Source organism: Candidatus Melainabacteria bacterium, from assembly GCA_003963305.1.
GTDB lineage: Bacteria > Cyanobacteriota > Vampirovibrionia > Obscuribacterales > Obscuribacteraceae > PALSA-1081.
The window spans coordinates 1-101,575 of record RXJR01000026.1 but is presented as its reverse complement, the minus strand read 5'-3'; the positions used below and the strand labels follow the sequence as shown (position 1 = coordinate 101,575).

Annotated in this window: 92 protein-coding genes and 2 pseudogenes; 48 read left to right on the top strand and 46 right to left on the bottom strand. The window is 47.2% G+C overall.

Annotated elements, in window-relative coordinates; genetic code table 11:
* Positions 1–539: 539 nt before the first annotated feature.
* From EKK48_24525 to EKK48_24475, 11 genes are all read left to right on the top strand, one after another.
* Positions 540–1,055: a DNA repair protein RadC gene (locus EKK48_24525; protein ID RTL37271.1), complete on the top strand. Its 516-nt coding sequence runs from the start codon at positions 540–542 to the stop codon at positions 1,053–1,055.
* A 773-nt stretch (positions 1,056–1,828) separates the two neighbouring features.
* Positions 1,829–2,962: a hypothetical protein gene (locus EKK48_24520; GenBank protein ID RTL37270.1), complete on the top strand. Its 1,134-nt coding sequence runs from the start codon at positions 1,829–1,831 to the stop codon at positions 2,960–2,962.
* A 265-nt stretch (positions 2,963–3,227) separates the two neighbouring features.
* Entirely contained in the window at positions 3,228–3,488 is a 261-nt protein-coding gene (locus tag EKK48_24515; GenBank protein RTL37269.1) for a DNA-binding protein, read from the top strand.
* A gap of 1 nt (position 3,489) precedes the next feature.
* On the top strand, positions 3,490–3,726 hold the full coding sequence (locus tag EKK48_24510; protein RTL37268.1) for a hypothetical protein: 237 nt from the start codon (positions 3,490–3,492) through the stop codon (positions 3,724–3,726).
* 303 nt (positions 3,727–4,029) lie between these two features.
* Positions 4,030–4,431 (top strand): hypothetical protein, encoded by a 402-nt coding sequence (locus EKK48_24505; protein RTL37267.1) that lies wholly within the window; start codon positions 4,030–4,032, stop codon positions 4,429–4,431.
* On the top strand, positions 4,428–5,714 hold the full coding sequence (locus EKK48_24500; protein RTL37266.1) for a hypothetical protein: 1,287 nt from the start codon (positions 4,428–4,430) through the stop codon (positions 5,712–5,714). The genes EKK48_24505 and EKK48_24500 overlap by 4 nt, the downstream gene beginning before the upstream one ends.
* 6 nt (positions 5,715–5,720) lie before the next feature.
* A complete protein-coding gene (locus EKK48_24495) occupies positions 5,721–7,670 on the top strand; it encodes a type IV secretory system conjugative DNA transfer family protein (GenBank protein RTL37265.1) in 1,950 nt (649 codons plus the stop codon).
* On the top strand, positions 7,658–8,224 hold the full coding sequence (locus tag EKK48_24490) for a hypothetical protein (GenBank protein ID RTL37264.1): 567 nt from the start codon (positions 7,658–7,660) through the stop codon (positions 8,222–8,224). The genes EKK48_24495 and EKK48_24490 overlap by 13 nt, the downstream gene beginning before the upstream one ends.
* A gap of 400 nt (positions 8,225–8,624) precedes the next feature.
* Positions 8,625–9,512: a nucleotidyltransferase gene (locus EKK48_24485; GenBank protein RTL37263.1), complete on the top strand. Its 888-nt coding sequence runs from the start codon at positions 8,625–8,627 to the stop codon at positions 9,510–9,512.
* Entirely contained in the window at positions 9,505–10,425 is a 921-nt protein-coding gene (locus EKK48_24480) for a hypothetical protein (GenBank protein RTL37262.1), read from the top strand. Before EKK48_24485 ends, EKK48_24480 begins: the two co-directional genes overlap by 8 nt.
* A 68-nt stretch (positions 10,426–10,493) precedes the next feature.
* Positions 10,494–11,486 carry a hypothetical protein gene (locus tag EKK48_24475; GenBank protein ID RTL37261.1) on the top strand — a complete coding sequence of 331 codons (993 nt, stop codon included), beginning with the start codon at positions 10,494–10,496 and terminating at the stop codon, positions 11,484–11,486.
* Positions 11,487–11,558: 72 nt separating this feature from the next.
* Here EKK48_24475 and EKK48_24470 read toward each other — a convergent pair whose 3' ends face one another.
* Positions 11,559–12,497, bottom strand: a complete 939-nt coding sequence (locus EKK48_24470; protein ID RTL37260.1) for a GIY-YIG nuclease family protein — start codon at positions 12,495–12,497, stop codon at positions 11,559–11,561.
* Positions 12,498–13,387: 890 nt separating this feature from the next.
* Between EKK48_24470 and EKK48_24465 the strand changes: the two genes are divergently transcribed.
* Positions 13,388–14,683: a DUF4102 domain-containing protein gene (locus tag EKK48_24465; protein RTL37259.1), complete on the top strand. Its 1,296-nt coding sequence runs from the start codon at positions 13,388–13,390 to the stop codon at positions 14,681–14,683.
* Positions 14,684–15,801: 1,118 nt separating this feature from the next.
* On the opposite strand, the gene EKK48_24460 is transcribed toward EKK48_24465, so the two are convergent.
* Together EKK48_24460 and EKK48_24455 are read right to left on the bottom strand one after the other, a co-directional pair.
* On the bottom strand, positions 15,802–16,173 hold the full coding sequence (locus EKK48_24460; GenBank protein ID RTL37258.1) for a hypothetical protein: 372 nt from the start codon (positions 16,171–16,173) through the stop codon (positions 15,802–15,804).
* 403 nt (positions 16,174–16,576) lie between these two features.
* Positions 16,577–17,011 (bottom strand): RHS repeat-associated core domain-containing protein, encoded by a 435-nt coding sequence (locus tag EKK48_24455; protein RTL37257.1) that lies wholly within the window; start codon positions 17,009–17,011, stop codon positions 16,577–16,579.
* 249 nt (positions 17,012–17,260) lie between these two features.
* Here EKK48_24455 and EKK48_24450 point away from each other — a divergent pair, with 249 nt between their 5' ends.
* Positions 17,261–17,710 carry an EamA family transporter gene (locus tag EKK48_24450; protein RTL37256.1) on the top strand — a complete coding sequence of 150 codons (450 nt, stop codon included), beginning with the start codon at positions 17,261–17,263 and terminating at the stop codon, positions 17,708–17,710.
* A 230-nt stretch (positions 17,711–17,940) separates the two neighbouring features.
* On the opposite strand, the gene EKK48_24445 is transcribed toward EKK48_24450, so the two are convergent.
* The 5 genes from EKK48_24445 to EKK48_24425 form a co-directional block, all read right to left on the bottom strand.
* Entirely contained in the window at positions 17,941–18,267 is a 327-nt protein-coding gene (locus EKK48_24445) for a hypothetical protein (GenBank protein ID RTL37255.1), read from the bottom strand.
* 71 nt (positions 18,268–18,338) lie between these two features.
* Positions 18,339–18,716 (bottom strand): hypothetical protein, encoded by a 378-nt coding sequence (locus EKK48_24440; GenBank protein RTL37254.1) that lies wholly within the window; start codon positions 18,714–18,716, stop codon positions 18,339–18,341.
* 231 nt (positions 18,717–18,947) lie between these two features.
* On the bottom strand, positions 18,948–19,265 hold the full coding sequence (locus tag EKK48_24435; protein ID RTL37253.1) for a hypothetical protein: 318 nt from the start codon (positions 19,263–19,265) through the stop codon (positions 18,948–18,950).
* Positions 19,266–19,469: 204 nt separating this feature from the next.
* Positions 19,470–21,824, bottom strand: coding sequence for a cadmium-translocating P-type ATPase (cadA, locus tag EKK48_24430; GenBank protein ID RTL37252.1), 2,355 nt, complete (start codon positions 21,822–21,824; stop codon positions 19,470–19,472).
* A gap of 33 nt (positions 21,825–21,857) precedes the next feature.
* Positions 21,858–22,211 carry a hypothetical protein gene (locus EKK48_24425; GenBank protein RTL37251.1) on the bottom strand — a complete coding sequence of 118 codons (354 nt, stop codon included), beginning with the start codon at positions 22,209–22,211 and terminating at the stop codon, positions 21,858–21,860.
* 1,583 nt (positions 22,212–23,794) lie between these two features.
* Here EKK48_24425 and EKK48_24420 point away from each other — a divergent pair.
* From EKK48_24420 to EKK48_24395, 6 genes are read left to right on the top strand one after another with little or no spacing between them, the layout of a single operon-like run.
* The gene (locus EKK48_24420) at positions 23,795–25,174 is read left to right on the top strand and encodes an efflux RND transporter periplasmic adaptor subunit (GenBank protein ID RTL37250.1); all 1,380 of its coding nucleotides are present in this window, start codon (positions 23,795–23,797) and stop codon (positions 25,172–25,174) included.
* Positions 25,174–28,341 carry an efflux RND transporter permease subunit gene (locus tag EKK48_24415; protein ID RTL37249.1) on the top strand — a complete coding sequence of 1,056 codons (3,168 nt, stop codon included), beginning with the start codon at positions 25,174–25,176 and terminating at the stop codon, positions 28,339–28,341. The genes EKK48_24420 and EKK48_24415 overlap by 1 nt, the downstream gene beginning before the upstream one ends.
* Positions 28,331–29,677, top strand: a complete 1,347-nt coding sequence (locus tag EKK48_24410) for a TolC family protein (GenBank protein RTL37248.1) — start codon at positions 28,331–28,333, stop codon at positions 29,675–29,677. The genes EKK48_24415 and EKK48_24410 overlap by 11 nt, the downstream gene beginning before the upstream one ends.
* Positions 29,678–29,693: 16 nt before the next feature.
* Entirely contained in the window at positions 29,694–30,161 is a 468-nt protein-coding gene (locus EKK48_24405) for an MgtC/SapB family protein (GenBank protein ID RTL37247.1), read from the top strand.
* Positions 30,124–31,095, top strand: coding sequence for a hypothetical protein (locus EKK48_24400; GenBank protein RTL37246.1), 972 nt, complete (start codon positions 30,124–30,126; stop codon positions 31,093–31,095). Before EKK48_24405 ends, EKK48_24400 begins: the two co-directional genes overlap by 38 nt.
* A 23-nt stretch (positions 31,096–31,118) precedes the next feature.
* The gene (locus tag EKK48_24395; protein ID RTL37245.1) at positions 31,119–31,835 is read left to right on the top strand and encodes a transporter; all 717 of its coding nucleotides are present in this window, start codon (positions 31,119–31,121) and stop codon (positions 31,833–31,835) included.
* 322 nt (positions 31,836–32,157) lie between these two features.
* Here EKK48_24395 and EKK48_24390 read toward each other — a convergent pair whose 3' ends face one another.
* Positions 32,158–32,601, bottom strand: coding sequence for a hypothetical protein (locus EKK48_24390; protein RTL37244.1), 444 nt, complete (start codon positions 32,599–32,601; stop codon positions 32,158–32,160).
* A gap of 132 nt (positions 32,602–32,733) precedes the next feature.
* Here EKK48_24390 and EKK48_24385 point away from each other — a divergent pair, with 132 nt between their 5' ends.
* The 5 genes from EKK48_24385 to EKK48_24365 all read left to right on the top strand — a co-directional run bounded on the left by EKK48_24385 (position 32,734) and on the right by EKK48_24365 (position 36,637).
* On the top strand, positions 32,734–33,126 hold the full coding sequence (locus EKK48_24385; protein RTL37243.1) for a transcriptional regulator: 393 nt from the start codon (positions 32,734–32,736) through the stop codon (positions 33,124–33,126).
* A gap of 198 nt (positions 33,127–33,324) precedes the next feature.
* On the top strand, positions 33,325–33,699 hold the full coding sequence (locus EKK48_24380; GenBank protein RTL37242.1) for a hypothetical protein: 375 nt from the start codon (positions 33,325–33,327) through the stop codon (positions 33,697–33,699).
* A 219-nt stretch (positions 33,700–33,918) separates the two neighbouring features.
* Positions 33,919–35,484 (top strand): hypothetical protein, encoded by a 1,566-nt coding sequence (locus EKK48_24375; GenBank protein RTL37241.1) that lies wholly within the window; start codon positions 33,919–33,921, stop codon positions 35,482–35,484.
* A 759-nt stretch (positions 35,485–36,243) separates the two neighbouring features.
* Positions 36,244–36,405, top strand: a complete 162-nt coding sequence (locus EKK48_24370) for a hypothetical protein (GenBank protein RTL37240.1) — start codon at positions 36,244–36,246, stop codon at positions 36,403–36,405.
* Positions 36,395–36,637, top strand: a complete 243-nt coding sequence (locus EKK48_24365; GenBank protein RTL37239.1) for a transposase — start codon at positions 36,395–36,397, stop codon at positions 36,635–36,637. Before EKK48_24370 ends, EKK48_24365 begins: the two co-directional genes overlap by 11 nt.
* Positions 36,638–36,722: 85 nt before the next feature.
* Here the strand turns inward: EKK48_24365 and EKK48_24360 are convergent, their stop codons facing one another.
* The 3 genes and pseudogenes from EKK48_24360 to EKK48_24350 form a co-directional block, all read right to left on the bottom strand.
* Positions 36,723–37,946, bottom strand: coding sequence for a hypothetical protein (locus tag EKK48_24360; protein RTL37238.1), 1,224 nt, complete (start codon positions 37,944–37,946; stop codon positions 36,723–36,725).
* Between the two features lie 33 nt (positions 37,947–37,979).
* Positions 37,980–38,756 (bottom strand): hypothetical protein, encoded by a 777-nt coding sequence (locus EKK48_24355; GenBank protein RTL37237.1) that lies wholly within the window; start codon positions 38,754–38,756, stop codon positions 37,980–37,982.
* Between the two features lie 673 nt (positions 38,757–39,429).
* A pseudogene (locus EKK48_24350) lies at positions 39,430–39,583 on the bottom strand (transcriptional regulator).
* 538 nt (positions 39,584–40,121) lie between these two features.
* Between EKK48_24350 and EKK48_24345 the strand changes: the two are divergent.
* The 3 genes from EKK48_24345 (at position 40,122) to EKK48_24335 (ending at position 43,083) form a co-directional block, all read left to right on the top strand.
* The gene (locus EKK48_24345) at positions 40,122–40,883 is read left to right on the top strand and encodes a hypothetical protein (protein RTL37236.1); all 762 of its coding nucleotides are present in this window, start codon (positions 40,122–40,124) and stop codon (positions 40,881–40,883) included.
* Between the two features lie 181 nt (positions 40,884–41,064).
* The gene (locus EKK48_24340) at positions 41,065–42,708 is read left to right on the top strand and encodes a hypothetical protein (protein RTL37235.1); all 1,644 of its coding nucleotides are present in this window, start codon (positions 41,065–41,067) and stop codon (positions 42,706–42,708) included.
* 15 nt (positions 42,709–42,723) lie between these two features.
* Positions 42,724–43,083 carry a hypothetical protein gene (locus tag EKK48_24335; protein ID RTL37234.1) on the top strand — a complete coding sequence of 120 codons (360 nt, stop codon included), beginning with the start codon at positions 42,724–42,726 and terminating at the stop codon, positions 43,081–43,083.
* Between the two features lie 274 nt (positions 43,084–43,357).
* On the opposite strand, the gene EKK48_24330 is transcribed toward EKK48_24335, so the two are convergent.
* Together EKK48_24330 and EKK48_24325 are read right to left on the bottom strand one after the other, a co-directional pair.
* Positions 43,358–43,975 (bottom strand): hypothetical protein, encoded by a 618-nt coding sequence (locus EKK48_24330; protein ID RTL37233.1) that lies wholly within the window; start codon positions 43,973–43,975, stop codon positions 43,358–43,360.
* A 124-nt stretch (positions 43,976–44,099) separates the two neighbouring features.
* Entirely contained in the window at positions 44,100–44,555 is a 456-nt protein-coding gene (locus tag EKK48_24325; GenBank protein RTL37232.1) for a MerR family transcriptional regulator, read from the bottom strand.
* An 870-nt stretch (positions 44,556–45,425) separates the two neighbouring features.
* On the opposite strand from EKK48_24325, the gene EKK48_24320 reads away from it, so the two are divergent.
* From EKK48_24320 to EKK48_24275, 10 genes are all read left to right on the top strand, one after another.
* Positions 45,426–46,319, top strand: coding sequence for an alpha/beta hydrolase (locus EKK48_24320; protein RTL37231.1), 894 nt, complete (start codon positions 45,426–45,428; stop codon positions 46,317–46,319).
* Between the two features lie 940 nt (positions 46,320–47,259).
* Positions 47,260–47,589 carry a transcriptional regulator gene (locus tag EKK48_24315; GenBank protein ID RTL37230.1) on the top strand — a complete coding sequence of 110 codons (330 nt, stop codon included), beginning with the start codon at positions 47,260–47,262 and terminating at the stop codon, positions 47,587–47,589.
* Between the two features lie 12 nt (positions 47,590–47,601).
* Positions 47,602–49,557 (top strand): cation-translocating P-type ATPase, encoded by a 1,956-nt coding sequence (locus EKK48_24310; protein ID RTL37229.1) that lies wholly within the window; start codon positions 47,602–47,604, stop codon positions 49,555–49,557.
* Positions 49,554–50,564, top strand: coding sequence for a hypothetical protein (locus EKK48_24305; protein ID RTL37228.1), 1,011 nt, complete (start codon positions 49,554–49,556; stop codon positions 50,562–50,564). The genes EKK48_24310 and EKK48_24305 overlap by 4 nt, the downstream gene beginning before the upstream one ends.
* 440 nt (positions 50,565–51,004) lie before the next feature.
* Positions 51,005–51,328: a transcriptional regulator gene (locus EKK48_24300; GenBank protein ID RTL37227.1), complete on the top strand. Its 324-nt coding sequence runs from the start codon at positions 51,005–51,007 to the stop codon at positions 51,326–51,328.
* The gene (locus tag EKK48_24295; GenBank protein RTL37226.1) at positions 51,288–52,748 is read left to right on the top strand and encodes a TolC family protein; all 1,461 of its coding nucleotides are present in this window, start codon (positions 51,288–51,290) and stop codon (positions 52,746–52,748) included. The genes EKK48_24300 and EKK48_24295 overlap by 41 nt, the downstream gene beginning before the upstream one ends.
* Positions 52,749–52,760: 12 nt before the next feature.
* The gene (locus EKK48_24290; GenBank protein ID RTL37225.1) at positions 52,761–54,176 is read left to right on the top strand and encodes an efflux RND transporter periplasmic adaptor subunit; all 1,416 of its coding nucleotides are present in this window, start codon (positions 52,761–52,763) and stop codon (positions 54,174–54,176) included.
* On the top strand, positions 54,169–57,303 hold the full coding sequence (locus EKK48_24285; protein ID RTL37224.1) for an efflux RND transporter permease subunit: 3,135 nt from the start codon (positions 54,169–54,171) through the stop codon (positions 57,301–57,303). The genes EKK48_24290 and EKK48_24285 overlap by 8 nt, the downstream gene beginning before the upstream one ends.
* A gap of 147 nt (positions 57,304–57,450) precedes the next feature.
* A complete protein-coding gene (locus tag EKK48_24280) occupies positions 57,451–58,089 on the top strand; it encodes a hypothetical protein (protein RTL37223.1) in 639 nt (212 codons plus the stop codon).
* Complete coding sequence (locus EKK48_24275) at positions 57,953–58,297, top strand: IS110 family transposase (protein ID RTL37222.1); 345 nt, start codon at positions 57,953–57,955, stop codon at positions 58,295–58,297. The genes EKK48_24280 and EKK48_24275 overlap by 137 nt, the downstream gene beginning before the upstream one ends.
* A 506-nt stretch (positions 58,298–58,803) precedes the next feature.
* Here EKK48_24275 and EKK48_24270 read toward each other — a convergent pair.
* Positions 58,804–59,175 carry a hypothetical protein gene (locus EKK48_24270; protein RTL37221.1) on the bottom strand — a complete coding sequence of 124 codons (372 nt, stop codon included), beginning with the start codon at positions 59,173–59,175 and terminating at the stop codon, positions 58,804–58,806.
* 1 nt (position 59,176) lies between these two features.
* Entirely contained in the window at positions 59,177–59,551 is a 375-nt protein-coding gene (locus EKK48_24265; protein RTL37220.1) for a transcriptional regulator, read from the bottom strand.
* A 90-nt stretch (positions 59,552–59,641) separates the two neighbouring features.
* On the opposite strand from EKK48_24265, the gene EKK48_24260 reads away from it, so the two are divergent.
* Positions 59,642–60,760: a DUF4346 domain-containing protein gene (locus tag EKK48_24260; GenBank protein ID RTL37219.1), complete on the top strand. Its 1,119-nt coding sequence runs from the start codon at positions 59,642–59,644 to the stop codon at positions 60,758–60,760.
* A 227-nt stretch (positions 60,761–60,987) separates the two neighbouring features.
* On the opposite strand, the gene EKK48_24255 is transcribed toward EKK48_24260, so the two are convergent.
* The 10 genes and pseudogenes from EKK48_24255 to EKK48_24210 all read right to left on the bottom strand — a co-directional run bounded on the left by EKK48_24255 (position 60,988) and on the right by EKK48_24210 (position 74,218).
* Positions 60,988–61,218 (bottom strand): hypothetical protein, encoded by a 231-nt coding sequence (locus EKK48_24255; protein RTL37218.1) that lies wholly within the window; start codon positions 61,216–61,218, stop codon positions 60,988–60,990.
* 158 nt (positions 61,219–61,376) lie between these two features.
* The gene (locus EKK48_24250; protein ID RTL37217.1) at positions 61,377–62,102 is read right to left on the bottom strand and encodes a class I SAM-dependent methyltransferase; all 726 of its coding nucleotides are present in this window, start codon (positions 62,100–62,102) and stop codon (positions 61,377–61,379) included.
* A gap of 12 nt (positions 62,103–62,114) precedes the next feature.
* The gene (locus EKK48_24245; GenBank protein RTL37303.1) at positions 62,115–63,380 is read right to left on the bottom strand and encodes a hypothetical protein; all 1,266 of its coding nucleotides are present in this window, start codon (positions 63,378–63,380) and stop codon (positions 62,115–62,117) included.
* A 481-nt stretch (positions 63,381–63,861) separates the two neighbouring features.
* Positions 63,862–65,238, bottom strand: a pseudogene (locus tag EKK48_24240) (copper oxidase).
* Between the two features lie 35 nt (positions 65,239–65,273).
* A complete protein-coding gene (locus tag EKK48_24235; GenBank protein RTL37216.1) occupies positions 65,274–66,794 on the bottom strand; it encodes a TolC family protein in 1,521 nt (506 codons plus the stop codon).
* Positions 66,764–67,228, bottom strand: coding sequence for a hypothetical protein (locus EKK48_24230; GenBank protein RTL37215.1), 465 nt, complete (start codon positions 67,226–67,228; stop codon positions 66,764–66,766). The genes EKK48_24235 and EKK48_24230 overlap by 31 nt, the downstream gene beginning before the upstream one ends.
* Positions 67,229–67,254: 26 nt before the next feature.
* Entirely contained in the window at positions 67,255–67,650 is a 396-nt protein-coding gene (locus tag EKK48_24225) for a hypothetical protein (protein RTL37214.1), read from the bottom strand.
* 15 nt (positions 67,651–67,665) lie between these two features.
* On the bottom strand, positions 67,666–69,093 hold the full coding sequence (locus EKK48_24220; protein ID RTL37213.1) for a TolC family protein: 1,428 nt from the start codon (positions 69,091–69,093) through the stop codon (positions 67,666–67,668).
* A complete protein-coding gene (locus EKK48_24215; GenBank protein RTL37212.1) occupies positions 69,093–72,299 on the bottom strand; it encodes an efflux RND transporter permease subunit in 3,207 nt (1,068 codons plus the stop codon). Before EKK48_24215 ends, EKK48_24220 begins: the two co-directional genes overlap by 1 nt.
* On the bottom strand, positions 72,296–74,218 hold the full coding sequence (locus tag EKK48_24210; protein ID RTL37211.1) for an HlyD family efflux transporter periplasmic adaptor subunit: 1,923 nt from the start codon (positions 74,216–74,218) through the stop codon (positions 72,296–72,298). The genes EKK48_24215 and EKK48_24210 overlap by 4 nt, the downstream gene beginning before the upstream one ends.
* 714 nt (positions 74,219–74,932) lie before the next feature.
* On the opposite strand from EKK48_24210, the gene EKK48_24205 reads away from it, so the two are divergent.
* Positions 74,933–75,052, top strand: a complete 120-nt coding sequence (locus EKK48_24205; protein RTL37302.1) for a MerR family DNA-binding transcriptional regulator — start codon at positions 74,933–74,935, stop codon at positions 75,050–75,052.
* A gap of 787 nt (positions 75,053–75,839) precedes the next feature.
* On the opposite strand, the gene arsB is transcribed toward EKK48_24205, so the two are convergent.
* From arsB to EKK48_24185, 4 genes are all read right to left on the bottom strand, one after another.
* On the bottom strand, positions 75,840–76,916 hold the full coding sequence (gene arsB, locus EKK48_24200; GenBank protein ID RTL37210.1) for an ACR3 family arsenite efflux transporter: 1,077 nt from the start codon (positions 76,914–76,916) through the stop codon (positions 75,840–75,842).
* 113 nt (positions 76,917–77,029) lie between these two features.
* On the bottom strand, positions 77,030–77,452 hold the full coding sequence (locus EKK48_24195; protein ID RTL37209.1) for an arsenate reductase ArsC: 423 nt from the start codon (positions 77,450–77,452) through the stop codon (positions 77,030–77,032).
* On the bottom strand, positions 77,449–77,925 hold the full coding sequence (locus tag EKK48_24190) for a glyoxalase/bleomycin resistance/dioxygenase family protein (protein RTL37301.1): 477 nt from the start codon (positions 77,923–77,925) through the stop codon (positions 77,449–77,451). Before EKK48_24190 ends, EKK48_24195 begins: the two co-directional genes overlap by 4 nt.
* Positions 77,925–78,224 (bottom strand): ArsR family transcriptional regulator, encoded by a 300-nt coding sequence (locus tag EKK48_24185; protein ID RTL37300.1) that lies wholly within the window; start codon positions 78,222–78,224, stop codon positions 77,925–77,927. The genes EKK48_24190 and EKK48_24185 overlap by 1 nt, the downstream gene beginning before the upstream one ends.
* Positions 78,225–78,766: 542 nt before the next feature.
* Here EKK48_24185 and EKK48_24180 point away from each other — a divergent pair.
* Positions 78,767–79,132 (top strand): transcriptional regulator, encoded by a 366-nt coding sequence (locus EKK48_24180; GenBank protein RTL37208.1) that lies wholly within the window; start codon positions 78,767–78,769, stop codon positions 79,130–79,132.
* Positions 79,133–79,213: 81 nt separating this feature from the next.
* Here the strand turns inward: EKK48_24180 and EKK48_24175 are convergent, their stop codons facing one another.
* Positions 79,214–79,945 carry a hypothetical protein gene (locus EKK48_24175; GenBank protein RTL37207.1) on the bottom strand — a complete coding sequence of 244 codons (732 nt, stop codon included), beginning with the start codon at positions 79,943–79,945 and terminating at the stop codon, positions 79,214–79,216.
* 52 nt (positions 79,946–79,997) lie between these two features.
* Positions 79,998–80,462, bottom strand: a complete 465-nt coding sequence (locus EKK48_24170; protein RTL37206.1) for a HEPN domain-containing protein — start codon at positions 80,460–80,462, stop codon at positions 79,998–80,000.
* A 339-nt stretch (positions 80,463–80,801) separates the two neighbouring features.
* On the opposite strand from EKK48_24170, the gene EKK48_24165 reads away from it, so the two are divergent.
* From EKK48_24165 to EKK48_24155, 3 genes are all read left to right on the top strand, one after another.
* Positions 80,802–81,278: a hypothetical protein gene (locus EKK48_24165; protein ID RTL37205.1), complete on the top strand. Its 477-nt coding sequence runs from the start codon at positions 80,802–80,804 to the stop codon at positions 81,276–81,278.
* Between the two features lie 118 nt (positions 81,279–81,396).
* Entirely contained in the window at positions 81,397–81,699 is a 303-nt protein-coding gene (locus tag EKK48_24160) for a hypothetical protein (GenBank protein ID RTL37204.1), read from the top strand.
* A 320-nt stretch (positions 81,700–82,019) separates the two neighbouring features.
* On the top strand, positions 82,020–82,550 hold the full coding sequence (locus tag EKK48_24155) for an RNA polymerase sigma factor (protein ID RTL37203.1): 531 nt from the start codon (positions 82,020–82,022) through the stop codon (positions 82,548–82,550).
* 263 nt (positions 82,551–82,813) lie between these two features.
* On the opposite strand, the gene EKK48_24150 is transcribed toward EKK48_24155, so the two are convergent.
* The gene (locus EKK48_24150) at positions 82,814–83,050 is read right to left on the bottom strand and encodes a DNA-binding protein (GenBank protein ID RTL37202.1); all 237 of its coding nucleotides are present in this window, start codon (positions 83,048–83,050) and stop codon (positions 82,814–82,816) included.
* A gap of 515 nt (positions 83,051–83,565) precedes the next feature.
* The gene (locus tag EKK48_24145; GenBank protein RTL37201.1) at positions 83,566–83,772 is read right to left on the bottom strand and encodes a hypothetical protein; all 207 of its coding nucleotides are present in this window, start codon (positions 83,770–83,772) and stop codon (positions 83,566–83,568) included.
* A 111-nt stretch (positions 83,773–83,883) separates the two neighbouring features.
* Between EKK48_24145 and EKK48_24140 the strand changes: the two genes are divergently transcribed.
* Positions 83,884–84,318, top strand: coding sequence for a single-stranded DNA-binding protein (locus EKK48_24140; GenBank protein RTL37200.1), 435 nt, complete (start codon positions 83,884–83,886; stop codon positions 84,316–84,318).
* Positions 84,319–84,665: 347 nt separating this feature from the next.
* Here the strand turns inward: EKK48_24140 and EKK48_24135 are convergent, their stop codons facing one another.
* Positions 84,666–84,938 (bottom strand): hypothetical protein, encoded by a 273-nt coding sequence (locus EKK48_24135; protein RTL37299.1) that lies wholly within the window; start codon positions 84,936–84,938, stop codon positions 84,666–84,668.
* A gap of 963 nt (positions 84,939–85,901) precedes the next feature.
* On the opposite strand from EKK48_24135, the gene EKK48_24130 reads away from it, so the two are divergent.
* From EKK48_24130 to EKK48_24120, 3 genes are all read left to right on the top strand, one after another.
* A complete protein-coding gene (locus EKK48_24130) occupies positions 85,902–86,381 on the top strand; it encodes a hypothetical protein (protein ID RTL37199.1) in 480 nt (159 codons plus the stop codon).
* 224 nt (positions 86,382–86,605) lie between these two features.
* Positions 86,606–86,995, top strand: coding sequence for a hypothetical protein (locus tag EKK48_24125; GenBank protein RTL37198.1), 390 nt, complete (start codon positions 86,606–86,608; stop codon positions 86,993–86,995).
* Between the two features lie 34 nt (positions 86,996–87,029).
* The gene (locus EKK48_24120) at positions 87,030–87,398 is read left to right on the top strand and encodes a hypothetical protein (GenBank protein RTL37197.1); all 369 of its coding nucleotides are present in this window, start codon (positions 87,030–87,032) and stop codon (positions 87,396–87,398) included.
* A gap of 417 nt (positions 87,399–87,815) precedes the next feature.
* Here the strand turns inward: EKK48_24120 and EKK48_24115 are convergent, their stop codons facing one another.
* From EKK48_24115 to EKK48_24075, 9 genes are all read right to left on the bottom strand, one after another.
* Positions 87,816–88,292 (bottom strand): hypothetical protein, encoded by a 477-nt coding sequence (locus EKK48_24115; GenBank protein ID RTL37196.1) that lies wholly within the window; start codon positions 88,290–88,292, stop codon positions 87,816–87,818.
* Between the two features lie 34 nt (positions 88,293–88,326).
* The gene (locus tag EKK48_24110) at positions 88,327–90,285 is read right to left on the bottom strand and encodes a type IV secretory system conjugative DNA transfer family protein (GenBank protein RTL37195.1); all 1,959 of its coding nucleotides are present in this window, start codon (positions 90,283–90,285) and stop codon (positions 88,327–88,329) included.
* A 4-nt stretch (positions 90,286–90,289) separates the two neighbouring features.
* Complete coding sequence (locus tag EKK48_24105; GenBank protein RTL37194.1) at positions 90,290–93,490, bottom strand: hypothetical protein; 3,201 nt, start codon at positions 93,488–93,490, stop codon at positions 90,290–90,292.
* Positions 93,490–94,026, bottom strand: coding sequence for a ribbon-helix-helix protein, CopG family (locus EKK48_24100; GenBank protein ID RTL37193.1), 537 nt, complete (start codon positions 94,024–94,026; stop codon positions 93,490–93,492). Before EKK48_24100 ends, EKK48_24105 begins: the two co-directional genes overlap by 1 nt.
* Positions 94,027–94,182: 156 nt before the next feature.
* Entirely contained in the window at positions 94,183–94,818 is a 636-nt protein-coding gene (locus EKK48_24095) for a hypothetical protein (GenBank protein ID RTL37192.1), read from the bottom strand.
* 61 nt (positions 94,819–94,879) lie between these two features.
* Positions 94,880–95,224, bottom strand: coding sequence for a hypothetical protein (locus EKK48_24090; GenBank protein ID RTL37191.1), 345 nt, complete (start codon positions 95,222–95,224; stop codon positions 94,880–94,882).
* Complete coding sequence (locus tag EKK48_24085) at positions 95,211–95,639, bottom strand: hypothetical protein (protein RTL37190.1); 429 nt, start codon at positions 95,637–95,639, stop codon at positions 95,211–95,213. Before EKK48_24085 ends, EKK48_24090 begins: the two co-directional genes overlap by 14 nt.
* A gap of 12 nt (positions 95,640–95,651) precedes the next feature.
* Complete coding sequence (locus EKK48_24080; GenBank protein ID RTL37189.1) at positions 95,652–96,200, bottom strand: hypothetical protein; 549 nt, start codon at positions 96,198–96,200, stop codon at positions 95,652–95,654.
* 164 nt (positions 96,201–96,364) lie between these two features.
* Entirely contained in the window at positions 96,365–96,820 is a 456-nt protein-coding gene (locus EKK48_24075) for a tetratricopeptide repeat protein (GenBank protein ID RTL37188.1), read from the bottom strand.
* 1,600 nt (positions 96,821–98,420) lie between these two features.
* Between EKK48_24075 and EKK48_24070 the strand changes: the two genes are divergently transcribed.
* The gene (locus EKK48_24070) at positions 98,421–99,056 is read left to right on the top strand and encodes a hypothetical protein (protein RTL37187.1); all 636 of its coding nucleotides are present in this window, start codon (positions 98,421–98,423) and stop codon (positions 99,054–99,056) included.
* A gap of 45 nt (positions 99,057–99,101) precedes the next feature.
* On the opposite strand, the gene EKK48_24065 is transcribed toward EKK48_24070, so the two are convergent.
* Together EKK48_24065 and EKK48_24060 are read right to left on the bottom strand one after the other, a co-directional pair.
* Positions 99,102–99,740: an AAA family ATPase gene (locus tag EKK48_24065; GenBank protein RTL37298.1), complete on the bottom strand. Its 639-nt coding sequence runs from the start codon at positions 99,738–99,740 to the stop codon at positions 99,102–99,104.
* Between the two features lie 137 nt (positions 99,741–99,877).
* The gene (locus EKK48_24060) at positions 99,878–101,341 is read right to left on the bottom strand and encodes an IS21 family transposase (GenBank protein RTL37186.1); all 1,464 of its coding nucleotides are present in this window, start codon (positions 101,339–101,341) and stop codon (positions 99,878–99,880) included.
* Positions 101,342–101,575 lie beyond the last annotated feature (234 nt).

Sequence of the window (101,575 nt, the reverse complement as noted above, 5' to 3'; positions counted from 1 at the left end):
ACTTTCAAAGCCATTGCGGGCATTCCGTATCAGGATATTTCGGAAGTCGGAATAGTCCGGAACTCTGGATATTCTCCGTTATTCCGATATCGGAATAAGGGTGATTTCCATTCGCCGGAATACGTGAACGCATGGTTGCTCGCAGTTGAGCAGCGTCCGCTGTGCTCGTTCTGGTTCTACACTAGAAGTTTTACCGACCAGCAGATCCTCGATGCGATGACTGAATTGGCATCAGTCGCGAATTGCAAGGGGTGGCTAAGTATTGATTCCGACAACTTCGCATCTGGTTTGCTTGCGTATGCGCAGCGCCCAGGAGCATGGCAACTCGCATTGCTGCAGGAAACCGAAGAACAGCTAGATTCGCAAGTGTTGCCAGCTATCGATCAACTTCGGCAAGCAAGGGGAGTTGTCTCCTTTCCAGTTCATCGCGGTGGACACCACGCCGAACCAATTCAACATCCGGCGCTATTTACTTGCCCAGCCGTAATCGGCGTACACAAGTTGCAGCCTGATGCGCATAAGTTGAGACCGTGCCAAGCATGTACATTCTGTTTGCCTTCGCTTCCGAATTCCATGGAGGGGAGAGCATGAATAGCCGCACCTTGAAACGACATCTTAAATATATCGTGCCTGAAATGCGTTTGGCTCTCATCAAGGAGCCCGGCGGAAAGCCTGTTTCTGTCGGCACACCGGCTGATCTTGAACAATTTGTCGCGCCGTTGAAATTCTACTCGGAAGAGCATTTCGTAGCATTCCATATTGATGCGAAGAATCAAGTTATCGGATACCACGTTGTCTCGCATGGCACCGTATCATCCAGCCTTGTGCATCCCCGCGAGGTGTTCAAAGCCGCACTGCTGGCTAACTCCCACGCAATGATCGTTGCGCATAACCATCCAACTGGTTCGCTCACACCGAGCGACGAAGATATCGATGTTACGCGCACACTCATCAAAGCTGGTGAATTGATGGGCATAAACGTGATTGACCACATCATTGTCAGTTCCAACGGCTTATGCAGTTTGCGTGAAACACGCGCCTACTTGTGGCCCTGAACAATTAGCTGAAACACAAAGCAGCCCACCAACTAACTGGTGGGCTGCTTATACACTTTATAGAAAACTTGGTGGGAACGCTCAGAAGTCGGCACGGAATAAGATTAGTTGAGCGAGACGGATACAGCGCTTGTTAGCGCTGCTGACTTATGACACCAGGGGCGGTGTCTTACGTCTCACTGGTGGAAAGCGGACCACTTTGGATTCGCTTTTGACTGGCTGTTCTCTAGGTTCGGCGGCATTGCGCTTGCACCCGGTGCACAGCCTAACCTCGTCGTCTGTCATTCTTGACAGTACGGTAAATAGATGATCTGTCTTCGTCTTTGCCGATAGGCAATCGTAAACCCAATCCATTCGGGTTACGGGGACGATACAAACGAGATTGTTATCGGCGTCAATAATGGCGCCGACCGTAGAATCAAACCCTTTTACTTCTTTAGGGTTTCGCTTGGTGACCAAGGTCAGTTTAATTTCCAATTTTCGATCCTCCAGAGACTTGCATCTCTTTTCAATAGCCGTCGGCGCATCTCAAAGCGCCGCTAACGACTGGAAAGCGTGCTCGACTTCTGGGGCGTTTCTTTTTGGCGAGTGGTATGCCCCTCGTTCCACCAATAACAGTTTCTCAACTCGAAGGCATCTGAACTACAGGAAAAACCCCGGGAACTTCTGCAAAACCAGTTCGTCAGCTTGCGATTCGTTAGTGCATTCTCATAAACCGGTGCCCGGTACGGGAGCCCTTTAGAATCTAGAGTGGATTCCGCCGAGGACATCAAATGCCAGATAAGTCGAGGACTCCTGTAACCGCCCTATCAACTGTAGAAAGTGCGCAAGGCTTTCTAAATGCACTCGATTCCTTAAGGGAAGCTGGTTCACGCCTGGATAAGCCGACCAGCGACGGGCATTCGCACGCTCACGTAATGCAGCAGCAACTGAACGCGCCGACGGATGCAGCAATCGCACACAATCTCATTGACATCAAAGGGGGCACTTTTCGCAAGGACATCTCTATTCCACCAGACCTGTTGAATGACTGGTGTGTAGCCTTTGTTTATGCGAAAGGAGATCCGGTAAGGCTTTTGAAGCAGTTGCTCGCCACAAGGCAAATGGCGCTCAGGCAATTACTCCACGTTATCGTGGATTGCATTGACGAAGGAAATTTCTTCGTTGCCTTAATCTGCTGCAGGAACATTATTGAAATTGTGGCACACTTCAACCAGGCACTACTCGAAATCAACAGCTATCCGACGCCTACGAATTTCGAAGAATCCGTCAAAGTCGAAGAGCAACTCACCGATCAGCTGGCCAAGCGCGTTTTTGCAACAATGGTCGATTGGCAAGCGCTCGCCGAAAATCCAAAGGAACTGATTCGGAAGAATGACATAAAGTATCGTCCTGAGGCAAATCGTTTGGATAGAGACGCCAGCAAAATGCGCATAATGACCCCCATCGATAAGCTCGATAAAAAGGTCCCTGGTGCGCGTGGGGCTTACGAAGTGCTTTCTGAGTTTGCCCATCCGAATGTGGGCATTGTGTTCGCGTTCACAACAGAAGCTACTCACCGTACGGACGCCAATGGCGTCAAATGGATCCACAAGAAGATGGCCATGGAGAGCCCAATTGGCTTGTTTCGCGATCTTGGAGCGGTTTTCTCTGAGTTGCTGTTAGTGGTCGCGGACTGCGTCACGTATTTTGAGCAGCTTTGCGACAAAGAGCTCAATGAACAATTAGCTAAAGTCCAACGGATGTGCCAAATTCTAATCCGACACCATGTACGAACCATTAAGGTTGCGAAAAACGGTCGCGACAAGAGGCTTCTCCAGACCCTCGATGGATACTCGGAATGTCCGTGTGTTAGCGGAGCCAAGTTGAAGTTCTGCTGTGGTGCTGGAACGTCCGACGCAGTTTGAACTATCCTTTTCCCCAGGTCGGGTCCCGGCAAAACTCCCCATTGACAGAAAATCGAAACCGCACGCTACAATGGAATTGTGCACTGAAATTGATGGCGCTGCAGCGACTTAGTCGGACCATCAACATGAAATATCGATTTCGCGCTCAAATCATTTTATTGGTTTGAGCGTTTTTGCAATCAGTTTTCTCTTCTTACACACGACGCGCGTACACGACTTATCCGCTGTGCGCCGTACTCGTGCAAACACTTAAAGGATCAGACCAATGAAAAACAATGAACACACCCCGTATGGAGTGGGCGCAGCTAACTCCATTCTTTTAACGCGCAGAGAAGCCGCTGCCTATCTGGGAGTTGCGGAACAAACACTCGCGGTCTGGAAATGCACCGGACGTAGATCTCTGCCCTTCGTCAAAATCGGCCGCTTAGTTCGATACAGAAAAGCCGATCTAGACGCTTTCATCCTCGAACATCTTCAGGACTTTGAACACGACTCAACACCTAAAGCAAAGAAATCGGAGAACTAACATGGAACAGATTCTTCTACCTGTCTTCATGCTGATGTTACTCGTCGGCATAGCTGGCGGCAATCCAGGAATGGTAGTGAAACCGCTTTTCGACATCGTCTCACAACTTGTTGGCACACTACTTCAGCTTTTGTGCACGCTAATCGTAACGCTATTTCGTGCGGCATGCACCCTCGTGGTTTCGGCAATCCAAGCCATCTCCACAATGTTAATCAATTCACGCAACATCAATCGATAAATATCGAGCGAAAGATGGATGCACCTCAAACGCAATAGCAGAAACGGTAACAATGATCATCAACCATCATGACACCATCCGCGCGGAGCAGGCAGCGACGCGCAAAACATGACCGAGCGAAGCGAGCCCGAACCGTTGGTCTCACCATACGGTAAGGCAAGATAAAGAGAGTATGTTAATTCCTCGTATGCCACCACCCGTGGGGCTTCAGCACCATGCACGAGGGGCTCGCTTCTCTCAAATCACCATGCATCAGACCCGAATCAATCACGCGTCCTGCCTTAAGCGCGCATGGAGGAAATTATGACCAAAAGGCGAATGTCAAAAATCGAGACCTATATCTCATCACATGACTTTGAGAAGTTGTTAGCAATCAGCAGAGAACAACGATCACCAAGATCATCTATCGCAAGGGAAGCGATCAGATGGTACATCGAGAACTACGAAAAGCTAAAAGGAGACAGACGAGATTCAGAATTATCCAAGAACATCAAAAACATGACCGACAGAATCTGCGGAATGCTCGCGCGGCAAGGCGCTCAAACAGGCACCCTATACGAGCTGGCTTGGCAGAACCACGTCGAGAACAAGATGCAGGAGAGATTCGTTGCCGCGTCAAACGTCGTCAAAGGCAAAATGCGAAAGCGTCTTGAAGACGATGAAAAAGCAATTGCAGAAAGAATGAACAAGGTTGTCGGGCAATGATGATAGTTCGCCACAGCTATATATCGGTGAAAGCCAAACAACGTGGCGGAGTCAAATTGAAGGTAGCGCGCACGTTAGCAATCGGCGCCGCGCTCGGACACATAAAGTACATCCAGCACCGCCCCGGAAAGGACTTGGAGGAAGGCGGTCGAGAAATGTTCACCGACACGGAGGACTCCGTGGATGCAAAAGAAATGCGAGACAAGGTTCGAGACTATGACGGCAAAGGCGTGGTCGTCCATAAGCTAACACTGTCACCGGAAGTCAGTCCCAACGATCCGAAAGAGTTCACAAGGGAGGTGATGCAACAGCTCGGTTCGGAAAAGGGATTGGACCTGGAATGGTTTGCTGTCACGCACAACAACACTGATCATCGCCACGTGCATGTAGTGGTGATGCCGAAAGACAAGGACGGCAGATTCGTAAAATTCGACAAGAAAGACTACGACCTGATGAAGGAGTTAGGTGACAGGTACTTGGAGCGAACTCAATATTCAGACTGCCGCGTGGCGGAATTCGAGCGACAACAAAAACACAAGGAGCAAAAGAAGGAAAGGCAACAGCAATTTGAACGGGATCGACAAGAGCGAATCCGAAACGGCGAAGAACTTCCCTGGCTGCACAAAAAAATAGTGCGCGAACAGCTTGAGCCGCACAGTGAATGGAGCAAGAGTCAAGCACAAGATGAGAAAGAGTCCTTCGAGTATCTGGGTCAACGGTTTTCAAAGAATGATGGATACGAACGACTAACCGGACTCCGGCGCCATCTTATGGAGAACACCGACAAATCGCTGAGGCTACCGAAGGAGGATTACAAACGGCTGGCAAGCTGGATCGACAGCAAAGACCGGGCGCGATTCTCAGGCGAAATTCAACGCCAAGTGAACAGTGCAAAAGCATCGGCAACCGCCCGTGAAGAAGCGCGAAACTCGCCAAATGCAAACCGTTATGTTTCACCCCTTCAACAAGAAATGATGCGCAACCCCATCATGAGCCTATTTCTGACCGAAGCAGCAATCGCCGCAGAACTCGTACGATGGATACCGCTTACAGATCAGCGTGATCGCCTCAAAGAAAACCGAGACGACCTTGAAGATGCTAAACGCGACGTCGAAGCCAAACAGCGAGGACGCGCTAATCCAGACGCTAAAGCAGCAGACGAGGCAATCATCGAACAGATTGATGATGCCATAGAAGACAACAAGAACACTCGTAAAGATGCGCATAAGGAGCGCGAAGTAGAGAAAAGAAAGCGCGACCGCGATCTTGATTTCATGGAGTAATTACAAATGCAAACAACCGCAAAGGATGTTGGCGTTGTTAATGCAGCGCCCAAAGATTTACCTGTCCTGGCAGTCAACGTGCTCGACAGGCTCGGCTACAACGTCTCACGAGCCAGCAAACAGCTCGATCAAATTCTCGCAGTCGAAAGGCTCGATGAAAAAGTGGGACGAGACTGGTGGAGGCACGAGTACCGAGTTGTGCTCAGATGGTCTGACGCAATGGTCGGCACGCGAGTCGAAATCGAAATTACAGAACGACAAGGAGGTGGTACTGAAGAAGACTGCCGGCAGAGATGCAAACAAGTAATTGCAACTCTTCAGGCTGATGCAATTCGAGCGACTAATGTGTCCTCAACAAAGGCAAAATCGACGGTGCATGGAGGAGCCGCATGGGGAGACGAAATACAACTGCGCCGCGCCGGATACATAACAACAAAACCGGAGGCAACACGATTAATCGTCGGGAAGACTCAGAAAGGTGATTTCATTTCGATACCGGAACTGGTAACAAATGCGCACGCCATAGTCTGCGGTCGAACAGGAGTCGGAAAGTCGCGAGGCTTCTTCATACCGAATCTGATTGAGCGAACCGGCAGCAACATGATCGTTACTGAGGCAACCCCGGGATATGAAGCGGGCGAGCTATACACACTAACTTCTGGATGGCGGAAGCAAGCAGGTCACACTATCTACTCATTCAATCCTGCCGATATGTCCTCGACGCGAATCAACCCTGTAGACCGGGTGAGATGGGCTCCAGAACTGGAGAAAGCGAAGGAAGCTGAAAAACTAGCCGACCTAATCATCATGAATGGCAGCGGTGAAGAAGCGCGAATCGATCCGACATGGGATAGATCAGAGAAGCAACTCCTCGTTTCACTGATACTGCATGCGGCGGCAACCGATCCAGAAAGAGGCCACATCGGCGCCCTGAGATGGCTGTTGTTATCGGGAGTGAGCAAGGTCCGCCAGGAACTCGCCAGAAGCCCTTCAGCGCTCGCACAAATGGAGTTTGAGGGATGGCTGGGGTCAACCTCCGAGAACTTCCGATTCGGGGTCTTATCGGGGCTAATGACAAAGTTGAATCCATGGATAACGGATCAACTCGTCGCACTAACCGAAACAACGGACGTAGATTTTGAAGCACTGAAGAAACAACTCTTCACCTTCTACATCGCCGTACCTAGCCGTTCCAGAGATAGCAAGCTAATCGGCTCGCTCCTGATAAATTTCCTGCTCGACTATCTACTCGATAGCAAATCGACGATGAGATATCCAACATCTCTCTTCCTCGATGAATTCACAAACTTCGGAAAGATCGCAAACATTGCGAATGTTCTATCAATTGTCAGAAAAGCCAAGCTAAGTCTCGTGCTCGGATTTCAAAACTATTTCCAGCTCGAACGAGTGTACTCACAAAAGGAGGCACAAATCATATTCGATCAACCGGCAACGCAAATCTATTTCCGACAGAAGAACTTCCGAGAAGCCCGCGCACTAAGCGAAGCGTTAGGAAGAACGACAATCGAAGAAGTAACCGTCAGCGATACCGGGCGAGTACAGGAATTTATACAAGGAAGATCGCTTGCAACGCCGGATGAACTAATCAACCTGAGCGGCGAAGTTATCGCTTTCACCAACGACACCTGGCCGCTCAAAATCGCACTCACATCGCCAACAGCCTATCAGTATGCGCTGGCGTATCCGCCGCCAGAACGACCACCACACGAAATATTAGAATCGATTCGACAGCGTGGACGAACTGATCGACCGGATACCAGTCAACCGAAGGAAGAAAGCAAGCCCGAAGGAAAGAACCGAAGCCGTGAGCGCAACCGCAACGATAAGAAGCGGAACTTCAATCAACGTACCGCGCAAGAACGCGTAAACGAAGACAACACCAATCAATTTCAACAACAAGACTCACCGGAGGTAGATGACGTATGGCCCTCGTAGCAATCATTGTCGGAACATTCGTGTTCCTTCTCACCGGAGCGCTCATCGGCGAAGCTTCGCATGACGCAGGTGCTGGAATAATGCCCGGACTCATTCTCGGAGCCCTCGCCGCAATTCCGATCTTCAAAGCCGCATGCGAAGAGCGTGCGAAATTTCTTCATCCTCAACCGCGAGAATACCGCGTTCCAGCAAAAATCGCATTCGCCAAAATCCGCGATATTCTCGCCGAGATCTCCTACAACTACGGAGACAAGTGGCACGTGGTAACAGCTGATACACAGACCGGTAGAATCACTGCGAATCTTCGCTTCACTGATGAATTCACAAGATTCGAAGGTGATGCGCGCGGACAGATTCACACACGAAAAGAGCGGTTACAACGCTTCCTGGCAGTCGATATACAAGTGCAATCAACAGAACGCGGAACCACGACCATCCTGATGGACTTCAGGCCCACAGTGGAAGGCGCTAACTACGCGGCATGCGACTCGATCATAACCTCGCTTTCAATGGCGATCCAAGCGGCTGTAGATCGGTCCATCATCATCAACTAGTGCGAACCTCGGGGCACGAGCATCTCTGATGCTTGTGTCCCGCTTCCAGCATTTGACATATTCGGATGAAAAGAGTACCATACGTTTGTCTGGTTGGAAGGCTTTTACCAGTTCTCAGTTACAGGGAACCGCAAACTATGTCTGCAACATTTTTAAAAAGATCGTTTTCGATATACAAAAATCCACCCGGCGAACCGCATCCCGATCATCATGTCGATATACGATCACCGGCCCAAAATTGGCATGATCAGGGGCTTTCAGCGCTTTGACCATTAGGGAAAGCCTGAATAGACTTGTCGTATTGCACACCGGGTCTTCTTGCGAGCAACCCTCCCCTACGCAAGATTGCCCATCCCAGTGAGGGACCAAAATGTACTCAAATCAAAACAGTTTTCAGCGATTGGGCTATGGCTACGAGACGCGCGCCCTACAGAATGTCCATTCCGCCTTCCAGAAATTCTATGACGCCATCACGCTAACAGGCGATCAACGCGACGTATGCAATACGCGTAAAGATCACATTGTAGACCTGCTTGCGAAAGACTTTGAAATCCTCGACGCGTTCGCGACAGGATCGATTCCGAAGTTCACGGCTCTGCGCAAACCACATTGCGATGCGGATGTGATGGTGGTATTGCATTATGGCAAGCATATAAAAGATCGGAAGCCGTCCGAGGTGTTGCAGTCCGTCCGAGACTCCTTGGCGGAATCAAAAACCAACGTTCGTAAAAACGGGCAAGCTGTGACGTTGCACTATAAATCATGGCCAAACGTTGACATTGTTCCGGTAGCACGCGTAGTGAACGATGATGGAACGGTTTCTCACTACAGCGTCCCCGACATGAATACCGAAACTTGGATTACTTCTCGTCCGCGAAAACACGCAAACGCAATTGCGGATCGCGTAAAGACCTTCGGTTCTGAATTTAGACGAATCGTCAAAATGATCAAATGGTGGAACCTTCACCACAGCGAGTATCTCCAGTCTTATCACATCGAAGTGCTCGCCCTCACGATTCTGCAAGGTTCCTTCTCGGATTATCCGTGGAATGTCTACCAGTTTTTCAAAGAAGCGCACACGCTAACTCAAAATAATCTTTGGTACGAAGATGCTTACGCCGACAACTATTTGGATTATTGGAACCGGCAGGAAGCCCTCAAGCGCTTAGCAACAGCTCGGGACAAAGCTTATGAGGCTTGGTATGCGTCCTATTCGCTTTCCGATCACAACAAAGCAATGCGGCTCTGGAAGCAAATCTTCGGCGAGGAGTTTCCGACAAATGGCTAATATTCCACAAACTGGCGATGTTATTCGCCATCGGCAAAATGAAGACTCTTCGCTGAAGCTCCTCGCTGCACAACGACAAATTTACCGCGACGAGAAGTTTCTCTTCGGCGTGCAACTTGCACTTGCCAGCGCTAACGCCCTTCTAGGAGCCATCATCGCCGTAGTGCCTGGAACAAATTTGTTCGTTATCGGAAGTGGATTGATTGTCACTATACTCAACGAGGCACTAGCGTTCACGACAGGGAATCAACAAAAACAAGCCGCGCGAGTTCAAGAACAATTTGATTGCTTCGTCCTTGAGCTTCCGCCGAATCCCTTACACACCGGAGCTTTCGAGCCGCCTGAGGTAATAGCGAAAGCAAGCAGACGGTACGATCCTGTCAAAGCACCACCTTTGCAGGATTGGTACGTTGGAAATTTGCAGAAGCTGCCTTTAACGGCCGCGCGGATTCTCTGTCAAAGAACAAACTGTAGCTATGACATCGGATTGCGTGAACGCTATGGCACCGCGCTGTGGATAGCTTTTGGGCTGAGTGTGGCAATGGTCACAGTTATTGGCACCCTTGGCGCCATGACGGTGTTCGACTGGTTGAGTAAACTCGTTGGGCCCCTGCTGCCTGCACTGTGCTTGATTGTCAAACACAACCGAGCTAACAATGAAAGCATCAACCGCCTCAACGAGCTTCGTGCCCACTCCGACCAGCTCTGGAATGACTGCCAAGTTCTTTCGGATGATGAGTTGTTGGAGCGATCTCGTCGATTACAAGACGAGTTGTTTGATCATCGTTCTCGCTGCTTACTGCAATTTGAGTGGCTATATAAGCTATCCAGACCAGCGGTAGAGACTTACGTAACTGCATCAGCTGATTCCATGATCGAAGACTTCTTACGGCGCAGCACAATAAATAAGTGAACCGACGACCGATGCGATGCATATATTGTCTCCAATCCGACAGCTCCTCCCACGGAAGAGAGCACGTCATGCCGCAGTCGATGGGAACGTTTACACCGAAGTCTCTGATTTTGATTGAAGTATGCGATGCATGCAATAACACATTTAGCAAGCTCGAAACCTTCTTCAAGGAGGATAGCCTCGAAGGTTTTATCGCCGCCCAATACCAATTTCGCCGCGATAGCTCGATCCGTTTTCGACGCGACCGCCTAACATTCAAGAACCGAATGACAGGCGAGCAGCGGGTTTTCGATGATATGTTTCCTACGCTTGATCCCGAAACCGGCAATGCGATTCCTACGCCGCAGGTCGTGATACACGGGAAAAACGGTTACAGCCAGGTTCTCTTTTTGAAAGGGCTAAAGGATGCGAAAGGCTTCGCTAACCGTATAAATTGGACTGGAGAAGAAAGAGAGTCAATTTGCGTCTTTGCCAAGGGTGATGAACAACTGGGCGAGCTGATTGCGGAGTTGCGTAACCGTGGCATCGATTATAAGGAGCTTCAACAAGAACGCCTGGATCTAAATTGCGATGGACATTTCGATTGCGAGTTTGAAGGACGGCTAGATCGAGAAATTATGCGTGTCATCGCGAAAATCGCGTTCAACTATTTCGCATATTGCACCATCAAATCTGGACTTTACGACATCTTATATGAAGACGAGTTTCGGGCCATTCGAGATTTTATTCTCTCGGACTCGGGCAAGACACCCGTAGTTGCCACCAGATATAGTATCGCCATGAAAGGTCAGGAACACAGATCACATATTCCATTCCACTTCATTCGGGTCTCGGAACAGCGAGGGCGAATCGTTGCCGAAGTCGCTTTGTTCGGCCACATGAAGTACGTCGTGGAGCTTGCTAAGTACCCATTTCGAACAGCGAGTCCCTCTTCATTTGGATTGGGACACGTATTCGACCTGGTCAAGAAAACTTTCTATCGAGCAGACCCGGTCCCTTTCTGCCTGAGCAATACCTCAGAGTTCAACATCTTTTCGAATGTCGCAGGCATCAAGAGCTAGGACATTCGTTGCCGAAAGACATTCCGCATCATCTACATCGTGAGTAAACGGCTCTACTCTTGTCTAGCGGATTCATTCATCCAGTTGTTCCTTTCGCCACTCGCCGTACGTTTTAGCTGTGCCTTGTACCTTCCAAAAATTTCTTCCGTTTGTACTGGAACCGCATATGATGTCAGATGCAGCCGATGGACTTGTGAACATCACGTCCTCGGAAAACACTAGTAGATCTGGCGACCCGGACTTTGGGACCAGCTTTTTCTGTATTTGCAGTTCTTGAATTGTTCTGGAGTAGAAAGGATAGTTCCGCGTTGTTGTTCCCTTAACGACACAATCGGCAGCCTTACTTGGGTGTCGAGCTGTTGATCCTTTCCGAACTACCATACGGCCTTCTGACTCATACGCCGTTGCCTTGATCGAGCCATTTAAATAGCTAAGTTCAAACATGACACCTGGACTGGCTTTACCGTTGCTATGTTGAGCGTCATGTTTAGGCACCTCCTGTAAGAAAGTAAAGCCCAAAGCTGACATCAACACGCAAAGCTGTTCAAAGGCATATTCCATGTCGCTGATTTCGGATTCCGGAAGCGTCACAGCGCAACCTTGATTGCCATTTACTAGAGTGGCAGTACCAACCGATCTTACACGCGATATCAAATGGTGTTCCAAGAAATTCACATGGCCTGTGGTGAGATTTTCGTCCTTAGAAACAAAAATCACGATGTGATCGTGAAATTCCTTGCTTGGATCCGAATCATGCGTTCGCAATCTCTGCGCGATGTCATCGCTTTTGCCAATGTAGACTCGCTTGCACAGCGGATCATCGGGATCGACTCCTATCAGAAAGTACACACCAGTTCTCATAACTTCTTTTCGCTTCAGGGCATCCGGCAGCAGCCCACGCGGAAAGCTCAGAACTTGTCCCGTCCAGTTAATGATTTCCGCCGTTACTAATCCAAGCGGCGAACCGTCAACCAGAAACAAGCGTATTGTCTTTCCTTGTATGCGTCGCATCGATCTACCTCACTTGAGGAATTTATTCCCTCACAGACTGTCTAATCAATCCGCAATCTGTTGCACCCCGAACGAAGCATTATCACGCAGAGCCGCTGTTCAGCGGGTGCTCAGCATCACCTCTTGTGCCAATCAAACATAGAAAATTTGCATTCTACGAATTACCGCCACTACACTGGCCATTCCCGACGGTCAACTATGTTCTCATCCTGATCGCGCGCTAGGCGGCCAATATCCCAAATCCTGTGTTAGGCGGGGGTTAGACAACTCGGCATTATTCATTTGCGTTAGGCGAACGTTGCCTTACCCGAGGCACTACAACCTGTAGCATCTCTCGCGAACGATGCACGAAGCGAGACACAATGCGTTGATCGTCATTCCCGAGACTCAACCAATCTGATCTCGTTTGGGTTAGGCAATGGGTTAGGCAAGCAATTTTTGCCTACCCCAATAAAAAACCGGCACTTCTCTCGAAACTGCCGGTCCTTCTAGGCTTTTAATTGGTTGCGGGGGACAGATTTGAACTGTCGACCTTTGGGTTATGAGCCAAGGCTTTTCGTGGACTAATTGGTGACGAAGTCCCTACCAAACGTATTGCTACACTAGATCCTAAGTCTAGGAAAAACGACAAAATTACCTTTTCCGAGCTTTTCTCAATATTCCTCGAAATTAAGTATCAGTCAGGCTTTTAAGGTTTTGCTGCTCGAAGTTATGATAGAATGGAAAAAAAATTCAATCGGCTACGAATCGGCTAGCCGATTCAAGATCTAACCCGCGCAGATCAATGCGCTGAAAATAAATGATCTAGTCCGTATCCCCCATAAATACTTTAAAAATTGAAGATCAAGGTGCCAATCTAAGACATTCACCTCGGCAAAAAGGAGTGAGTTTTGAGTAACGAACCCAAAAAAGGAGTCAATAAATTTTCTCTGACAGACTCGTTCGCGGCAGAAACCACGCTTGCTGGCGAGTATCGCGATACCAAATTGCCAGGATTCAAGCTAAAAGTGACCGCTGCCGGTAACAAAATCTGGTTGGTCGAAAACAGTTTGCGCGGAAGCAGTAAATCGGCTATCACTCTCACTATTGGCCGACATCCCGTAGTCAATTCGAAAGATGCACGAAAGACTGCAAGTCACCTACTTGATTTATTGCGACAGGGAATCGACCCTCGCTTACAGGAAAAAAAGCGAAACAAGCAACAGTCAGAAGAATGGGCCAGCGAGCAACAACTACAGGAATTAAGCCTTCATCACGTTTTAAACGATTATCTAAGCCGCAAAAATTTGAAGCCATCCACTGTAGAGAACTATTCAATTGTCGCCAATGCCTATCTTTCTGATTGGATGCAGCGTCCCTTAAGCGAAATCACTAAAACAGATGTAGAAAAGCGATTCAAAGAAATCACTGAGCGTAAAATCGGTAAGGGTAAAGGCGGACCCGGAGCCGCAAATAACACCATGCGGGTCTTTCGAGCAGTCATTAAGTTCGCACAAGACATGTATGAGAAACCTGATGGCAGCCCGGTTATTATGCAAAATCCTGTGAAACGACTCAATCAACTTAAATCTTGGAACCGGCTGAAGCGTCGACAAACAATGTTATCCGATATGGATTTGCCTCTTTGGTATCAAGCTCTTGGTACGCTAGAGGACAAGGCTATGGCCGATTATTTCTTCTTTGTGTTAATGACCGGATTACGAAAGAATGAAGCAGCACAGCTCAAATGGGATGACGTTCATGTCAAACGCGGTTACTTTGAGGTTGTTGATGCCAAAAACAAATTGGAATTCGCGCTACCAATAACCAGGGTTTTGAGCGAGGTATTTGAACGTCGGAAAAAGGTCCGAAAAGTGGATAATCCGTATGTCTTTGCTGCGACTGGAAAAAATGGTTATTTTGATTTACGCGAGAAGCATTTCAACTTGATCGCTGACAAAACAAAAACTCCGTTTAGTCTTCATGATCTGCGAAGGACTTATTTAACTCAAGGATTTTTATCAGGTCACGATCTTGAAATGTTGAAGAAGCTTGCCAATCATAAAAACACTGATTCAGATGACGTCACCAAAGGATATTTGATCGTCCAAGTTGCCGACATCAAGGAACCTATGACAATAGTGCAAGATCGACTTTTGGAATTGATGAATCGCAAGACAAAGAGAAGCATAGACGTCGCCTCGTAGCGCACTGCGAAGCATCTGATGCTGTCGTCCACATCTCCACGAAGCATGTTTTGTCAATTGTTATTGCCGACCCATGAGTATTTCTCCGGCAGCAATCATGACTTCTTGCGAGGACTTAACTAGCGGAGACCATTTTGAATTCACTTTGCCTTACGTGCGAGCATATGCATCGAAAGTAACTGCAAGCCGCAGACAGTCAACAGCTGCATAGCCAGTTTTGTGATCGAACAGTATTCTTTCAGTCGTTCTGGCAACAACTTCCTCTAAATCTTGAATGGTGATGACTACTAAATTCGCCACACTAAATGAACGTGCGGTGTTGTTAGTACATGACTCACTATTCAATGCGTCTGGATGGATTCCTCCCTTGTTAGCCTGCGATTTTGCACGATTAATTCGGAAAAGCTGAGGCTCCTGATTCTGGTGGTTTTAAAGTCGCGGGTGCCTCCGAGGGGTTGGTGGTTCGAACCTCTTCCGAGCAAGGCTTTTGAGGTTCGATGCTCTTTCGGGAGTAGTTTGGGGGCTATGATTTAGGAGAGCTTCGTTTTCATCATCAGGCAGGCTTACATTCGATGAAAGCTTGATTCAGCTGCCGGAAAAAATTCAAGACTAAACACTTATTTGCTAACGAAATCATGCAGCCCAAAGTCATTAAGCTGTTTCTTTCCAGCGCGGTATCGCGAGTGGTGACAAAACAGCGGAAGCTGTCTGAAAAACAGAATACCTTTTGTTTCTGGGGAGCACGTCAGGGAAATATCCTCTTTTTTGGGGAACCAACGAACGTAATTGTAGTCCCGTTGGAATGAGTGAATGTTCTTGTTTTTTCGTCACCTGATAAAGACAGTCTGAGTCCCGATGGTTTTTCAACAGCGTAGTGCCATCTCGGTAAACCGAATACGACCTACCTGTCGGTAATTCAATCAATCTGGTACCGCCAGGGAGATCCATCGTGTATACTCCGCCTGGTCTTGCTTCTGTGAAAATGTATTCTCCACTTTCGGTTGGGATGTGTCGTTGAACTAAGCCGCTGTCAAACTGTTTTACTACAGTTCCATCAGCATGCGTTGTCACTACGCTATTTCCAATTTTGGTCTGCATAGTTCCCTGCCCCAAATCGCTCATACCACGCTTTTATTTGCCATGGTTTTCTCAGCTATCTTAGCTAGTTTTGATTCGGCAAATCGCGTTCCCATTCCAAAGCCTGGACCCATCGTAAGACCGGCCAGTGTAATTTCAAAAGCTTGCTTGCCCAATTCGGAAGCAAACAAATTTTTGGCTGTCGTTTCTTTACCCGGATCGTTCCAGGCAGACTGACACGCATCAAATAGGCGTTCGTTTCTTTGCCAAAGCTTCTTTGTCTCGCCCCGATTTTCGGAGCATATGATTGCGGTGCCTACGGCGAGCGCTGGGAGCATTATCTCGGGGGCGACTGTGCCGACGGCAGCTATGCTTGCTGCTACGAGCGTGTCTTTTGCGACTGTGCTGCACAAAGCTGCTGGGTCTTGAGCACGCCTCCATGTTTCGTCTACGGCGCCCTCAAAAGTTGACGACAGATAGGTAATTAACCGATGAAATGATATGAGTTGGCAAAGTCAGTAAACTATGCTGGCACCGGTGTAACCAATTACCGCAACCAATTGCCGCGAGTCCAATTCCCCAAGAGCATCATAAAAGACGCAAAGAGCATATCGAATTTAAGGATCAGAAATGCGTTGCCGCCATCGTTGCCACTGGGCCGTTGGAATCACCTCATCATAATAAACCATCTCACCGGTCCGAATTGGTTTTGTAGCCCGTCTACCTGCTGCAACCTAACGCTTCAGCTGGGCAGTCGCTCTCCTTAATGTACTTCACCGTCAGATCCGTAGGTTCAATCACTGCATCTGAACCAAATCAACATTTAGTGGTTCCAAGGTTGTCTGGACGAGTTCCAGATGGAGCGCTTAATGCTGCATTGATTACATCAAAGCATCCGCCTGCCAGTGCAGATTGAGGGACACCTAAGGCGGCGCCAAATGTGTTGAGAGGAATATTCAGAGCGTCCAACCCAAGTGGATCAATAAGATTGATAGGACGATTGAACGCGTATTGGTAAAGATTTACTCCGCCCGCTTCGTTGATGGGGTCTTGACTAATCCATCTTCCCTGCCTGGACAGGTATGGGCGAAAAACCGTTAACAATAGTCCATTTCGTGCATGTGAGTAATAACCTGAATAGCCATAATCGGAACTTTGACCTGAAACTGCCCATGACGAAAGTTCAGGAGCGTATAGCGCAATTGCTAAATCGAAAAACAAAAAAAACTTTGGACGATGTTGCCTCCTAATCTATCCGTCTATTCATTGTTACTCTGCGCGCAAGAATTAAAAACACCGTGCCAAAGGCTTGCATCAAGCTCTGCCTAAATCCTGACTAATCGTAGAATTTCACGGTGTATCTTGCTTCCTTCAGCCTATCAACAAACATTTTTCGGTTAGTGCTGAACCTGACATTGGCGAAACAATATCAGAAGGTAATGACAAAACTTTCGCCTGCACAGATCTTGCCAATGCAAAACAATTTTTAGAGGGATCGCCATGAATATTTGGATCTGGCTCGCATTTATCTCAATGTTCTTTGCTGGATTCACTTCAGTGATTGCGAAGAAAGTCCTGGCAAATATTTCTAGAGATCTGGGGCCCACAATTCGAACCTATTTCGTGTTCGTCTTCGTGCTCGCTTTTGCGTGGTTTGCAGTTCCCAACAAAGACTGGAGTTCGCTAAAAATTTCGAACTTACTTTGGCTTGGTGCTTCCGCAGTAACAACGACAATTTCCTGGATCTTTTACTACAAAGCGATAAAGTTGGGTGACGTTTCGACCGTCACTCTGATCGATAAAGGCAGTGTAATAGTGGCCGTACTGCTCGCTTTTTTCGTGCTTCAAGAATCGATTACTACCGCGCAAGACTTTTTGAATTTGACAATTTCTTGGGGCTACCTCTTTCAGAAATGCAAGTCGACTTCAATAGTGAAGGCTGTTGAGTAACGTCAATTTAAATTGCGATAATATAAATTGTCGTTGATTAGCTGTGATGAAAGTCGGTGTTATTCGATTCAGATAATCAGCTATGCAAAGCCCTTTTCGCATCACGCCTCGTTGAAAACACCATATGTAGTACCATACTGTTTGATCTTGGAATTACGCGCGAGCGTGTCTGATGGAATTATTTGCAATTTCTTGTAGCGTTAAAAACGGTACAGCACTTATCTTATATATCAGCACGCTACCGTATTTGATACCTGGTTAGTTGTGAGTCCATTTTGTTTCTCGGCTGGTCGAATGATTGCGAAGTCGACCTCTATACCTCTTCGGTGCTCAACGATAACAATTTTGATGATTCGTCCAACCATAGAGATAGTCTGTCCATTATCGAATGGAAATTCCATTAGGATTTCGTACCCGTGGACAGCTGCAAACTTCAATTCTGCGACCGTCAACGGATCTGAAAATCTCTGTCCTATTACAGCCTGGGCAAATAAAACTACTCCATACCCAGCTTGTGCATTGGCAACCGGCAATTTCAGCTTTGTTGGGTAATACATTTTTCGTCCTCGCGATTTCCACAGAATGCGTTCAACAATTTTTCCAAATGGCACACCACCTAAGCTGTCATTCAAGTTTCACTTCGTGAAGTAAACAGGGCTTTCGTTTCAGCGCAGAAAACTTCTTCAAAAGTCGCGTCGCATAAAAATGCAGTTACTAAATATTCCTTCAAGATGCCGTCATCAATTCCCCACAGTGTTTTGAGAATGCGCTTCTCTTTACTGGTTAGTGGTTCCCCAGCCTTAAACGGCATGATCGGACTAACTCTCCTTGTGATTCGTCTGCGTCTTACGTCAATTCTTCTGAGTGCTCGGCGCTCCAGTGCACGAACATTTTGAGGAGTGGTATTGCGACTTTCTGCCAGCTCCTCCAGAGACAGAGGCTGCTCCTGCTCTAATCCAAAAAGTTCCCTCAGTAGGCTGCGCTGTTTTGAAGTTAGATTTGGCATTGTCTCTTTCTCGTATAGCTTTGCTCAATAAATTGCATAAGCGACTGCTAAGCAATTTGTGCATGGTGCTGCTATGAAGATCTGTGAATCGACGATACAGCGCTGATAGCATCTTGTCAACTATTCAATGAATTAATTTAATACTTGAATATGGCTTTGGTGCCAGCTCTTGCTTGTTGCTTGTTTAAAGTTACCTGTTTTGGTTTGGTGTTTATCAGTCAGCCAACTCACTTACAAAGTTGTTTCCCTTTCCAATTCATCTGTCAAATTGGAAATCATCATCCAATACAATCCATCATCTGAGGTTGTACAAGATGCTTCGTACAAGCATTCTGCTAGTGAATCAATTTCATTTCCGTCAACTGCATGTGCTAAGACTGCAGCAGTAACCGACTGCATGAACAAGCTGATTTTCTCCTCTAATTGATTGTCACCGTCATAAACGTCTAGGTAAGCTTCATCGAGTTTTTCTACCAGTTTTTGCAGTTCGATTCGTTGATCGTTTGTAAAAGGTTTGCCATCAGAAAGAACTTGAAAGCTGGTGATCATTATTGGGTCCGCAGTGCCACTTACATCTAAAGCATGCGCACACGCCGCTATGACTATTTTCCTCCGTGAAGTTGGAGGAAGCCGTCTGATTCTGGACCATAGGCGTGGAGCCAAATAAGCAAGCCTAGACAACATTTTTTCTGTCTTGGCTGGCCAGAGCTGTTAACCAAAGGGGTATTGAAGTAGTTCTTTCAGCCAACATTTTCATGCCTCCAAACGTTTACGATGCGTCAAGAGTCGAAGTGAATTGAGCACCACTAAAAGTGTGCTTCCTTCGTGAAACAACACAGCCCAACCAATGGTTGTGAGACCGAAAATAGCCGCGCTCCCCAGACTCAAGATAGTCGCAACTGCTATGACGAGGTTCTGTATTACTACACTACGCGTGGCTCTGCCGAGTGCCACTACAAATGGCAATTTTGATAGGTCGTCTCCCATTAACGCTACATCGGCAGTTTCCAACGCTACATCCGTAGATGCTCCGCCCATAGCAATGCCGACACTTGCTGCCGCCAATGCTGGAGCATCATTCACACCATCGCCAACCATTGCTACAATTTGATTTATTGCAAGCTCTTTTAAACAATCTAACTTCTGATCGGGCATCAATTCTGCTCTCGTTTGATCGATGCCCAAGTCTTTGGCAATTTTACTTGCCACCGTTGCGTTATCACCTGAGAGAAGAAAAATATTTTTCACTCCGAGTTTTCGCAGTGAGGTCAGAGCAGCTTTAGCATTCGAACGTAGTGTGTCTGCAACCGCAATTACTGCAATTGCGCAGTTATCTTGGGCAACAACGACAGTTGTCTTCCCGTCTGACTCGAATTTTTCGATGGTTTGTAACTGGTCTTTTGTAATCTCGATAGACTGTTCTTTCATCAATTTTAGGTTGCCGATTAAGATTCGTTTGTCTCTAACAAGAGCTGATAATCCTCTCCCGCTAATGGAATTAAACTCAGTGGGCTCGGGAATTTCGAGTGAACGGTTGCGTGCTTCGTTGACGATTGCAGCTGCCAGTGGATGTCCTGATCTGATTTCGCAGGCAGCAGTGAGAGACAAAATTTCGTCTACCGTTGACGCTTCAGTGACGACTATGTCTGTGATTTGAAGTTTACCGTGCGTTAGCGTTCCAGTCTTATCAAAGGCCAGTGCTTGTAATTTCCCCAAAGTTTCTAAATGAACACCGCCTTTGATAAGAACCCCATTGCGCGCCGCCTGCGCTATGCCAGTAAGCATCGCAGATGGTGCTCCAAGAGCTAGCGCACAGGGAGAAACGGCAACGAGGAAAGTCATACCTCGCAAGAATGAGACTTTGTACGAAACACCAAAAGCCAGTGGCAAAACGATCAACAGGAAATCTAAAACAATCACGATTGGCACAAACCAACGGTTAAACCGCTCTGTAATTTGCTGCGTTTTCGTCTTCTGTGTCTGCGACTCCTCAACAAGCTGCATAACGCGCGCAAGTGTATTATCTTTAGCTAGTTTTGATACTTTAACTAATAGCTGCCCTGTGCCATTTATCGATCCAGCAAAAACTGAGTCTCCGGTTGACTTGGTAATAGGCACGCTTTCACCTGTTATCGGTGATTGGTCGACCGTTGAATTTCCATACACTACCGCGCCATCAACTGAAATTCTTGCACCCGGCTTTGTAACAACTATTTCGTCGACCTTTAACTCGTTCACCGGAACTTCAATTTGTTTTGTGTCACGAATGACTACCGCTGTTTTCGGTCTTAGTTGTCCCAATTTGCTCACGGCATCACGAGCTTTGTCTAGAGCTAATTCCTCCAGTGCATGACCGAGACCGAACAAAAACAACAGCAGTCCACCTTCAAGAAACTCTCCTAAAAATGCTGAGCCCAAAGCCGCGAACATCATCAACAAATCTGTGTCGAAGTGTCCTTCTTTAACCGAATGGATCGCATGTCTTGTAACATCAAAACCACCAAACAAATAGGACGAAACAAAGAATAAGTACGATAGCTGTTGGGGTAATTGAAGCTGGGGTAACAGCCAAGCAAACGCTACCGAAAGACCGCAGAGGAGAGAAAAAATCAGCTCTCTTCGTTCGCTAAATACCGCCGAAAAACCAGTTGCAGAAATCTCGTATCCGAGCTTTTTCAATCTGGACCTTATTTTAGACTGGTCGATTTTATCGCTGTCGTATTCGATTTTCAGCGTGCCTGCAACGTAGCTCACCGAGGCATCTAGCACTCCGGGCAGACGCTTTAAACTATGTTCGATTACAAGGGTGCAATCGGAGCAATCCATTCCTACTATCGGCAGAATTTCATGATGGTACCGATGTGAAAAATGCGCTCCGCTTCTAAGTGCGGTTCTCTTCAAACTGGATAAAGTGATAGTCGTCGGGTCGTAATGCAAGCATAAGGAAAAAACACCCTCGTTCTCTTTGATGTGGGCCTGTGTAATGCCCCGGCTAGCTCGTAGTTTTTGCTCTAGCCTGCTAATGCATTGATCTTGCTCATCCGGTATCTGTGGCAACAATAGTTCGAGTGAAATTTGTATTTTTGGGTCAGTGGAATGTGGTGGCATGAATAATCCTGATCAATCTTGTTGATAGACGACTCATAGTAAATGGCTTACCTTTACAGCTAATGCCGTCAATTCTTCCTCAGACATGATCAGTGCCGAGTGCTCATCTAAGCCCCACATGCGTCGGAGCATGTAGCGCTCAACTCGTGTTAAGGTGGCTCTGTGACTGGTATTTGCGCGTTTCTCTTTCGAGAGTATTGGTCCAAGTGGGTTCAAATCAATTATTTTTCTCAGTGCGCGTCGCTCGTGCTGACGCACACACTCCCGTGAAACACCGAATTGTTTGCTTACTTCCGCCAGTGTAAGCGGCTCCTTCGTTCCCAGACCGAAACGTAATTCCAAAACCTCTCTTTGAATAGATGTGAGTTTCTGCATCGGCGGCTCCATTTGAGGGACGATTCTTGTTTGTATGTGTTGTGAATTTGATTTGGGCTAACTTCAATCAGCCTTGAAGTCAGCCTACAACTCGAACCATTTGAAGTCAATATGAAAAAGCATTCAAGCGAACTATTTAATGGTTTGATACTGGGAATGGTTGTCAAATCAGCCTCTCGACGCTGGCTCGTTCGTTCTTTTCCTCTCTGCTCCTGCGATGAAGCTTGCTAAGACGTGGCAAACCGCCAGCGTGAGAGTCGCCCATGTACTTTTGACCACGGAATCTCTAAGGACACAGGTTTGTACAGAGTTGCTAACCAGGGACCGGTGGTACATAGGCAGATCAGCATGACCTGTGTTGCGATGCTCGCATAGTCACCGCTAGTGATGGCATCGGACCACTCATTGAACAGTCCATGGAAGCGAAATATTTTCTTGAAGATTAGCAAAGCTGAGCTGACATCTGGGCTATGAAACCATATCCTGAGATGCTCTTGTAGACCACATTCTCTGACATTTTTTATACGGAACAGAATCGGCGCTATCAAGTGATACGTCAAGAGTTGCATGCCGTGATACTAACCCTGAACTATGACGGGACATCCAGCCCCCGTGCCATGCCCCTGCTCTGGACACGGTCACTAGCTTACAGACTACAGTCTTGACTGTGCCAAGTCTTGATCCACCGAGGCGTCTTGCGGTCATGGTACATCAGCATCATGTTGGGTGCTCTAGTCTCAACTTTAAGAAAGAGCAGTCTGGTGCAACGGCAGCGTGTGTAACGGCGATGTGACCGACACTTGATGCAGCCTACGGGTACCTCTGTTGCTGACACAGGTGGTGATGTGTCCACAGTCCCCACACATATCACTGCTTCCGAATCACAGAGCGCTTGTGGATGCTTCAGGACAGACACAGGCATCACATAGTTGCAATAGAATTGTGAAAATCGAATGTGTTTTCAATTTGAATTTGAGTCTCGAAGGCGATTTCTTCGCAACAGATGCCTTATTCATACCAGTCTCACGCATTAAGCTGTCAAAGTAATTGACGCTTAGAGACATCATCCTGATTTTCAAATCGCAATCTCAGCCATTGGAAAGTTGCAAAATTGCAGCATTTTTGCGAGAGTAATAAATAGCGAAGCTTAAAAATGAAATTGAAACCCATTATTGTCCTGACCTTAATTCTTCTCGCGCTGCTGAGGTGTGAGTTGCCATGCCGTTGCGCAGAATCCCATAGCAGAAATGTTTCTACGACAATTGTCACCATTGAAAATGTTGATCTTGATTCGTGTGCGGACTGTGGTCATAAAAAATCTTGTTGTGCGCACAAGAAACTGACAGACAACTCAAATGCATTGACGGTATCAATATTCAGCGGTGACGATTTTCCATCAGCTGTAGTCGTCACCGTTTGCGACAGCAGTACAGCCTCATCGAATGTCACACAGAGAACGATCTGGAATAGGGCTCCTCCGGTTCGTAGCGTCGACTCACTCTATTCGCTCGGACAAAAACTCTCGGTTTAGCAACAATAGTTGGTGCAGGCAAGATTGTCTTGCGTGTTTTGCTGTTTTTACCGAGGGATATTAGATGCTGATACCAGATCAGCTTGAGAATGCGTCAATAACGAACGCGTCTGCACGAACAAATCGTGGATGGCGCATAGCCGCCGTGGTGATCTTGGTGGCTGTGGGTCTGACAGCGTTGTTGTGGTCTGTCCTGGCAAACAAGAACGCAGCAAAAGTGGAAACAAAAACGGCTGAGGAAGCCGCTCCAGAAAATGTGGTCGAGCGCAAACCTGAAGGTCCCGAGGTCGAAGTCTTTACTGTGACTGATGTCGGTCCTCCGCTGAGAGTATCTGTTACCGGCACCGTGGAACCTAACGATCAGCAAGTCCAACAGCTGAGTTCATTAGCCGCTGGACGCGTTGAGTCAGTGACTGTATCGCTTGGAGACTATGTCACACGCGGACAGGCTGTGATCACCATCAAAAGCCCTCAAGTCGCTGAAACTCATGGAAAACTGCATGAGGCTGAAGCCAAATTGAATCTGGCGCGTGCGACGCTCTCTCGCGTAAAACAAGCTGCTAATCGAGTAGCAATACTTAAAGCTAAAGCATCGCTTGACGAAGCTATCGCCACCTTAAAGCGTGTTGAACAACTCGTAGCAGAGGGTTTGTCAGCTCGTAAGGATTTAGTTTCTGCGCAATCTGAATTTGAAAGAGCCACTGCCGAATTCAACTTTCAAAAAAACATTTCATTGAACAAAGAAGTCGCTGAGGCTGAAGCAAACGTCAAGACGACTGAAACGGAAACTGAGCACATCAGAGATTCACTAGCCGCCCTGGATGCGGAGTTATCTGAAGGGGACGAAAGAAGCGAGCATAATATTTCGGGATTGACGCTGAAAGCACCAATATCGGGTGCTGTTATCGAAAGACTTGTCAATCCTGGAGCGGGAGTCGAAGCCGGAAAACCCCTTCTGACGATAGCAAATACAGATAAACTCTGGGTCATCGCCAATGTACCGGAAATCGCAATGTCTAACGTTTCTCTGGGAATGTCGGCGAAAGTGACGGTGAACAATAGAACTATCATGGGGAAAGTCAGTTTCATCGATCCGCGACTAAACGAGGATACTCGCACCTCGCGAGTCCGCGTGATCATAGAGAATTCCAGCAAGCCACCGATTCAAACAGGATCCTTTGCGCAAGTTGAGTTTAATCGTCAAGCGCCTCGAATCGGTGCCGTGTATGTGCCAGTAGCAGCTGTGCAAACAGTCCGTGGACAAAGGATCGTTTTTGTTCAGCAAAACCAGAAACAATTCAAAGTACGCGATGTTACTGTCGGAGAGGAAGTTGCTGGATTTACTCCAATATTGAGCGGACTAAAAGTAGGAGAAGTCGTCTCTGCCGATGGATCATTCATTTTGAAATCAAAGTTGATGAAAAGTGAATTGGGAGACGACTAGTGATAGAGAAGCTAATAAAATTTTCCGTCAATCAGCGTCTGCTTGTAATTATGGTTGTAGTGGCCTTGATAGCTGCTGGTTGGTATAACTTGCAAGCACTGCCGATTGACGCAGTACCAGATATTACCAACGTGCAAGTGCAGGTATTGACGTCAGCTCCGTCGCTAGCTCCCGTGGAAGTCGAAAGACAAATTACGTTCCCGATTGAAGTGTCAATGAGTGGATTGCCCTCGATAAGCCAAATTCGCTCAGTCTCAAAATTTGGTTTGTCAGCTGTGACAATCGTCTTTGACGATTCAGTCAACATGTACTTCGCTCGGCAATTAGTTCTCGAGCGTTTAACACAAGTTAGGCAGCAAATTCCTGAAACAGTCGGCACACCGCAGATGGGTCCGATCACCACTGGACTTGGAGAGATATACCAGTACGAGTTAAGTGCGAATAAAGGCAAGTCTTTTGATGCTCAATATCTGCGTACGGTGCAAGACTGGATAGTCAGAAGACAACTGCTTGGAGTGTCTGGCGTAGCCGAGGTTAACAGTTACGGTGGACAAAAAAAGCAGTATCAAGTCAGGGTAGATCCGTCAAAACTGATCTCCTATGGTTTGACCATACAAGAGGTCGTTCGTGCTGTCACTGCCAACAATGAGAATGTGGGTGGTGCTTATATCGAACACCAAGGTGAACAGTTTATTTTGCGAGGGATCGGCTTAGCTCAAACTACCGAACAAATTGCCAATATTGTCGTGAAATCAGGTAAAGAGGGCGTACCTATTTTTATTCGAGATATTGCCGAAGTCGTGTCAGGCAATGAAGTCCGCCAGGGCGCGGTAGTTGCTGATGCAAAAGGTGAGATTGTGTGCGGCATTGTGATGATGCTAAGGGGTGAAAACTCGCGAACGGTTGTCGAACGAGTAAAGCAAAAAATACATCAAATCGAGAAAAATTTGCCTGACGGAGTCCGGTTGAACCCATTCTATGATCGTGCTGAGTTAGTCGACAGAACCATCGAAACAGTAGAGCACAACTTGCTTGAAGGTGCCATGCTTGTGATAGCGGTACTGCTCATAGTGCTCGGCAACTGGAGAGGCGCATTGTTGGTAGCAAGTGTTATTCCGCTGTCTATGCTCTTTGCTGCTATCTGCATGAATATATTCAACGTCTCAGGAAATTTGATGAGCCTGGGTGCCGTCGACTTCGGACTGATCGTGGATGGCGCCGTAGTTATGGTTGAAAACACGATCAGGAGACTGGCTATCAATCAAGAGCACGGTAGACCAGAAACTAATCAAGAAACAATTCTGAGCGCATGTATGGAAGTAGGACGTCCAGTCGTATTTGCAGTAGCCATAATTGCCATTGTTTATCTGCCAATATTTAGTCTTTCAGGAATTGAAGGAAAAATGTTTAAGCCAATGGCGATGACAATTGTCTTTGCACTGTTTGGTTCGCTCTTACTTTCCCTAACATTTGTCCCTGCCATGTTGACCATCGTCCTTGGAAAAGATGTCAGCGAAAAAGAGAGTTTTTTGGTTCATTGGTTGAAGCCAAAGTACGAACGTGCATTACATCTTGCTTCTGAATACAAAGGACAAACATTTGCGGTTGCTCTTAGCCTTGTGATTTTGAGCGCAGTCACATTGCCGATGCTCGGTTCTGAGTTTATTCCTCGGTTGGATGAAGGTTCGCTCGCCGTCCAAATTCAACAACTTCCGAGCGTCTCATTGTCACAATCAATTGCGACTGCGACGGAGGCAGAAAAGGTATACAAATCATTTCCCGAAGTGACAAAAATTGTCACAAAAATGGGTCGAGCAGAAGTCGCGACAGATCCTATGGGTGTTGAGTCCGGTGATGTTTATTTAGCACTAAAACCTATCGAGCAATGGACGACTGCCCGTACTAAAGAAGGACTCGTAGATGTAATAGCAAAGCGACTTTCAGAAAAAGTGCCACAAGCTAATTTCAGCTTTTCGCAACCTATTGAGTTACGAACTGCGGAATTAATAGCCGGTGTTCGATCAGATATTGCCGTGAAAATTTTTGGCGATGATTTGGACAAATTGAGAGAAGAAGCAGAACGTGTAAGTAAAATACTAAACAATGTGCCCGGAGCCGCTGATGTCAAAATCGAGCAAACCGCCGGTTTACCTCAACTGATAGTGGAAGCAGACCGCGATGCCATCGCAAGATACGGCATAAATGTTCAAGACGTAAATAACCTTGTCCAATCAATTATGGCCGGACAACCGGCCGGAATTGTGTATCAGGGAGAGCAAAGATTTGACATTGTTGTTCGGCTAAACGAACCAAGCGGTCGCGACATCGAATCGATCAAAAAATTGCTGGTGGCAGCTCCGCCGATTGCATCACGTACAACTGGGGCGCTCATTCCGCTTTCTAGTTTGGCAAAAATTTCCGTTCAAGAGGGACCAGCCCAAATTTCTCGCGAAGACAGACGTCGCAGAATAGTAGTGGAACTCAATGTGCGTGGAAGAGACATAGGAAGTTTTGTCAAGGATGCACAAAAGGAGATAGACAAAAATATCAAGTTACCAGAAGGCTATTACATGACTTGGGGGGGGCAATTTGAAAATTTGCAAAGAGCCACTCTCATGCTGTCGATAGTTGTACCGATTGCACTTTTGCTGATTTTTATTCTTTTGTATATGACATTTGGTTCGATAAGCCAGGCTCTTCTGATCTATACAGGCATACCGTTTGCAATTGTCGGCGGAATCTTTGCTCTGGCTATAAGAGCCATGCCTTTTTCGATTTCTGCTGGAGTGGGATTCATTGCGCTGTCGGGAGTTGCGGTTCTAAATGGTGTTGTGATGGTGAGTTACATCAACCATTTACGAGAAACGATGGAACTGACAGATGCTGTCATAACGGGGGCCGTGACGCGTTTGCGTCCAGTTCTAATGACAGCACTCGTAGCCAGTCTAGGATTTTTTCCGATGGCTTTTTCATCCTCTGCGGGCGCTGAGGTACAGAAGCCATTGGCGACTGTTGTTATCGGTGGACTGGTCACATCCAGCTTACTAACGCTCCTTCTTCTTCCCAACCTGTACATAGTTTTTGAAAACATATCGCGCAGAGGTCGAGGACAAACATCAAAAATCGCAAAACGGCAAGTCATGGAGAGTGTGGAACATGCGACGTGAAATTGCTTATCACAGTCGTCATCAAAAATGTTGTCTCGGCGCTTTATCCCTTCTGCTGCTTTTTCCCTCTTCAGCGAAAGAAGCTTACGCCGCTGCTATTGATCCTGCGGTGATGGCTCCGAATGCGGAGCAATCATCGATGCCGCCGATAGCCTTATCGACTGCTTTTGATGAGTCTTTGATGAAGAGTCCCCGCGTATCTAATGTTCGAGCTCAATTAGGTATAAGTCAGGCTACTAAATCACAGGCTTCGACCTTTCCAAATCCTTCCTTCTTTTTCTTGACTGACACGGGCGCATTGGCTACCCAAATCGGTGCTTCGGTACCAATAGAGCCACCATGGAAAGTTGTTTTTCGCTTACTAGTTTCGAAAAACCAAATCAAACAAGCTGATTTGGAAATTGCAAGAAACCTCTGGCAATTTCGTGGAGTCATACGTAAGGCCTATTTGGATGCGGTAATCGCCGCTGAGACACACGATACGATTACACAGCTCCAGGCGATTGCCTCCAACTTGAAAAGTGTGGCTCAGCGACGCTTTAAAAGTGGTGACGTCGCGGCATTGGATGTAGAACGTGCTGATCTCGCCCTGCTTCAATCCGAGAGCGAACTGCTTCTAGCTAGCAGGAATATTTTACTGACAAGGCAAAAATTGAGCGTTCTTATGGGGAGAAGCTACAAAGACGGTGTGCAAGTGATGCGCTTGCCGCAGTTCCAACTTCAAGCTGAAAAAAATGAGTTGCTTCCTGTGCCTAGCCATCGATTACCAAGTCTTGATGTGTTGATTGCTGAAGCATTGAAGACACGGCTTGACCTTAAGGTTGTCGACCAGGCGCTTGGTGTCAACGCGGCAAACCTCAAGCTTGTGCGAGGAAATATTTTGCCCAATCCCGTATTTAACGTCGGCAATTCGTACTCGGGAAATCCCCCAAAACCATCGGTCAGTACGAGAGGATTTTACATAGGAGTGAATCAAGAATTGCCCGTGCTCAACTTTCAGCAAGGGGAATTAGCTCGTCTACATGCGGTACGAAAGCAACTTCTTTTTGAGCGCGAGTCTACTAAGAACAAAATTCAGGAGGAAGTGGTTACTGCTTATCAACAAGTTGAAGCGGCAACGGAAAGAGTTGTGCTTTTTCAGTCAAGCATTTTACCGAAATCTAGAGAGGTAGCTTCGTTGTCCAGAAAGTCATACGAATACGGACAAACTGACATTAATGCGACTCTCAGTGCCCAACAAGCAAACGTGCAGGTTCAGTCGTCGTATTTAGAAACTGTGAGAACTTATCAGCAGTCAATGACTGATCTTGAGCAAAGCGTAGGTAAACCCTTTTAGGTGTCAGGTAGAGCGGATGGATTGGCAACTAGAAATTTTGATGGCTTCAAGAGCGTTGCTTGCAACCGTTCTTGGTGGACTGGTTGGGTACGAAAGAGAAAGCCACGGTCAAGATGCTGGAGTACGAACTTACGCTGCCGTTGCTTTAGGAGCTTGTGTTTTCGGCTTGATTTCATCCCATGCGCTCGGTCAAACAGTCGATACCAGAATTGCAGGACAGATCGTCAGCGGAGTTGGATTTCTCGGTGCTGGCGTGATTATGCGAGACCAAGGTAGAACAACTGGATTGACAACAGCGGCTACTCTTTGGACTTCAGCGGCTATCGGATTGGCAGTCGCCTTTGGTATGTTTGTCCTCGGAGCTTTGGCCACAGCACTAACTTTTTCTCTACTGGCTGTTCATCACTTACCCGGCTGGAATGCGTTGATTGAACGTAAAAACTGCAATGGCGCGAATGAAAAAACAAACAAAACTGATCGATGAAACGGAAACCGAGCACAAAATGAATTCACACAGACCAAACAACAATGTCGCTAAAGTCGAACGTGGACTACAACACTTCATCGACCACTTCGAACCAGGACGAGATTTGCTTTGGAAAGTCTTGGTGGTAGTTATTCTCTACTCGGCATTGGTCTGTTTCGTCGACAATCACAATTTACAAGGCGCTAAATTGAACGACGCCAACGCCGTTATATCTGTCAGCGCAATTGTCGGTATTTTGCTGATTTTTAGAAATAACAGTGCTTATGACCGATGGTGGGAAGGACGAAAGTTGTGGGGGCAATTGGTAAATGAGTCTAGAAATCTAGCAATCAAAACTTATTCGTACGCGAAAAATCTGCCGGATACTGAACGTCAGCGCTTCGGTTTGCTGATATCACAATTCGCCTATACTTTAAAAGATCACTTGCGTCAAAAACGTGATGGACAGATCTTAGAATTGCTTTCTGTGACGGACAAAAAACAGCACATTCCATTGGCAGTAACCCAGCAGATTTACGATCATCTCAAGCAGTGGCGCAGCGCCGGTTACATAGATGAATGGGAACAATTGCAAATTAACGAACATGCAAAAACGCTTATGGATATTTGTGGTGCCTGCGAGCGTATTTTGAAATCCCCGATTGTAGGCTCATACAAACTGCTACTGTGGTTTGGTTTGACTTTAAATGTTCTGTGTTTGCCCTGGTTTCTCGTACCTTCTTTTCACTGGATGACTGTTGCAATAATGGCCGTTTCTTCATACCTCATCTTCGGTCTTGAACTTCTTGCAGAGGAAGTAGAGCGGCCGTTTGATGATATGCCAAATGATTTGCCCTTGGAGTCGATATGCGAAACGATTCGTACTTCGGTAGAGGAAATTTTTGAGCTGGAGCTTCGGAACGAAAGCGCTGAGAAAAGTTTGCTGAATTAGCTAAGTAGTTTGCGAGACTTCAAATGTATACCGTTTTACTAAATGCGTGTTTTCCGGTCATAGCCACCATCATCGGTGCTTCAGTAGTTTTGTTGTATAAAACACCAAGTCCTGTGGTGCGTGGCTTTTTGCAACATTTAGCTGCTGGTGTTGTTTTTTCTGTTGTGTCGGTGGAGCTTTTACCCGACATCATTAAACGACATGCTCCTATTTATGTGGTGCTCGGCTTTGGCGTCGGAGTGCTGGCGATGTTGTGGATCAAATCGTTAGCCAAAACTCTCGAAGCAAAAGAAAATAAAAAAAGTGGTTTCCCCACGGCTATGGTTACAGCCGTAGCAGTTGATGTCTTACTGGATGGTTTCCTAATTGGAATAGGTTTTGCAGCTGGTGCTAAAGAAGGGCAGCTTCTGACAACGGCACTCACCATAGAACTCTTATCACTTGGATTGGCAATTGCAATTGAGTTATCCGAATACGGTTTGTCCAAGGCCACTGTAATGAAAACTGTCGCTGGCATATCCTCCCTAATATTGTTGGGAACCGTCATTGGTGTCTTTGTTCTTGCCAAAGCACCAGATGTCTTGATGGAAACAGTTTTGTCATTCGGTCTAGCGGCCTTACTTTTCTTGGTGACAGAAGAACTCCTGCTTGAAGCGCATGAACAGCCTGAGACACCTGCAACCACGGCGGCATTCTTTTTGGGTTTTCTAACGCTTCTTGTCGTTGGTATGCTCGCCTGAACTTTAATTCGTATGACAAATAGAAGGCGGAGTGCCCTTCGTACTCCGCCTTCTTCCTGCTAAATTTTTCATGCACGTCAGCTTGAGTTAATTAGTAACTAGCAGCCGACAGGGTTTGTTTTTTTGAGATGTAAAATTGGCACATCGACCAATGCGCTGCACTCGGTCTCTCAAGTAATCCTTCTTGGGCAATTTGTTAGAACGATTGTTTCGAAGAACTATTGTTCCGAAGAACTATTGTTCCGAAGACCGAGCTCCATTCCATCGCAATCCTCAGATGTTATTGTTCCTCCTACATCTGCGGCAATTAAACGCGTGCTTTCTAGCTGGACGACTTGAGCTTTGACATCGCATCCAAACTGGCTTGCGCTTGTTGTGCCCAAAGTTTGGGATCGAAAGCGACGCTGGAAAAACTAGTAAATAGATTGGTTAGAAATTCAAATATTGCGTTGACTAAACCCAAACCACCGGGCATGGCAAGAAATGGTTTGATCATGCTGGATATCTGTTCGCCCATCAATTGTATTGGCGATGTTGTACTAGAGATGTCCATTGCAGTCTGGTTTGAACCAAAAGTAATCGATCCGTCCGCTCCAACCGATCCTGATGCGAAATCTGAGGGAAGTGCGCGGTCGACACTCGAACCTGGTATAACAGAATTCTGTGCAGCTTTGGTGCTGTCTTCAAAAAGGCGTACACCGTTATCCGCAAATTGTACTGATCCCTCTAAACCTCCTTCGGCACTGGGATTGTCGGCGACTAACATCTTCGTTCAAAACCTCCTTTAATCTGGGTACATTTGAAGATAGTGAACAGTGTGATCATTGTCAATATGAAAAAGCATTCAAGCGATTAATTTAATAGTTTAGTTTCGATTATCGTGTATGGAGTTGGATAAATGGATGAGTGTTGCTCACAAAAACCTAACTATAATGACAGTCAATTAAGTCAAGAAAAAGCTACCGAACTGGAAGAGATGTTCAAAGTTCTAGCTAATGACACACGTCTAAAACTGTTAGTCCTCCTCTGTAATACTGACGAAATGAGTGTGACCGAGCTTGCCGTGGGTAGCGGAATGACAGTCCAAGCGGTCTCCGGACACTTACAGCGGTTAACACTGGGTGGCATTCTTGCTTATCAACGTCATGGAAATCATGTTCATTACCGGCTCATAGACGGATGCGTTCGTTCGCTTCTCGAAAAAGGATTGTGCTTGCTGGATGATATGGAGCAAGCAAAAATAAAAGAGAAATCGAGCGCCAAAAAGAAGTCTGTCACAAAGAGAAAGTAAAAACTTTCTCCAACGAAAGCAGCCTAACTTAGCTCTAAACAATTAAATTAATCGCTTGAATGGTTGACTGCTACTCATTCGATCTGTATCTTACAATTAAACTCAACACCATAATCAAAGTGACGCAAATTGCGACGGTGTTCTGTTGATTTACCTATAAATTTTTCCGGTCTCTAACGCCTGTTGTGAGAGCAGACCTTGTCGTATCTAACATTGAAACAAAGACAGATTTTAAATTACCGATTTGGACTTAAGGGCGAACCCCGAACGTTGCGAGAACTGGGTGAACTTTATCAGGTAAGCCACGAAAGCATTCGCGCGTTGGAGCGACGTGCGTTGCGCAAAATCGATTTGCGACGCTCGTTGTCCTCGTCCTCCAGACGGCATTTGAAAGTCAACAAACAGTACTTACCAACGCTGACCGGTGAGGAAAAAAACATGCTCCTCGTTTTGTGGGGCATCGACGACGGCATTTGGAAAGACTATCAGACTACCGCCGCTCTTGTTCAAACAACTATTGAAGTTGTGTATGCCACTGAATCGAAAGCCCTTGCTTCGTTAAACAGATGCTAAGTGAGGAGTATGAAAGTGAAAAATGAGAGTTCAATTACTGCTTTCTGCCGCCACCAACGATGTGGGCAATTTGGTTCTGTGTTGAATGTTTATAGGAGAGCTAAATTCGCTTACAGTCTCAACTTAGTTCGGTTGTTCGACGAGCGAATAAGAGCTTTTTTTCTTTGTTGAGCAGTACCAGCGAATGAAAAGTTGCTTTCAAGGAGTCAAAGGGGAACCATGGAACTACAAAAGAGTGAACAATCAACACGTATACCTGAAAATCAAAAGCTTCTATTTCAGTCACTTTCGCTTGCGGCTGCGGCGCATAGGGCTCATAAAGCAGACGATACTATGTTGGCAGCAACTCTTGGTGCTGAGGCGCGCAAATTTGTAGGTTTGGATAACCAGGAACAACTCGTTGAAGCAATCGAGCTAAGAGTCTTTGGAGCGGAAGATTGCTATCTTGAGCTTCAGAAACTTCTAGATATTTTGTCGCTTTCTTTGCCTAGTGAATCGTTTTTGGTTCGCGACACAATGGAACGGCTACTTCAACGGTGGAACTCGTGGTTGAGTGATTTCCACAAACTATTGGAACCTATTCATGAGCGACTTATCGCGTTGCGTATTCAAGAAATTGGTGCCAACCATTCTGAAATCGCAGATCGACTTATGTTCTATGCGGAGTACTTGTCAAACATTGGTAGAAATGTTGAAGCACAAAACTGCTTAACGCGAGCAATTTCAATACGGAAACGATTTGCCAATGATAATCCTTGTGCAAGATTGAGTTACATACAAGCTCTTGCACGACTTGGTTGTTTGCTTGCTATGCAACGCTATTTCGATTTGTCAGTCATACATCTTGAATTGGCAGCTGAGATGCTGAAAGATGCGCGCTCAAGGCTAAAGGTCCATGCATTTGAGGACCTTGGTCTTACTTACATCGAACTCGGCAGACATAGTGAAGCAGAAAATATCCTCAAGCAAGCTATCTCGGTGAACGATGCAAGTGCAGTCGATTCAGTGGCCGGATGTGCTATCAAACTGGGAAGCATTTATTTGCTCTGGGGCAACATCAGCGATGCATTCAGTATGTTTGACTTCTCGCTCAATTTCGATAGAGATTCGACTTGGCACCTGCCTGAACTGAACGGAAAAAAAACACTTTCTGATGAATTAACAGAAACCAGCAACCCATTGCTTGAGTTAGTTGACCTGATGGAAAGCCGCTACTCCGCGAGTGACACTCGTCGCTTCTGCCGCGACTTAATCGTTAGAAAATACTCGTGGGCGATTCCCTCGAATGCCGCATTAACAGCCATTATCAACTGTGGACCGATAGTCGAGGTCGGCGCAGGCACTGGCTATTGGGCGGCACTGCTACGGCGAAGAGGGGCAGATATTATCGCCTATGATGCTTTACCGGCGGAGACTAAGCGCAACGGCTATACGTCGAGAAACGTTAGCTGGACTGAAGTATTACTTGGTTCTGAGTCAACCGTCGCTTTTCACCCTGACCGCACCCTTATGCTTTGTTGGCCACCCAATAGAGATGTGATGGCAACTAAAGCTCTGGAATTTTACACAGGTGATCGATTAATCTACATCGGTGAAGAATGGCCTGGCTGTACGGCAGACTTTAATTTTCATCAAAAACTTCAACAAAATTGGACTTTGGAAACTCGCGTAAACTTACCCAGATGGAGTTTGATCACGGATTCAGTTTTCATCTATGCCCGTAACAAGACTGCTCCACCAGCGCAAACTACTTTAAATGACGCCACTAAAAATGGTGGCACTTGATGAAATTGCTCTCTAAATTCAATCTTGCATTTTCCAATTGATTAACGGCTGTCACAGGAATTTTTGTCTCTTGGATTTTTGTTCTTAATGCCCGTTAAAACCGTCTCGGAATCACATTCCTTGACACAATTTGAAGTCCTCAGATCCTCAATCGACTCAGTAATTAATGTCCATGCAGATCGTATGAATAGTGCTGCGATTAGTCCTCCTACGATTAGATCCGGCCATAGACAATTTAGCTTATATGTTGATAGACCGGCACCTACACCTGCGGTGTTGGCGACTACGTTTCTTAAACGGAGCCATGTCGAACGCATGTTCAAGTTCTTCTCGGTGTCGCCACAAAAGAGAGAAACAAAGTGCATTCAGCGCAAGTGCCAGTGAGCCCACGAAGCCCACGAAGTCAGCAGCATCACCTATGGCGAACGTCGTGATGGCTTCGGCGCACAACCATTGCAAAAAATGTCATGATAGCGCCTTCGAGTAGCGATGCCTTTGCCTGCCACTGAGTTCCTTACTCTTATTGTTGGTATCCGTTCGGCGAATTGCGTTCTTCAAATTTGAATTGAAACGAGCGAAGATGTTCTCCGTCGGGAGGACATGTGGTGGCACTTACGCGTAGAGATCAGAGCAAAGAGAAGCTGTGGAAATATAGGCTAAAACGCTGGCGGGAGAGCGGGCTGACAGTGCCGCAATACTGCGTGCAAGAAATGCTGAACGAACACAACTTTCGATCATGGCAAGCCACGATTAAAAAGCGTGATGAAGAAACTGAGTGGAGGCAAGAAATATTGGATGGCAACTCAAAAGTTAGTGGTCCTTCCTCAAAGTCCGCTTGGGAAAGCAATCAATTACACAATGAAAAACTGGCAAGCGTTGCAAGTATATGTTGAAGACGGCGACCTGACGATTGACAATTAACTTGGCAGAAAATGCGCTGAGACCAATTGCAGTTGGTCGAAAAAATTGGATGTCCGCCATCAGCGACAACGGCGGAAACACTGCTGCTATCCTCGCAAGCATCGTCGCCACATGCAAACGGCTCAAAATCGATCCGTTCAAATATTTCAGCACAGCGATTTCTAAACTCACCAAAAATCCGAAATCAGATCCGGCAGATTTGCTTCCAGGGGTGCTCGAACTTTCTAATTAGCACCATCTATGGTGCTTCACCGAACGGATACTATTGTTGCAGCAATTATCCAAACATCGAATTGAGCTATCGTGGTTATGTTTTGTTAAGCGCTAAGCTGACGATAGATATTCTCTGCGTTGGCCATGCGCTGTCCTCTAGCTTCACCAGAACTTCTTTCATAGTATTTGTCAAATGCTGAAGCGGCAGCCCCAGGCGTTTGTGCCGCCTTAAGAGCGGAATAAGCACCACTTTCAGTCGTTTGCAATTCCTTCATAAGGAAGTCAGCTTGCACTCGCCAGTCCGTAACCGGCTTGCCTTCCTGTTTGGCAAATGCTTCCAGTGCTGTTCGTCTGCCCCCCTCCCATTGCGCTAACCCAATTGCACCTTCACCTGCATTGTATGCGCTTGTTTTAAAACTGGATTCGGTTTGGAGGTTGCCTAAAATTCCTGAAGCTTGAGCTGGACTAAATCCTTTTTCTATAAAATAGTCATAGAGTTGTTTTGCTTGGACAGTTTCACCAGCGCCTAGCGGTTGACCACGACTATCAGTGCCACCTGTATTGAGGCTGCCATCACCGCTTCCTCCGTTGCCTTTGAAATATCCGCCGCCATCGAATCCTCCGTTGCCCGCAAATCCGCCGCTTCCTTTACCGCTGCCACCACCTCTTACACCACGATTTGCAAAGCCATTTTCTGGCGCTTCTGATACGGGTTGATTTGGACCAGGCGTAAATGGAACAAAGTCCGACATATCAGGCTTACCTGAGGCAAGGTCAATCAACCAACGCGGAACACGTTGACCGGGATGCTCACGCTGGAAGTGCTGTAGCAGCTCCTCGGCCCACTGCCTTTGCATAGGAGTTTCATTGGTAATAGTATCTGTTAGATTCTTGCTATCTTCTTTTTGAGCGGTTTGAATTTCAATGTTAATGCTGCCGTCTTGGTTAGGCTGTGCGTTTGGATTCGCTTCTACCTTTCCATCTGGAGTAAGGAAATAATCGGGTTGCCGATTAGCTGCTTTATTTTCACTCTGACTGCTAAATCGAATAGGTTTACCATCCTCTATGGCTTGCTCTACCGGTGCTGGCAATGCTGCATCACTGGGTTGTCGCGTGGTAACAAACTTATCGCCCTCACGTGAATATGGTGCTGGTGGGATAACCAGCTGGTCAGAGACAACACTCTCATTGTTACCTTGAGAGCGCAGTATCGAGCCTGTTAAGCTGGCATCGGAATAAAATTTCTGGGAAAGCGTGTCGACTCGATCTAATTGCAAAGTGTTCGGCTGCAGTCTCGCAACTTCGGCGTGAGAATCTCCGTTACTCATGATCTAAGCTCCTCTAAATTGATTCCACGCTGTTCAGTTGAACAGAGGGTTGCCCACTTTCTGTGCTGGCAATTGCAATAAGCGCGCTGACAATGCACCTTTCTCCGTCAGCTTGTACACAAAGTCGTGTGTCGTTTCTACTAATCCGAACTTCTCCAGGTCACTCACCGCATCAAGAAATGGATGCTGTCTGCAACACAATTGACTGTTTTCACTCATAAAGTGAGGATGGTCTCGATGATTGCTTGCTGTAAGTTCCATCGGGCCGTTCTGTTGAAGCTCAAGAAGGAGTTTTTCAAATGCCTCCGCTACTTCCACTGCGCATTTGTTGCATCGACATCTAGTATCCCGTCGAGCTCGATATCGCATTACCAACGCTGTCAGATAGCCTTTCGATGTAAGTACGAAGAGCCGCTGCGACTCCTTTTTCACGGCTCGAACCAACTGATGTTTTTGCATTACCCTGATCACGGCTAAAAATGGCTCAGTAACGCAGCAAAGGCGCACTTGGCCGTTAATCAAGTCTGCATGCTGCTCATCTCCAACAAGCTCCATTGGTCCATTGTCATAAAGTTCTGAGATCAATCGCTCATACGCCTCTTCGGCGCTGAGCCTGCTTTTGTTTTGTTCGGGCATTAGATCAGGCTCTTTATTATTGTGTAGTAAAACTATCAAACCCGTATTCCAAAGATAAGATGAGCAGTTATTTTGATTCGTTAAATCAGACAACTGAGCATGAAGTTTTTGGATTTTATCCCGGGTGCTTTCAAGATAATGAACGACGGGATGCTTGTCAATATGAAAAAGCATTCAAGCAATTAATTTAATAGTGTGTTTCGCCAATCGTCGATACTAACTCAGCACGCAACGACTCAGATTCTCCTTATTTAACATTACCTCTACTTTTGCCTTCACCATTGTCTGCATTTGTTTGATTTGTTTTGAGTAAAGACAATGATCCAGGAGGACTTGACGGGCTCAATAGGCGAGCTTTGTAGCAAGTTGACCAAGCAATCATGCGGCCTCAAGCTACCTGATGGACGCTGGCCGTGCTCATAACTACTAGGTCGGATGTATTCAATAGATCTTTTGTCATATGACCATGCTCCTTGCCACCATACGCGGTGCAACTGATTTTCATATATTAATTTCACTGGCGGTTTAGTAGTGCTACCATCTAAGCCTAGTGAATGACGGATCTTACGCTTTCCGTCATTCATTTCTTACCAGAGAGGCTCATGCCATCTGTATAATCCGCTAGAGTGATTGAACTTGCACAGCAGGTTCCCGTTCTTATGGGCTCAAAACTCACGCAAGAACAGATTTCGCAGGCAGAATTCTTGCGAACGTGTGCCCCCCCCCCCCCCCTTAAACTGTTTTTATCTGTATTATGGTTCGATTTTGTACCAGCTGAGAACAGATTTGAGTAATTGATCTGCTCTTTCGGACAGGCGTCGAGGTCATCGTCTACCTGCCCCAGTATTTAATCTGCCAGACCCAAAAGGTCGGCAATAACAGCTTGCAAGTTCATAACTATCAAACTTTCCATTCGACTCGCGCTTTACCAATCCGCAACTGTGCAGACAAGCAAGATGATTGGAAACGTTCGGCTGAGTTAGCCCAGTCTTTTGCACAATTTCGTTGACGCGAAAATGCTAATCGCAAGAACAACGCCCGCAAGCGGATCGCCGAAGCTCTGGATAGGCTCAAAAAACTCAACCGCTCTTTCACGACTATCGAGCTGCAAGAGGCTGGCGGTTGCGCCCGCAAGGCCCTTTACAACCATGAAGATATCTGGCACCAGGATTATGAAGATGAGGTCTATAGGTCTTCGATAAAAATGATCCGACTACGTATTTCTCCCACTTGACATATAGTGGCAACAGGGTTGTAAAACTGAGGAACGAAAAGCCCAAATGTCTGCAATTTTAAAGAGAGTGTTTTGGAGGCACTCTTGTAATTCATCGCTCTAAATCTCGCCTGCTTCCCAATTACTAACAGCAAATAGTATGACGGTCAAAACGATGGGTTCGTTTTGAGGCGGGATTTTATCGTCTGATTGAGACGGAACGCACTACAAAGGAGATTGGCATCCCATCACAATTTTGCTCTTATCAGTGCTTGGGCAGCTGTTTGTATTAACGAAATCTTTCTGCTCAAGCACAAGGAGAATCTATGTCACACACCCCCGATCACAGCCCGGAAGCGAAGCCTGAAGTAGTACAACCGATCGGACAACCTAATGACAGCAAGTTGCAACAGCAAGCTTCGCAGCTGCTGACCAACCCGGATGCTAATCAAGGTCGAGTTGACCAGCAGGCTAGACAGCTTCTTGCTCAGGGCTTGAAAGATATTTCTGGGAAAAACGAGACCTATGGAATCCTGGAGTTGATGAAAGGAGCAGCCCAAAAGCCTGAGCTTGTTCAGGATCAGCGGTTCATTGAAGGTCTCAAACAAGCCGTAGGCGATGTGCACCCGCACATACACGCTTATCCTCTCGATGCGCAACAGATGCAGAGTGCGATGCAAGGACAAAATGCTGGTCTTGATGGTCGGGCACAGCAACAACAGCAACCAAGTGATACGACTCTTCAATCAAAACCGGCAACTGCTACAGAAGCCACCGCTACAGCAGCTCCAGGCAGTGATGTTTCCTCGCAGTTGGTACAACAAGGTTTATCTGCCATCGCAGGCGGTGACAAGATGTCCGGTATCATGGCGCTGATCCAAGCTGCTCAGCTTAACCCTGGCATCATGAATGACAGCCGCTTTGTCAATGCGTTGCAGGCGGCTTTGACTCAAGGCGCCGGTAAATCTACTGCCAGCGCTACGGACCGCCCTGGTGCAACATCGCTTGAGTCCCAGGCTGAACAATCGCTAGCTGTGGCCAAGACTGCTAATTCTGCTGGGACTATTCCCCAACTGGCAATTGGTTGATCTGGTACTGGAGAAAATCTAAAACAGGAGGGCGTCAATACACTAAATATCTACAAGTCGTTCCGGAAATTTTTACTTCTTTCCTCTAACCTTGGAGATTTCAACACTTATCGTTATTTGCTCACTTTTGATTTTGGCGGGGGAGTTCTAAGCCGCTAGAATTGCCCACTTTACTAAAACAATGACAAAACAAGCCTTTGCTCCAACAGAATTTTCCGAGCAGCCTTATGCAAAAGGCTTTAGCTCGCCAGCTTTATCTGCTCAAATGTGGCGAGATATGCCACGCACGAGTGGACGCAGCTCTTCCGATTTACCTGCCACTTTAAATCTGGAGACGTCACAACTCTATGGTCAGTCCGTTGGTGCCACTGCAGATCAGGTTCGAGCGGCTGTAAGAAATGCCACCATCATCAATTTCACTAGTCCGGCACAAGATGCTAAAAGCGGACAACAGCCTGACTTCATCCTTGGTGAAGATGGCAAGCTCAAAGCCAATCTATTGAAGACTACACCGAGTAAAGATGGCTCCATAACAATTGAGATTCAATCGAAAAACAAGACCGAGACAGATGCTAAAAAGCTTGCCGATCAGCTGCAAAAGTCCACTATCAAGGATTTGATTAATTACTTCAAGAACAGCCATCCGCCAGGCACGAAGTTACCGCAAGACTGGCTAGACCAATTGAACAAAGAGCCTGATTTGCCTCCACCAGTTACGCCCTTAGACACTCCTGCGCCAGCACCGGAGCAGCCTCAACCGCCTGAGCAACGGCAAGCACAACCAGCTCCAGCTTCTGATGTACCAGCAAGGCCGTCCAGTGGGCCGGGCGGTGGCGGCACAGTTGGTGGTCCAGGTGCCGGCGGCGGCGGCGGCGATGGGCAAGGTGCTGGTTACAACCCCGGTCCGACCTACCGAGGACCAGATGGTGGCAGCACCGCATCTAGTGGTGCCACACCGAGTTCGGATCAGCAGACCGTCTTAAGCAACGTGAGAACTGTAATGGAAGTTGCAAAAGAAAAGGGCATTGATCCGACACTGGCAGTGGCTACTATGCTGGTTGAAAGCGGCGGTGACAACAAAGCTGTCGGTGACGGCGGTCATAGCATCGGGCTGTTTCAACTGAATGACAATGGCGAAGGTTCCGGTATGTCTGTGGCTCAAAGAGAAGACCCCAGATTGAATGCGGAGACCGCTCTTTCTGTTTTTGCCCAGAATGAAAATAAAGTGCGTGACATCAATGGTGACGGCAAAATATCTGGTGGCGATCTGGCTTCGCAGTCTCAGCGCCCAGCCGATATGCCGGGTTATGTTGCGAAAGTGGATGCGTCCATGGATGAGGCTCGCCAATTGATTGCCCAGGCAGAAAAACAGCCGAGCGGGCAAACTGCTGCTGGTAATGTGCCCGGCAATTTAGCCTGGACCAGTGCCGATGAAAGCCTCATCACTTCACCTTACGGCAATCGCACCAATCCCTTCACCGGAAGTGGTTCGGAGTTTCATTCTGGTCTGGACATAGCGAAACCTGCGGGAACTCCGGTGCGCGCCGCTGCAGATGGAACGGTCATATCTGCCGGACCTGATGGAGGTTACGGTAACCGCGTTGTAATCGATAACGGCAATGGGTTGACTACGGCATACGACCACATGGCAGTCATTGACGTCAAAAAAGGCGACACTGTGAAGGTTGGCCAAGATGTTGGGAAGGAAGGATCTACAGGTAACTCCACCGGTCCGCATTTGATGTTCGATGTTATGGTGAACGGCAAAACCGTAGATCCACTGCCATATTTGAGAGACCACAAACTCGCAAATCCGCTTGCTTGATCGGAAATTGAAAGAATGCAGCCCCTGACTGACAAAGAAAAATTTGTGCTCGATTTGAGATATGGATTGACCGATGGTCGACCGTTAAAACTGGCTGAAATAGCCAGAATTTTAGGAGTAAGTCGGCAGAATATTTGGGAGGTCCAGCGTATGGCCGTTTGGAAAATAACTTCTCATTCAGGAATATCACAACCGAACAATGACTCGAAAAAGCTTTGGTCTAGTAGTTTACAAAAACTTAGAGCCGCTCTCACTTACGAAGAACGTCAGTTACTTAAACAAGTCTGGACAATCTCCGGGCCTGATAAATTTTGTGTGTCGGCAGCAACGGAGCAAGTGCAAGAAATTCAAATGAAAGCATTATCAATGGTCTAACATAGCCATCAATCCATAACGTGAGATAGAAAAACTTCCCTTAATCTGGCTTCAGGCAAGAGGCTTGCAAGGCGATGAACTCGACAATCAACAAGTTTGCTTTTGACCAAAGTGCAGACGCATTGATAAGGGAGAGTGTTGCTGCTATTTTTATTTTCTTCTTCGTGTTCTTGTTCTTCTTTTTTTTACTAGCTGCAGCTCTGGCTCTTTTGCTGGTTTGTCCTTTCTAACCGTGTTCATCGATACCTCGGATGTTGCTTATGATCGGCTGTGTTTAGTTTGCGCTTGCCCGCTCACTTCGTTCTTTGCTGTTGGGTAGTTGCGAAATCTGAGCTGATATCAAGCCTTTTGAAGTAAGTTGGTAGAAGAAGTTTGCCGACCTGCTCACCAGTCCGTAATGCTCCAGCTCACACATTGCGTCAAGGAATGGCGCTTGTGAACAACACAATTGGGATTCGCTTGCCACAAAGTGCGGGTGATTGCGATGATTGCTTATCACCAATTCCATGGGACCGCCGCGCTTCATCTCTTTCAAGAGATGCTCGAAGGCTTGCACCAATTCGTTGACGCACTTGTTGCACTTACATCGGCTGTCTCGGTTTAATTTGCAGCGTGCAAGAAGTGCCGTCAAATAGCCCTTGTAGGTCAGGGTGTAAAGGCGGTTTTCTTGCTCGTTTCTAAACTCTCGCACCAAGTCGTGTTTCTGCAGCACAGTGATGGCGTCCAAGAATCTCTCCCGCAAGCAACACAGGCGAGTCTTGTCGTTGATCAAATCAGGGTGTCCTTTCTCGTCCACCAGCCGGAATGGACCGTTCTCGTATAGTTCGTAGATCAGCCTCTGGTAAAGGTCTTCGGGGCTCAGCCTGCTGTCGTTTTGTTCTTGTTCAGCCATTGCTGAACCTCCGTTTTACTTGATACTAGATTTAGTGGCAGCTATTTTGAGTGTCTATAATTTCTTGGTTTTTTATGCGGCGCGAAGATCACCAAATTACTTGTACCGAGCTAAGTACGGCATCTCATTGTTCGGTAGATTTAATTGGTTGTTCGCTGGCAAGTGCACCAAGTATGGGACAACACTCCTTGGGTCCTTGCCCAGGGCATTGCTCCACGAGTTTGTTTAGAGACACGCGCATTGCTTGCAATGACGCTATACGATAATCAATCTCAGTTAAAAGTGCTTGTCCAAGAGCTTTTACGTCGGCAGTATCACCAACTGGGCTTTGGTGTAAATTGAGAAGTTGCTTTATGTCCTTAAGCGGAAAACCCAGTTCTTGTGCGTTTTTGATGAATCTCACTACTGAAACAGTTTGCACTGGATAGAATCTGTAATTTGAGCTTGTTCTTTCAGGAGCTTCTAGTAAACCGAATTTTTCGTAATAGCGTAAGGTTTCAACTGTCGCACCGGCTTCTGTTGCCACCTGCCCTATTGTCAGTCCGCTTATGGATAAAGACTTGTCTTTGCGTTCAATCATACTACCCCCGGAAGTCAAGAGGTAGCATAAACCCTGAACCACGCTTTAAGGTCAAGCTTTTTTCTTAAATCCGAGCAGATTTCATGTTGTCTGGTCGCCATCGATGCAGGGCGCTGGAAACTAAGCAGGCCGTTCCTTTTACTACTTGTTCTAATTTGCCTTTTCGTCAATGCGTGCCTTGTTTAGCTGTCACCACTGCCCCGCTGTTCCATGTCAAAAAACTGTTCAGCTCTGAGAGCGCTAGTTTCTGCCGCGTGATCTGACGACCCCCGGCTTGCTCCCATGCCCAGCTCATAGCCTAGCTCGAACCCCCATCGTCAAAGTCGGCTCTGCCGCCCGCGCAGCGGGTTGCCTTGACGATGGAACCCAAGTTCTTCGCTTTTCAGGCATGGAGGCAGGTGCGCCCGCCGCGAACTAGGCGACTGGGAGAGGGCAGTCGGAGACCGAGAGCTGGCAGGTTGACCGTCTTTGTCGGGTTCGTTGTTCGAGCATACGGGGGCAGCGCCACCGCGCGTCAAGCCGTTTCGCACTTTGTCCAGGGCTGCGGCCCCAGCGCTCGACCCGCAGAGCCGCCCTCGTACCCCGGCACACTCTATTGATCAAGGCGGTGAAAGCGGTTGCGGCAAGCCAGTTCTATGCACGAACGGGAACGCTTGAGACGGTATATTTAGTGTCAATATGGTCGGCACAAATTGGGGCGCCAGAGAACACTGAGGCGCGAAAGGCAGTGGCAGGGCGGTAAGATGCAGATGGGCAGAGCTTTTCGGAATGGTGGCTAAAGAGCGGCTAGAGGTGGAACTTTGGTATCATGACCTGACGAAGCCGATGCCTTAAATTGGGCTCCAGTCGATTCTGTATGGTAATTGCTAATTGCACCTGTATTCAAGATCTAAATCCCTTGCTATCTTCTCGACCGGGGCTTTTCTGGGCGCTTGCCTGCTTGTGCCTAAAAGCGAATCTTCGGAAGATATTAAGGCAGGCCCATCAATATTTCGTCCTGCCGATGCTCAACGAATCGCTGACATCTCTTACGCTGATGAATCCGAGCGGCAAAAACTCGATCTATATCTTCCGAGAGACAAAACACATCTATCGCCCTTAGTTATTTCGATTCATGGTGGAGGATTTTCCCAAGGCGATAAAACTATGTTTGTACCAACCTTCTTAACCAATTACGGTTACGCGGTAGCGAGCATCAATTACAGACTTAGCGGTGACGCACCATTTCCGGCGCAAATACTTGATTGCAATGCTGCTTTGAAATTTCTGCGCAAAAACGCGCCGAAATTCGGACTGGATAGCTCACGTATAGCTTTATTTGGTGTTTCGGCTGGGGGTACCCTAGCTGCTCTTCTTGGCACTGCGCCTGGTGATACGGCATCGGAAAGTGGGACCGCTCAAGTTCAGGCGGTTGTTGATTGGTCTGGAATAACCGACATGGCGAAATACTACGATCAAGATCCGCACAGACGAATTTTGATCGAAAAACTTCTAAACGGGGAGCCTAGTAAGAATCAGGATTTAGCAAAAATGGCCAGTGCTGTCTATTTTGCCAAAAAAGATTTGCCGCCATTTCTTATTATGCATGGCGATCAAGATGAAGTTGTCCCTGTATCACAGAGCGAAGAATTATATACAGTTCTTCTAAAAGCAGGGGCTGATGTCCAGTTGCACATTATTCGCGGCGCAAATCATTCTTTGATCAGTGAGCGAAATGCCAAAGTAGTCATAGACTTTTTAGATCTACATCTCAGAAAAAAATAGTCAGTGAGATTTAAGTTAAAGCTGCTACCGAACCAAACATACGCGAAGCACAAAAGCAAGTTACTCCCCCAGAAATGAATAGGGATAGAAAATTATCAACCTGCCGCTAGAAATTGAAAGGTTTAAAGCCTGAAGTGGGTGGCGTTTCGGGCTGGAATGAAACATTGGCAATCTCTTGCCTGAGCAAAAAGCGAATTTAACGCTGTTCAAAAGGGTTCGCTGCAGTCATGCGACCGCCGCCATGATTGTTAGCAAGCCTGCCATCCAGTTCTCTAACAACTGCATGCACAGCTAGACTTTATCGGCTGGAAAAACGCCTTTTTTGCCGGTCAAGACTGGGACCGTAATACCAAGGCGTTCCGCAAAGACAACTTGCGGGATCTTGCGCTTCTTCAATTCGTCCAGGAGCCAGTAAATCTTGATGCCATGCTGCCCTTTGTCGGAACTGACGCGAAACCCTTTGCTCATGTTTTGCTCCTTCTAAGCCCCACTGCCCGAGGTGATTGTTTAAGGACAATGGACCGGTGTAATGTGGCCGATATATTCTGCCTCGGTGCCGCCTCGGCATTGGCTCCTCCCAGCCCGCCCCAGGCTGCCGCCACGTTGCGCAGCGGTGCCCCCGCCGCGCTAAAAAGATGTGCCATAACATCATGTTTTTCCGAGCAGCGATCATCGTTTTTTTGGGTTCATTTCCGGTGCGCTGATGTCTGCCGCGCAGGCCGCGCTCTGGAACAGTCCAGCACAAAAGAGGGGACAACCACCCAAAAACTGCAATTGGGTGCTCATTGTTACGGGTGTGCTTTTGTTGACAATAGGCATATTTTTTTGCGAATGTCTCGATTTCCGTTTCCATCTTTTCTTTACTTCAGCAAGGCACTTTTTGAGATCATATCAGTCTATGCTGATATGATACCTGGGTAAAGAGTCCAAAGGTAAAACGATGCAAGCTGTTAACAAAACAAGCCAAATTCAGCTCAAGTCCAAGCTTTTCAGGGGTTTTGGAGACGCTTCACGCCTGTTAATAATTGAAACCTTGCGCGACGACGGACCAAAGTCCGTCAGCGAAATTGTTGCAGCCTCAGGCTTAACACAGCCAAACGTTTCCAATCATCTGGCTTGTCTTCGTGAATGTGGACTGCTCAGCGCTGAACAGAACGGCAAGTACGTCTGTTACAAGATAGCCGATCCCCGAGTCTCAATCATTCTGGAGCATGCTGAAGCGTTGCTAAACGAGTGTGACGCTGATATCACCAACTGCACTCGCTATTAGAGGTTCAGAAGTATGACCGCCGTAGAAGATAGTTGTTCAAGCTGCAAATCATCACGGACGCCTACCAGCGAGAGTTTGAAGCCCTGGCAAAATCCCAAAGTGTTGACATCGTCCGTTTCCGGTCTCCTGCTTTTGGTTGGCTATCTTATTGGGCTTTCCCAGAATTATCTCGTTGCGAACTGGATATATGGTGCATCCGCAGTCATTGGCGCATTTTACTTCGCTAAAGAAGCCGCAGAAGAGCTTCTCAAAGAGCGTGAGATAGGTATAGAAATGCTCATGACCACGGCTGGTGTCACTGCGGCAGTAATGGGACAATTGCCTGAAGCAGCCATGCTCGCATTCCTCTACTCAATCTCTGAGGCTGTTGAAGGATACACGGAGGAAAAGACACGTTCATCGATTCGCGCTCTGATGAAGCTGGCGCCAAAAGTAGTCACAGTTGAGCGTTCGGGCTCTCTGCAAGAAATACCTATAGATCAGCTAGCAGTCGGCGATTTGTTTCTTGTACGACCCGGACAGTCAATCGCTACCGATGGCAAAGTTACCGAAGGCACATCCAGTGTAAACCAAGCACCAGTCACAGGTGAAAGCGTACCTGTTGAAAAGGCAGTCGGCGACCAAGTTTTTGCAGGCACCATCAACAGCGAGGGGATGCTGAAAATAACGGCTACAAAGATTGCTGCTGAGAATACCATTGCTAAAATAATTCACTTAGTCGAAGAAGCTCAAGAACGAAAAGGTGAAAGCCAGAAGTTCATAGAACGTTTCGGCAGGCGCTACAGTCCTATAGTTCTCTTGCTCGGACTACTGCTGGCAATTATTCCTCCCCTGTTTCTCCAGCTACCTTGGTCTGACTGGTTGACCCGCGCAACGGTGTTCATCGTCGCAGCCGCACCCTGCGCGTTGGTGATTTCAATCCCGATCACACTTGTGGCTGCTATCGGGGCGGGAGCCCGCATGGGTATTCTCGTCAAAGGTGGTGTTCACCTGGAGAATCTGGCCACAATAAAAGCAGTGGCCCTCGACAAAACAGGCACGATTACTCGTGGCCAGCCTGAAGTCTCGGAATTTGCACTTTTTGAAAAGACCGGAAATATTACTGAGACTGAACTGCTTTCGTATGCGGCAAGTCTAGAGAGTTACAGCGAACATCCGCTTGCTCGTGCGATAGTCAGGTACGGACAGTCCAAAGGTCTTCCATCGCACGATGTCAGCCAGTGGCGTTCCATCATAGGTGCTGGCGCCACAGGAAGGATCAAGGATCGCGTCGTTTCGATTGGCAGCCCAACTCTATTTAAACGCCAACTGGAGACTAATACGTCTGCTGAGATACAAGTTAAAGTCTGGCAATCCAAAGGCAATACCGTAATTCTCATTGGCGACGAAAGCAGTGCCTGGGGCGCCGTTGCACTAAGCGACAGCATTCGAGCTGAAGCGAAGACAGCTATTAAGGCGCTTCACGAAGCAAAGATCGCGGTGGCGATGCTCACTGGCGATAATGAAAAAGCCGCCCAGCATATAGCATCCGAAGTAGGGATCGATTCTGTGCTTGCCGAATTGAAGCCCGAGGACAAAGTCATTGCAATCAACAAACTGTTGGAAAAGCACCAATTCGTAGCTATGGTAGGAGATGGTGTAAACGACGCACCAGCACTCGCTGCTGCCACCGTTGGCATCGCAATGGGTGCAGTCGGAAGCGATGTCGCCCTAGAGACAGCTGATGTTGCATTGATGGCAGACGACTTGAGTAAGCTACCGATCGCATTCAGATTAGCTCAACGCACTAGGGCAATCGTCACGCAGAATTTGTATCTTTCAAGTGCAGTTATCGCCGCTCTCGTTGTCGCTGCAATTTTTGGATTTCTATCACTACCGGGCGCTGTTCTCGCCCACGAAATTAGCGAGCTTATCGTCATTGCTAGCGGTTTGAGAATCTTGCGAAATCAAGAGGCACAACAATCATGACGAGGGCATGGAAACAAGCAATCCTGATTTTTCATCCAGGTTCAGGCCGAGCCGATCGGCTCAGTCAGGCTGTTCGAGAACTCACTGACAGTCTCTGCCAGAATAATTGGCGCCTGAACCTTCGAACATTAACCCTAGAACCGCGACACCTGCTGGACGATGAATTCCTATCGGCTGATCTAATCATTGCCGCTGGCGGGGATGGGACTGTGCGAACAGTTCTTGAGGCAGTGGCACAGGCACGTCTACAAACACCGGTCGCTATCATTCCCATTGGGACAGGTAATCTTCTCGCTCGTAGTCTGGGTTTGGTAAGTCCTAATGAACGTCACCGAGTCAGGCATGCCGTTGATACCATACTAAACGGCAGTCCTATCTGTATTGATTTAGGCAAAGCAAATGGACATTATTTCACTGTCGATGCAGGGATCGGTCCCTTTGCTGAAGCAATTGCCGCACCCAGCCCAACTGAGAAAAGACGCTGGAAGTTGTTGTCTTATATCAAACCCTTATGGAAGGCGGCAAGGACTGCTCCGATCCGCCTTAGAATAACCAGCGACGGGGAAACTTTCGAGCGCCGTGCTCGCGGCTTACTGATCACTAACGCAATAGATATGGGCATAGGGCAGGGCGTCGATGTCCACCAGATCTGTGATGGAACACTGGATTTGTGCATCCTTAATCCACGCACTTATGGCGAAATGATCGAGATAGCCCTGCGCTTCGCTAAATGGTTCTTTTTCGGACGGGCTTCAACACATTTGCCATATGAAATCTTACATGTGCGCAGTGCAAAGATCGAAGTGCTGGAAGATTCCACCTGCCAGCAAAATCAATCTTCGTTACCTGCAAATAAAACGCCATTGATGCTCGATGGCGACATTGAAGGACTGACGCCGGTTCTTGTCGAGGTGATACCACATGCGGTGAACGTAATCATTCCCAAGGCAGTTTTTGAACGAACAATTTGTCATTGCTCCCAGGCTGACCAGCTCGCTGCAAGTTAGGGCTGTAAAAGAGTTTTTAGAGTTCATCTGCACACCTATTCATCGACATCAATTCACACTTCCTTCCCCTGATCAATCCGCTAATGTTAGCTGTACACTGTGCGACTTAAATGATCTGCAAGCGTACTCTCGGGTTTGATTCCGATGCTCCAATCGTTGTTTGCCGACAACAGAACTCGTTATTTCAAGTAACGAGTCGACATCAAATCCTGCAGTGCAACCGACCGAGCAAAAAGCCTGCTGCCACCAAACACACAATTCCTTCAGAAAGAATCCAGGTGTTTGTCAGTCAGCGTTCGAAGGAGCAAACCCCGCCGCTGCAATGGTTCGCGATTTATAGAGCACTTTTGTGTTGCATCGTAAACCCCACTTGTGGACGGCTTAGACTGTCCATGCTATAACGTATCAGTCTTCACTGATATATTTGACCAGATCAACCAATGCAAACAAAATCTGACGCTGACCTATTGGTGCATAAATTCCTGCGGGGACTGGCAGATCCATCAAGATTCACCATTCTCAGCTGCCTTACCGAAAAATCTATGACCGTTAATGAGTTAGTTGCAGGAACAGGACTTGGGCAGCCTAATGTTTCAAACCACCTCGCATGCCTTAAGGAGTGCGGTCTCGTAGATTGCACCAGTGAGGGGCGATTTGTTCACTACTCGCTGAGTAACCAGCGTATAGCTGACTTGTTGTTGCTGGTTCGCTCAGTGACGGCTGATGTTGCAGGGCAAGTCAAGCAGTGTCGCAACTATGAATAAATCTTTGAACTACGTTTTGATTCAGTGTTTCGCACTGTTTAGCTCTGTATTGAGTGCTGTTGCCGCGCAAGGTCCAATTTTTGAGCAGCCCCAACAGAACCCGGCATTAGGTCCCAAACCAAGTGCTGTACCTAGTTCAACAGATTCACAACAATCGGTAGCCACGCCAAATCTTTATTTTTTGTCTGGTGGTGAGCCAGTCCCCCTCACTTTGTCAGCCGCATTTAAATTGGCTGATGACAATAATCCCGAAATAATTCGATCAGGAAATGATGTCTCTGTAGCCGCAGCCGGTATCAAAAGTGCCGCAGCAATTCCAAATCCCCAGCTCACCCTTCAGTCCGGTTTTGGTCAGGCTTATACAAATACTATTGCTGGTGAGCCACAAGCCGTTGGAATCAATCAGATACTTGAAACAGGTGGCAAACGCCACTCCCGCATACGTGTGGCCAAAGCTTCTCACGAATTATCGGCTATTAAATTACGGGCTGTACGCTTTGATATTCACACACGTGTTCGCAGAGCATACCTAGAGCTGTCGGCGGCGCAGGCATTTACAGAGCTTATTGTGCGCCAGCGAAGTCTAGCCGAACGATTGCTAAGCATTGCACGCGAACGTTTTAAGGCTGGAGATGTACCGGAGTCGGACACTTACCAGGCGGAATTGAGTAAAAATCAATTTGATACCCAAGTCAATCTTGCAAACGGCAGAATCAGACAAGCTCAAATCCAGCTCAGCACTCTTTTGGGACTGCCGACAAATTCGGCTGTAGTTGCTCAAGAACAAGTATCGGTCACTATTTCAGAACCTACAGATCTGGTGCCGAAACATGGGATGAATTTGCCCCAGCTCAATGAACTTGTTGAAAGTGGCTTCTCCCAACGCCCGGATCTTTTGGCAGCAAAGCAGCAAATAAACCTATCAGCTCAACAGCTTCGGCTTGCTAAAGCGCAGCGCATACCGGATGTCATAATAGGGTCTGGCTTTGTTTACACAACCTTTCGAGATGTGCCCAAACAACAATTCGGTGCATTTTTGAACGTCAACGTTGACCTGCCAATTTTTTATCAAAGGCAGGGCGAAATTGCTGCGGCTCAGGCTGTAATCAACCAATCGACTACAGATGTCCTTATTACGCGAAGAAAAACTCAAGCCGAGATCCAGGCTGCATACGAAAATTTCCATTTGGCGCAAGCAAACATCAATCAGTATGAAATGAACCTGATTGAAAACGCGCAGCGTTCCACTAAGGCCGCTGAACTTGCGTACAAGTATGGCAAAAATCGCCTAGCTGACGTAATTCTGGCGCAACAAGCAGCGCAGCAAGTAAATTCAGGATATTTTGACGCCGTCATCTCTTACGCAAACGCTTGGTCAGACCTGGAAAAAGCCGTAGGACACACAATAGCCCCGCGGTAAATGGAGTAACAAATGTACAGTCGAAATCTCTTACCACTTCTGGCTATTGCAACCTTGATCAGCCTAACCGTTTCTGCCAGTTATGGTTACGCTGAAGAAGAGACAAACAAATCAAAAGACGCTGATACCACTGGCAATGTGGAAATTGCTGTTGACGTTCAAAAAGCGATGGGTCTTACAACCCAGCAACCAGCACTCCTAGACTCAACGCAAAGCCATATCATCAATGGGCAAATTGAGTCTATACCAGCAAATACTGCTGACGTGAATGCGCCGCTAGCAGGACGGATACTCACTTTGCTAGCACAAAAAGGACAGAGGGTCTCTCAAGGCGATCCACTGATAGTTGTCGATACTCCAGAGATTCGACAACTCGCAGTCGAATCCTCGCGAACAATTGCACAGAATCGCCTCGCTGTAGAGCAGGCTCAAGCTAGGCTCAGTCTGGCAAAAACAAACTTTGAACGGGAAAAGACTCTTCTAGAACTCAAAGTGACCGCCCAAAAAGACTATCAAGCCGCCGAAAGTCTTTTGCGGCAATCTGAAGCTGATTTAAAAGCCGCGCACGTGCAATTGCAGCTAAGCAATGCCATGCTGAAAAATCGATTGGCTCAACTGGGGCAACGAATACAAGCAACAGCCGATGGTCATGTCACCTTGTATTGTCCGCTTTCCGGAGTTATTTCTGATCAACAAGTTACACCTGGAGAATCCGTAGAGCCTGCTCGACTACTTCTGAAAATCGTTAATACGTCGCAGGTATGGGCCGTGGCGCAAGTCTATGAAAAGGACATACACCTCGCCCAGATAGGACAAAAAATCATCGTTAAGACCCCTGCATGTCCCGGTCAGTCTTTTACGGCAATCATAGGGGCCATTGATCCAGAGGTCGATCCAGTCACTCGAACCATAGGAGTTAGGGCGCTCATCAACAATCCAAAAGGTCTTTTAAAACCACAAATGTTTGCAACGATAGAGCTTGTCGGTTCAACCAAGAACCCCTCGAAAGCGCTGTATTTGCCAAGTGATGCACTGGTGACATCGAGTGGGAAAAACGCCGTTTTTATTAAGCGGGATAGCACGCATTTCCAACTCGTTCCCATTAGTGTTAGTGAAACTAAAGACAATTACGTGCGCGTGTCAACTGGGCTGGCCGCCAATGATAACGTCGTGACAGAACGAGCTTATCAATTACTTGCGGAAACCTCTAAATCAAGCATACCTTCTGACGATGACGAAAAAAGCGAAGGAAAGGCGGATGCTAAGCCAGCTTTCCCAATGTGGCTAGGTTTGCTGATTGGAGCGGTGCTAATAATAGTCGCATTTGTTGCAGGCAAGCTGACCGGACGCGGCAACAAAGCTATAGACGAAAAATCGCTCGCAAACGATGCACCTGTGGGTACTGCGGAGAACCATACCAATGCTTAATGGTTTGATTTTATGGTCGATTAGCAATCGATTCATTGTAGTCATTTTATCGATTTTGGCCCTAGGAATGGGGCTTAGTGTCGTTTTGAAGCTGCCACTTGACGTTTTCCCTAACTTTGCGCCACCGCAAGTAGTCATTCAAACCGAGGCGCTTGGCTTAGCCCCGGAAGAGGTGGAGTCACTTGTCACTTTACCGCTAGAGAGTGCCCTGAACGGAACACCGGGCCTGGTCGATATTAGATCTAGTTCGGCAATCGGACTATCTGTAATAACCACTATCTTTGAGGGCTCCACAGATATTTATCGAGCCAGGCAACTCGTCGCTGAAAAGGTGCAGCAAGTTGCACCACGCCTGCCTCAAGGAGTCAATCCACCGTTGTTATCACCTATTAGCAATCCGGTTGGAGACGTCATTAAGTATGCCCTCACCATCGATAGAACCAAGTCTAGTTCTGATCCAACAACGTTACTAGATGTGGCTACCATCGCCAACTGGCAAATTCGCAACAGACTCCTGGCTATTCCGGGGGTGACGCGGGTACTGGTTCTTGGCGGCGGCGAAAAGCAGTATCAGGTTTTGGTGCACCCGGAGAAGCTGAAACAGTTTGGTGTGACGTTGCTGCAAGTTACCGAAGCTGCCCGCAATGCTAATTTAAATGCTCCCGGCGGCTTTCTTTTAAAGCCAGACCGTGAATTTCTTATCCGCGGCTTGGGTCGCCTTCGTAGTATCTCCGATCTGAAAACGTCAGTGGTGGCGGTAAACAAGGGCGGTATTCCGATTCGCCTTATCGATGTTGCTGATGTCGTCATTGGTTCAGGTGTCAAACGCGGGGACGGCTCTTTCGCCGGAGAAGATGCTGTCATCGTAACGGTCACCCGTTCACCTTTTGCCGATACGCCAACAGTAACAGGAGCAGTCGAATCCGCGATGAACGGGATCAGAAAAACTCTGCCTGTTGATGTCAGGGTAGCGACCACATTTCGACAGGAAGACTTTATCGAGAAGTCCGTAGAGAACGTGGTAGAAGCCCTGCGTGACGGCGCCCTCATTGTCGCCGTAGTCTTGGTTTTATTCCTGGGCAATTGGCGAACCATTGCAATCACGCTCACTGCGTTGCCACTCTCGATAGTCCTTGGTCTTGTTGTCCTGAACTGGTTTGGAGTTGGCTTAAATACAATGACTCTGGGCGGTCTTGCCATCGCGCTGGGTGGCGTCATCGACGACGCAATCATAGATGCTGAGAACGTGTACCGGCGCCTTCGTGAAAACCACATAAAGGGCAGTGCGGCACAACCACCTCTCAAAGTAGTATTCGAAGCATCAGTACAAATTAGAGGCTCTGTTGTATTTGCTACATTGATTCTCTGTGTCGTTGTGTTGCCAATCTTTGCCCTGTCTGGAATTGAAGGGCGCATTTTTACTCCACTTGGTTTGGCGTATATCCTCTCTACACTGGCATCACTGCTGGTGGCACTGACAGTTACTCCAGCACTCTGTTATCTATTGCTCGCTAATCGAAAATTGCCCGAAGACGAAACATGGACAGTGCGCAAGCTCAAAGGGATCTACGAACCGATATTAGCCTTCGCCATGAGGAGACCAATGGTTGTTTTGCTTGCGTCCGTTTTGGGATTTTTCGCGAGCCTTTTGCTTTTGCCTGCGTTGGGCACAACGTTCCTGCCTGAATTTCAGGAGCGCAGCTTAGTTATCACATTGAATCAAATGCCTGGCGCTTCTTTGGCATCCACTCAACAAATCGGCAAGGCCATCGAGCTTGCGCTTATGAAACATTCAGAAATTGAGACCGTTCAATTCCGTGCTGGGCGAGCCTTTGGTGATGACGATGCTGGTGTCGTTACTTTTGGCGAATTGGATATACAAATTGCTGAACACTCTAAAGATAGAGCCACAGTGATGGAAATGATCCGCAAAGAGCTGGCTCGCTATCCTGGTGTTTCAGCCAATCTCGGCGGATTTATTTCAAATAGAATTGATGAGACTCTATCAGGCACCAGGGCTGCTCTGGCGATAAAGATTTTTGGCCCAGACTTGATGATTTTGCGATCCCAAGCGCAATCCGTCGCCGGAGCAATCGAAAAAATAAAAGGCTTAGTAGATCTACAAATTGAGCCTCAACAGCCGGTTCCGCAAATCTCTGTTCGCTTCGACAGAGACAGTGCAGCTCGCTATGGGTTGACGGTTGGATCACTAGCGGACACAGTGGAAACCGCGCTCAACGGAAAGACAGTTTCACAGGTACTGGAAAGTCAGCGCTTATTCAACCTAGTCGTGTGGCTGTCACCAGCTGCTCGAAATAACGCTGAAAAGATCGGCAATCTTCTCGTTGATACGCCGACTGGAGTCAAGGTGCCGTTATCATCGGTTGCTACTCTCGTCCGCGATTCAGGCCCTAATACAATCAATCGGCAAAATGTTTCCCGGCGCATTGTTGTCTCAGCTAATGTCTCAGGCCGAGATATCGGCTCTGTTGTGTCCGATGTCAAAAGAGAATTGAGCGAACACGTTGCTTTGCCGCCGGGTTATTACCTAGATCTCGGTGGACAATTTCAAGCACAACAAAGGGCTAGTCAAGAGCTTCTTGTGTATACCTTGGTGGCAATGCTTTTCGTCGCGGTTCTAATCCATCAGTCGGTAGGTTCAATAAGGTCCACAATTTTGATACTAACCAACCTGCCCCTGGCTTTAATCGGCGGCATAATTTCTGTTTCTGTAAGTGGTGGTGTTCTATCAGTAGCCTCATTAATTGGCTTCATAACCTTGTTTGGCGTGGCCAACCGAAACGGCATTATATTGGTCACAACCTACAACCACATGCTTGAGGCAGGAGTGCCTATCCGACAAGCAATCAAAGAAGGCTCAATGGAGCGACTGTCACCCGTGCTAATGACCGCCTTGACCGCTGCTATGGCCATGTTGCCATTGATGATTGGTGGCGGTGCCGGAAAGGAAATTCTGCAACCCCTTGCTTATGTTGTGTTCGGTGGTCTTTTCACATCCACAGCACTGACTCTGGTTGTTATACCGGCGTTGTTCAGTCGTTTTGGTCCCAGCCGTCAAAACCTGGTTGATAATCCTTCGGTTGTGACGATTTCCAGTACTCAATAAAGGTCTAGACGGGTCTAGTGTCTCCGTCGTTATGCCAAAAAAGATTGTATGCAGGGCGGGTTCAGGATGATTGCTGTCTGACCAATCTCTGTCGCATGGCTTGGAGACGCGCCAGGTGGCGGTACAGACAGCACCAAAAAACAGGGTATGGAAGTTTTGCGAAACAAACCCAACACTGCTTTGGAGAACATGCCTATGCCGAAATCTATCACGCCCATGGAAGGTAAAGCTACGTTTGTAGGAATCGATTTCCACAAACGTTTCTCTGTAATTACTGTGGGAAACGAGAAGGGAGAGGTGCTGAGCCAGCACAAACTGTCGAATGACGAGCACGAAGTTCGAAAGTTTTTTCTGCGATTGGACCCAGTAATTTGTGCGATTGAGAATTGCCGCGGCAACGAATGGTTCGTTGAAACAGTCAAACAATGCGGTTCGAAAGTTAAAGTCGCAAACACCTATGCTGTGAGATTAATAGCCGATAGTGTCAAAAAGAATGACAAAATCGACAGCAAAATTCTGATGGAGTTAGTCATCCGAAACTACCTGCCGGTCTGCTATCAACCGAGCAGAAATGAGCGCATATTGAGAGAGAATTTGCGATGGCGGACAAGACTGATGCGTTCACGAACACAATACAAGAACATCGCACATGCGGTTCTGGACAAGGAAACAAAGAAGCTCGATTGGGGTCCGCGCTTGGGCGCAATTGTCTACAACAAGAAAGCAGTCTCACTCCCGAGCGTCACAGCAGCTTGGGGAGTGCCTCGAGGTGATCGATTATTTTGAAGAAAAGATGGTAAATCGGGATCGAATCTTAATGCAACTAGCAAAGGACTCTCCCGAAGTGCAGTTGCTGAAAACGATTCCAGGTGTTGGAGATATCTCGGCATTAATGATAGCTGCTGAATTGGGTGACATCACGAGGTTTAAGAACGCTCGGCATGTTGCTGGTTATATCGGCTTGGTGCCTCGCCTCTATGCGAGTTCAGTGTGATGAGAATGGGAGCAATTACAAAAAGAGGTCCAAGAATTTTGCGATGGATACTCCTACAAGACGCATGGATGGCTGTAAGAACTTCGAAGCCGTTTCTGAGTCGCTACAACACAATACTTAAGCGCAGAGGCAAAAAAACCGCAATAGTTGCGATCGCCCGAACGATTGCAGAGATCGCATATCACGTTTTAAAGGACAAAAAAGAATTCGATGAGAAAAGGATGACGCTGGGCTAGGACGTTTTTCGGCCCGTTACTGTGCTTGCACAGAGAACGTTAAAAAAGGTTGATACCGGCCCAGCACGGACTCAACCTGATTACGAATGGAAGGGTGTGCAGTCAACTCTGACTAGCGTCGACCGAACGAATGTCCAAGGGCACAAAAAGCGCATGGGAAGAGGATCCACTCTCCCTACTTTGCGCGCCTGAGATGACGAAAATTGAACGAAAACATGGGTATTGACACGATCGCCGCCCTCATGGAAGCCTAAAAGCAAATAATAAACTTTATCCCTCGACGTTCGATCTAGGGCAACATCCGATAGAGATCGGTCTTTGCTCCGCACCACACGCACGATAACAAAGGGTTTCGATCAGCTCAACGCTGCGCCACAGCTCGATATCTTCAAGATACATTCCCGTACAGAATGCCAGTTTCAGCCTGTTCTCGCCATCATCGATACTGATCTGATAGCTGAATTCATTTCTCTGTCCACTAATGCTTTCATCTGTGCAAGCGCACGCCGGGCGGTATTTATTCAGCAAAGCCACTAGCTCGCGGGATTCCTCTTGAGTGAGCTGCTGAACATTGTTGCAATCGATTTCACAGTCAAGCTGCGCATTTAGCAAGCCGCCCTTTTTACGAAAACTTACTTTCATATCAGACAACATCAGCGTGATTCCTGCTCTGGCGCGCATCTTCAAGAAGGCACATACCCTGTTGAAGCAGCTCACGAACACACGGATCAACGACGCGGTAGTGAATATTCACGCCTGCTCTTCTGGCTGCAACGACATTGTTATACGCTAGTTTTTGAAGTTGGTTTGAAACAGCTTGCGGTGTCATCTCCAGCGCGCCTGAAATCTCAGACACTCGCATCTCGCCGTGTTTTAACAGCAGTTGCAGCAGCCGGACCCGTGTCGCATCCGCCAGCAGCTTGAACAGCTCTGCCAGTTCAGCAGCCTGATTAAGGGAAAAGACTGGACGGTCCTCTAAGAGCGGTTTGGGGCTGCAACACTTGTCTGGTTCGTCCATCTTTGAACCTCGAAGGGGTATCTGTTGGCATTATATACTATTCAATTGATTAGTGTATAATGGCTATGATGTTTGCTACAGGAAAATCTAATGCAATCCCCCCTGGATGTCATACACGAGCAGATTGAAACAGCGGCCTCTTTGGCTAAGTGCCATAGCTGCGGTTGCTTTCAGCAGACGACAGAAGCGCTAGCACTAACCGCGCCCGGTAGAGATGTGCTATCCGACTTGTTAGGACGCGCGCGCGATAACTTTACAGCGAAAAAGTATGATTGTCTTGGCTGCGCCATTTGCTATCCCGCAATTGCCGCCAACGCTTTTGCCGAGGCCTATCCAGAACAAAGCGAAAGTCTTGATTTGTGTCCAACAGAGATGCCCGAAGAGCGGGCCGGCTGGCCGCCTCTGCCTGGTGAATATCAGGTATCGCGTTATACGGCGCCGGTTGCCGTGGTTACGCTCAACAGTGAAGATCTAGCCGAAAAATTGCGAGCAGCTAATCCAGAAGGCATGGCAGTAGTCGGACCCATGCATACGGAAAACCTTGGCATTGAGCGCGTTATTCAAAACGCTCTTGGTAACCCCAACATTCGTTTTCTGCTTGTTTGTGGTGATGACACTCAACAAGCAGTCGGTCATCTGCCAGGGCAATCTATGGAAAGCCTGTTTAAGCACGGCGTTGATGACGGTATGAGGATTCGCGAGGCAAAGGGCAAACGGCCTTATCTCAAAAACGTCAGCCGAGAACAGGTGCAATTTTTCCTTGAGCAAGTTGAGCTGATATCTTTGATTGGAACCACTGACGTTGCCGCTATAGCTGAGCAGGTCAAGGCTTGCGCCGCGCGCAATCCCGGACCATTTGAAAAACAAATCAAGACTACAAAAGTAGAAGTGGTGCGAGCGCCCGAGACCGAGCGCTTCGTGACAGATGCGGCTGGTTTTTTTGTTATCTATCCTGATAGTAAAAGAAAGTTGCTCCTTGTCGAACACTATACACCGACTGGTGTTCTAGACTGCATTATCGAAGGCGAAACGCCAACAGCAATTTATATGCAGTCCATTGAAAAAAATTTCGTTAGCCGACTAGATCACGCTGCCTATCTCGGTCGAGAGCTCGATCGCGCTTACAATTCGTTAGTAACTGGTGAAGCATACGTACAAGATCGCGTTCCATATCCGGTTCAACAACCGCAGCGACGGCTGTGGCTGTGATTCTGCGTGTTCTGCTCATAAGACTGGAGGCAATCTGTGAAGAACACTACGATCAAGTCGCTAGGTAAGTGGCTTTTGCCTGTAGGAGTGTTTTGCCTTGCTTACGGGCTTCACTACTTGTGGTTCAGTGCGTACCCAGAGCTGCTGACGCAGGACGTTTGCGAGGACGGCTGTAATTTGCCTTCAATGTTGGATCGCTATATCCAAACGCAGAACTATTTACTAGGCTACTCATGCGCGCTAGGATTTGCTTTTGCTGCCGATTCGCTCAGGCGGTACATTGACATCCGGTCAACTGCGGCTCGAAACATGGCGGCTGGCAGTGCCGGTTTAACAGCATTATTTTGCGGCGGCGGGTGCTTTCTCTTGGGTTGCTGCGGCTCGCCGATGTTGGGTATCTGGTTGACGCTCTTTGGTGCCAATGTGCTCCCTATGGCAAAGCTGATCAGTGCAGGCATTGCCACCCTTGCGGTAAGCGCTGCGGTTTGGTGGAATTACCGAAATAACTCTGAACAATGTTGTGTTGTCCCTGGTAGTTCATGCGAAGTAAGAACGCCGACTTCCGGCTAATGATTCTGATAAAAACTATGTTTCGTTCGAGCGTCGACGGGGTCTCTCAATCCCGTATTGCGACGACTAGGTGATAGAGCGGACTGCTGAATGGCTCTGCCGAGTGACGTGCAATCAAAGCAGCATTGAGTGCTGGCGCCACTTCGGGCAGTAAATTTTGCACAAGATACTGACCGAGCCAAATGCCCAGATTTGTATGCGGGATAATTTGACAGTCAAAACCCGCTTCCGCTAGCTCGCCAACCACCCAGTTGCTATCTGGCAATTCCCACTCAACATGCTGTCTTACAAAAGCATTGTTGGTTAGTTTAAGCATCAATTCCTGAGCCGGAGCGCTCTCCCGGCAAGGATAGTTGAGCACCAATAACTTGGATGCGACTCGAGCGCATTCAAAGATGGCAGTCTGACGTTGCTCGGGACTAATATGCTCCAGAACATCGACAGCCGTGACGACCTCGTAACTGAAATCAGCAGCGTTTATGCAAGTTGCCGTCCCCCCGGTTGTTTCGGGATCGAGCACATCGACGGAATGACCACTCTCGACAAGAAAGAACGCAAGTGCGCCCTCATAGCCACCAACGTCGAGAACGGAGCATGCTGCCGTCAAGTTTGTTTTTATTTGTTCCGCTGCTGCCTGCAATCGTACAAAGCGGTCCCAAGAAAGCCGGTTTTTCGCTCCCTTATCAATCACACGGACGTGAAAAATGCCATCACAACCGGTGCGAGCAAGTCTTATGCCTTCTGCATGAACGAGTGGTAGATTATGCTGCATGCTTAACCTCAATCAGTTCGGACAGGTGCAGTGCCTAGCGATCTTGTGCATTATCTTGTGGTTATCACCAAATTTGCACAATCCCTCACAGTGAGTTTTAAGCTCAGTAAAAGGTATGTAGCTCAGCGACATTTCAGACAACGATTGTTTAAAAGCTGGTCTCTGGAACTGTGCAATCACCTCGTTTTCTCTTCTGTCTGGAGCCACAAGAAAGAAGTTGCAATTGTGATCGGGAAGCGTACGCATCAAGTCTTCCATGCGCAAAATTCCAGAATAGATGGAAGTGCTCTTTTCCACTTCAAAGGCGCTTACGATGCGACCCTCGTGGTTTAGCCACAACACATCGATTAAGCCGATCGTGTCGTAAACATCCTGATGCATTCGTTCTCTTAGTGGTAACTCGGACAGAGTAAGTTGGGCAAATGCCTCGCCGTTGCAGGATTTATGTCTGTCGTTTTTGGCAACATGCACATTCAATTTCAACGCCCGCCCAATTTTAATAAGCAAATGCTGTGTTTGAGTGTGTTCTGACTCTTCAAGCTGCTCGGATAAAACCTCGTTATGTCTGGTCTTGACTATGTTTTTCGCGCGCTCATTCACCTGGGACAAAACAGATTCGTAGTTGCCACCAAAGACAATGCGACCGTTGCCAATTTCAAAAAGCAATCCTGCCAGCGCTCCAAAATCTTTTGATAACAGGCTTTTCAACTGCGGATTGCTGTTCAGCTCCGCGCAAATCTCGCGCATTTCTAGATAACTTTTCCACGAACCAAGCTTGATTTTCTCCCCAGTCAGCACATTGAATCCGTTGACCATGGCTGTGTTAAACGGCAAAACTATGGTCGGATGCAGAAAATAAACAATGTTTGACACTGCTGGACCGAGTCCCTTGATCTCGTGAGACGCCAACCTGGAAAGTTGCTCCAGAATCTGATCCTCTCTTGAATTGGAATAGCAGAGCTCCAAGAAGTTTCCAAACTTTCGCTTGTTGTCTTCGTTCTCGTAAATGTCCGGAATTCGCAATTTGGGCTTCCAGTAGAAAGCATGCGCGGCGCCCGCAAACACTTGCTTTTGCTCTGTAATTGCGGTCATCACCACTTCCAGCGGTGAACCGCGAAAGTCATTTCCGAATGTGCCAGCGGCAATTGCGGTGTAGGTCTTTTTTACACCTAAACGTATCGAGCGAAAGGCTTTCAGTCGCTCGTCGCTTCCTGAAAACCAGGTGTTGTAGACCGATTCAGGATCGGCTTTGTAGCTTGTGATTAGCCGGACGATCAAGTCGACATTTAAATCTGAATCCAAGGCGTCGTTTCCTTCTAGTTATCTACATTTTCATATTGGGGTTCAGCTTCATTTGTTCTTCTATTGATGGTGCGGCTTTTTTCTTCACTGGAGGCTTGGTTTTCACGGGCGTTGTTTTTTGCATCTTTGTTTTTTTGCTTCCTTCGTCACTCATGTCCATACCGGGCATGTTCTTCATGTTGTCGTGCTTCATGTCCATGTCCATGCCGGGCATGTTCTTCATGTTGTCGTGCTTCATGTCCATGCCGGGCATGTTTTTCATGTTGTCGTGCTTCATGTCCATGCCGGGCATGTTTTTCATGTTGTCGTGCTTCATGTTCATGCCGGGCATGTTTTTCATGGTGTCGTGTTTCATATCCATGCCGGGCATGTTTTTCATGTCGCCCTGATTCATGTTCATGCCAGGCATGTTATCCATTTGCATGCCCTTCATCTGAGCAGGGTCGATGCGTCCGGCTTTGATGTCAGCCATGAGTTTGTCGTACTTGTCGGCAGGTAAAACGCGTACAAGAGACATCATACCTTGCAGAGCAGCCGACCACCCTGGCGCCAGGCCGTTATTTTCAGGCTTTGCTACAGCCGCGTCCATCGGCATCATCATCGTTGCATCTTGCGGGTAACCAACGGCTGTTCTCGTGTTTGCATCGCTGCCTAAAGAGGGCGAACTGGATAATGATTGTTCGGCATTTGGTGTGACTTTTTCTGGTGTATGACCGATTACATGTGAGGTATTTTGCTCTCTATCAGCGGTTATCCCCAAACCGCGTCCTAATCCTGGACCGATATTTTCACCGGTGGCATTGCCCTCACGAACAATGCCCATGCCTTCTTGCATTCCCATGCCAGTATGCATGCCCTGACCGACATGGGACAACGGTCCCACGCTCGATACCATGTTGTTCATCATGTGATGTGGTAAGTGGCAATGAAGCATGAAATCACCGACGTATTTTGCATCAAACTCGATATCACGAGCCTGGGCGACCCCAACGAGTACTGTATTGCCAGGGTACCAAATGGAACTAGGAATGCGACCACCTTCAGTTCCAGTGACGAAAAATTGATTGCCGTGCAAATGGATGGGATGGTGATCCATGCCGAGATTGACTATTCTAATTCGCACTCGATCGCCAAGTTTGCAAATTAGAGGTGTTGTGGCAGGAGCGGCTTTTCCGTTAATAGTCAGCCAGTTAAATTCCATAGCCATGGAATTAGCAATTTCGTTGTTCGGTAACACTGCAAACTCTTGAACGATAATGCCGAAATCCCTTGTCACTGGAGGAGCATAGACTTTCTTGGGATGAATGATGAATAAGCCGATCATGCCCATCATTTCTTGCATAGCGCCATGCGAGTGATAAAAGTAAGTGCCATTTTGATGGAGCGTGAAATCGTAAACGAAGCTTCTACCAGGCTTTACGGGAGGCTGGCTGATAAAGGGCATTCCATCCATGGCAATCGGAACTTCAAATCCGTGCCAGTGAATTGTCGTATCTTCCGGTAGGTTGTTATGAAAAATGATGCGCACATGGTCGCCTTCATTGATTTCTATTGTCGGGCCCGGCACGGTTCCGTTATAGCCCCAGACTTTAATTCGTTTCGCTGGACCCATCTCGGATGCCGGAAGCAATTCCCTTTCCACAACTTCTGCAGTTAAATGGAAAACTTTGACGCCGTTTTCCATCCTCCATGGAAGATGCGGTAGATCTGGGGTGACAACCATCGGTTGTCCACTCGATTGCTGGGCGCTACCACTTGGATGCTTTACGCTTGTGCCAAATACTGGTGTAACCATATGTGATACCAGCAAGCTCACTGCCACCATAGCCTTCATCAAAATTTTAGTTGTCGATTTCATTTTTTATCCTTTTAAGGCATAACAAGCCCGGCAGTATCGGCACCGTTGTCGTGTCCGGTTCGAATCGCGCTTGGTGCTCCGCTTAGCTCGAATTGATTCATACCTGTGGTGTCCTGACGCATAGCTGGAGCATCCAGCGCGCCCGTCAAGAGAAATCCTTCCAGTTGTGTGGCTGTCTGGCGTAAATCAACCAGAGCCATGATGTATTGTCTGCGCGCTTGGAAGAGTGTTCTTTGTGAAATGATCACTTGTGGATAAGAGGCGCTCATCGTTTTATATCTGTCAAAGTACAAGCGGTATGCCTCTTCTGCCTTCGGCAGAATGACGTTCTTGTACCTGCGCACTTTGTCGATGGCGTTGACATATGAATTGCGAGTTTGCGCAAAACGCATGCCCAGACCTAGTCTCAGCCTGTTGTATTCATTTTGGGCAAACACCAATTCGGCTTTTGCTGTGGCGATACCACCTTGGTTGCGGTTCCAGAGAGGCAACGAAAAACCAACCTGCATATTCATCTCCGCGCCAGTGCGGGGCGGACTTCCCCCCGATTGCGAAGATCCGCCATTATCAAGGAATTCAGAGCTGTAACCAAAACCACTGCGCAAAAACATATCCGGGTATGGTTCAACTTTAGCTCTCGCTAATACCGCCTTAGCCCTTGCTACCTGCACTTCGGCAGCTCTGATTTGCGGGCTCTGATTTAGTAATTCTGTGAGTTTGGCATTCTCGTCAAATTCCGGAATACGTGCATCCAGCTCGCCTAACAGCCGGATAGAGGCTGGTAATGGTCTGTTTACTACAGCCGCAAGTTCTTTCAAATTCTGGTTTAACGTGTTTTGAGCAACTACCAGATCGTGTTTAACTTCTTCTAGCTCGATTTCCGCTTGCAAAAAGTCTGGCTTATCGGCTTGACCGACGTTGAAAAGTTCAGAGGTTGTAGATGTCGCCGTCTGGGCGACACCTAAAAGTTCAGTGTTGATGTCAACTTGCTGTTGAGCACCCAACGCCTCATAAAAAGCTATGCACACTGAATTTTCAATTCTGAACTTCTGGGCCAAAGCTTCTATCTCTGCCTGCTTGGCTTCTTGTTCGTAGATCTTGCGCGCTTTTTTGAGCTTGCCGCCCAAGGGCACAGTCTGTTCGAAAAAGCCAAAATATTCCGCTTTTTGGTTCCATCCCCGGAAGGCCCATTCGGCACCTTCAAAGCCAAAGACCGGGTTGGGTGGCAGACCAGCTTGCTTTGCGCGCCCCCTGGCTGCCTCTATGGCGGCATTCGCTTGCAACAAAGTGGGATTACTCTGCGATGCGAATTTTTGCAGCTCTGGCAGGCTTATAGCCTGGTCTGACTGCGAAACAGATGCATCCAGTTTGGTTGGCATTCCGGCATCTGCCGGGCTTATCTGCTGAGCATAAGCAGGAGCTTGACAAAGATAGGCGAGAATTAGAGCCAATGGTATTTTTGCCTGAGTGTTCGATGATTTTGGTAGTCTAAAACGCCGCATCAACTCACTCCTTCTGTTTTTATCAGACATGTCGAGATCCCAAGTACTCCCAGCCCAACCAACGCCAGAGGTGCCAATATTGGTGGGTGTGACTCTTCGCCATCATCAGCCTTGAGTTGACCAGGTTTGCTAAAGTCCACCGAGACAACCTCGGATACTTGCTTGACCGGTTTGCCCAGGCTGTGAAAGCAAAAGCCCGCTATGCCCAAAGCCGCCAGTCCGGAAAAAAGGACAATTAACAAATTTTTGCCGAAACTCCTTAAGCACACAAGCGCGACAGTACCTAGCAAAAGCGCCAGTGCCAGATAAGTAATAGGTATCCACGCTTGCCATTTGTCAGCCAAAACTGCCTGGTGCTCGAATCTGATCTCCACCAACAGGAGGGAGATCCCGCCAAGAAGCAACCCTAGTTGGGCTATTTGAATGTTTCTTGTAGTTAACCCTTGAAAAATTGACTCCGCCACGGTTTTCTCCCTCCTTCTGAGATTGCCTATTTTTCTGCTTTGATGGAATGAATGTGTATTACTTTGTTGGTGTGATCGATGTGTCCGGTAACGGCAACCTTCTTGCCAGCGAAGGCTTTGGCTTCTTTTGAATTGACGAACGTGTATGAGGTGTTTGTCTTTTGATCTTCAAGAGTCAACTTCATGCCATCTTTAAGACACTTAGCGATGCAGTCGGCATCAGTCTTTCCATACTTGCCACTCTTGATCATTCCTTTGTGATCCGTTTTGCACATGCTGTCTCCGATCACGCCATGCACGGTGCCCACCTGCGTTCCAGAAGGCTTGCTGTCACTCTCACCTTCGTGGGCGAAACTAGCAAAACTAGTGGAGCTAGTCAGAAAAGTCACCAATAAAGCTGCTTTTAACGTTGCTTTGATCATTTGTTTTCTCCTTGTTTAGATGTCGCCGCTTGCCCAGACAATCTGCGTCTGAGCCAGTCGGTAGTTGTAGATCGATTCGGTAAGAGCTAGTCTCGCCCGATACAACTTGACGGCGGCATCGAATTGTTCGAGCGCCGTCGACTTACCGATGTTGTAGCGGGTTTTTATCAAGCGAAAATCTTCTTCGGCTGAGACAACCTGGGACTTAGCCAGATCGACATTCCGTGCACTTAAATCAAGGTCTACCCAGGCCGTCGACACCTCTTGAGCTACCTTCAGTCTGGTTTGCTGAAGCGCATATCCAGATTGTGTAATTGCCTTGTGAGCCGAATGCAATTGTGCTGAGCGTTGCCCGGAATCGTACAAGGTGTAATGTCCGATTACACTGACAAATCCACCAAACTTGCCTTCGGCAGTGCCATCAGGACTGGTGCCTGTTATGTTGCTTCCTAGTCCATAAAGATCAACATGTGGCAGGTACTGACTTCTTGCAATCAGCTTCCTGGCCTTCATTTCCTCAACTTTCGACTGAGCCTGTCTTATTTCCGGCCGATTGGTGCCGGCAGCGTTCAGATATCCATTAAGGTCCTTTTGATTTTGTGCGTAGTTTAAGCCTTCAGTTACATCGATGAGCGAACTTAAATTTGCTCCCATGGCTGCTTTCAAGTTGATTATCGAAACGTTGAAGTCTCGATAATCTCGATTCACCTGAGCTTTTGCCTGAGCCAATTCCGCCTCTTCTCGCAAAAAGTCCGCTCTTGGTGCTTTACCATCAACCATCCGCTGGTGCATGTTTGATGTGGACAAAGTGCGGAATTTGACGTAATCAGTGTCGACTTGCAAGCGGGCTCGGTTCCAAACGCATTGAAGATACGCTTGCTTAATCGTTCTGGCTATGTCAATGCGAGACTGTTGATACTTAGCTAGCGACTGACGCTCTGACGACTTTGCAGCCCGATAATTACCCCGCAGATAGCCGCCTGTGAAGAGTGGCTGCACACCTGCCACTATCGTGCTAAAGGAGCTTCCTCTAACTATTGGTTGCATTGGTGCCGAAGCTACAACGCCATCGTTTGGGTAGAAAAGCATCTGGTTCAACGATGAAGTCGAATAAAAGGTGCTCAAGGAGATGTTCGGTCCAAACCGTGCCAGGGCTGCCCGACTATTAAGCCTCGATATTTCCGTGTCCAAAAGCGATTGCTTGTTATCCAGGTTGTTTTTCAAGCCGGACTGCACTGCCTGGTCCATCGTCAGCGGTCCGGTCACAGTCGGTAGATCAGAGCCAAGTGCTGTGGCGGAAATTGTCAGTTTGATTGGATTGTTGACGCCTACTTCTTGCTCCGTCGTTGCCTGTGGTTCAGAAAAAGGCGCATCTTGCGCCTGTGTTGGCGAATGTGAAAACACCATCAGTAAAAATGAAAGCGCTAGACTAAGTCTTCTCATCAGTCACGCACCTCCGCCCCTGGAAGCTTTCTTTTAATCCAGTTGCTGAAATCATCAACGTAGGCATGCATGATCGGTATGTCAAAAAGACTGAGCAAAGTGCCAATTAAAAGTCCACCGACAATAACTGTTCCAAGTGGTGAATAAGCATCCATGCCAGTTTTGGGAAACAACGCCACAGGTAACATGACGATGATTGTGATTACCGATGTCATCAAAATCGGTCTCAAACGAATCGGGCAAGCTTTGATAATGGCTTCGTTCCTGGGCATTCCCTCATGCCTGAAGCGCATAATCTGGTCGATAAGCAAAATCGCAGTAGTAATGTCCATGCCTGTCAGAATAATCACGGCCATAATTGATACCGTGGAAAAGGCTTGATGAGCCAACCAAAGAGCTATGAAAACACCAGCCAATTCAAGGGGCAGGGAAAAGATCATCTGAAGCGGTTGCAGAAAACCTTTGAACTGACCGACTAGCAAAAGGAAAATGAAGACAATCGCCAATTGCAGCCCCACCAATAAACGCGAAAACGAATCCATCATCTGGGTCATGTCGCCACGCATCTCGATGGTGTAGCCGGGCGGCCAGTTGAGTTTCGCCATCGCCTTCATCATTACGTCCATTGATGTGTCCATCGACGGGGGCTCGCCGATGCGGTAGTAGCCCATGACAGTTACCGCTCGCCGCATCTGGTCATGATTTATTAACGACGGCGCCTGTCTGAAATTAAGGCTGGCTATGGTTTTAAGGGGAATTTGTTCACCACTTGCATTTGACACTTTCATCAAAAGCAGCTCTTGAGGCGTTTTTCTTTGCGGTTCGTCGTAGCGAACTTGGATTGTCCGTTGCCTGAGATTAGGCAAACGGTAAAACTCATTAGTCAGGGCGCCGTTTATGGCATAGTAGGCTTGATCGGCTACCTGCTGGGGCGTAAGACCCACCTCCAATGCCCGCCTTTGATCGACTTTTATCTCCCAATCAGGTTTCGACAACGCCCAGTCGGTGGCCACTTGGTGCATACCAAAAGTGGTCTTGGCGACTTGAGCTACTTGCTCAGCCATCATCGTCACCACTTTCAAATCCGGACCGGTAACAAGAATTGAAATAGGTGCCTGTGAGCTCGCCATCACGTCAGAGCCCATCTCTTTTATCTGCAGTCGCCTGATCCCTGGTATCTGGCTCAATGCATTCGATTGCACAGAGTCGATAATTTGCCAGATCGTTTTTTTTCGCGCGTCTTTGTCCGACAACGTAATCATGAACGTGGCTGTGTTAGCCTGCTGCATGCTGTAGCCGTTGAAATAAGTGCCGCCAGGGTCAACGCCTACTTCAGACGATACGTGCTTGATTTCGGGGTGTTTGAGCATCAGTTTTTCAACTTGCCGCGTGATGCGCTCTGTTTGCTCAAAGGAAGATCCAGCATCAGTTTCCAAAACGCCATACGCTTGCCCGACATCGGCTAGAGGCATCATTTCACTGCCAATAAAGTTGTAAAAGGTAAAGCCAATAGCTATGGTGATCAAAATGCGCGTCATATTTAAGAAGCGATGCTCTAACATCCACGCCACACACCGCCCATAACGCTCTTCCAGATTGGACAAAAATCTGTCGAAGGGCAAAAGTATGTTTTTCTGTATGGTTCTTTCGATGCGGTTCTTTGGCTCTCTGGACAGATCGTGTACGCGTAAAATTTTTTCGGCTAACACCGCAGTTAGTGTCAATGAAACGAAAAATGACGCCAGCAGACCAAAAATAATCGGCCAGACAAGCCCTACGAACATTTGCTCTACAATGCCACCACAAAAAAGAAGAGGCACTAGAGCAAGTATCAAAACTAAAGTCGAAGCTGCCACCGCCAGGCGCACTTCTGTGATGCCATCGATCGTCGCCGTGCGCGGGTCTTTGCCCATATGCAGATGTCTTTCAATTGAGTGAATGTCGATGATCGAGTCGTCTACAAGCCGCCCGATCGAGAGCAATAGCCCGATCAAGGTGGAGCTGTTCAATGTCATTCCAAGCGGTATCAGGCACAAAATAGCCATCGAAAGTGAAATAGGAATGGTGATCATCGAGATTAAAGTGCCGCGCCAATCGCCGATGAATAAATACACGGCAATACCGGTCAAAAGCACTGCCACAAGCAATTCTTCGACCATGTTGTTCATCAAGATCTGAACAAAATCAGAGTTGTCATAACTGATTTGAAACTCAAGCGCCGGATATTCTTTTTTGATTTCCTCGACTTCTTTTGCTATGCCGCGAATAACCTCTGGACTGCTGGCTGAGGGCTCCTGGATGACGCTTACTTCTATGCCTTCGTCAATCCGTCCGTCGTGCACATGATGGTAGGCTGCCCGCTTCTCCCAAAAGGTATCTACTACTTTGGCAACGTCTTTGAGATAGACAATGCTTTCCGCCGCCGCTTTGAGCGGATAATTTGCCACTTGTGACGGGTCTTTGGCTAAAGTGTCGACACGAACAATCGATTCATTTGCCCGATTGGTTATTCTGCCGGCCGGACGTGCCACATTTTGCTTGTCTAGAGCGTCCCGCACATCCAGAATCGACAAACCGTAGGCAGACAGTTTGTCACGGTTGGCTAAGACTTGCATCTGACGCTTAAAGCCGCCAAAAGTATAAATTGACCAAACATGCGGAATTCGCTTCAGTCGATTGGTGATTTCATTGTCAGCAAGCTCGCGCAGCCGCACAGGGTCCATGGTTTTAGACGACAGGTTGTACGTTAAAACTGGCAAGTTCAAGGGGTCAATCGGCAGAACCCATGAAGGCTTCAGGTTAGCACCAGTAACTGGCAGATCTGCTTGCACTACGTTCATCAGTGCTTGCACATCCACCAGAGCCCGCTTCATATCTGTGCCGTAAGGGAACTCAAGCGACACCATCGAGAAGCCTTCCTGAGCAGACGAGCGGATGTAGCGAACGCCTTTGATGTCCACCATACGCTCTTCTATGGGCTTACTGATGTAAAGCTCCATGTCCTCGGCGGAAAGACCCGGTTGCATGGTGACAATGCCTATCATTGGACTTTCTACATAAGGCATCAACCTCTTGGGCATATAGAAGCCGATGGCTGCCACCGCTAGCAGTATCACTGCCAGAAAAAAGGCAAAGACAGTATAGGGATGATCGATCGACCAAGCCGAAATGTTGAAGTGTTCTTTTGCTGATGGGCCGTGGTTCATGGTACGTCTGCATCCACCGATATTTCTTCGCCGTTTATCGTTAGATCAATGCGCCACAGACCGCTCATAAAATTCGTTGTAAACACGTAACGGCCGCCGGATTTTTCTTCAGCGCTCAAATTTGGGCCCGCCATCGACATGCTAGGCATCGAAGTTTTAGCATTTACGCTTGCGTGTTCTACAGGCTTGCCTTGCAAGTCTTTCAATAGACAAACAAAATTGTTTCGGGCATTACCTGAAGTCTCAAGCGTCGTTGATACATAAATGTCTTTGATTCGGAACTGCTTGCTGAATTTATTGCTTGCGTCCAGCCGGTTGTGTTGGACGGCTGAAGCCTCCGGCAGCTTTGCCGGACCGCTGTCATCCCAATCAGTTGCTACCACTGGCATGCCATCTTGCAGGTTGGCAAAACCGGCATAGATAACTGAGTCGCCGGATTTTACACCTGAGACAACTTCGGTTTCGTTTTCATTCGACAGACCAACTTCAATATCTGCAAGCTGTGCTGTCATGGAGCCTGAAGCGGTAGTAGGAACAAGTTCCATGCCACATTTTGGACACTTGCCTGGTTGCGGGCTTTTTATTTCCGGGTGCATTAGGCACGTATACAAGCTGCCGGTTTTATTGCCAGAGCCGCCTTGCGCTTTCCAAACTTGCGCTTTGCCGTTGCGCCAAATAATGGCGCTAGATGGCACGACCACTGCTCTCTTTTCACCTACGCTGATACGCATAACCACGTATTCGCCAGGTAGCAGTCGGAATGTGCCTAAATTTTTCACTGTACTCACGCCATGCGCACCCAACGGTCGTCCGACGTTGTCTATTAATGCCTCGACAACAACTGTTTTAGTGTTTGGATCGGCGGCAGGAAACAAGGCGGTGACCGACGCCTCAATTTCCTCTTTTGCATTGGCCGCATTTTTTATGTGCACCGAATTGCCCACGCTTATTCTGGCAGCGTCCTCTGGAGCCACTTGCGCTTGCACACGCACCTTTCGCATGTGACTGATTTTCAAAATCATCATGCCGGGACTAACTGTCACTCCGGGGCTGATCAGTCTCTTCGTGACAACGCCTGGTGATTGCGCTAGGATGCGTGTATAGCTATTGGTTATCTCCGCCGTCTGCTGTGCGGCTTGTGCTTCTTTGGCAGTAAGCATGATATGACCGACATGGTGAGCTGCTGCCTCGGATGCAGCGAAGGCTGAAAGCCGTGCATTCTTTGCCTGCGCCAGCTTCGACGTCATCTGTTTTACTTTGGCTTTCGCCTGCTTGTATTTGTTCTGCTCGTCATCGAATTCTTGCTGAGAAATCACCTGCGTCTTGAGAAGACTGGTCTCACGGGATATTTCAGCCGTCCAGTAATCGAGATCTGCTTGGGCCTGCTTCAGCTCTTCTAGTACAGCATCCTCAGCTGCTTTTGCTGCATCTAGATCAAATGCCTTTTGCGTCAGCTCTTCTTTAGCAATGCTTGAGTTGTGTACCGCTGCATCGGCTGCATACTGCGATTCTTGCAATTTAGCTGAGTATTCCGAGTTTACAGCCGGGTCCAGTTGAACCAGTAGTTGACCTGGCTTGACCCTATCACCCGGGTAGACTGGCATTGCCACAATCCGTCCTGTGATGCGCGGATAAACGTCCTCGTCTTCAAACGCCTGAACTGCTCCAGTGTATGTGACTGACGCATCCAGCTCATCTTCTTTAGCAGCAGCAACAGCAACTGGGACGGCTCCACGTGTCGGTTTCATGGCCGTCATGTCCATGGCTTGCGACTCGATGACACTCATCTGTCCAGGTTTTTTGAAGTGCTGAACGATGAAGAAGCACGCCAGCACTACGACAGCGAGTGAAGTTAAAGACCAAATATTCTTTTTTAGCCATAGACGCGCAGGCGAATAGGCGTTTGTATCTTGTGCCAAGTTCTTTATGCTGACTGAAACCAGCCAGCCCCCTTCTAGACGAACACACTTAGGCAGAGCTGACAGCCAGCTTTGCCCAGATCAGAAGAGGGATGTTTTTAGATTTTTAGGACTCGATAGAAAAGAAATAGCGGTATCTTGGGCGGTCGCCAGCAATCAATTTCAAAATATCTAAGCGAGCAGGTCGCGATTGCAAAAGCTAGACCGATTAGCGAAATCAACGCCACAACAACGACTTTTAAAAGCTCCGGTGCAAGCTTGAACACGGAACAGCTCATCGCTTGTGGTTCCGGTTGTCCGCTGCAACCACAAGACGCCGCTTGCTCGCTGCCAGTTGCGGCTTTCGTCTCGCAGCAAGAATGTGTCTTACCTGCACAGCATGCCATAATTGGGCTGGCGCAAGCCTGTGTACCAGCATAGGCAGCCCGCCCCCAGCCGCCACTACTGGCAGCTGCGATGAAGGCGAAAATCAGACAGATGAGCCGCTTGACCATATTTCCCTTGCAAGAGTACACGCTGGGACATTGTACAACACTTAGAAATTGCTTCGCGAATGTCGTCGCCCTTCCCGACCGGCAAATCCATTGCCTTGCCTAGATTGCACGAGTTTCATATCCGCTGGCTTGTTCCTTCATTGCGACCGATCTGTTTACAACACGCAACTCCAAAACGCCTCTTGACTCTCAAATATATTAGAGGGTTTATAGTGACAATATAAACAAGGAATCTTTAGTTGGCATAGTCGCAAAACAGCTTGGCGTCAGCTCACAAACAATCCACCAGTATGAGGCGCAGGGGCTCATCTCATCGCCTGAACGGACTGACAGAGGCTAAGGAGTCTATCCGCCATCGAACAATTGATGGAAATATTCAAGGACGCAAATGCAATCAGAATTTGTCAGTGGCATTTTTTTGCAAGCAGACCAGGACCTGCCAAGCCTTTATCGATCGGTTGATATGAGATATACGGCTTTTGAGTTATCACCATCTGTACATTGCACTTTTTGAAAGCATAGTTGGACTTGGCGTGTTGAATGTTTTCAAACAATTCTCGAACAAATTCGGTCTGGTGAGAGCCGTCGAAGCAATGATCTATCTAGTCTGTCCGCGCTGTCCGCAAGAGTTGGACGATGTTAATAAGGCGTTGGCGACAAGCAGCGGATTTAGAAACTGCAAATAGTGAATTGCACGCTTCAAATAACCGCTCGAAGACGCGGTGAATGCTAAGGCTGAGGAAGAAGCAACTCAATTCTGTGCCTTATTCGATCTTATGCCACAACTCGGTTGGACTGCAAAAGCTGACGGTCACATCGATTTTTATAACCAAGGCTGGTATGACTACACCGGCACCACTTTGAAGAGATGGAAGGTTGGGGTTGGGAAAAAGTCCACGATCCTACTATTTTGCCGAAGGTAGTAGAACGTTGGAAAGCGAGCCTTGCAAAGCCCTTTCATATGGAGTTTCCGATTCGTCGGAAGGATGGTGCTTTCGAAACCTTTGTGACACGTACGCAGTTTGTCTTCATCTGTAGTCATAGTGCAATTAATCGCTCACTGAAGAGCCAGCTTTTGACGGCTTCTAAGCTATCAGCAATCACAGCTTTATATGATCTTCAGTGCTTTAATTTGCGGTGTTTCTCTCGTACCAATCTTTACTGGAATTGACGATTTTTACGACAGACAACATGACCGGGACTTCGATAAGAACACCTACAACAGTAGCTAGTGCGGCACCTGAGTTAAATCCGAATAGGCTGATTGCTGTCGCTACTGCAAGTTCAAAAAAGTTGCTGGCGCCGATTAACGCGGACGGTCCAGCCACACAATGAGCTACACCAAAGCGCTTATTCAGCCAGTATGCCAATGCGGAGTTTAGATACACCTGAATCAATATTGGTACAGCCAGCATCGCAATTACTAGCGGTTGTTGGATGATAGCCTTTCCTTGGAAGCCAAACAGTAGAACCAATGTTGTGAGTAGTGCGACCAACGAAAGTGGACTTAACATTTTGAGTGTTTTTTCAAGCGCTTCTGGTCCGCCTTTGAGCGTCATACCACGCCAGAGTTGTGAAATTATCACGGGTACAACGATGTACAAACCAACTGAAATTAGAAGCGTGTTCCACGGCACCGTAATTGATGAAAGTCCAAGCAACAGTCCGACTATAGGAGCGAAGGCAAATACCATAATCAGATCGTTTACAGCAACCTGACTGAGTGTGAAATATGGGTCACCTTTTGTCAATTGACTCCAAACGAACACCATAGCCGTACAGGGAGCCGCTGCCAGAATAATTAAACCAGCGATATAGCTGTCGATTTGACCGACTGGAAGATATGGTGCGAAGACATGTCTGATGAAGATGAATCCCAGCAATGCCATTGAAAACGGCTTGATCGCCCAATTTATAAAAAGCGTTACGCCCATTCCGCGCCAATGTTGTTTAACTTGATCGATTGATTTGAAGTCGATCTTTAGCAGCATTGGGATGACCATTACCCAAATTAAAACACCGACGGGAATGTTTACTTGGGCTATTTCTATCGAACCTATAACTCTGAAGACTTCGGGAATTAACTGTCCGAGAATAATGCCTGCCACAATGCAAAGGAAGACCCATACAGTAAGCCACTTTTCAAAGAAGCCTATTTGAGGCGCATTGATTTTTTCCCTTAGTGGTGTAACTGTCTCGGTCATAATTTTTCTCGTAGTTAGATGCCGGTGGTCGATTTTGTTTGAGCAAGTGAACGGGCTGGGTTGATTGACAACTTTCATGATGTTTTACACTGAAAATTTCTTATTTTGTTCGATTACTTTGATACTTCTAAATCGCAGCATTTTAGTGCATTAAGATCGTTGAGAAGCCGGAGCACTCTCATTTTGATTTCATCGCGAATGTGGCAAACCTCGTCGTCTGATTTGCCTTTCGGATCTGGTAGTGGCCAATCGATTCGCTTCAAATTAGGTATGTAAGGGCACGCCTCACCACATCCCATCGTCACCAGAAAGGTTGCGTCTTTTGCAAGTTCTTCGGTTAGCAGTTGTGGTTTTGCTGCTGAGAGGTCGATGCCCACTTTGTTCATAGCTGCGGTAACGCAATCGTGCACCTTCTCAGAGGGTTTAGTTCCAGCGGAAACTGCGTGCGCCTTTGTCGGGTCTGCCGATTGGTTGAAAAATGCGGCTGCCATCTGTGAGCGTCCAGCGTTATGAACGCAAGCAAAGATTACTTTCATTTGCTGCACTCCTTTTTGCTTGAACTGATTGATACTGGAACGGCGTCTGGCATTGGAGCACAACAAGCTGAATTCGTTTGAGTCGTGAAGTCTGCATCTTCACCATATGTAGTGGCGCTATCAGTTGTGTAAAAACTTTCCCATGCAATACCTTGTGGATCATGAACCCAAGCTTTATCGGCTTTTGCATAACAACAAGTGGTTTGCTCCTGTTCCAATATCGGTTGTTCTGCGGCTTTGAGACGCGCTGAAATAAGCTTGAGAGCATCACTATCATCCACCTGGATGCCCAGATGATCTAGACCTGGCTCTCTACCACGGGTTGAGATAGCGAAATTTATCCTAGGATCATCTAGCATCCACTTTGCGTAATCTTCTTTAGTCACTGACGGTGGCACATCGAAGAATGTGGAGTAAAACTTGATTGATTGCTCCAAATTTGACACAGCTACGTGTACGTGGAATCTCTTCATTAACACTTACCTCCATTGTCGGCGCAACAGTTCTCCATCAAGAACCCGAGCAGCTCTTGCATTTGTTCGTAGTTGGCCGCATAAATAATTGATCTACTTTCCCGGCGTGATGTTATCAAACCCGAGTTACTGAGTTCTTTTAAATGGAATGACATTGTTGCTGGTGGCATGGAGAAATGTTCGCTCAGTGCTCCTGCGGCCATACCCGCCTTGCCCCTACGGACAAGCATCCGGAAAATCTCTAAACGTGATTCTTGCGCCAAAGCTCCTAAAGCTTTGACCGCATTTGTTGTTTTCATGCTTCCAATATTATCGAAATAATGGAGATTTGTCAATCAGAGTTTCCTGGGGACTGTACGGGCTCAAAATTTCGTCTAAACGGACGGCAAACTACCTTAACCTTCTACGACTGGCGACGCTTATATGGCTTGCTTCAATGGCGTTTTGCGTTTTGAGAGCTGGCAGTAGGAGTGAGACCGTCTATTTGCAGTTATCTGAACATTCTCTACAGTCTTTTATGCAGTTAGCCAGGTTTTCATCATCCATAGATTCACATGCAGAAGCGCATCGTGAGCAGGCTTCGCCACATAGAGTTTTTATCTGAGCCAAAAGTGCGGAACTTCGCTTTTGAAATTCTTCTCTGAGTGCACACAGTGCTACACAGTCCTCAATTACACTAACCAATGCAGCATACGTTTCGCCTTTTTCTTTAGCATAGGAAATCGCATTGCTGCAGGCATCCACACATGAAGCTCCTGACATGATATTTACCTCTGTCGTTGAGCAATAGTCTTATATTACACGATTACACGGATTAATGTATAATGGCTGTGATAGAAATATGGAAGTTAAAGTGCAAGCTTGCGAACAGCTGAGTAAGGAAGAGATTAACGCGCAACTGATCAGTCAATTGAAAGCGGCCGACCTGGAAGATCTCTTTAAAGCACTGGCAAACGAAACCAGGCTTCGGATATTGCATGCTCTAAGCATTAGTGGCGAGATGTGCGTAAACGATCTAAGTCAGGCTCTCGATATGAAGATTCAGGCAGTCTCAAATCAGCTGCAAAAGCTTGCCGCTTACAAAGTTGTTGATACCAGACGTAGTGGCGTTAATATCTTTTACCGCATCATAGATCCCTGTGTCGGTGTATTGTTAGAACGAGCAATATGCATGCTTGAGAGTAGCGGTAATGAGACTGAATCGTAACGTAGCGTTATTCATCCAATCATCTGTTGTCTAGTAGCCGAGTCTTTTGTAAAACAAAATGAAAACAACAATGCGCGGAGTCTACCGCGTTTGCGAAGGTGGGATCTTGGATGAACCAGGAGAGGTTGTTTCCAATTCCGGATACTTTACGTGCGTCAAATTTTTCAGCGCTTTACCAAGATTTATTTTGCTTTCCTGAAGCTTCTGCAATTGTTCTGGAGTTAATCGCAAAGTCCCATTGTTAGCCATTTCTTCATCGATTCGACGCATGGCTTCGTTGACGGTTTCTTCTACAGTCTTCACCGGCGGTGGTGTTAACTGGGCACGGTCGATTTTCGGCGGTGTATGCGGATGCGAAGTTCCAGTCGCATAACCAACCACAAATAACAAAATCCAAATCACTAATGCCGCAGAATCCCAAGTTAGATCGTGAATACGCTTACGCAGACTTATTGGCGCAGGTTCGATTAGATCTTTAGCGAGCTGATCTTTGTTCAAGAGTTTGCGGATTTTGAGTAGTTGTTTTCCCTCTATGGGTGAGACTCTTTGTGTGACAGTCAGCACTATATTTTCATATTGTTCTGATAGTTCATGGGGAACTGCGAATAAAGCGTAATTTTCAGCAGCTTCTGTTATTGGGGTTTGCAAACCCACTATCAATAGTGTCTCCGGAGCATCGATATCACGTTGAACGAAGCGAATTTTAACTCCCGGACAAGCCTTCTGCGCTCGTTCTGCCAAGAGACGTATAATCGCCTTTTCCTTACGAGTGGCGTTTGGATTGTTTGCCAGTAAAGCTTGGCTGGTTTGCATTTTTAATTGCGGTCTCCGGTTGCAAACTCTTGAATTGATACTTCCTTTGCTGTCATCCTTTACCGTCCTTGACTGAAGTCATCTGAGAGCTCCAGTTTTCGCTCATCAACTGGAAAATTACTGCTCTTACTTTCCCTGCGACGGCTAACGAACGTTCTGCTGCTTGCGAATTGGCGTGCAATTCGTGAGGCGCAAAATAGTCTGCGTCGTTGCGTCTTTCCCTCATCATATCTATTTCCGCAGCCAGTGCATGATGTTCTTGCCAGACCTTGTGTTTTTTTACTAAATTTCTGAAGAGGCTGCTTTGCCGTTCATGTGTCCAGTTTGGTTTATCGTTGGCTGGTAGTTCGTTTAAATCTTCGTAGACGGCGGCTGTAATGATTTGCATTACCGAATACCATGAGCGATTGCACGTTGCTCGATACAACTGTTTTCTCAAGCATTCTTGCGCGGCTTCGTAAGACTCATCTGATTTGAGCCGGTATACTTTTGCCATTTCTTTTCTGTCCACTGCCATATTTTTATCGTTGTTTGCGAGCCTGGTCAATTCGGTTTGGGTTTGCAAACCTCTCTGTGTTGCTGTCTTCTTTTATTAGATTGGTCTACGACCTTTGATTAGCCTAAATGAAGCCCGTCTTTTTAGCAAATCTGTCGTCTTTCCAGTGACTGTTTAAGGTCAGTAATTTTGATCAATTTTGAGCAAAATCGCTTTGTGGAACAGGGTTTCAATCGGTTCGTCAATCTACTCAAGTGAATATTCCGCTTGTGAGCAATCTTGCCACTGTGCGACGGCGTGAATCACTCAAGGTTTTACAACATGGTGCGCTTATGCCACCACTTTTACAGGTGATTTTATATGGATTCTAATAACAAACCTAATTGGCGTCGTTTGCATGAACGGTGTGAGTCAATCAAAGATTCTGCCCAAAAGAAATTGATGCTTCATGATGCGATTGTGGCAATTGAAGCTGAGCATGGATCATCGGCGCGAGAGCTGCTTTATCCATATGAGGCGTTGGCTGATATTTATCACCAGGAGGGAGACGAAGCGATGGCATCGATGCTGTTGCTCAAGCTCTATCTGGTGCTTGAAGTTAATTACAGCGATGAGCCTGATTGTTTGCTGTTTAAAATCATCTCGATGTTTGAGATGGGATATGTGAAAGAGGCTACCTACGCTTGCAATAGCCTTCTTTATTTGCTCTACGAAACTAATAGCGTCGAGCCGGAAATCGTTAACGATGCCTGGTGCTTGCTGCGAAAGTTGAATAAGCAGTTTCCTGAGAACACTGCCAAAAAGCTTCTTGCTTACAGGCGTCGTAAAGCTGCGTAAATTGCCTTGCCGAGCGGATCGATATTCAATCCGCTCTTTCCTTTTGCATTCGGTTATTGAATGTTTTTTGTTTGTCATGTTCAGGGTTGAGCCGCAGTGCCAACCGAGGAGTTTTCACATGAATGTACACCGTCCTCGTTGTTTATATGCTGGTGAAATCGATCTGCGTAGCCGCAGGTCGTCGGTTGAAATCAGTGCCCACAGTGAGCTGGTTAAAGACCTGTTCAATAGAGCTGTGGACGAATGTTTTCTGCGTCTCTTTGAGTTGAAGGCTAATGTGCGTCAAGATCATTTTTGCGCCGATTGTTCGGGCTTGGTTTTAACTGCCATTGAAGAGTTGAGAACAGCTCAAGATGCGCAGGAACAAGTTCTATTTGAACTGGCTCGAAGTCTTGGATATGAGCTTAAGTCTAAATTTTGAGTCGGGAATTTAGTGCCTCTGTGCTGTCAAATCTGCCTCTCGTTTTTTGTTTGATTTGAGGGGAAGAAGCTGAGATCTTCGCCCTGTTCGAGATGGTCGAATCGGGTGCGTTCGTGATGTCGCTTATCAGCACGTTTTTGTAGATTGATGGTCTTTAGCTGTGACACCCCTGGCCGAGAAAACATCTCGACAGGGGGTGTCTTCCATGATCGGGGCGGTCGTCTCCGAAATCAATCGTTTCTGGTAGCTACTGGCCGGCGTTGATTTCGGAGACGACAGCCCCGCACCCCCCATCGTACACCCCAAAAAGGAGATGTGTGATGAATATGGAATTGTGGACAAAAGAAACAACTGCAGAAATGCAAAATCTGACTAACATGATAGTGGTGCGCAAATTAAAATGGCATCCAGAGATGGAAGACATCATGCAAGATGCGATGCTGAAATTGTTTGAGAAACGCAACCGAATCCCGGTTGGTAAATCGAGAAAGAGTTACGTTTGTTCGCTGGTCAGAAATGTAGTTAATGACTTTCTTCGCAAACAGTATCGAAATCCACTGGCTGAGATGCATCGAGTTGAGAAGGTCAAACCTCAGCATGGAGAAGTGATAGAGCGCAGTTACGAGGGTTTCTATACTCCTGAACACTTAGACCCTTGGCTAATTGCCTCTGCTGATCGAGTGGTGGCAGAGATGCTGCCGAAGTATCAGCAGGTGTTAGTTCTCCAGGCTGACGGTTTTGACACGAATGAAATCGCTGAGAAGCTTAATTTGCCTGCTGGTACTGTGAGGTCAAGACTTCACTACGCCAAGAAGGAAGGAGCAGCCAAGTTATCGCAGATGATGCGGTAATTGACGATAAAAGCAAAGTGAGAAGCTGGTTTCGGCTGGCTTCTCACTTTGAAATTTTAGACTTGAAACTGGTTTACTGGATCGAAACTTGGCGTTGTTTTCGCTTGTTGCGTCTTCGACGTTTTTGACGTGGTCCAGTTTTTCTTACGGGGCTTGTGAATTTATCACTAAATGCCGGCAGATTGAGCGCAGCATTTAAATTTTGTGGAACGCGAATCGGATATGTCTTCATCAGAAATACCTTTCGAATTTGTTTTAGCGAACTAAGATGCGCTTGGTGGAAACGCACCTAGCGTGCGAATCTTGATGAATTGATCTAGGTCACTTTTTTTGTATTTGACTAGTCGTCCGACTTTGACGACCGGTAAGTTGTATCGTTTGGTGCACTTCCAAACTGCGAGGGTTTGTTCAGTAACACCGAGGTATAGGGCGGCTTCTTTACGAGTAAGAAGCTCTGAGCGAAAACGCTCGAAAGAAAGAGTATTGGACAATGGTTCCATATTTGACCTCCTTAGTCAGGCAACCGGTGTCTTGCTTCCTGCACAGACACTACGCTTGGCTTGGCTTCGGAGTTAGGTTTTAAACTTTTGTCTTGCGACTAATTATACAGACGTCTGAAAGACGTGTATGTTTCTTGAAATTTGATGATTTTGAAATATATTTGGTGCTCCTTTTTATGATCGATTGTATGAGAGTAACTTGACCCTGGGTCCCGGATCGCATGCATTCAGGCAGCCGGAGCAGCGCCGTGCGCGGTCTTTATGGTAGTGGCGCATTCTGGTGTTACCGCGCGCGGGCTGCCCGGCATCAAGCCTGGCATGCGATCCCCCAGCGTCAAGTTACGGATTTGTGTGGATCTATCTTTTGCTGACTTCACTGGTTTTAGTGCGGTTTTACAATGTGTTGAGAATATTCTTTTGGTGTTGCCGAATTCATATTCGCAGTGGTGCAGATCGCATTCGGACTTGCTTTTGAAGGAAATGTGTCCTCAAACGCCGGTAGCTTTTCCTCGTGTCTAAAGAGGTTTTGGCGATAAATCCTTGGTGAGTAAACTCGGTGTCGCGATTGTCGCTGTTCCATAGAAACTGTTTGGCGGGTGGTCGTCGCAGCCGAGAGTCGGAGTTAGTGTCTGTTCGGTGTGTTCGTGATCTTGCTTTGGTTTGAGAATGTTGGTGAGCGAGATACGGAGCCGGGCTGGTCGTCGCCAGGATGGTTTCGACATTTATATATCGGTGTCTGCCAGACCTTAAACACAATACATTTGTCAGCTTCAGGAATCACAGTGAGCTAACGACATGAGCGGATCACGCTTAATTCACAAAGGAGCTTGAAAATGATCAATCAATGCATCGTCAGCGGTAATGTTGGCAAAAAACCTGAAATCAAAAAATTCGAATCCGGCAAACAACTCGCTCGCTTTTCCATCGCCGTCAATCAGTATTCCAAAACCAACGACCAGCCCGAACCCCTCTGGCTAGACATCGAGTGTTGGGACGGCGTCGCTGAGCGTCTGCAAAAATGCGACCTCGACAAAGGCAAGCGAATCACCGTAGTCGGCTCGATTGCTCCTAATGTCTATCAACAAACAATCGGCAGCGAATCCATCACTCACCGCAGGGTGAAACTGAAGATGCTGACTTTTGAGGTCTTTGGTTCTAAAACCGTCGAAGAGCCTGCCGAGGAGCCGGAGCTTTTAGTCAGAGAAAAGCCACCGACATCAATGAAGGTGGCTGCTGCCAGAACCCACAAACTTGCATTGAAACGGTGATACCACCTAACGCGTGAAATCGACAGGAATAGCGAAAGGCGGCGAAAGTCGCCTTTTGTTATTCCGTCAAAAACGAAGGCGATGTATTCGATACATTTGCATAACGCTCCAAGCTTGCTATCAGAAAAAGAGTTGATTTATCAACTCTTTGGCAGACACCAACCTTTCCGCTATCGGCCCTTGATTGAAGGACATCACCTTCATTTTTTTCGGAATAACAAAAGACGACTTTCACCGCCTTTCACTATTCCTGCCAATTTCACACGTTAGGCGGCACCACCGCTTCAATGCAAGTTTGCAGGTTCCGGCAGCAACCACCTTCATTGATGTCGGCGACTTTTCTCTGACTAAAAGCTCCGCCTCCTCGACAGTCTCTTCGGCGATTTTATAACCAAAGCCCTCAAAAGTCGCATCTTCAGTTTCACCCTGCGGTGAGTGATGGATTCGCTACCGATTGTTTGTCGATAGACATTAGGAGCAACCGATCCGACCACGGTGATTCGCTTGCCTTCGTCGAGGTCACATTTTTGCAGACGCTCAGCGACGCCGTCCCAACACTCGATGTCTAGCCAGAGGGATTCGGGCTGGTCGTTGGTTTTGGAATACTGATTGACGGCGATGGAAAAGCGAGCGAGTTATTTGCCGGATTCAAATTTTTTGCTTCCAGGTTTTTTGCCAACATTACCGCTGACGAAGCATTGATTGATCATTTTCAAGCTCCTTTGTGAATTAAGCGTGATCCGCTCATGTCGTCAGCTTACTGTGATTCCTGAAGCTGACAAATGTATTGTGATTAAGGTCTGTCAGACACCGATATATAAATGTCGAAACCATCCTGGCGAAATTGAAAGATCTCGCTCCATTGATTGGAGAACCCAATGAATATTGGCCGTTGATATTTGATCTGGTTCGCCTTGATTTTGTTCGAGGCTCCTCGATTGAAAATGTTGCCCCCGTTGATTTGTTTCTGCTGCGCCTGAGTTGTTGGTTATCGCCTTGTTATTTGATGTTGCTCCATTGATTGTAGGTGTTGCTTTCCGAAGGCAGGATAAGGGATGTCGACAATGAGTGAGAACGCTTGCCTGGCTTGGTTTTACACGGAGACAGTTGAGGCTTCTGTGTCGACAAACTGAGTTCCTTGCGCTCCTGTGAGCGTTCTGGTGTCGACGGTGTTCTCATTCATAACGGAAGATCCGCGCTTTGTCAGGCGCAGCATTTAGCTGTGCCCTTGTTTGATCAGTCGACAAATAATCAGCAAGTGGCAAACCTAACATAGCGTCCGCTAAATTGGCAGTTCTTCGTTCGAGTGATTTCAGCTAATTTGGCTAGTTTCTTTCGAACAAAGTAGCGAATAGCTTCTGCGGCTCTTGCGAAAACTGTGGTGCAACTTATTCAATGTGAAGGATTACTCTTCCGAACGTGACCGGAGTCTGTCGTATATGCATTTGGCGTACTGACAAAACGCAAAAGACGTTGTAGGATCAACAAGTCCTTGACTGGACCCATTAGCCTTGAGTGGACATTCTCGCCTTGATTGGTCTTCAGCTTGATTGCTGAACTCGTCGAATGTTTTAGGAGTATATATGGACAATCGAATAAACTTTCACGACTCTGCGCTCTGTGAGGCAGCGTCAGTAACTGCTCCGCGTCTTCTCAATCTCACTAACAATCTCGATCAGATATCAGACGACATCAAGCGATTGGAGGCTTGGTTATCTGAACACGGTTTGTGCATTGAAATCGAGCACTCGCTGGAAGAAAAACCTTGGGTGAGGATTAGCGATGGCGAGCAAATCGCCACGGAGCGAATCAAGCTCAAATGGGAAAAACATGAGTCGAAATGGCGTCTCGTTTACGAGTCGCGTTACATCCATGAAAATGACTACGAGCGAAATCGTTATCTGGTAAAGCCGCTAATCGAGATGCCCGCTCAAGTTCGGATTGATGTCAGACAACATCTGCCTGAATTTGTGCGAGCAATTGGAGATGCGCTACCAGAGGCTAACTCGGAGCCACTTAACCTGGAAAATTGGGGCGATTCGGAAACAGAAATTCCGTTCTAGTCAATCAAAGAGAGCGGCTTGCATAGCCGCTCTCCTTTTTTCACATGCAACTGAAAAGTGAAACTCGCGTCGCTATTTGAGCAACGGCTGCTGCATTCGTATTGTCTTCACACACTCCACACGACACAGTTGGCGCATCTCTTTGTAATCCTCTTCTTGCACGAAGCGCTCCATCTCAACCCTTTGCCAAATGGTACGATCCGTACATTCATCGGAGATAAAAAGTGAAGCTGAATTTCAAGGACTATGCCATAGAGCCGCTACCGGAACGAGATTTTCTTGACGCTAACTCCTTGAACGATTTCCTGGAAGACCAACGTAACGAGTCGATGATGTGCAAATTAGTAAGCGATAGTGGTTATCAGCTTCAAATAGGTATAGATGGAGACATTGGCTGTGCGCAGTTTCTAAGCAACGACGATATGCCGCCATATTACATGGCGCTGGCGCCCATTCAAATAATAGAAGAAGATTCACATGATTTCGATATGACCGGCTCAGCGACTTATGTAGCAAGTGAGCACTGTCTCCCTTTTGACTTGCTAAAAAAAATCGTCATAGAGTTCTTGCAAACCGGGCAAAGAAGCGAGTTGGTGAAATGGGAAGAAGTTTAAAAAAGTCAAATTGATTCTAAATCAGTGACGCACAATGAAAATAAAATTCGAAGATTATGCCGATAGCACCTCACCGGAGCGTACATTTGAGTCAGCTTCCGAGCTGAGAGATTTTATCGATCAGCAAACAAAAATAACAGGTCAGCTAATTTGTTCTAACGGATTTGCACTAACCATCGGCATCGACGGAGAAATTATATTTGCGGAATACATGAAAGACGATGGTGATTCTTCCTATTTTATGGCTCTGTCACCAAAAACAATCGTTGAAGGTTCGCACGATTTCATCATGGCAGGCGCACCGAGCGAAATTTTGGGCAAGTATTGTTTGCCAATCGAGCTTTTAAAAACAGTGGCCGTGGATTTCTCAGAGACTGGCTCTCGGAGCACCGCTGTGAAATAGGAAGAAACTTAACTGCAGACATGACCGAATTCGCATGTTGCGCGCTAACCGATTAGGTCACCATATCCGGTTACACTTGTTCAGTTCTTTCACCCTTTCCAAGCGCGTCAAAATGGATTCGACCTTTGCTTCCACCGGCGCGTTATCTCTTTTACAGCTGTTTCGAATACCGGTTACCAGTGGCAAATCAAAGCTGGTCAAATGTTGCATTAATCGAAGCTGTCGACAGGAAGACTGAAATCTGAGTAGAGTTAGGACTGTCAGTGTCGACATGACTCGGTTTTTGTCGACATCATCCCGACGCAGCCCGCTACTATCACAGAAGCCTTGTCGACAGAGTATTTGCGCATATTGCAAAAAGAAACGGAACCTCTCAGCTTTGAGACGAACCGCTTTTTGTTTGCCATGGACAATGTTCTATTCTTTGGTCCAAGGCCATTTTGGCATGCGTCCCTCGCGTTCAGCCTTCTCTGTTTCACCACGAGGATCTAATCGATATGCAGCCTTCGCGCTCATGCGTGTCGGATCGCCAAAGTAGAAGTCTTTTATATCTGCAATCGCTTCGTCGAGAGTGTCCCAGATGGTGACAAAGTCGGCTGCACTCATACCGCCAACACCATCCACACCGAGTACGACCCATTTATTGTCTTGGGTGTCCGGAGATAAGGAGAGCATGGGCGCGTCAGAATCGGGCTGCTCTGGAACCGCTTCTCCTCCGTCATCTATAAAAACTAAACCGCTAGGCTCATAGTCAGGAATTTTATTTCCCTTGGATGACGACGGTTTGACGATCCACACCCCACCTCCAAAACATCCCATAGGCTTAGAGTGCCACAAACCGCATTCAGTCAGCTTCTTTAGATACTCCTCTGGAATCGTTGATTCTGTCGTCATCAGTTGCTTCTCCTTTTCAGCCTGGTGCTGTATCTCAGAATTCTTTGCTTATGCTCTGCCGCTGATAAATTTCTTGCAACGAATTGCGGGTGAATTTCTTCAGGCTTTCGTTTTGTTTTGAAATGAGTGCCGTCTCTTCAGTTGCATTCCTTGGTTCATCGAAAAGTTTTGGAAGTTCTTTGAGGACCTGGGCCTCCATCAATTTGTATTCATTTCTTGGTGCGTCGAGTTTTTCGTTTACATCGACTGCTTTTCTTAATGCCGGTGGAAACATGCTGACGCGAGTATCATATTCGTCCGGTTTTAACTTCCACAGTTTAATTGGATCTGTGGTTGGCGGAAAGCATACTGCACGCTGCGTGTCTAAACTTCGCGCCTCGTCTGCGGTCATCAATTTACGACTGTAGAATCGCGGGAATCCACGGCTGTAAGTCACGTCTCGTTTTGTTGCATTGCCTAATTGGTCTGATATCTCTTTTGCCGTTGAAAAATCGTTTGGTCTGAAAAATATTCTTGTCGCCGGTTGTGAAAATAATATTTTAGCGTCAGATGGACCGTAAACTTTGCGCAGTTGTTCGGCATCTTGCAGACCGAGCACTATCGGAATATTTACGTGCCTCAAAATAGTTAGCTGCGATGGCAAATCTGGTATCAAACCGAAGTTGGTTAGCTCATCCAAGAACATCATCAGCGGGTGTGCGAATTTGTCGCGGGTGCGTAGTTGGTCGAGCATGATATCGAGCAAAAAGTTCAAAATTACCGCAGCTACCGGTTTAGCATGGCGCTTTCCAGAAGGTACCGCCAGGTAAAAGGTAAACAGTTCATCCGGCAGTTTTGCCAGGTCAAAGTCGGTTTTGGAAGTGAGCGCCGACACCGTCGGAATTGACCACGGCGCCAATCTCACTGCTAGACCGACCATGACCCCGTTTAAGAAGCCTTCGCTGGAGAGATTGAACATTGCCAGGCACTCGTCTCTTCCTCGCCCTGTAGGACCGTTGGCGACCGTCTCCTTGAGTTCTTTTCGTCCTTGCATAAGAAGTTCTCGGACCATCGTCAGATCACCTTTCCTCTGAGCGGCAATCATGATCAAGCCGGTCAGGAGGTGTCTCTCGGATGTTACCCAAACTTGATCACCGGCGTGACTGTTTAGAGTTGTGTTTCGGATGATGATCTCAGCTAATTCCTGCGCATGTGACACCGTTTCGACACGGTCAATTGGATTTACACAATTAGACCTTGGATCATCTGGATTGAAGTAATAGATGTTGTGGCCGGCGTTTTTTCTCCAGCCCGATGTCTTGGTGAAAAGATCTGGCAACTTGCCGCCTGGTGTTGCTTCAGTCACTATCGCTGAAGAGTCCAAACGCTCAATCAAATTTGGCGTAAAAATGGTGGCTGTTTTACCGCAACCTGTTGGACCGCAAACAAGACCATGTCTTTTTGTCTCTCCAGGCGGAACGCTCAGGTAACGATATTCTGTCGGACTAACTTTATATCGCCCGATCAAAAAGCTGTTAGTGTCTACCGAGTCCGAGATGTAATTTTGTTCTTTTAATTCATTCAGTGGTGCCCATCGCGCGCTTCCAAATCTGGTGTCGTTGCACCAAATCTTATTTTGTTCGCGCCAGCGCTCCAGGTCATGGTGCAGAAGTGAGATTATGTTATCGGCTTCCTGTTTGCACTTCGCTCCAGTCCAGGTGTTGTTGATTTCCTCCACTGCAACGTTTATGTTCAACTCCGGCCATGTCACTTCATCATCGAGCTGTACTTCCAGCTCCTCAGTTCTGGTCTCGTCAGACCATTCGATGGTCAGTTCATACCGAACGAATTTGTTTGTGCGGAGAACTCGCCCGCTATCCTGTTTTACGCACTTAAAATATCCCTCGCTTGCCGTTTCAACTCGATAGTTTTGTCTTGCTAAAACAGGTGTGAGTATCTCCGTGATTGATTGAGATGGGGCTCGTAATGTTGTCTTTCTTCTTGCAAATGGCATATGTTTACCTCTGTAATCCGTCTTCGTGTTCTCTCGTTTGATCGTCGTGGCTGCGGTCGCTCTCGCTATTTGCGTCGTTCATTTGACCGAGCTGCATGATGCCTGAGTCGACCATGTTTTGGCGTGTCTGATATTTATCTGCTGCTGAATCTGGAATTGTGTTTCTAGAAGATGTCACTTGTTCCTGTTGTTCGCGTTCCTCTTTTTCCTTTTCTTTGTCGGCCGTTGGTTCGTTGGACTTCTCTGAAGAATCAGCCAGTTTCACATCTTGCAATCTGGTCAGGCGCTCTGAGTCCGGCATCTGCGTTAACTCAGATGGACCGTAGCGCAGTCTTTCGAATGTTTCCTTTATCGTTCGATTCTGAAAATTCTGAACTGGGTCTTGCTGATCTTTTCCTTCTCTTTCTCTGTCTCTTTTTTCGTTCTCGCGCTTATCGGGTGCATTCTCCTGTACGATTTCTTTCAATTGAATTTGTCCCAGCAGGCGCTCTGAGTCCGGTATTCTGGTTAAATCAGGGGAACCTAAACGCAGTCGCTCGAATGTTTCTCTCTTTAGATAAGGGTCACCTTCTTTATTGAAATCTATCGAGTATTGTTCACCACGCTCGGTGTCATCTCTTTGATTTTTCCGAAGCTGAATTACTTGTTGCATCAACTCCTTTTTTCTGTCTTGTCGCTCTAAGCGCGACTGATCGAGATCTCGCTCGATTTCACGATCCAATTCTCTTATAGGGGCACGCCCCGAATGAACGTATTCGTTACCGCGAGCGCGCAAGTAGTTGAGTGTCGCTTTGTCTAGAAAGACATCTCCGCGCTCATTGGCCAGGCGGCGATGCTGCTGGTCTTTGTCCTCCCATTGGCGGATACGGTCGTACTTATTCAAAGCCCGGTTGAGATTTACTGCCTCAACTGATAGGTCACCCTCTCCCAGCAATTCTGCTACGGCTCGTTCCAGAGGGTCTTTGATATATCTTGAATCCAGCGCCTTATCGTGTTCATCTATTGATTTGAGAGGTGGCTCACCAAATACATCGTCACGACCAAGTTCTTCTTTGGTCTTAATCCAACTATCGACAAGGCTTTTCTGCGCCTGTGACTTAGAGTCTTCTTTCTGACCGAGTTCCGATGAAACCTCAAGCAAAACTTCTTTCGAATCGTATTTTGTGTGAGTTTTGCCGTCGCTGTGTATTCGGTCACCCTTGCCGATTTTTCCATAATCGATTTCCAGATTTTTTGTAGGAGGAGCACCAACTACAGGCTCTCCGAATCGTTCTTTTAACTCGATCCATAATTGCAACTTTGCGCGTTCAAGAAGTTCAAAATCGCGGAGCTGCGACTGCTCACTTTCTTTGTCCTTATCGAGCTTTTTGTCTTTTCCAGTAGTGCTATCTCGCTCCCTGTTTTTGATGTCTTTATCGAGATCGTGCCGCGCTTCTCTTAAGACTTCGAGCGGATGAAACTTTGTGATTATGTTGCCACCGACAGATACACGTTGGTCTTCCGTAATCGCGCTTAAATCTAATTCTCTGTAGCGATGAACAATCTCGCGAACGGGGGGCGCCTTCTCAAATTCGTGTCCGTTTCTCTCTTTATCACTAAGCCAGCGGTCGAGCTTTTCAAAGTGCTTGGAACGGGCATCCTTTGGTTCGAGTCCATATTGAATTTTGTCGATCAACTCGATTAGTTGATCTGTGGATGAGTATTTGCTCCAGGTTTCTTTTGCTATTTGAATTTTGTCGTCTTTGGCGATTTTCTTTTCGTCAAGAACATATGTTTTATCGATTGCTACATCTTTGTACTTCGGCTTTCCGAATACTTGTTCACCCTCCTGTCTCTTCGCGTCGAGCCAGCTCTTAAGTAGTTGCTCTTTTTCGTTGGACAGCAGCTTTTTATCTAGACCGAAGTTCTGTAGCTTGATCAAATCTTCGCTGGTATCGAACTTTGTATAATCGCGCCCAGTCAAATTTAGACGTTCTGACTCGGGAATGTCTGTTAAGTCAATACTTCGCTTGGTATCAAATGCCGGTGCAGGTTTTTCACGCATCGGCGGATCGCCTAAGTAATTTTCTCCCAGTTCGTTTTTCTGTCTAATCCAATCTTGCAGCTTCGACTGATCTTCTGAGCTTATCTTCCTCGATTGGTCTTGAACGCTGTCTTGCCAAGTTTGAAAAGCTTCCAGTTGTTCTTTTGTGTGAAAAGGCGTAGCGGCTCGATTACTGATTAAAATCTTGTCCTTGTCCTCCAGCCGATCTAAATCTATCTCTCGCTCGATTTTCTTTTGTGGTCCTTTTCCATACACATCTTCTCCATGCTTCGTTTTCGCGCCGATCCATGACCAAAGCTTTTGATATTGAGGCTTTGGAAGCCAGTTGGCAAAGCTCTCTTTACAGTAGTCATCAAAAGCCTTAAGTTTCTCCAACGAGTCAAATTTGGTGTAAGTCTTTTCGTCTCGTCCTTTGATTTGATCTTTGGGCGACACTTTGCTTAAGTCGAGAGCAAAGTAAGCAGGGTCTTTTTCTCGCGTTTCTTCAACTCGGTCAGCCTTTGCGATTTCTTTGAATCCTGGAATCTTTCCTGCGATGGTGACATTTATGTGCGCCTGGTCCGGTCCCGTATCGCGGTGTACGTTAGCCACCCAAATGAGGCTGTGACCCAACCTCGTTTCCAGCGCCGACATTTGGTCTCTGGTGTACTCATATGGGTCAATAGTTCGATCACCTGGACTCAGAATTATTTCGTAGTCTGCAATTTGACTGCCTTTATTGTCGGAAATTGTTTTTATGGCTTCTTGCCGCGAAATTAGCTGACGGGTAGCACTGAAGAATTCTGGGTCTCTTAATTCAAACTGGTTGGAGGGACGCTCACCTTGCAGGATCTCGTCTATCCGCTCACGAGTAAGAACAGGGCTATCAGCATTCTCTCTGCTTTTCTCTTTCGAGCAGTATGTCAACCAAGCCTGAATGTGATAATCAGAATCTGCAGTTGTTTTTGAATATTTTGCTTTTATGATGACGCTCCGTTTGGTGGCATATGACCCGTCTTTGGGTATGAGTCGACCTGGCGCACCAACTCGCCCAAGACGAGATTTTTTGCCACCACCACCGCCGCCACCACCTTTCCTCTTACCTGATTGACCGGAAGGAGCGCTGGATTTTTTGCGCCGGTAAACGTCGTACCAGCCGTCACTCTGGAAGCCGCTCACCATTACGCTGCCTCTCCTTTGTTTACAGGTAGAACAAAGTCGGTGCTGTCTGCTTCTTCTTTCGATTTCATTTTAAGAACTTTGACGGCGAATATTTCAGCTTCATCGCGGAAGAATTCTCGTAAGCGCATACCTTGTTCATCGGTACCGGCACTTTCAAGAAGGATGGTTGATGCGAAATATTCAGTACGTGCCGCTGACTTAGCAATCTTGACGAGAAAAGCTGAGAATCTTTTTTCGATGTAGTTCAGTCGACGTTCAACTAGTTGCAACTGCGTGTCTGTCATTTCTTCAGAGCGTCGTATCACCGCGCTCTCGATCAGAAGTCTTGCTGCTTCCGACATGTTCTTGCCGTTAGCTGCGGCGATTCGGCTGACTTCTTCGTACAAAGCTGATTCGAGACGAAAGGATATCTTGGGACTATTCATCGGCATCACCTTGCTCTTCTGGTGCTGGGTCTTGATGTAATTCTTCGTTCGTAGTTGGCGGTTTTCGATTCGGTGACCAGCCATGCAGTGTGCGATAGCATCCGCGTTCACTGCAAAATTCGTGGTTATTTGACTGTGCTTCCGAGGAAGCAGATTTAAAATTTTTGTTGCTCATATGTCCTCCAACATCTGAAATAAGCGGCCTGGCAAACCTTGCTTAGGCTACGCCTCTCAGAAGGCGTTTCTATTGGAGTCGAGCGATGCGGCTTAGTCGCCGTCGGTCAATTCGTATTCGGTGTTCAAGTCTGTTTTTTCAGCTTCAGTTAAGAACGTTTTTTCATGGTTCGGAATTTGATGATCCAATCTGGCGACGATATGTTTCACCATCTCTCTAAACTGTTTGCGACTCTCAAGAGTGTTAGCGTTGGTATCGAAGAGATACGTCACCTCTGTCTTCTGCTGAATGTCATCGGAGACATCTTTGAAGTGCATAGTCACTTGCCCTAAACAGGATTGAGTGATGATTGGACGACCGGGCAGTGCGTTATACCAATTGATTGAGTATTGGAGCATGCCAGAGCTGAGATCGCCCACCATGAAATCCCACCGGCTTGTCGAGCTGTACGCTCCCGAGAATGTCAGTTGCACCAGGCGAAAAGCCTCTTCCATCTCCGTGGAATAGACTCTGCGTCGGTGATACAAGCGCACATCTTCTGCCTTATCCTTTTTGTTGAACTTATTTGCCAGGTAGAAGATCGACCCTAGTGCCGCTAAATTAGCCCACATGAAGCCAGATTCCGCAGGACGATACAGGCTCACTGCATGTCCCAATTCCGTTACCACGGCGCCTGTGCCCCACCAGATCGGTACTGCATAGAGGCTTGCTTTGAAATAGTTATTCATTTGAACTGTTTTCCTTTTGGTTAGTTTGTTGTGTGTTTGCTTGATTCCGTTTGAGAGCGATTTAGTTGCTCTGTAATTTGTTCAGACCTTGTCCAATCTGGCCGGCGATGCCCTCAGCTCCTTGGCTGATAGTGTCATCACCCCAGAATTTTTTTTGATTTTTGTACGTATCTTGAAGTCCCAATTCACCGAGATAACCTGATGTCGGCAGCTTTCCCTGGTCACCAACTTTTTGTCCATCGGGTCTAGATGTCTCTGATTGCGTTGCTCGCTCAGCCTTTACCCACAGGACGAATGCAATAATTATTGCGATAACGATTGGTGCTGAACTTCCTTTGCTTTGCTCTGATTTCATTTGTTGCTCCTTTAAAAATATCCTGTTGAATTTGTTGTTACTTGATTCCATTTTCGATGTACGTCTCAACCATCTGCTTTCCTTTCGGTGCAGCGAGGAAGAAAGCACCCAATCCTGTGAAGGCAACGAGAAAGAAGAAATTAACTGCTCTCCCGTGGTCTTCTTCCTGTCTCTTCTGTTCGTCCTGGTTGGATACGTTTGCCCAACGCTGAACGATGTTTGCTCCCGAACTTGCGTATGCACCGAATGCAGTACCGTTTGTTAGCATGTCGTACTGCATCGCATCGCGAATGGCTTCGTCGCGATTTCTTCGCTCTGCGTTCGACATGCTAGTGCTTCCGAAATGCGACATCCAGCAAAGAGCCAACAGCGCTATGATTGTCGGTTTGAGTTTTTTTACTATTTTTCGTCGCACCTCCCGACCGTCATTTTGCTGACTGGTGTTTGTGCCGGTTTCTTTGTTCATTGTTGTTTCCATCTATTCTTTTTCCTCCGCTTGATTGTCTCTGAGATCTCTAATGGCGATAATTGGCGACTTGTTTGATTGGATTTGAACTCCTTTAACTGTTGAATTCTCGCGACTTGAAACGCGCATACCGGAATACCTGCCGATGGTTGCGTAGAGCGTCGCAAGTGCATCAATTGATGAACCTGGTTTTCCCGACTCTTCGGCATATCGACAGGTGGTTTCAAGAACTAGTGGCCACAGCTCTTTCGACATATATTGCGAGACTATTCCGAACTGGGAATTTCTCGTGTACTTGCGCACCGCTTCCAGACCGTCATTGAGGTCGCTGTAGTTGCTTATAAGGCGTTTGTAGCGATGGAGCGGTAGCGACGTACTTGTTTTGTACGACTCTGTGTCCAGCGCTGCGGCACGTGCCTCTAACTCGCCAATCACGACGTTGTTATTTCGAATGAACGAATCGATCTGATTTTCGATTTCGTTTAAAACTTGTTTGTCGCTGAACATCTGCGCGAGCTGCTGCAATGTTCGTGCGAAATTTTTTGGATTCTTTGCACCCATCGGACCCTCCTTCGAGGACTCTTACGGTCTATGCGCAAAAGAATTCCTTATCCTTTTCCCGCATTAGACATCGCATTTCCGATGTGCAATTTAGTTACTTCATATTCCCCAAAATTAGTGGTGGTTTTGTGAAATTGATAGCGTTTTTCGAAAGTGTTTATTATTTACGCCGCGTACTTTTTGTTTTCCAGTAACTGACGAAAATTTTCTGCCACTACTTGTTTATCGACGTGATTCCAGGGCAAATGTGCCATGTTTTCCAAAGTTAGTTCGTACCAGTATCTCGCGGTCTCGTACAGCCCCACATGGTGATGCGCGTTGGCTACCAGGTGGTACAGTTCGAGCATCTTGCTGTGAGAGCGCGGATACGTCTGCGCATAAATTGGCAGGGCGTCGGTGAGGAGCGTAATCGCGAGACCCGGCTCGTCTGCCATTAGACTTAGAGCCGCCAACGCTACTTGTGTCTCTGCACAACATATTGGAGCGCTTTCTTTCAACTGCAAAGCGATATTTAGGGCGTCGATGTAGTGAATCGTTGCATCACCGTAGGCGCCTATTGCAATTGCATTTTGCGCCAAGTAGGTGGAGCAACTCCATGCGTTTAATACTTCTTCTTTCATCGGTTCCTCCTCCGAGGTTCACGGCCTTGCGGTGATTAAAGCATTTGCTTGGTCCGCTTCAGGCGACATGCCGATGTAACCACCAATTTAGCATGAAATTTTGAAATTTGGTTAGGGTAAAGGATGGTTTTAGGGACCAAACTTCTGGCGTGAGGAATGTCGTTCTCTCAAGTTTTTTGTGAGCACTAATTGTGCATAATTGAGTTCAAGCAGCTCCTGGGAGGCGTACAAATGAGAGATCAAATAGACAAGGGTCAAGAGTGGATTATTAGTCAATTCGTTGAGTTATCGAACTCTTCACGAGTTGATGAGTTTAGTTGGACTTCTATGAATTTGTCCGGTTACGATGGAGCCGTTCTAATCACGAACCAGGGCGATCACATCTTCTTCAGCAGAGAGAAAATTGAAGATAGTGCAAATGGTGTAGAGACCCAAAAACTAATTCGCCAGTGGATCAAAGACCGGCTACGATCTGGAACCATCTCAACTCGTAAAGAGTTTACGAGTTGCGTGATTAAATATTAGACCAAGTATTAGACCGGTTGCACAATTCCACAGTGACTTGGATTTTATTTTTTGTACAATCGCAAAACGTTCGAGAAAGCTTAAGTGAAACACGTTACAAACCCGGTCGCCTTCCACGCGAATTGCAGCATCTATATTTTGACGATTGAAAGTTTGAACAACATAGCAACCTTGCTGAAACTTGTTTAGCTTGCTCGAAAGTTTTGATATTGACCGCAATTGAGAAGTATGCGGAACTTGTGAATTCTGTTGCCTGTTCACCAGTGATTGTTTTTGAGTTGCAAATTTCGATACTCTGCGATACTTTTGCTGTGCTGCGTAGAAAGAGTGCATCGAATGTTGGCTCACGTGGATCGCTCTTGATACCCTGTTATTTGAACCAATAACTTCGCGAACCCAATATCCTGGTTTGCCAGCAGAGAGAAGTCAAAAGTAAAAAAACTTGTTTTTTGAATCGGCTTATATCCACCCGATGATGCGCTAATAATGAACTCGATGGATATTTTGTAGCGGCAGAAGTGACGACCTCTGTATTGGTTTCAGGGGTAGATCTGCCACAGTGCTTTCTTCAAAATCACTCTGTATAGTCAGGTACGACTCGTTAATTGATAAGAAGGCATATAAAGACATGCGCAAAGATCGAAATCAACTACCGCTGTGGCAGAGGCAACGGCTGGATAATATTGGACGGGCTCAACTAATGAAAGAGCGATTTCCCAGCGTTAATCGCATATCCATAGAGATTCACGAGAAGCCTGAGGAAGAACTGGGTGGTGGACCGAGAACGGTTCCACGCTCTTATCGCAGTGATGACAGAGCTTATTTTCATTTTCCGTGTCGTTATGAGAATTCAGATAATTGCAGCCGTGGAGGTCTAGATCTAGAGGGTGAGATTATTGAATTAGTTAGAAATCGTCAAAGTACTATTTCTAAATCGACTCACTGCGAAGGAAAGCACGGCGGCGAAACAAGACCTGGTAACAGCAGATGTATGCTCCCGATTGAATACTCCATCATCGTAGAATACAGTTCGTTCGCTGACTAAACTGCAACAGAGATAGAAGCTTGTTGATACGTGAAAAATCAAAGTCAAATTGAAAATGCAGCTGCATTGAGCGAACTGCGTCTTATCCTTGAAGATAACAACTCTGAGAATAGTCCGTTACATGGTGAATTTTTCTACTATTTTGGATTGGGTCAAGTTAATAGAGCCATGCCTCATCAAGATCCCAACTGGCAAGGATACGGACATAAAGGAGACCAATTCTGCGAACGAATGTTCATTCTCGGAAATGATTTTGACACCATCGTCACCATAATGCACAAGATTCAGTGGCTAACAGTTCAGTGGCAGCAACAAGGGCTTTCAACGGACCATTGGCATGCGTATCTTAAAACCGATATTCACGCATTTCACGCTGAAATTAGATCTATGTTTGATGCCGTCGCAAAAACAATAAGCGATTCTGCGTCGAAATCGAAACAGTTGAAAGAAACCTACAGCCAGCTGCGAACGCAATGTCAAAATGAGCCAAATCGTGTGCGCAACTTGATTGGAGCCGAATTAACCGAACTAATCTGCTCTAATGATTGGTTTGAAGAAAGTCGAGACTTGCGAGACAGTATCATTCATTTTGAAAGGGACGTTCAAATTGCTTACGCTCCGAGTCCAGACGGTCGTGTAAGAGCAGTTTTCAGGACAGTTGAGTAACGTCAAATTAAATTGAGTTTGAACGACAATTAGAATTGCGGGTTTCTAGAATTCAACATTTTTAGCTGCAGCCTTTTTTCTAGAGGCGGCAGTTGCTCGAAAACTTTCACCGTTCAATTCCAAGATCGTTGAATGGTGTACCAACCTGTCGACAGCTGCCATTGCGGTGATCGGATCTTTGAAAATAGTGTCCCATTTTGAGAACGGAAGATTGCTAGTGATGACGACGCTGCGACGTTCGTAGCGCTCAGCGAGCAGGACAAATAGCACATCGGTCTCATCACGTTCTTGTGGAATGTAGGAGAGGTCGTCAATGATCAAGGCTTCATACTTGTCCAACTTGCTCAGTAGCGAATTCAGCTTCAGGTCCCGTTTTGCTTTTAGCAGCTCTTGCACCAGCTTTGCTGCGGTGATGAAATAGGTTCGTCTTCCGATTAGGCACCACTCGCGAGCAAGCGAGACTGCGAGATGTGTTTTGCCCGTTCCAGGGTTCCCGAAAATCAAGACGTTCTCGCAGGCATCGAGACATTTGCCTGTCGCAAGTTCGCTGACTTTGCTTGGAGACAAACTCGGTACGTTACTCAAATCAAAGAGGTCGAGCCTTTTGCCAGCTGGCAGTTTTGCCTCCTTGATCAATCTCTCCGTTTTTCTGTTGTATCTGTCTTCCTGTTCTGTCCTACTCAGCTCAAACAGATAGGCTACGTGGTCAAGCTTCTCTAATTCTGATTTCCGAGCATAAGTCAGATAGTGCTTTTTGAACGATGGCAAATGAAATCCCATGAGCATGCCGTCCAGCTGTTCTTGTCTGTTTGCTTTTTCAGTCATGACATAACTCCGACCAGGTGACTATTCAACAATCCGTCGTAGATTGAAAGATTTGGCTGTTGGACAGTGACATCCGGCACAGCATGCTTGGTCACCAGCAGGGCTTTCACAGCGTCGGCGGTAGGCAGCTCGCAAAGCTCAATCAAGATGTTCAACGCTGTTTCAACATGATGCTCGCCATCTAACGCTGCCACACTCAGAAGCTTTAAGTACTCCTTGTCGCTTTTGCCTGCTTCAGACAGTACGTCAAAAGCCCGTCGGAAAGTGGCGCTCGGAAACAGCTCATCACGGAATTTGTAATTTTCGAATGCACCCGGCTTGCGCAATAGATGTCCAATTACATGTCGATAGTTGATCGCATTCTCCCCTGGGCGCACTCGCTCCATCTCTTGAACAAGTTTTTTACCGTAGTAGAGTTCAACTTTTTGTGCGTAAACCAGAGCCTGCAACTTCGCCCCAACCAGCCTGCTCGGAACCGAGTACAGGCTCTTCAAAATAGTGACAGTGCTCCATGGTCGGACTGTTACCACAAGCTCCTGCGGCGCACTCCAATTTCGTCGTGGCAGCTCTCGAAGAAGGCAAAGTTCTTCTGCTACCCGCTCCTTTCTCTCCCGGTTTCGTCGTTCAACGTAGGCAGATATGAACTCTTCGTACGAGTTGCGTGTTGGAAATTCCCTACTGCCACGCAATCGCAAACGCTGATCCAAGCCCTTCTTCAAAAGATCATGCGATTTTTCAACCGAACCATTTTCGTTGCTTTGATACGGGTTGTTTGTCGTTGGAGTAACCCGAAAGTGATGCAAAAAGTCTTTCCATCGCTTCTGAAATTCTTTTCTCTGTCCGATTGGAACTGCAGCAGCCAGGTTGTCCGTGCGATGTTCTGGGGCTACGCCACCGAGTTCGACAACGGCTTGCTCGTAACCGTCTGTCAATGACTGAAAACTTTCCGTGAAAGCGATTGAAACGAATTCCCATCGAGAGTACGGCAGCATAAAGTGAAACAACAAGTGATCGAATGGCTCGCCGACAATCGTTACCGCCAGCTCGTTGCAGTTAGTGTAGTCACTTTGACTCTGCCTACCTGGTTGAAGATTTTGCGGAAAGAAAATTTCTTTGTCTGGACCATTCAGTGCACGCCAATTACAAACGCGACGCTGGAGAGTTCTCAAATGTGCTTGTTTGAATTTGTCCGGATACCTCTCCAACAGCCACTGCATAAGCGTCTTTGCTTCGAGACCACTGTCTTTCTCAAGCATCGACTGCAGCTCATTCCAAACTTCGCTGAAAGGGTCTTGGCGTGTGCGATAGTCACGATCTGGTGTTGGCAAAATCTGACCTCCCTGTTTGAAGTATTTTCGTGCCGTGTTCTCGGACATGCCTGCTTTCGCAGCCGCCACTTCGAAGGAGTGTGTTTTGCGAAATCGCATGAATTTGCGTACCTGCGCCTTTGTGCAAGTCATCGATGTTCCCCAGTCCAGGTGCCGTAACAACCTAAGGTTACGTCATCAAGTACTGGCGAGGCTTTCGAGGTTCTTCAACCCGCAATTCTAATTGTCGTTAAAAACGGTTTTAGTTGTCGTTAGACACACCCAAAAAGGCGCAGTTCTAATTGTCGTTGTGAATTTCGCGCCAGGGCGACCACCCGCAACGAGAACAGGCGGCCATCGAGAACACACTTGACGGCCACTCACATC

Coding starts and splice junctions, on each gene's coding strand:
- EKK48_24525 (RTL37271.1), top strand. CDS start 540: ATGTACATTCTGTTTGCCTTCGCTTCCGAATTCCATGGAGGGGAGAGC.
- EKK48_24520 (RTL37270.1), top strand. CDS start 1,829: ATGCCAGATAAGTCGAGGACTCCTGTAACCGCCCTATCAACTGTAGAA.
- EKK48_24515 (RTL37269.1), top strand. CDS start 3,228: ATGAAAAACAATGAACACACCCCGTATGGAGTGGGCGCAGCTAACTCC.
- EKK48_24510 (RTL37268.1), top strand. CDS start 3,490: ATGGAACAGATTCTTCTACCTGTCTTCATGCTGATGTTACTCGTCGGC.
- EKK48_24505 (RTL37267.1), top strand. CDS start 4,030: ATGACCAAAAGGCGAATGTCAAAAATCGAGACCTATATCTCATCACAT.
- EKK48_24500 (RTL37266.1), top strand. CDS start 4,428: ATGATGATAGTTCGCCACAGCTATATATCGGTGAAAGCCAAACAACGT.
- EKK48_24495 (RTL37265.1), top strand. CDS start 5,721: ATGCAAACAACCGCAAAGGATGTTGGCGTTGTTAATGCAGCGCCCAAA.
- EKK48_24490 (RTL37264.1), top strand. CDS start 7,658: ATGGCCCTCGTAGCAATCATTGTCGGAACATTCGTGTTCCTTCTCACC.
- EKK48_24480 (RTL37262.1), top strand. CDS start 9,505: ATGGCTAATATTCCACAAACTGGCGATGTTATTCGCCATCGGCAAAAT.
- EKK48_24475 (RTL37261.1), top strand. CDS start 10,494: ATGCCGCAGTCGATGGGAACGTTTACACCGAAGTCTCTGATTTTGATT.
- EKK48_24470 (RTL37260.1), bottom strand. CDS start 12,497: ATGCGACGCATACAAGGAAAGACAATACGCTTGTTTCTGGTTGACGGT.
- EKK48_24450 (RTL37256.1), top strand. CDS start 17,261: ATGAATATTTGGATCTGGCTCGCATTTATCTCAATGTTCTTTGCTGGA.
- EKK48_24445 (RTL37255.1), bottom strand. CDS start 18,267: ATGTATTACCCAACAAAGCTGAAATTGCCGGTTGCCAATGCACAAGCT.
- EKK48_24440 (RTL37254.1), bottom strand. CDS start 18,716: ATGCCAAATCTAACTTCAAAACAGCGCAGCCTACTGAGGGAACTTTTT.
- EKK48_24435 (RTL37253.1), bottom strand. CDS start 19,265: ATGATCACCAGCTTTCAAGTTCTTTCTGATGGCAAACCTTTTACAAAC.
- cadA (RTL37252.1), bottom strand. CDS start 21,824: ATGCCACCACATTCCACTGACCCAAAAATACAAATTTCACTCGAACTA.
- EKK48_24425 (RTL37251.1), bottom strand. CDS start 22,211: ATGGAGCCGCCGATGCAGAAACTCACATCTATTCAAAGAGAGGTTTTG.
- EKK48_24420 (RTL37250.1), top strand. CDS start 23,795: ATGCTGATACCAGATCAGCTTGAGAATGCGTCAATAACGAACGCGTCT.
- EKK48_24410 (RTL37248.1), top strand. CDS start 28,331: ATGCGACGTGAAATTGCTTATCACAGTCGTCATCAAAAATGTTGTCTC.
- EKK48_24405 (RTL37247.1), top strand. CDS start 29,694: ATGGATTGGCAACTAGAAATTTTGATGGCTTCAAGAGCGTTGCTTGCA.
- EKK48_24400 (RTL37246.1), top strand. CDS start 30,124: ATGGCGCGAATGAAAAAACAAACAAAACTGATCGATGAAACGGAAACC.
- EKK48_24395 (RTL37245.1), top strand. CDS start 31,119: ATGTATACCGTTTTACTAAATGCGTGTTTTCCGGTCATAGCCACCATC.
- EKK48_24390 (RTL37244.1), bottom strand. CDS start 32,601: ATGTTAGTCGCCGACAATCCCAGTGCCGAAGGAGGTTTAGAGGGATCA.
- EKK48_24385 (RTL37243.1), top strand. CDS start 32,734: ATGGATGAGTGTTGCTCACAAAAACCTAACTATAATGACAGTCAATTA.
- EKK48_24375 (RTL37241.1), top strand. CDS start 33,919: ATGGAACTACAAAAGAGTGAACAATCAACACGTATACCTGAAAATCAA.
- EKK48_24360 (RTL37238.1), bottom strand. CDS start 37,946: ATGAGTAACGGAGATTCTCACGCCGAAGTTGCGAGACTGCAGCCGAAC.
- EKK48_24355 (RTL37237.1), bottom strand. CDS start 38,756: ATGCTTTTTCATATTGACAAGCATCCCGTCGTTCATTATCTTGAAAGC.
- EKK48_24345 (RTL37236.1), top strand. CDS start 40,122: ATGTCACACACCCCCGATCACAGCCCGGAAGCGAAGCCTGAAGTAGTA.
- EKK48_24340 (RTL37235.1), top strand. CDS start 41,065: ATGACAAAACAAGCCTTTGCTCCAACAGAATTTTCCGAGCAGCCTTAT.
- EKK48_24335 (RTL37234.1), top strand. CDS start 42,724: ATGCAGCCCCTGACTGACAAAGAAAAATTTGTGCTCGATTTGAGATAT.
- EKK48_24330 (RTL37233.1), bottom strand. CDS start 43,975: ATGGCTGAACAAGAACAAAACGACAGCAGGCTGAGCCCCGAAGACCTT.
- EKK48_24325 (RTL37232.1), bottom strand. CDS start 44,555: ATGATTGAACGCAAAGACAAGTCTTTATCCATAAGCGGACTGACAATA.
- EKK48_24315 (RTL37230.1), top strand. CDS start 47,260: ATGCAAGCTGTTAACAAAACAAGCCAAATTCAGCTCAAGTCCAAGCTT.
- EKK48_24310 (RTL37229.1), top strand. CDS start 47,602: ATGACCGCCGTAGAAGATAGTTGTTCAAGCTGCAAATCATCACGGACG.
- EKK48_24305 (RTL37228.1), top strand. CDS start 49,554: ATGACGAGGGCATGGAAACAAGCAATCCTGATTTTTCATCCAGGTTCA.
- EKK48_24300 (RTL37227.1), top strand. CDS start 51,005: ATGCAAACAAAATCTGACGCTGACCTATTGGTGCATAAATTCCTGCGG.
- EKK48_24295 (RTL37226.1), top strand. CDS start 51,288: ATGTTGCAGGGCAAGTCAAGCAGTGTCGCAACTATGAATAAATCTTTG.
- EKK48_24290 (RTL37225.1), top strand. CDS start 52,761: ATGTACAGTCGAAATCTCTTACCACTTCTGGCTATTGCAACCTTGATC.
- EKK48_24285 (RTL37224.1), top strand. CDS start 54,169: ATGCTTAATGGTTTGATTTTATGGTCGATTAGCAATCGATTCATTGTA.
- EKK48_24280 (RTL37223.1), top strand. CDS start 57,451: ATGGAAGTTTTGCGAAACAAACCCAACACTGCTTTGGAGAACATGCCT.
- EKK48_24275 (RTL37222.1), top strand. CDS start 57,953: ATGCGGTTCTGGACAAGGAAACAAAGAAGCTCGATTGGGGTCCGCGCT.
- EKK48_24270 (RTL37221.1), bottom strand. CDS start 59,175: ATGAAAGTAAGTTTTCGTAAAAAGGGCGGCTTGCTAAATGCGCAGCTT.
- EKK48_24265 (RTL37220.1), bottom strand. CDS start 59,551: ATGGACGAACCAGACAAGTGTTGCAGCCCCAAACCGCTCTTAGAGGAC.
- EKK48_24260 (RTL37219.1), top strand. CDS start 59,642: ATGCAATCCCCCCTGGATGTCATACACGAGCAGATTGAAACAGCGGCC.
- EKK48_24255 (RTL37218.1), bottom strand. CDS start 61,218: ATGCCTGCACTGATCAGCTTTGCCATAGGGAGCACATTGGCACCAAAG.
- EKK48_24250 (RTL37217.1), bottom strand. CDS start 62,102: ATGCAGCATAATCTACCACTCGTTCATGCAGAAGGCATAAGACTTGCT.
- EKK48_24235 (RTL37216.1), bottom strand. CDS start 66,794: ATGTCTGATAAAAACAGAAGGAGTGAGTTGATGCGGCGTTTTAGACTA.
- EKK48_24225 (RTL37214.1), bottom strand. CDS start 67,650: ATGATCAAAGCAACGTTAAAAGCAGCTTTATTGGTGACTTTTCTGACT.
- EKK48_24220 (RTL37213.1), bottom strand. CDS start 69,093: ATGAGAAGACTTAGTCTAGCGCTTTCATTTTTACTGATGGTGTTTTCA.
- EKK48_24215 (RTL37212.1), bottom strand. CDS start 72,299: ATGAACCACGGCCCATCAGCAAAAGAACACTTCAACATTTCGGCTTGG.
- arsB (RTL37210.1), bottom strand. CDS start 76,916: ATGACCGAGACAGTTACACCACTAAGGGAAAAAATCAATGCGCCTCAA.
- EKK48_24195 (RTL37209.1), bottom strand. CDS start 77,452: ATGAAAGTAATCTTTGCTTGCGTTCATAACGCTGGACGCTCACAGATG.
- EKK48_24190 (RTL37301.1), bottom strand. CDS start 77,925: ATGAAGAGATTCCACGTACACGTAGCTGTGTCAAATTTGGAGCAATCA.
- EKK48_24185 (RTL37300.1), bottom strand. CDS start 78,224: ATGAAAACAACAAATGCGGTCAAAGCTTTAGGAGCTTTGGCGCAAGAA.
- EKK48_24180 (RTL37208.1), top strand. CDS start 78,767: ATGGAAGTTAAAGTGCAAGCTTGCGAACAGCTGAGTAAGGAAGAGATT.
- EKK48_24175 (RTL37207.1), bottom strand. CDS start 79,945: ATGCAAACCAGCCAAGCTTTACTGGCAAACAATCCAAACGCCACTCGT.
- EKK48_24170 (RTL37206.1), bottom strand. CDS start 80,462: ATGGCAGTGGACAGAAAAGAAATGGCAAAAGTATACCGGCTCAAATCA.
- EKK48_24165 (RTL37205.1), top strand. CDS start 80,802: ATGGATTCTAATAACAAACCTAATTGGCGTCGTTTGCATGAACGGTGT.
- EKK48_24160 (RTL37204.1), top strand. CDS start 81,397: ATGAATGTACACCGTCCTCGTTGTTTATATGCTGGTGAAATCGATCTG.
- EKK48_24155 (RTL37203.1), top strand. CDS start 82,020: ATGAATATGGAATTGTGGACAAAAGAAACAACTGCAGAAATGCAAAAT.
- EKK48_24150 (RTL37202.1), bottom strand. CDS start 83,050: ATGGAACCATTGTCCAATACTCTTTCTTTCGAGCGTTTTCGCTCAGAG.
- EKK48_24145 (RTL37201.1), bottom strand. CDS start 83,772: ATGTCGAAACCATCCTGGCGACGACCAGCCCGGCTCCGTATCTCGCTC.
- EKK48_24140 (RTL37200.1), top strand. CDS start 83,884: ATGATCAATCAATGCATCGTCAGCGGTAATGTTGGCAAAAAACCTGAA.
- EKK48_24130 (RTL37199.1), top strand. CDS start 85,902: ATGGACAATCGAATAAACTTTCACGACTCTGCGCTCTGTGAGGCAGCG.
- EKK48_24120 (RTL37197.1), top strand. CDS start 87,030: ATGAAAATAAAATTCGAAGATTATGCCGATAGCACCTCACCGGAGCGT.
- EKK48_24115 (RTL37196.1), bottom strand. CDS start 88,292: ATGACGACAGAATCAACGATTCCAGAGGAGTATCTAAAGAAGCTGACT.
- EKK48_24110 (RTL37195.1), bottom strand. CDS start 90,285: ATGCCATTTGCAAGAAGAAAGACAACATTACGAGCCCCATCTCAATCA.
- EKK48_24105 (RTL37194.1), bottom strand. CDS start 93,490: ATGGTGAGCGGCTTCCAGAGTGACGGCTGGTACGACGTTTACCGGCGC.
- EKK48_24095 (RTL37192.1), bottom strand. CDS start 94,818: ATGAATAACTATTTCAAAGCAAGCCTCTATGCAGTACCGATCTGGTGG.
- EKK48_24090 (RTL37191.1), bottom strand. CDS start 95,224: ATGGAATCAAGTAACAACAAATTCAACAGGATATTTTTAAAGGAGCAA.
- EKK48_24085 (RTL37190.1), bottom strand. CDS start 95,639: ATGAACAAAGAAACCGGCACAAACACCAGTCAGCAAAATGACGGTCGG.
- EKK48_24080 (RTL37189.1), bottom strand. CDS start 96,200: ATGGGTGCAAAGAATCCAAAAAATTTCGCACGAACATTGCAGCAGCTC.
- EKK48_24075 (RTL37188.1), bottom strand. CDS start 96,820: ATGAAAGAAGAAGTATTAAACGCATGGAGTTGCTCCACCTACTTGGCG.
- EKK48_24060 (RTL37186.1), bottom strand. CDS start 101,341: ATGACTTGCACAAAGGCGCAGGTACGCAAATTCATGCGATTTCGCAAA.